The sequence below is a fragment of the Phormidesmis sp. 146-20 genome, assembly GCF_052939475.1.
Genome location: NZ_JBJPHT010000012.1, coordinates 1 through 115343, shown reverse-complemented (window position 1 = coordinate 115343; position 115343 = coordinate 1). Strand labels below are relative to the sequence as shown.

The window sequence follows — 115343 nt, the reverse complement described above, 5'->3', positions numbered from 1 at the left end:
GCGTTTCCAAAATGCCATAACGTTTGGTGTACATTCAGCGGTTCCTTTTGTGTAAATTCTGCACTCTTCCCAGCGTTGAAGATTATTTTTCTAATCTGATCACTCCAACGGTAACGCCAATCCACAACCCCATCGTTTGAGTGACGGCCCTTCTTTGGGGAACCAGTCGATCGACCATTCCTCCCAGGATTCTAACGGTTCCTCCAGCACGTACACCGTTCCAGCAGAGACGGCATAGCGTCCGCGTGAGAGCAATTTTGGCTGATGTGGCTGATGAATATCATTTTTGTGTTCATCAATGCGATTGCCCAAACGATATCGAAAGGGAGTTGGCCGATCGGTCAGCATCGTTTTCACCGACCACACGGTAGTATTCTCGACAGACTGCCCCAGCGATCGCTGATGATTTTGAGGAATCGGTTCTCGATAAGACAATCGATTCGATCCCCAAATCGCAGGCGTGATCAGCGCAAAGCATCGTCCCACAGCTTGCTTAAATAAGTCATGAGTCGATTGGCTCAAGTCGTGACAAGTGACCTCGACCATGTGACCCTCTCCGCCAAAGCGATACCATCCCGGCTCGATCGCCAGATTCGAGAGATAAATCAAACAGGTTTCGGGATGCATCTGCACTGAATTTTCCAGAAACAAACTCCCCTGATCATCTGCTGAATCGACCACGCGCCGTTCGTTATCTCGCAGCCTGGGATGCAGGTGGGGCAAAAATTTCCACGGGTCAGCATAGACGGTTAGCTTGTCTTTGAGGTGCGAAATTTGATCGGCGTTCATTGGTTCTGCTAAAGATTGCCAATTGTCGATCGCCACCCATCCCCCGCTCTGAGCTTTGCCACCCGGTTCTTTGTCGGTATGCCATTGCTCGCCATCCCACTTTAGGTGAGCCGTGATGTGTCCTGGCTGAAGTGGTTTTTGGGGCTGATGCGGAGGCGTGTGAGTGTGAAAGTTGAGCGGCATGGGCACATGGAAGTTTTGCGGATTGTCACTCTTTGCCCAAAACGGCCCCGCAAGTTGTAAGTCCTGAATTGCAGTATTGCCATCATAGGCAGCAGCAAACAATCCCGATACAACCGCAGCACTGGGCGGAAAATGGCTCCCCGATCGACCCACTAAGTTTTCGGGTGACAAAAATCGTCCTGCACTGCCGTAAAGCAATCCCAACGGCTCAATTTGAATCAAATAGTTGAACATCGCATTTAACTCCAATCTCGATGCAAATGAAACCCAACTTTGGCGAGATTAATCACCCAATCGTTGAGCGCACGGTTAACTTCGTCAGGAGGACAGTGTTTCTTGTCGCCCAAAATGCCTGCAAAGATTGGACGATCGCGTTCATCGTAGCAATTCCACCAGTTTGTCTCGTTGAGTAAGTCCTCCTTTTCACCGAAGTATGCCTGAAACAGTGATTTAGTGACTTCTATATCGATGTCATTCCCATTACCAAAAGCGTGTCGAGATTCGAGAACAGCGACATCGTTGTAGAGATGAACCCATTTCTGTTTGCCTTCACGATCGCGATACTTTTCCAATAATCCGTCTTCCAAGATCCACCACGGACAGACCCATTCTAGATAAGTGCCACTGTTGAATAAGATGCGAAAATTGATACGATCGCGTCCTTTCTGTTTCGCGACTTTTTCAGCTTCGCGGCAGTGTTGCAAAACTTCTCGCTGAGGTACTTTCGCTCCTGCCCACACAAACCCCACGCTGACATCGATCGGTTTATCACTTGGTTTATCCCAAACCTGCGTCTTGAAGTGTGTAAAAAACTTTAAGCATTCGGTTGTTTCGATTTGCTTGTCTGCATTGAACAACACACCCAAAAAGTCATCACCTCCAGCGTAAACAATTCGACTATTTTGACCTGGAAGAGGCTTCTCTGCTGCTGTTAAAGTTTTGGAATTTTGGCGATCGACTAAATCTTTTCCCCATTCACGCATGGTTTTGCTGAACTTTTTGATCTCGTCGGGTGGTTGATCTTTTAGATAGCTTCCTGCACCGTCCCCATCGCCCTGAAACCAGCCTGTCCAATACTTCGACTCATGCCGATTCAACTCTCTAAAAGATTCAGGACGTAATTCTCGTTCGATCTCACTCACCAATTGTTCTAATTCATCCAGCTTGCTCTCATCGTCAATCCGTAGAACAGTCTGGAGATTGTTGCGGAGTCGTCGAGCGATTAACCCGTGAGTAATCAAACGTTTAACCAGTTCGGGGATGCTGAGTTCTTCACGAGGGTCAATGAATGCTTCACCGAGTTTGTCACTGAGTTGTTTATAGAACAGTTCGACTTTGGTTTTTTGCTCCTGATAGTTGTAGCGGCGTGGATCGGCAATGCGTCCGAGTTCGGGATAGGCGATCGCATCACTTCCAGACAATGTAGAGCTTTCTCCTGTCCAATTGATGCCCGTCCACTGGCGCGATCGCTTGGTTTCACTTAGCCTGTTTTTGACTTCAGTAATAGTTTCACGAGGTTCTCCATGCACACAAAAAAACTCCCAGGCATAATTTGCCCAGAGGCTCCAATCCCGCTCCCAGTGATAGTGCCAGCGCTTGCCATTTGGGTCAGATTCGAGAGTTTCCTGAACCCACACACGGCACGTTTCTACAACACATTTCCAGGCTTGATCAAATGCATCTTTGGCGACGGTTGCATCAAACTTCCCTTCGATAATGATGACGTTGGGCAGCCCTTGAGCAACATTGGTTAGTGCAGGAGAGATGATCGTGAATCTTCGACTTTCGGCAGCGTGGCAGACTGACCAGGAGAGAAAAGAAAGCAGGTAGGAGCTTCCGTAGAGGTCACGGAGTTTGCGAGAGTTTTCGATGAAGCCTTGAATGGGGGCGAAGGTAACCGCCGTATAGGAAGATGAGTCTGAAGGGTTGGGCATGGAGGCTGAAACATTTTTGCAGGGCGAAGCCTATTCCTAATTCACCTCTGTTAGCGTTGATTCCCGGAAGACTCCGTAAAATTGCGGTGTTTTTTCGTTAAAAGTACTTAAAAGTCTGGCGGACAACCATAGAGTAGGACTAAAATTGTGAGGGTCAGGCGATCGCCCAAAGGCTGATTCTTGCGTTGACCCCCGCAAATCGCTCATCCAGCATAGGTTTCACGGCTCAGAGTGGAGACTTTTTTCTCAATAATCCTTTGCTTATTGACTCTGAAAATGACCCCCACAATTTTGAGGCTTGAAACGCGCTCTGGGTAAGGCTCCTACAAAGGCGGGGTTTCCGATCAAGTGCGATCGGATTAGTTGGAAACACTATGATGATCTCTCCAGGTGCTCCCATAACAGTTTCCGATCAAGTGCGATCGGATTAGTTGGAAACCCGTAAGAGTGACGATACTGTGTAAGCAATTCGTGTTTCCGATCAAGTGCGATCGGATTAGTTGGAAACTCTTTCCCTCAAATACCTGAAATACCCCCATATCTGGTTTCCGATCAAGTGCGATCGGATTAGTTGGAAACATGATGCAGATCCGCGGCGTATTTAATCACAACCGTTTCCGATCAAGTGCGATCGGATTAGTTGGAAACGCTGTCAGGGTGTGCTGTTGCGCGAAAAATTATTGTTTCCGATCAAGTGCGATCGGATTAGTTGGAAACGCTGCGAGACTTTGGTCACCGTTGCGAAGTGCATTTGTTTTCGATCGAGTGCGATCGAATTTCTAAAAAGCTCGGTCAGAACGATCGGGCTTCTTTTTTGAGCGTGAAACGCGATCGCACTCAATCTCACTTCTTGTTAAAATACAGACCTGCTCAAGGCTCTTTCAGACCATTGCACAACAGCATCATGGCTAGAACTTATTGCCAACGCTGTCGCCGCTCTCTGAGTCCCAAACTATTTGATTGGAAAAAGTGGGAAGACAAGCCCTTTCAGATCTGTGAACCCTGTATTAGCCAGCTACGACGACAAGGAGAAACGATGGAAAGCGCACAAACCTGAAAGTGAAACCATGATTCAAGTCATCCTGCAAGAGCGTGAAGGCGGAGAACGCGAAGTCGAAACCCCTGCTGGCGCGATCGACCTCCTCACCGATCAAGAAGTCATTGAAATCAAACACGTCCACAACTGGAAAGACGCGACAAAAGTACTGGTCTATCAAACCTATTTTCCCGATCGCAAACCCAGAGTTCATTTATTTGGTGGATACAGCAAACAAACCAAAGCTACGATCGAAGAAGCATTTGGCAAATTAGGCATTACGCTAACCTGGGAACGCGATCCTTTCTGAAGAGTTTGCGATCAGGTTTGTTGGTCTGCAAAGCGATCGTTGCGGTCTACAATCTGAATTGCTTCCGTGCGATCGCTTCGACTTCAACCGTGAAACGAGACACCATTTACTATCAGATCTTCAAACGCTTCCCCGAACTCCTGTTTGAACTGGCTGATCTGCAATCTCTGCACCCTCAGAACTACCGCTTCGACTCCGTAGAGGTCAAAGAAACCTCCTTTCGCATTGATGGCGTATTTCTCCCAGTCGAAGGCGCAACGCCCAGAACCATCATTTTTGCCGAGGTGCAGTTTCAGAAAGACGAATCCCTCTACCATCGCTTCTTCACCGAATCCTTGACCTACCTCTATCGCAATCAAACACGCTACGACGATTGGTATGGCATCTTGATTTTTCCGTCTCGCACTATTGAACCATCCAATCTCACGCTTCATCGTGCGTTACTCAACAGCAGTCAAGTCTATCGAATCTATCTCGAAGAATTAGACACCCTCGACCAGCAGTCCCTCGGCTTAAGCCTGCTTCAGCTTCCCATTGCGTCTGATGCCGAAATGATTCAACAAGCAAAGCAACTCATTGCACGAGTTGGGCAAGCATCTATTCCATTGATTGAAAAAGACGAGATAATCGAAGTGATCAAAACGATCGCAATCTACAAATTCTCCAACCTGAGTCGAGAGGAGGTCGAGTCGATGTTAGGACAAAGCTCACAAGAAACTAGAGTCTATCAAGAAGCCAAAGCCGAAGGAAAAGCTGAAATGTTGCGAGTGACAGTTCCTTTACTAATGGAAGCTGGAATGAGTGTAGAGCAAATCGCACAGCGCCTTGATGTGGATCTCGCAACCGTCCAGAAAGCAGCACAACAGTAGTCATTGGTGTTGGCAACGAAATTGAGTCTTGGGCAGGAAGATGTCAGGCCTCCAGTCGGCAGCGATCGGACTCGTTAGAAACTTTGTGAAAATTTCACCCAAGTTAAAAACAGCCGATCGTTTGCTCAAAAGAGGGGACACGATCGAGCGTGTTGCTGAAGACGTTGACCTTCCGATCGCAGCAGTTCGTCAAATCGCAGGTCATCTCAAACTACATTTCGCAAACTTGGACATTGGGCAAGCGAGAATCCATTAAGCGATTCATCCAGCCTTCGAGATATTTGCGGTTTGCTTGTTGTTCTTGAAGATCTGAGGTGTCGATCGCAAAGGGCATTAAGCCTAAAATTGCAGCCGTTGTGACACAAAACATGGATTTCTGAAAGCTGATGCAAATTCTCACGCGCAAATCAGTTTCACCCCGCTCACAAACCTGATAAAAGTCTCGCAAATAATCAGGCAGATAGTGACGCAAATCCTGCATCAGCAGCGTCGGAGGAATACCAGCGCCCCCAGTCGGCAACGGATCAGCATAGAGAACGCCGTAATTAAAGCGATCGGTGTCGGGTGAGATCTGTTGAGCTTGCGCGTTGTAAGAAACGGTGCCCATAAAGGGAAATGACTTCAAGAAAACGGCTTCGACATACGGCACGGCCGCATCCATTAAAAACGTCAGATTGGCAGACTTGGGAATAATCTCGTAAGTGCTGTCACCAATTTTCACCGCATAGGTAATGGGCACACTTGCCGCATTGACTAATCCATCTTTGACATGGGCAACCACATCGGGAATAGCTCGAATTTCGCCTGCATCGTAGCGATCGGACAGTTCAAAAAACATCTTGCTCATAATGTTCCAAAACTGACCCAGCGCACTGTAATAGCAAAGCTGCCTGATCTGTTCGGGGATGAATTCTGGAAACGCTTTAGCCAACCCTCTAATTGGCAGATTCCTCTTGAGTTTGGCTTGAGTGGCCTGCTGCACCAGTTCTTCAAATTGGGGAGAATCGAGGTATTTATCTAACCCGCCGCCGCCGTGCCACATCATCGCTTTCATGCAGTACTCAGCGAACTCGTAGTTGATACGATCGTGCCACCAGTGCTTGAGTAGTTTATTAAACGAAACGTCGCCGTTAAAGTATTTGAAAAACGGAAACAACACTAAAAACTGATCTTGTGAAATGTAAGTGAGATTGCGCCAGTAAGCATCTAAGACAACAGCATAGCTTTTGAGAACGCCCACGACTTCGATCACATTGTCCGGCGAATCAGGCAGAAGTGCGCCCCCAGATTCCAGGCGATCGATGATCTCAGTTAGGGGGTGGTTTGAGGGCTTGCGGGTGGTGCTGACCATAGAGGGAGGATGAGGGATGAGGGATGAGGGATGAGGGATGAAGGGCTAATTGTTGGGGGTGATTGGGTTTTCGGTGGCGATCGTTTGGATAGTTGGGGACGGGGTGATGATGCTTTTGAAGGGTTTGGTGGCGATCGTTGGATAGTCGGTCAACATGGCGGTCGTCGTGGTTTCTGTCCAGCGGACTAGCCAGTTGGGTTGTAGTCCCAAAACGACAATTAATGCAGCGAGGACGAAACCTGGCAAGCGTTCTGACCAGGGCACTTTGGGAAGGTTGGAAAACTGCTCTGGAAGCCGACCGAAAAAGGTGCGGTTGACTAGCAGTAAGAAATAAACCGCCGTCAAGCCAGTGCCTACCATTGAGAGTAGCGTTTGAACTGGGAAAATAGGGAAGCTGCCGCGAAACACTAAAAATTCTGAAATAAAGCCAATCATGCCGGGAATGCCTGCGCTGGCCATCACGCCGACCACCATCAGACTGCCAATAATCGGTAAACCGCGTTCTGGATTGAGCAAGCCTTTGAGAACAGTAATGTCGCGAGTGCCTGTTTTTTTATAAACCACACCCACTAACACAAACAGCATGGCTGAGATTAAACCATGACTGACCATCTGAAAAACCGTTGCCAACAAGCTGAGAGGAGTCGCTGCCGCCGCCGCTAGTAAAATGAAACCCATGTGCCCGATCGAGCTATATGCCACCATTTTTTTCATGTCGGTTTGAGCGATCGCCGTAAATGCCCCAAACAAGACGCTGACTACGGCCCAGGTCGCTAACCAGGGAGCCAAAATCGCCCAGGCTTCAGGAAATAGACCCAGCCCAAATCGAATCAGTCCATAGGTTCCTAGTTTCAGTAATACACCCGCCAACAACACAGAAATGGGCGTAGAGGCTTCAACGTGAGCGTCAGGCAGCCAGGTATGTAAAGGGAATAGCGGAATCTTAATTCCAAAACCGATGAGAATCGCACCCAGCAATACAAACTGAGTCGCTAATGGCAATCCCTGAGAAAGCGCCGGATTATACTCAAAGGAATGGGAGCCACCCAGCCAGGTTAATCCTAAAAATGCTGCTAAAATCAAAATTCCTGAAACGGCGGTGTAAATCAAAAATTTGGTTGCTGCATAGCCGCGTCTCGCTCCGCCCCAAATGCCAATCAGCAAGTAAAGGGGAATCAGTTCGATTTCGTAGAATAGGAAAAACAGCAGTAAGTTCTGTGCCAAAAATGCGCCAGCGATTCCCGTGTTGAGCAGCAGCACCAATGAGTAATAGAATCGAGGACGTTCAATTTCAACATCGCTACAGTAAATGGCAACGATCGTCAAAAAGTTTCCCAAAACCAGCAACGGTAGAGACAATCCATCCAGTCCCAGCCGATAAGTCAAGCCCAGCGAATCGAGCCAGGGAATGTCTTCTTGAAACTGAAAGCCAATGCTAATCGCATCAAACTGACTGGCAATTACAATCGTCCAGGTAAACACGATCGCACTAAAAGCTAACGCAATTTGCCGAATCCGACGGGGGGCGATCGTTCCTGGCAAAACCCCAATCAGGAGCGCTCCGACAACTGGAATCCAAACTAAAGCACTGAGCATAATTCAAAGTTTTGAGGGTTGAGGTTTGAGAGTTAAGTGTCAAATGCTTTTGGCTAAAACATCAAGCTCAAAAGAGATTCCCACATTGACCAGGTGAGGACAATACCCAGCACACCAACGCCAATGAGAATGGTCAACATATACGCTTGAGATTGACCTGAAACGCTATATTTCAAACTTTCACCACTGAAAATAGAAGCTAGTCCAACCAGATTGACAACGCCATCGACAATGTAGCGATCGAACCATGCACTAAATCGTGAAATGGTGCTGACGACAAAAACGACGGTGACGCGATAGAGGCGATCGACGTAAAAATCATACGCCAGCAAATCCTGTGCAAATCGCAAGGGTGCTTGAATCGGTCTCGACCAGTTATAGTTCAGCGTGATAGTGGCTCCCAAGATCAGACCTGCCAACCCTGAGCCAACCAGCATTATCGAAGCGGGCCCATTCAAATAGCGCCAGTTGGGTAACACCGCCAGCTTTTGCAAAATTAAGGGAATCGTCAACGTAAAGACGGTCAGCGTCACCAGCGGCACCGCCATCGTCCAGGGCACTTCAGGCGCACGACGAGTTTTAGGCTTCGAGTTGCCCAGAAACACCAGACGAAAGACGCGAGTTAAATTTAAAGCGCTCAAAGCGTTGGTTGCCAAAACGACGATCACAAGCCAGGGCTGGTCATACCAAAAGTCATCCAGTCCGCGCTCTAAGGCCCAAAATCCGCCGAGGGGAAGTAGCCCAATCAAGCCCGCCGAACCCACGACAAACGCTGATGTAGTGGCTGGCATCTTTGACCACAAGCCGCCCAATTCAGTAATATCCTGACAGCTTGTTGTAGCAATGACCGATCCAGTACTCATAAACAGCAATGCTTTCGCGATCGCGTGAGCAAACAACAACAACAGCGCAAATCCTGACCAATTCATGCCCACCGCGACAAAAACCAATCCCAGGTAGGCGCTCGTGGAATGGGAAAGGGCCCGCTTCATATCAATCTGAGCGATCGCGACGAGAGAAGCCCCGATCGCCGTCATCGACCCTAACACCACCAGCGCGGTCGAAGCCACGGGCGACAAAATTAGAATTGGCTGGAGCTTGATCAACACATAGGCCCCGCAGCCAACGACAACAGAATTTCTCAGAATCGAAGCAGGGTTGGGCCCTTCCATCGCTTCATCTAGCCACAGGTGCAGGGGGAATTGGGCACATTTCCCGATCGGGCCCGCAATCAGCGCCACCCCCAATAGAGCCGAAACTGTGGGCGACAGTTCAGCCGTTTCTGCCCAATCGTATAAGTCAGGAAAATTCATGCTGCCAGCAAACGTGGAAAGCGCCACAACGCCCATCAGTAGCAGAATATCACCGACGCGCTTCGTCAGAAAAGCATCTCGCGCTGCCGTGACTACCAGGGGTTGAGCATACCAAAATCCGACCAGCAGATAAGTCGAGAGGGTCAGCAACTCCAGCAGACAATACGTGAGCAGCAAAGAATCGCTAACAGCTAAGCCACTCATCGCCGCTTCAAAAAAGCCCATCAGCGCAAAAAATCGAGCCAGCGCCCAATCTTTCTCCATGTAACCCAGGGCAAACAGTTGCGCCAAAAGACTCAGGCCTGTGATCAGTTCCATCGCGCCCACACTGGTCGAAGAAATGTCTAGCGTGAAAGACAAATCCAGGTCAACCGCTTTGAACCAATGCAGAGTCAATTGTTGTGATTCTTGTCCCCAGGTGGCCGTAAACAGGGCTGTGCCGTGAAAAAATGCGATCAGCGTCGTCAAAAGGTTGAAATAAGCGGCGGGCCGTGGGCCAGTATTGCGAATCGCGCCTGTAGACCACGGTAACGTCAGGATCGCACCGAGCAATCCATAACACGGAACCCACCAGCTTGTTTCGATGAGGAACTGTTGCATTGAGTCTGTCCTTCGCCTGAAAAAATCTGCTAAAAACACCCCCCAAGGAGTTCTTGGAGAGCCGAATGGTTATGAAGCTTTAGAAAAGATGTCTTTTAATTTGTCTAAACTTCAGCTTACCGCTTAAACCCACCAAAACACAATGCGATCGCGATGCGGCCGACCGAGAAGCCAAATCATGTAGAAACGTAACTCTATGTGTATAAATGTGACTTATGTTCAATAAAGTTCTCTATAAAGTGGGTTGAAAAGAGTCTATGATGACTTCTGTAGAATCTTCCAACAAATTTAAGACTTCCTTCGGTACGTGGTGGGAACTTCAGACTTTGAATAAGTTTAGATTATCCCTAAGATTTGCAACAATCATTAAAGGTTATATTGTCAAGTGTGTCACCCACCCCATATTCTTAATAAAGAACACAGTGGAAGCCTTGATAAAACTTGAAATGATGGATGTCCCCGTCCACAAACTTTCTTGGATTTAGGTAATTAGTTTCACTTATCAGGAGTTTAGAAATGCCGATCGCTGTGGGAATGATTGAGACGCTGGGGTTTCCGGCTGTTGTAGAAGCCGCAGACGCAATGGTGAAGGCCGCCCGCGTTACGCTGGTAGGCTACGAAAAGATTGGTAGCGGTCGCGTCACGGTGATCATCCGGGGAGACGTTTCTGAGGTGCAAGCCTCGATCGCCGCTGGGATTGAGAACGTCAAGCGCGTAAACGGGGGACAAGTCCTGTCTACCCACATCATCGCTCGCCCCAATGAAAACCTGGAATATGTCTTGCCAATTCGATATACCGAAGCGGTTGAGCAATTCCGAAGTTAGAGGATGGACTGGGGACATCAGACCTGTGACATTAGACTCCAGAGCATTCAGATACATGAGTGAGCAAAAAGTCTAAAGCCTAAAGTCCGATGACCAGGCGACTCGCGATCAAGTTCGATGTTTAGAAACAGATTGGAAGGGAGAATTAACGATGGCTATTGCAGTTGGCATGATTGAGACCTTGGGCTTCCCCGCAGTGGTAGAAGCCGCAGACGCAATGGTGAAAGCCGCTCGCGTCACGCTGGTAGGCTACGAAAAGATCGGAAGCGGTCGCGTTACAGTAATTGTGCGCGGTGACGTGTCCGAAGTTCAAGCGTCCGTGGCTGCTGGGATTGAGAACGTCAAGCGTGTGAACGGGGGACAAGTCTTGTCTACCCACATCATTGCTCGTCCTCACGAAAACCTGGAATATGTGCTGCCGATTCGATACACCGAGGCAGTTGAGCCGTTCCGTGAGAGCGTGAGTGGCATTCGCCCGCTTAACCGTCCATAACGCCTGATGCACATTGCCAAAGTTCGCGGCACCGTTGTCAGTACCCAAAAAGAACCCAGTCTTAGAGGCGTAAAGTTTTTGCTCTTACAACTCTTAGACGAGGCAGGGCAGCCGCTCCAAGAATTTGAGGTGGCTGCTGACAACGTAGGAGCAGGGGTAGACGAATGGGTTTTGGTGAGCCGTGGGAGTGCTGCCCGTCAGGTTCCTGGAAGTGAGCAGCGTCCTGTTGATGCTGCGGTGGTTGCCATTATTGACACCGTGAGTGTGGATGGGCGATCGCTCTACAACAAAGGAACCCAGTACTAGAAATCCTTTCAAACGTCGCTGCGTCTCGACCCGTCAGGGCAACTCAGAAACGGAGCGAAAAAGGTTTGAACTCATGCTTTTGATTTAACTTCAGACCCGCGCAGAATGCGATCGCAGTCAACTCCCCGCAAGCCTGCGATCGATCTGGCGCTTTCCAGTTAGGAGAAATTTTGTTATGGCAGTCCGTAGTTATGCGGCTCCGCCCACCCCCTGGTCACAGAGTCTCGCTGAACCTCAAATTCATCACACCGCTTACGTTCATTCGTTTTCCAACATCATCGGAGATGTGCGAGTGGGCGAAGATGTGATGATTGCGCCGGGTACGTCGATTCGGGCAGATGAAGGGCACCCGTTTCATATTGGTGACGACACAAATATCCAGGATGGAGTCGTCATGCACGGGCTGGAGCAGGGTCGAGTCGCGGGAGATGATGGCGAAGCCTATTCGATCTGGGTCGGTAGTCGGTCTTCGCTGACACACATGGCGCTGATTCACGGGCCGTGTTATGTGGGCGACGACTGTTTTATTGGGTTTCGCTCGACTGTGTTTAATGCACGAGTGGGCAACGGTTGCGTGGTGATGATGCACGCGCTGGTGCAGGATGTGGAGATTCCGCCTGGAAAGTATGTGCCTTCTGGCGCGGTGATTACCAGTCAGCAACAGGCCGATCGCTTGCCCAATGTCCAAGAGTCAGATGTCAAGTTTGCGTCTCACATTATTCATATCAATGATGCGCTGCGATCGGGTTATCGCTGTGCCGACAATATCGCTTGTATTGCCCCAATCAGAAACGAAATGGCGAGTCCTACTATGAATCAATCTCCTTCAACTGCCAGTCGTGCCAACGGTTCGGGCAATGGCAGCATCGTCGAACACGTCCGTCAACTGCTGTCTCAAGGCTACAAAATTGGCACCGAACACGCTGACAAGCGGCAGTTTCAAACCAGTTCTTGGAAGACCTGTGCGCCCATTCAATCGACGCGCGAATCCGATGTAATCAATGCGCTTAATGCTTGCCTGGTGGAGCATAGCGGTGAATATGTGCGGCTGATCGGCATTGACTCCAAAGCCAAAAAGCGCGTCCTAGAAACAATTATTCAGCGACCGGGCGAACAAGCTGCCCAACTTGCGTCGAATGGATCTGCTTCCTACAGCGCTTCGTCCTACAGTAACGGGAACGGGCACGCCGCATCAGGCTCTTTGGACGGGTCGATCGTGGCTCAAGTCCGTCAGGTTCTTAGTAAAGGTGGACGGATTGGGATCGAACACGCCGATAAGCGTCAGTTTCAGACAAGCTCCTGGAAGAGTGCGGCCCCCATTCAAGCCACTAACGAATCGAGCGTGATTGCGGCGCTAGAAGCGGCCATGGCGGAACATCGCGGTGAATATGTGCGCTTGATTGGCATTGATCCGAAGGCCAAAAAGCGGCTCTTGGAAACGATCGTTCAGCGTCCTGATGGCAAGCCTGTTGCTCACGGTCACAAGTCTGCGACGAATGGAAATGGGGCAACCGCTTCTCGCGGCAACGTTTCGGTCAGTGCAGGTGGCGGCGTGGCGGATCATATTCGTCAATTGCTGGGACAGGGAGCCGCGATCGGGCTAGAGTTTGCCGATGAGCGCCGATTCAAAATCAATTCCTGGAACAGTGCGCCATTGCTCCAGGCTCGGTCTGAAGGCGAAGCGATCGCCGCTTTAGAATCCTTCATTGCAGAACACAGCAGCCACTATGTCCGTCTGGTTGGAGTCGATACCCAAGCCAAGAAGCGAGTGTTAGAAACTGTGATTCATCGTCCCGGCAAAACGCCCGAAACTTCATTGGTTCTCGATCCGCCGATGTATGCTCCGCCTGCCGCTAAAAATAACTACTCGACCCCAGCTTCGGGCAGTCAAAAGCTGAGTGGTGAAGCGGTGGATCAGGTGCGTCAACTGGTGCGTCAAGGCGCTCGAATCGGTTTGGAGTATGCGGATGTGCGTCGCTATAAAGGCGGTGCTTGGCAAACGGGTGCTTCGATTCAAGCGGGTTCTGAATCCCAGGCGATCGCCGCGCTCGAATCCGCACTGTCTGAATATGCAGGTCAATACGTCCGTCTGATTGGCACCGATCCCAAGGCAAAACGCCGCGTCGTTGAGCTTGTGATTCAAAAGGCTGGAAAGTAAATAGTTGTGAATTTTGAGTTTTGGGTTTTGCGTGGGCAATCCATTCAGAATTCAGAACTCAAGATTTGGGACTCAAGAATTCTTGAACGATGGATTTTTTGTCGCTGCAATTACGCTCGATCGACACTGCTCATTATTTTGTGAGTGGGGATGTCACAATTCAAGCAGGAAGTGCGATCGGGTCGGGCGTTTTGATTCAAGCTGACCCTGGTAGCCGCGTTGTGATTGGTACTGGGGTTTGTATTGGGCTTGGCTCCGTGATTCACGCGCATGGGGGAACGATCGAGATTCAGGAAGGTGCCAACATTGGGGCGGGGGCGCTGCTGGTGGGCGCAATGAAAATTGGGGCGCGTGCCTGTATTGGATCTGCCTCGACGCTGCTTGATAGTTCTGTAGAAGCGGGCGGTCTGGTGCCGTCGGGGTCGCTGCTGGGCGATCGTAGCCGTCCTCAAACCGAACTTCAAGGCACAGACACACAACCGATTTCTGAACTGCCAATAATCCAACCGACTGCAACGGTAGATCCCTGGACAGATGAGCCTGCGGCTGAAGAGAAGCCGCCTGAAGAGAAGCTGCCTCAAGAGAAATCACCTCAAGAGAAACCGCCCGACGCTGAGAAAGTCGCAGAAGTGAGTGTTTATGGTCAAACTTACGTCAACAATCTTTTAGTCAGGCTCTTTCCCAATCAGCGAAATCTAAATAATCCGCCTGAGAATGGACATTTGAATGGGAGTTGAGAAGGGCGATTACCCCTTCAGGGAACGACGAAGCAACCGCGGGGATCGTTCTTTCGTTTCAAGTACGCTCAAAACATAGCTCTTCCGAACGGATTATTCCACTTCTACAAATCCTGAAGACCTTAACAAACCAGTTAAGATTGAAGGTAAGAATTGCCCTGTCGTTCCTTCGCTGATGAATCGTTTAGACAGATTTACTGATACTGCATTAGGTCTGGTTTCTACCGAAAGCTTTCCGGCGATCGTCGGCATTGCCGATATGATGCTCAAGTCCTCTGATGTGACGCTGGTGGGTTACGAAAAAACGGGCGGAGGCTTTTGTACTGCTGTGGTGCGGGGTGGTATTTCGGATGTGCGGCTGGCAGTTCAGGAAGGCATTGACTTAGCGGCGCAGTTTGGGCAAAAAGTTTCTACCCTCGTGGTTCCCCGTCCGTTGGCAAATTTGGAAGCAGTGCTACCGATCGGCACCAAACTTGCAGAACTAGCCAAAGGCAAACATGGTAATCCTTTTCGCAATCAAGCGGTCGGCTTACTCGAAACCCGTGGATTTCCGGCGATGGTGGGAGCGGCCGATGCGATGCTCAAATCCGCAGACGTGACGCTGACCGCTTATGAAACGATCGGGTCGGGACTCTGCACCGCGATTATTCGAGGGACGATCGCAAACGTGGCTATGGCGATCGATGTCGGAATGCAAGAAGCCGAGCGAATTGGTGAACTGCATTCTGTGATGGTGATTCCCCGTGCGCTAGAAGATTTGGATGCGACACTCCCATTGGCAAGCTGCTGGATCGAGGAAATGCAGCCGCTTCGATTGCCGATCAATATCAAGGAAGTCGAAAAAGAACTCGTCGCCCTGCCAGAACTTCAGCAAGAACAGCGTCAACTCGCAGAACCTGTACAAACTCCGCTCCAGCTTCCCGAATCCCGACAGATGCAAGTCGAAGAGTTATTAGAGTTCACGACCCAAGCGCCGATCGTAGAGCCACTTCCAACACCCGACCCAGCGATCGACCCACCCCAAAAACAAGAACTGGATGATGACGAATAGCGGTACACCGCAACGCACTCGTGCTATAAACAAGCGCTGAATAACAAGGAACAGACCCTGCAATTCAGCACTTTTCCGTACTCTGAGCATCGTTCTAGCCATTGTCAAACTTAAAGGCTTGATCCAGGTAAAACTGAACGGCTCCTTTGCCAATACGTCTACCAAGCTGCGACCAGGTAAACTGACCGACAAATCCAGCCAGCCCTAGAGCAAACAGCCACGCCAACAGAGGAGACAAGCCAAGCGCTTGCAAACCTGCCCCCAAAAAAATCCACAGTCCAGCGATCGTACCCGTAAAGGGAATCGCCAGTTTGAGCCGCTCCCATCGAGCCAGCTTTTGCGCGGAATGGTTCTTATACCAGGCGTTAATCTCCAGCCTGAGCGTGGCGACAAAGGCCAGTCCTGACGTTGCCCCAATCAAGAGGCCCACCGATAGCAAAACATAGGGGGGATGTTCTGATTTTGAAAAGACAAACTCTTGAAATTGTTGTAGATAGAGATCCCAGTTCATTCTAAAAGCCTCTCGTTTTGAAGAAATTAAATGGACGAGTGAATGCTGTGGATTGGATACGACCAGGGCGTGGAAAGTACGCTCACCCTCTAAATAGTCCCGTATTTCTAACTTAGCGATCGCGCCTCCCACTCGCGTCTGTCTTAAGAGGAGGTACCTTTTTCATCTTTGAGAAACAGGCTTGGGTTCAGAAGATTTCTTCAAAAGACTTTTCCTCCTTCGTGAGAAGTCCTTTCTAGTCGGGCACTCTAGACACGCCAACCTACTGCGCGTTTTACGAATGGCAGATGAATGTGTCCTGCAACGCTCCCAAAAAATCGCTGATCAGCTAGAACAGGATGCCAGCGCAGTCCGGGTAAAAAAGCTGATCATTTACGCCTGCAAAAGCTGGTGGGAGACTGACCCCGATATCCTGAGTGTCATCAACTTAGAGAAATTAGTGTCAGAGTTGCGCCAGCTTCACCCGACCTTGGAGCAACTACAAGCCAGACTCAAAACGCTCGTCGGGACACTCAACAAAAGAGACGAATACTTTCCGATCGCTCACCTGATCAGCCAAGCAATGGAAGCGCTCTATGACGCTCAATCAGAGTTTGTAGAAGTGACGACGGCCGTTCCTCTTTGCCATCCTCAGATCCAAGAGATCGCCTCCCGGCTACAACAAAATCTCGATCTCAGTCGGATCAAAAAGCTCATGCTCAGTACCGCCCGTAACTATTGGGAAACTGATCCGCTCAAGATTCATCATGCTCAACTACAAGATCTGATCGACGAACTTTGGAAACGCTATCCAACCCTGGAGGAGCTAAGTACAGGACTCGCCGCCGTCGTCAAAACGCTCAACAAACCTGTGGAATATGCTCTGATTGCAGAAACGATTCTTTTGGAGATGCGATCGCTCTACCAAATACAATCTAACCTGCCAACCGATCTGTTGCCTCCTTCGGATCAAGTGACCGCCCCCGACTTGCTCAAGGTAAATCCTCTCCCCATAATCGCGCCCGTCCCTGCCGACCTGATTGATCTGTTTGATCTGCGCTTAGAGATCATCAAATATGCCAATCCGCTCAGGGCAAAAATTTTGTTGTTCTCGATCGTCTATTACCGGTTTTCTTTTTCGCCTCAAGACTGGTCAAACCTGAAACTCTACACGTTAGAAGGTTTATTAAGAAGCTTGACGACAGTGTGTGAGTCGATCGCAGACCTGCAAACCAAACTTCGGGAGACGGCTCAACATCTGAACCAACCTGACGAATTTGTAGACGTGGCGCACGTTTTGCTCAAATGCCTGAAGCCGAGTTACTCCAAGCTCCAGCAGCAAGTCCAGCAAGCCATGAACGACAACCTTACAGACCCCACACAGGCTAGTGCAACCCAAGTTTTGCTAGCAAGTCAGTCTACCCAAATCGAACTGGCTTAAATAGGGAGAACTCTGAACTGCTCACCCTCCTCACTCCTCACTCCTTACCCTTTACCTCCTCACCCTTTACCAAAGAAAATCATGAACGTTCAAGAATTGTTAGAGCGCTATGAATCGGGTGATATGGAGTTTGTCGGTGAAAACCTGAGCGGAGCGAATCTGATGGGAGCCGATTTGATTGGGGCGAATTTGGCTCAGGCTGATCTGCACGGTGCCATTCTAGTTTTAGCGTTTCTGAATCGATCGAACCTGACACGATCGAACCTTTCGCACACCCAACTATCCGGTGTAAATCTCAGCCAGTCCACCCTCCACAGTGCCAATTTACGAGATGCTGACCTGCACGGGGCTATTCTCTACGGAGCCGATTTGCGCGGGGCGGATCTGGGATTGGCGAACTTATTGGATGCCAACTTGCGAGATGCTGATTTGCGAAACGTCAATTTGAGTGGAGCCGATTTGCGGGGGGCTTGCCTGCGCGGGGCCAACTTGCGAGAAGAGAAACGCACCTACAAAGGCTCCAATTTACGGGGAGCAGACTTGCGCGGAGCCGATCTGCGGGGAGCAAATTTGACGGGGGCTGACCTGAGCCGATCGAATCTAGCAGGCGCAAATCTCAGTGAGGCTAGTTTGAGAGAAGCTGACTTAAGTGAGGCGAATTTGAATCAAGCCATTCTCAAAGATGCGTTTTTGTCAGATGCTAACTTAACCGGAACAACTTTGAGACACGCGAATTTACAGAATTGTCGATTGAATCGATCGGACTTCAGCGAAGCAGATTTGAGCGGAGCAGACCTAAGCGATGTCACTTTGAATGATGCCAAACTGCACAAAGCGAATTTTCAAGGGGCGAATTTGTGGCGATCACGCTTAAATCGAGCTGACCTGAGTCGGGCCAATCTTCGCAACGCCAACCTGATCGAGGCGATTTTGATCCACGCTTATCTAGGTCGAGCCGATTTTCGAGCAGCGAATCTCACGGGAGCAAACCTGGCAAATGCTGAAATCAGTAGTGCCCTGCTGGGTGGAGCGATTTTGACAGGAGCCACCTTACCCGATGGCAGCGTTCAAGATTAGCCTCAGTTCGATGCAGTGCACTGGGCGCTTCGAGTTGCTCGAAAGAAGTTCTCACGCTCCCCGAATTCTTTATCAATGTAGTTGGGCTGCTTAGTTCTGGTAGTGAGGGCGGTATTTGAAGGTTGGTAGTGAGACGACATCCTTGAACCAGTTAAGAAAATGCTTGACAAAGCTAACACTATTCGCTTTTAGTAAATAGTATTAGCTAAATAGTCGAGTTTGCTATGGGTCGTCCCATCAAAGGAAAATCGCTCACTCAACGCGACATCATTGAAGCCGCAATCATTTGTGTGGAGACAGAGGGCGAGACTGCTTTAGGGGTAAATCGAGTAGCGCGTGAGTTAAGAATTACGCCTCCCTCAATTTATAAACATGTAGAAAGTGGCGCAGCCTTACGGCGATTGGTTGCGCTTGAAATTTGGCGGCGATTTCTAGCATTGTGCTGTCAATCTATCAAGGGTATTCGTGATTCTTCTAAGCTATTGAAAACGGTAGCTCATACAGCCAGAGATTTTGCTCGCTCGCGTCCTGAACTCTATCGGGCTATGACGGTAATGCCTTTACAGCCAACCGAGCCAGATTGTGCGCCCATTGTTCAAAGCATCGTGACTTTCTATCAGCGAGTTCTTCAACCCTACAAATTGACTGAATTAGAAACCATTCATGCGATGCGAATGTTAAACGCTGCTTTCTATGGGTTTGTCGCAACCGAGCAAGCTGGGTTACTCACGTTAGAGCCATCGACGGATGAGAGCTACGACCTGATGATTAATGCCTTGATTCAAGCAATTCAATATATTCGGCAATAGAGGAGCGAATGATGATGATTAAGATGCCAACCGATCGATATATTCAAGTGGATGGTGTCAAGACGCGCTATTGGAAGTTAGGTGAGCAAGGCTCGCCTGTGTTATTCATTCATGGACAGGGAGGAGCGATCGATTACTGGTACAAGAATGTATTCGCGATCGCGCACCAGCATCAGGTCTATGCGCTAGATTGGGTCGGCTCAGGCCAATCTGACAAGCCCAAAGCGACCTACACTCTTGATGATCTGAGGCAATTTATTGTTCGCTTCATGGATGCCGTAGACTTATCCCACGCCTCCCTGATTGCAGGTTCGGTTGGCGGCATTCTTGCCTTGAAGATTGCACTACAATTTCCCAAAAGGGTAGATAAGCTGGTTTTGATTGGCCTTGGTGGCTTGGGTAAAGAAGTTGCATTTCCGGCAAGACTAACCTCACTTCCAGGTGTAGGAGAACTGCTGAATCATCCCAGCCCTGGGGCAGCAAAATTTATGATGCAGCAATGTGTTTATGATTCAACTCCTTACATCAATGACAGAGAATTCATGGAATTGGTGTTACGGAATATGTCATCGGAGATCTTGCAGTTTCAAACCCGAACCTTTAGGACAATGGGAAACTTTTTCGGGATTAAACCAGAGATTTGGCAACCCATTCGCGATCGCCTATCTGAAATACAGTCACCCACGCTGATTATGTGGGGAAAACAGGATCGAGCATTCCCGGTCAGTCATGCTGAAGTAGCAACACAGGGTATTCCTGAAGCCAAAGTGCAGTTATTCGATCAGTGCGGGCATTTGCCATATTTAGAGTACGCCGATGAATTTAATCGGTCGGTGCTTGAGTTTCTCTCGACTTAGCCTAAGTACCAGCAGCCCATAAACGTCGCTGCACTGGAACGTATGAAAGTTGTCGGTGAAGCGCAGAGGTTATCTACGTCCGGTGAGCTTTGTCGTTAGGAGGCTGGTGCTATCAGTTATGGCGGTATTCAGAGATTACCTGTGAGACGATCGAGTAATCAGTGCGTTAAGTTAACGAAGTGGCTGCCAAGGTTGAAAGCAAGACTTTACAGGTTCATCCAATATTTCAATGCAATCGTCGTGCCCGCAATCATGGTCGTCAATTGCCACCAGGTCTTGAGTTTGTAGACAGTTGGGTAGATTTAGACTACCTTCGAGACTTGATTGAGCAACACGATCGCATCATCCTGGGGTGGATTAGAACCGTTAAGATTGAGTGAGATTCTCTAACGTTCAAGCCCATGACTACGCCCGTCGAATTTTTGGATGCCTTTGATATTGTTGTCGTCGGAGCCGGACACTCTGGTTGTGAAGCGGCACTGGCAACGGCGCGATCGGGCTGTCGAACCCTATTACTCACCCTCAACCTCGATAAAATCGCCTGGCAACCCTGCAATCCGGCTGTCGGTGGGCCGGCAAAATCGCAACTCGTGCATGAAGTCGATGCCCTGGGTGGTGAAATGGGTAAAGTGAGCGATCGCACCTACCTGCAAAAACGCATTCTCAACGCATCGAGAGGGCCGGCCGTCTGGGCACTGCGGGCGCAAACCGACAAGCGCGAATATGCCACTGTGATGAAAGGCATTGTCGAAAATCAAGAGAATTTGACCATTCGAGAAGGGATGGCGACAGATCTGGTTTTGGGCGCAAATGACGAAATTATCGGGGTTGAAACCTACTTTGGGGTCGCGTTTCAGTGCAAAGCGGTGGTGCTGACGACGGGAACGTTTCTCGGTGGCAAAATTTGGGTTGGCAACAAATCAATGGATGCCGGACGCGCTGGAGAATTTGCCGCCGTAGGCATGACAGACACCTTGAATCGATTGGGCTTTGAAACCGGACGCTTGAAGACGGGCACACCAGCACGAGTCGATCGCCGCTCCGTCGATTTCACCCAGTTAGAACCGCAGCCCGGAGATTCTGAAGTTCGCTGGTTTAGCTTTGATCCCGATGCCTGGATCGAACGCGAACAAATGCCCTGTCACTTAACGCGCACAACGACCGAAACTCACCGAATTATTCGCGAAAATCTGCATCTTTCTCCCGTTTATGGCGGTTGGGTCGATGCTAAAGGGCCGCGCTACTGTCCCAGTATTGAAGACAAGATTGTGCGCTTTGCCGACAAAGAAAGCCATCAGATTTTTATCGAACCAGAAGGACGCGACACGCCAGAGCTTTACATCCAAGGCTTTTCGACGGGTCTGCCCGAAATGATTCAGCTACAAATGCTGCGATCGCTCCCCGGTCTCGAAAATTGCACCATGCTCCGGCCAGCCTACGCAGTGGAATACGATTATTTGCCCGCAACGCAGTGCTTCCCGACGCTGATGACGAAGAAAGTCGAGGGACTGTTTTGCGCGGGACAAATCAACGGCACCACGGGCTATGAAGAAGCGGCCGCCCAGGGATTAGTCGCGGGCATTAATGCTGCTCGGTTTTGTTGCGACCAGGAAATGATCATTTTCCCCCGTGAGCAAAGCTACATCGGGACGCTAATCGACGATCTGTGTACCAAAGATCTGCGCGAACCGTATCGCATGTTGACCTCGCGATCGGAATACCGTCTCCTTTTACGTTCTGACAATGCCGATCAGCGATTAACTCCTCTAGGTCGAGAAATTGGCTTGATTGACGACCGTCGTTGGCAACGCTTTACGCGCAAGCAAGCGAATACGATCGCCGAAAAAGAACGATTGCATGAGACACGAGTCAAAGAACAGAGTGAAGCTGGAAAAGCGATCGCATCTTACACTCAACAAGCGATCAAAGGTTCAATCACTCTAGCCGATCTTTTACGACGATCTGGGTTTCACTACAGCGATTTGGAACGACATGGATTAGGAAACGCTGCACTGGATCGATCTGAAAAAGAAGGTGCAGAAATTGACATCAAATATTCAGGCTACATTCAACGTCAACAGCATCAGATTGATCAAATTGCGCGACAAGAACATCGCAAGCTACCACAAGATTTAGATTACGCTACGATTACCACGCTGTCTAAAGAAGCGAGAGAGAAGTTGGCAAAAGTGCAACCCTTAACGATCGGGCAGGCTACCCGCATCGGAGGAGTCAACCCAGCCGATGTCAATGCGTTACTCATTTACCTAGAAGTGCAAGCCCGTCAAGCCGTAGAGGTGATTGTATGATTGCCTACACCATTAACTTTGATCCGATCGTTCGCCTAACTGACGACCAGTTTTATCAGCTTTGCCGCGCCAATCCAGACATAAAATTTGAACGCAATCCCAAAGGAGAACTACTGATTATGCCCCCGACAGGTGGAGAAACCGGAAGAGGAAACGCTAAATTAACGAGCCGATTTGTCGTGTGGAATGAGCAAACTGATCTCGGTGAAGTATTCGATTCTTCCACCTGCTTCAGGTTGCCAAATGGCGCAAGTCGTTCTCCTGATGTCGCGTGGATTTGTCGCGATCGCTGGGATACTCTCACGCCTGACCAAAAGGAAAAATTTCCACCGATCGCGCCCGATTTTGTTTTAGAACTGCTTTCACAAACCGATAGTTTGAAAGAAACTCAAGCCAAGATGCAAGAGTACATGGCTGGCGGGGTCAAACTAGGCTGGCTGATCGATCCCAAGTCTCAGCGAGTGGAGATTTACCGCCCAGATCAAGACCCCGAAATTCTAGAATCTCCAGCAACGCTCTCAGGTGAAACAGTCTTAATTGGATTTAGCCTCGACCTCAAAACAATCTGGTAAAACAACCTGGTACAGCAATTTGAGCGCCCGCTCGATCGTGGCTCTCTCAGTAAAACGTTCACTACAATCAATTTTCGCGATATCTGGCAGTTATCGAAGAAATTTTCACAAATTCATCCCGATTTACCTATCTACTCCGGAAGATCTCACCAACAGGCGAAGAAAGGAAGCATCAGCTTAAATGCTGTAGTTTTTCGTACTTTAAAGCTTCCGTTAGTCATTCAACGGTGAGGGTGGAGAGATGCTGGCACAAGACACAACGTTTGGGTTCAATGTACCGGGTAGCAATACCACGATCGAGATTTCCGCAGAAGGACTTCGAGAAATTTTAGGACAAGTTGAGGGAGAACTGTACCGCAGTGAAGTGTATCGTCGTGCCCTCAGCAATTTGCAGAAGATGCCTGTCAAAGGGGCAGAAAGCGCTCAGTTTTTGATGAAAGCGATCGGGCGCGAGGCTATTCGCTTGACGCTGCGACATTTTGTTCAAACCAGAGAAACCCCAGATCATGGCATCCGAGGAGCCGACGATCGCGAGGTGGATGAGTTTCCGGTGGCCGCCTTTTCTCGTGCCCTGGGTTCTCGATTGGCAACACTCCCTCTACCGACCGTCGAAGTGGTCGAAACTGCACCCGTACCCGAAGCAGCAACTCCTACCTTCACAAACCCGGTCTCGGCAATCGCTCAAAAAGTTGCTCCCAAAAAGTCATACAAAAAGCGGTCTCTAGCCGATCTCGCAGAACAGGCCGCCCAAGAAAGACTGGTCGGTTTACAGCAGATTGGGGAGCAGATCAAGGCGGCAAGAGAAGCGCGATCGATGTCTCTGTCTCAGCTACATAACAAAACAATGGTGCCCATGCATCAACTGCTGGCGTTGGAGTCGGGGCAAGGCATTCATTTGCCAGAAGATGTCTATTTGAGAGGATTCATCAAACGAATCGGCACCGCTCTAGACCTCGATAGTGCCAAGTTGCTGGCGGTTCTTCCGACACCCGATCCGACTCAAGCGATTTTGCCCTCCTGGTATCATCCCCAGACAAAATCAAGTGGTATCAAAGGGTTGGCGGTTCAACCTCTCCATCTTTATGTCGGCTATGCGGCGCTAATGGCAGGCGGTCTTGTCTGGCTCTCTCACCAACAAACTCCCGAAACGCCTCCTGGTGCAATTCAACTCGATGCTCCAAATGTCAAACTTTCGCCCCAGTCTAATCAGCCTCACAGTATAAATTCGGGGTCAAACATTGCGCCGCCTGAAAGGTTTTGAGGAGGTGAGGTGTGAGGTGTGAAGAAGCCCCAAGTCCAAAGACTGAAACGCATTCAAATCAAAGCTCTTCACCCCTCATCCCTCACGCGAAGCGGATTACCCCCGAAGGGGAACAGATCATCGAAGTTCTCCCTCATCCCTGATATTGAACGCGGTAAATCCGATCGTTCCCTTCTTCCGTAAACAAGAGGCTGCCGTCTGGAAGGGTCAACAATCCAACGGGTCGGCCCCAGGTTGTCGGAGCGGTGGGATCGAGCAGGAAGCCTGTGACAAAATCTTCGTAATAGCCCTGGGGACGACCTTCTGCGTTAAAGGGGACGAAGACAATTTTGTATCCGGTGCCCTGGCTGCGATTCCATGACCCTCTAAAGGCGGCAAATGCTCCGTTGCGATATTTTTGAGGAAAGGTTTTGCCGTCATAAAAGCTCAATCCTAGAGCGGCAGAATGCGCCTCAAACAAAACATCTGGGGTGCGAGTTTTGCTGGCCAGATCGGGACGAACGCTTTTACCATTTTGCGCCTGACGGGGATCGAGGCGATCGTTTCTCAAATAGGCGTAAGGCCAGCCGTAAAACTCACCCGATCGAATGCGAGTTAGATAGTCGGGCACCAGTTCGTCTCCCAGTCCATCGCGCTCATTGACGGTGGTGTAGAGTTCTTGAGTCTGTGGGTGAAAGTCCAAGCCGACCGGGTTGCGAAGTCCGGAGGCAAAGTTTTGGCGACCTGATCCGTCGAGATTCATCACTTGCACGGAGGCGCGGGGGAGCGGTTCTTGATCGACATTGGTGCCAGAACCGATCGAGACAAACAGCCGTTTGCCATCGGGGGCAGCGACGACATTTCTTGTCCAGTGATTGTTGTAGCCTTGGGCGGGGAGGTCAGCGATTTGTTGCCCGGTGCCCGTGATTTGTTCTTGTCCTTTCTGGTAGGGAAATTTGAGAACGGCATCGGTGTTGCCCAGAAAAAAAGAATCTCCTGCAAAAGCCATCCCAAGCGGACGATTTAACCCATTGCTTGCGGTTGCGAAGGTTTTTTTGACTTCTGCTACTCCATCCCCATTGGCATCGCGCAACAGTCGAATTTGATTGTCAGGCGTTTCGGTGACCAAGACATCTCCTGATGGAGTCAAGGCCAGCCAGCGTGGGCGGTTTAGCCCTTCTGCAAAGACATTTACCACAAATCCGGGCGGCACGCTCAAAATCGGATTGTTGGGAACGGGGACGACGCGGGGCGATTTTGAGGCGCTTTCGCTGGCGTAGGGCTGAGGAAGCTGGTCGATCGTAATCCGAATTGGCTGAGGAGATAGGGGTTCTGTCCGAATGGCGTTGGCGGGACGACTAGCAGGACTTTGAGCAACCTGAGCGGGGGAAGGCGAGACCGAATTTTTGGAGGGCGGTTGCTTGATCGTTTGTCCGATCGATAGGGCATCACAAGCCGCTAAACTTGCCAATAATAGGAGACAGAGCGATCGAGCCGCAAATTTCCACTGCATCATTTATCTGAATTACTGAATTAAAGGATTTATGCCAGAATTCACACCCAAGATTATTCTAGTCACTGGGCCCGCTCGATCGGGCAAGAGTGAATGGGCAGAGTCTCTGGCGATGCAGTCTCAAAAATCTGTGATCTATGTGGCGACGGCTCAGTTGAATGAGGACGATCGCGAGTGGCAAGCCAGAATTGAGCAACATCAACAGCGCCGTCCCGACAGTTGGAAGACGTTGCAGGTTCCGATCAACCTTGCTAAAACGATTCAAGACTCTACGGCTACGGAGTGTTTGCTGATCGATTCATTAGGCACCTGGTTGGCGAATCTGCTGGAGCAAGATGCTGAAGTTTGGCAACAGACGTTGGAAACTTTGCTACAAAGCCTCAAACAAGCGGAGAGCACAATTATTTTGGTGGCAGAAGAGGCGGGATGGGGCGTGGTGCCTGCTTACCCGATCGGGCGGCTGTTTCGCGATCGTTTGGGAATGGTGGTCAGACAAGTCGGAGCGATCGCCCATCCTGTGTACCTAGTGACGGGTGGACACGTTCTCAATCTCAGCCAAATCGGGTCTCCTTTACCAAATTGAGGTCGGGAAGTTAGCGTCCTTTCGATGAAGTTTTTTCGCTGCATTACTTAGAGATTTTTAGAGATTTTGCCCTCTAACTTCCCAACTCCGGAAGACTTTTAGATAGGATTCGCGGTTCAAAATCCCTCATGGATTGGAGATTCAGGAACGTTCTCGACTGGAGGATTACAGCGAAGGATCTTATCGAATTCAGGTGAGAGTTAACATGTCTAAACTACAGAGGAGAATTTTATTTAGACAGTCATTATTTGTTGGAGATTATGTAATTCACAATTCCTAAAGAACAGACAGAGAGCTTATTCATCCCTCATCCCTCATCCGATGTCCATCCGGATAGATTGTCGTTTGGTCAATTTGCGCGTCTGACAGATCAGCTTCTGTCGCGCGAAATAGATTGGTGCCGCTGAGGTTTGTGCCTGTGAGGTTGGCTTGTTTGAGGTTCGATCGACTTAGATCTGCATTCGTCAAATTGGCATAACTCAAATCAGCATTGTATAAGTTTGCGCCCTGTAAATTGGCACCCGACAGGTCAGCCCCGCTCAAGTTTGCAAAACATAAATCAGCGCGCGACAGGTTGATCTTCCGCAAGTCAGCATCCGATAAGTTTGCTTGATAGAGTTGAGCGTTGCCAAGTTCGGCATTCTGCATTTGGGAGGCTTTGAGGTTTGCCTGACTGAGGTTGGCGTAGGGCAAATAAGCCTGATTGAGACAACTTCTGCACAAATTAATCCCTGGTAAAACTGCCTCAAACAGATGAGCTTCCTCTAAGCTGTGGGACTCAAACTTCCGTTCTCCTTGAGCATAGCGGGCAAGAAGATCTTCTGAGCGTAACCTTTCCATTGCATTCCAACGATCGGGGTAAAACAAAACTCACTTTGTAGAAATGTAAATTTTTTGCTGAACAGATCAAGGTTTTTTCACTTTTTCTTAGGCTTTTATACTTATTGACACTGCTCATCCTCTGGATGGTGATGGTTTGACATTCCATAGATCTATCTGCATCCTTCTGTAGCGAAGGATTTATGAATAGTGCTTCACAAAGTTTAGTAAGATATTCTCATTAAACAGATAGGTATTTATTCTTATCGCCATGATGGATCAATTTCCTTGGTTGACAACGATCGTCCTGCTGCCACTCATTGCTTCCATGCTCATTCCGTTGCTGCCTGACAAAAGCGGCAAGCTTGTGCGCTGGTATGCCCTCGGTGTAGGAATCGCGGACTTTGCTTTGATGTGCTACACCTTTTGGAATCATTATGATGCCAGCAGTGCGACGTTCCAACTGGTGGAAACCTTCGCCTGGATGCCGCAGCTTGGACTCAATTGGACAGTCTCGATCGATGGCTTGTCCGCTCCCCTGGTTTTATTAGCTGGGTTTGTCACGACGCTTTCGATGTTGGCGGCCTGGCGGGTCGATCGTAGACCTCGATTGTTTTACGCGCTGATGCTGGTGCTGTATGCCGCTCAGGTGGGCGTATTTGTGGCTCAAGACTTGCTGCTGTTCTTCATCATGTGGGAGGTCGAGCTAGTCCCGGTTTATCTGCTGGTTTGTATCTGGGGCGGACAAAATCGGCGCTATGCGGCCACTAAGTTTTTGATGTATACCGCCGTTGCTTCTATCTTCATTTTGGTAGCTGCGCTGGCGATGGCCTTTTATGGCAACTCGATTACCTTTGATATTGCAGAACTTCGGCTCAAAGAGTTTCCGCTAACGTTGGAACTGTTGCTATATGCAGGGTTGCTGATTGCGTTTGGCGTAAAGCTGGCGGTCTTCCCGCTGCATACCTGGCTGCCTGACGCGCACGGTGAAGCCTCGTCTCCCGTCTCAATGATTTTGGCGGGTGTATTGCTCAAGATGGGCGGCTATGGACTGATTCGCTTAAATCTAGAACTGTTGCCCAATGCTCACGTTTATTTTGCGCCCGTTATGGCCATCCTGGGCGTGGTGAATGTGATCTACGGCGGATTGAATTCGTTTGCTCAAACGAATATGAAGCGGCGATTGGCTTACTCATCTGTGTCGCACATGGGCTTTGTGCTGATCGGCATTGCATCCTATAGCGATGTGGGTGTGAGTGGGGCGCTGCTGCAAATGATTTCTCACGGACTGATTGCGTCGGTGCTGTTCTTTTTGGCGGGGGTCACCTACGATCGCACTCACACCATGATGATGAATCAAATGGGCGGAATCGGTCAGGCCATGCCCAAAGTGTTTGCGCTGTTTACGATCGCCGCCATGGCCTCGCTGGCACTGCCTGGAATGAGTGGGTTTGCGAGTGAAATCGCCGTCTTTGTCGGCATGACGACGACTGACATCTACAGTTCGACTTTCCGCACGGTGACAGTGTTTCTCTCCGCTGTGGGGGTGATTTTGACTCCGATTTATCTGCTCTCGATGCTGCGGCAGGTGTTTTATGGGTCGAGTGCCGATCAAATGTGTGACATCTCGCCGTCTTGTGAGTTGGGCGATGTCGATCTCAAGGCTCAGGGCAATGACGAAGCGGCTTGTTTTGGTAACAACTGTGAACTACCGACCGAGGCCAAGTTTGAGGATGCCAATCCTCGTGAGATCTTTATTGCAGCTTGCTTTTTGTCGCTGATTGTGGCGTTTGGGTTCTATCCCAAGTTGGCGACGCAGATGTATGACGTGAAGACGGTGGCGCTGAATGCTCAGATGCGTGAGTCTTATCGTCAAATTGCAGAAACCAACCCTCAGATCTACGCGAGCGTGTGGAATTCGCAAATTGCCGACTCTAAGCCTGCCCCTGTATTGGGGTTGATCAAATAGTCTGATTTGAATGAAGTGAAGCGATCGTTCTTTAGGGAGCGATCTGCTTCGCAGTTGCCGCAAGGGTCGTTTTTTATGCGTAGCTTTCTCAATCTAAAATTCTCGGCGTTGCTGAATCAGGGGATGAATTGCCCCAAAGCGGAGGGAAACCCCAAGGTTCAAAGTCCCCCAATTTTGGGGGATTTAGGGGGCGAAAAGATGGACACTTCCTACAGAGTCATCCCTCCAATCAGCAACGCCAAATTCTCGATCTAAACGCTGGATGTTACATTAAGTAGCTTGAACTTGAAACCCTGACTGAATATGGTAAGTTCAAGTTTAGAGGGCTTGAGAACCCCTTTGACTGCATCGATCGACTATTCATGAGCGACCTTGGGTTCACACATTTTTAGAAGAGGAATCTTATGCAGGATAAAGTAGTCAGCGTCGTTAATCCGTTTAATTTGACTGATAGCCTCGCCGATCGCAATATTGTCGAGCCACTCAAAGGCTTTCTCACGACAGGGACGACTAGAGTCCAAGTGGTGGCGATCGTCAGTTCTAAGTCCGCCGAAATCATCAAGCAAGCCATTAGTCAATTGTTTCAAGAGCAGCCTGAGCTAGTCCAACCGGGCGGCAATGCCTATACCACTCGTCGCTACAATATGTACGTTCGTGATATGGGCTATTTTTTGCGCTATTGCACCTATGCGCTGCTGACAGGCGACAACAGTGTTCTTGATGAGCGGCTCCTGGCAGGACTCAAGGAAACCTTTAACTCTTTAGGAATTCCACTGGGGCCGACGGCTCGAAGTGTGCAACTGATGAGAGATGGAGTCAAGCAGCAAGTACAATCCGCAGGAATTGAAAACGCTACCTTTATTGATGAGCCATTTGATTACGTCGTGCGTCAAATTAGCGAAATGGACGTTTGACTTTAAGACGTGAATTGGATGAAGTGATTCGCTGCGGCTGTGAATTTAGCAAGCTAACTAAACTCCCTACAAGTGACAGACGTTGAACTAAAAATCTTGTCTGAAAGTCCCTCACAGTGAGGGGTTGTAGAGCAGACGCACAAAATGCCGCAGCGAAAAAACTCAATCTCTTCGAGTGACCGTAAGGGGTCGAATTCACGTCAACTAGACAACTCACTATCCAGGCGTGAGCTTGACAACCAGCGGCGAATCGGGAACATTCAGCGCTAATTGAGTGGGTGCGGCAAACGTTCCGGTGGGGTCGATCGATTGATTGGTCAAATAAGTCGCCGCCTGCTTGATCGGACTCGACAAATTCAGCGTCACAGATTGATTGACCGCCGTATCTGCACTCACCACATCAGACCACAACACGAGATAAAACTCACCACTGCTCTTTTGCAACAGCGTATGACGCACATTTTGAGTATTGCCCGCCAAGGAGTAGTTTAAGCCTCCCGAAGCCTTACTGCCTTGAGCATCATTGAGCAGACTCATCAGATTTTTGAGCGAGTAGAACGCAGGTTTTGGTGTACCATCCGATCGAATCAACCCAAAATTATTTTCTTGGTCAGGCTGGGGCCGCTCGTCCATCAGTTCGTATAGAAACGTACGCTGGATGCCTCGATTGAAATATTCCAAAAAGAGCCGAGGAACGTACTTCGCCGCCACCTGTTCTGAAACGCCTTTTTGACTAGCCTGGGTGTCGTTGATTGCAGTATGCCATCCGGTTTCTGTGACTACGATCGGCTCATCTTCTGAAACCTGCTTTGTATGAGATATCCATCGCCAATCGAGATCTTGAGCCGGGAGATTGCCCCCTGCGTAGCTGTGCATATTGCCCATATCCACCACCGATTTGAGCGAGCCGAGGCGCGACCCATATTCTGGAATCGCCAGCGATGGCGCAATCACCGGGAGATGAGACGTTGCCGCATTGCCTTTGATCGCCTTGTACAGATCGGTCTGATAGTCACGCACGCCATCCGGGAAGGATTTGCCTTTGTAGGTCAATCCGGTGTTGACATCCCACTCATTAGGGCCTTCGACTGCAATCACAGAAGACGTAACTTTTTTGAGCAGTTCGACGGCATTATCAGGGGTCACTCCGTCGCGAGCGTCCATCACCAGCGTCGATCGGATGCCAAACTGAGCCAATCGATTGAGCTTGTCAAACATGCCCGCATCATTGCCGCCATCGCGAACATGCCGAATGCCTAATTCTCGCAGTCTCGGCTCGACTACATCACCAAATCGGGCATAGCTGGTGTCGGTGTAGCGCAGATGCGTCACAATTCCTACCGAGTCGATAAAAGAATCGGCGCTTTTGGCCATTTCTGACGGGCTTTTGCTGGCGGCAATGGCCCCTCCAGAAATCGAAAACTGACTCTCAGGAATCACCTGTTTGGGTTGAGTCGGACTTGACCACAACAGTTTGGCCAGGGCGTTGCCGCCCGCTTCGCGATACTCCATTTTTAGGGCGTATTTTTGCCCAGCGGAGAGGTCGATCGTGCCCCGGTCTTCGGTGACGGCATGGCCTTGCCAATGATCGATCAGCAGTTGGCCGTTGACCCACAAGCGAACGCTGTCATCCGATTGGGTATAGAACGTGTAGGTTGCTGATTCTGTCGGTTGGATTTGACCCGACCAGCGCACCGAGAAAGAATCTGACGCAATTTGAGGACTCGGCGAACCGCTGCCCCAATCAAAATCGATCGTGCGATCGGTGCGAACCAACTTAGAATCGGTAAAATTATCATCGTCAAAATATTCGGCACTGACTCCAATCATCCCCAGGGTAGAAGAACTGGAGACCGCCGCTACTCTATCTTCTGGGAATAGGGCGTTGGGTGTAGTTGCGATCGAACTGGCCCCAGCAGGATTGGTTTGCAGGCTAACGCTGCGGCTATCCGTCTGGATACCGAGATTGAGATCTGACACAATGCTTTTCCTCGTGAGAAGTTTACTTAGCTGAGTCTCTGAATGGGAACACATTCAAATTGACTAAGGCTGGCGCTTTGGGAAAAAGCCATAAGGAATCTAGCACAGTGTCTTTTTCGACACACGATAAATTAGTAAAGTGCGTAAGTACGGCTTTTTCGACGCGGGTTTCGGCCGATCGACAGAGAAACGTTCAGTAAGTTAACGGATTAGTCGTGTTCGCAAAACTGTCCTCAAGATTGTCCTCAACCAGTACACAAGTTTTTTCAGGTCGAATTAGTTGAGGGTTTGAACTTGTAGAGGTTGAGCTTGTCGTAGATGTTGAACTTGTAGATGTTGAACTTGTAGATGTTGTCAAGAAGCACCCTGCGGGCGATCAGTACAGCTTGAGTGTAGAGCGCGACTAAAGCTCCAAAAAATTAAATAAGTAACACTGAAACTGCCCTTGCCCAAACGCCTCAGTTGAGACGCTGGTATACTACCCCGACCAGTCTGGTCGATCCAAGTCAAGCGTTTAATCTTCACCTGATTTTTATAGTTAACCCTCACGGAAGTCAAGTGAAAGGGGGAAATTTGCTGGCTCTTTTGTCTCAAACGAATTCAAATTTCGCCAAAAAAGACTGCTCAACTCGTCGCCGCTTCTCTGACTGAACGGAATCTACAGCTTTCTTTGCCAACAATCCTGCTCAACGCACAAAAAATGTAACGGTTTGCAACTTATAATTGGAACGAATAAACCATGAAGCATTCCTAAAGAGACTACATGCGTGTTGCGATCGCCGGAGCGGGCTTGGCAGGGCTGTCCTGTGCAAAATATCTAGTCGATGCGGGTCATACGCCAATCGTCCTAGAAAGCCGCGATGTATTGGGTGGGCTAGTAGCTGCCTGGAAAGATGAAGACGGAGACTGGTATGAGACTGGATTGCACGCCTTTTTTGGTGCATATCCCAACATGCTTCAGCTAATGGGTGAGTTAGATATTCTCGATCGCCTTCAGTGGAAACAGCACACGCTGATCTTCAATCAACCCGAAAAGCCAGGCGTGTTGTCTCGCTTTGATGTGCCTGACATTCCTGCGCCCTTCAATGTGATTGCCTCGATCATCAACAACAACGACATGCTCACCTGGGAGCAAAAAATTCGATTTGCCTGGGGGCTATTGCCTGCGATCATTCGCGGTCAAAAATATGTCGAAGACATGGACAAATACAGCTTTTTAGAATGGCTGGAACGGCAGGGCATTGATGAAAAGGTCAACAGCGATATTTTTATTGCCGCAACCAAGGCTTTGACGTTTATCAATCCTGATGAAGTCTCTTCGACCATTTTGCTCACCGCCCTCAATCGCTTTCTGCAAGAGCGGTATGGCTCCAAAATTGCCTTCTTAGACGGGTCGCCAACAGAACGGTTGTGTCAGCCGATCGTCGATTACGTCACCGATCGCGGCGGAGAAGTGCATCTCAAAAAGCCGCTCAAAGAGATTTTGCTCAATTCGGATAATACGGTTCGAGGCTTTGCAATTCGCGGGCTGGATGGCGCACCCGATGACGTGATCACGGCGGATGCTTACGTTTCGGCCATGTCGGTCGATGTGATGAAGGTTCTCAGACCTGAAAGCTGGAAGTCATTAGAGTTCTTTCAAAAGCTGGATGGTTTGGAAGGCGTTCCGGTGATCAATCTGCATCTGTGGTTTGATCGCAAGCTCACCGACATCGACCAGCTTCTCTTTTCGCGGTCAGAGCTTCTCAGCGTCTATGCCGATATGAGTGTCACCTGCAAGGAGTATGAAGACCCCGATCGCTCCATGCTAGAACTCGTCCTTGCCCCCGCCAAAGATTGGATTGATAAGTCTGACGAAGCGATTATCGCCGCTACCATGCTGGAAATCGAAAAACTCTTCCCGCAGCACTTTAAGACCGAAAACCCCGCCAAGCTGCGAAAATATCGAGTGGTGAAAACGCCGCGATCGGTCTATACTGCCAGTCCTGGCCGCCAAGCTTATCGTCCAGACCAGGCGACTCCCATCCAAAATTTCTTTCTATCCGGAAGTTATACGATGCAGAGATATTTAGGCAGTATGGAAGGTGCCGTACTTTCTGGTAAGCTGACAGCGCAAGCGATTTCAAACGCCGACTCTCTGGCTGTCTCTACTGAGCAGCGACCACTGGTCACGACTCCTTAGCAATTCGCGCTTTGTCAACCTTCCAGACTGCATCAGAATGCTGCAATTGCCCGAACCAACCACTTCCTGCTTGAGAACACTGGCTTCCGTGGAAGACGCTTACGAACACTGCCGCCAAATCACGGCGAAGTACTCCAAAACGTTCTATCTAGGAACGCTTCTAATGTCGGCGGCAAAACGTCGGGCAATCTGGGCAATCTACGTTTGGTGCCGTCGCACTGACGAACTGGTAGACGGCCCCAACGCCAATCTTACCAACGACGAAACCCTCGACCAGTGGGAGCGCCGCTTAGAAAACATTTTTGCGGGACATCCTCAGGATCATTTCGATATGGCGCTGGTCGATACGCTAGAGCGCTACCCGCTAGACATTCAGCCCTTCCGAGACATGATCGCCGGACAACGGATGGATCTGTATCGCAGCCGTTACGAAACCTTCGATGAGTTGCACCTCTACTGCTATCGAGTCGCCGGAACGGTCGGGCTGATGTCCACAACGGTCATGGGCATGGACAATACGCCGCGCACTGCCCCCTGGGAGCAGTCAAAACCGTTGCACAATCCAGTTGAGGAAGCGATCGCGCTGGGCATTGCTAACCAGTTAACCAACATTCTGCGCGATGTGGGAGAAGACGCTCGGCGCGGTCGGATTTACCTGCCGTTAGAAGACTTAGCGTTATTTAACTACACCGAAGAAGATCTGCTGAAGGGAGTCGTAGACGATCGCTGGCGTGCTTTGATGCAGTTTCAGATTCAGCGGGCCAGGAAGTTTTATGTGCAGGCAGAAAGTGGAATTGGGGCGCTGAGTGAAGATGCCCGTCTGCCCGTCTGGTCAGCACTGATGCTCTATAGCCAAATTTTGGATGTGATCGAGCGCAACGGCTACGACAACTTTAACCGTCGGGCTTACGTTCCTGGCTACAAGAAAATGGTGTCACTGCCGATCGCGCTGCTCAGAGCCAAAGTTCTCTAGCTGACAGTCGGCGAAAATAGCCGTAACGGAGCAGACATATCGGAGCAAGGATCAATTCCTGATCCGATATGTCAGTTCTTTGGTCACGATGCGCTTATCGATAATTGGTGAACTGCAACGCCATCGGGTAGTCTTCTTGTTTGAGTCGCTGCATGACGGCTTGCAGATCGTCCTTAGCTTTGGCAGACACGCGCACCGCATCGCCCTGAATCGAACCTTGCACCTTTTTGAACTCGTCGCGAATCAGTTTCGTAATTTGTTTGGCGACTTCTGAACTAATGCCTTTTTTGAGTTTGATTTCCTGGCGGACTCGATTGCCACTGGCGGATTCGGGCTTGCCGTAGTCAAAAATCTTGAGCGACAAATTGCGCTTGGCCGCCTTGGTTTGCAAAATCGTTTGAATCGAGTCCAGCGTAAATTCGCTATCGGTGTTGATCACGATCGCCTCTTCACCCAGTTCCAACGTCGTTTTGGTGTCTTTGAGATCGTAACGAGCAATAATTTCGCGATTGGTTTGATCGACGGCGTTGACGAGTTCTTGGCGATCGAAGTCGCTGACAACATCAAAAGAAAATGTAGAAGCCATAGGAAAATAGACGATTGTGGGGCATTCACAGACTTATTTAAGAGTACTCATAATGCTCATGAGGATCAAAGACCCAATGCAATAAGAGCCACTGGCAAACATCAGCGATCGCAACAGAGGAATATTCAGAATATAGGCGGCGGAGTAGAGCAGACGAATCGGCAAGTAAGCGATCGCCGTCCAGCCTGCCATTTCGGAAGTTTGCCCGGTGACATAGGCCATCAACGCCGCCACGCTAAACAAAGTGAACGACTCCCAGGCATTTTCGTGCGCCCAGGTGGCCCGTTGCCCAAAAGCAGGTAATTTTTCTAGCGCAGCGCGAGGAGCCGCCATCATTTCTTTGTCGTAGCCCGCCTGAACGCGAGCCAGCCCCACCACTCCAAAGGGCAGGTAGACCAAAACGGCGGCGATGGCGATCGATCCCAACAAAATCGTCTGCACAGGCAACCCAAACAAGCTCATTCTCAGCCCTCAGTCAAAATAGAACAACGTCACGATCTTACGTTGATCTTCGGCATCGTGGCAGGTTTGTAGCAGGGTTTGGCTATCGTGGAAGGCAAAACAGATCAATTGCTGACAGCGAGAAATGATTTCTTGGTTACAGAGCGCGCTGGCCTCCGCCAGAGAAAGATTATTATTCTCAGGATTTTCGACCAGGTGCATGACGTTTTCAAGCTGTTCGCGAGATTCACGAGGCTGACGATCCATTGTTTGGGGCAAGATCACCGTCAGTAGACTGGGATCAGCCCGTAGAGCGCCCCGAATCGCTGCAAAATTCGTACCCGTAGACCCAGATGTAATGAGACGATTTCCTTCTAAAACCAGCGCATAGCTCATCGTTTCAATCAGGTTTTGATGAGTGATGGGAACATGCCGAGACCCCAGCAGGGCGATTCGCTTGGAACTGGTCTGCTGAATGGTCGCTAGTTCTTGTAAAAAATCATCGACTTTAGGTAGATCGATCGACTGACTCAAAGCCGTATTTATCGTGACAACGCCGTCATTTTATCAGACGGGCTGATCATCCTAACAAATTATGGAAATGCGTCAAGAATCCGCGATCGCGATTGAGTTCCGTCACTGGAGCGATCGTCTTTTTCCATCACGTCAGTCCGATGAAGTTTTTTGCTTCGTTGCTTGGCGCTTCTGCCCCCCAAGCTGCCAATTCTGGGGACTTTAAGACAAGGGTTTTAGTTCAAGTTTCTTATTTATGGGTGATTTAGGACGCGATCTGACTCTGTAATCAAAGCCAAAAAATGATCGAATTCCCTCATCCCTCACCTATCCTTCTCGTTCTCATCCCCTTCCAATCGGGAACACTCGACCTAAAACAGGCAGCAAACCTATGTGGACGATGCTCAAACGGCAGGCTTGGCAATGGCGAGGAGTTTTGATTGCTGTTCCGGGTGTGGCGGGGGTGGTGATTGGCTTGCGGTTGACGGGCTTGCTGCAAATGTTGGAATTGGCAATGCTCGATCAGTTTTTTTTGATGCGTCCCGTAGAAGCGATCGACTCCCGCATTGTGATTGTCGAAATCAATGAGTCAGATGTGCAAAAAGTCGGACAGTGGCCGATGTCAGACGCGACGCTGGCTCAGTTGATTACCCAGATTAAGCAGCAAAAACCAAGCGCGATCGGACTGGATATCTACCGCGATTTGCCCGTCAATCCAGGAGCCAGCCAGCTCAAACGAGTTTTTGAGACAACGCCCAATCTGGTTGGGGTGCAAAAAGTGGCTCAAAGTGCCGATAGCTCACCAGTTGCGCCGCCGCCAATTCTCAAAAAGCTCGATCAGGTTGGCTCTAATGATTTGCCGCTAGACAGTGATGGCAAAATTCGTCGAGGACTGCTGTATCTGCAAGACCGAGAGGGCAACGACATTTTGAGTTTTGGGTTTAAGTTGGCAGCGCTTCACTTACAAAAACAGGGCATTCAGCCAGAAATGACGGCGGACGATCGGGTGAAATTGGGTAAGGCGGTGTTTCCTCTGTTTCAAGCCAGCGATGGCGGCTATGTGCGGGCAGAAGATGGGGGCTATCAGGTGTTGCTCAACTATCGGGGGCAGGCTCAACCATTTCAGACGATCGCGATGACTGATGTGCTGAATAATCAGATTCCGTCTGCCTTGATGCACGATCGGATCGTCTTGATTGGGGGCAGTGCCGAAAGTCTCAAAGATTTGTTTTATACGCCTTACAGCAGCACTTTTTTGTCGGCTCCCAAACGAACTCCCGGTGTCGTCATTCATGCCAATCTGGTCAGCCAAATTTTGAGCGCGACGCTGGACGATCGTCCTTTGATTAAAACCAGTGACGAGGCGGCGGAGATTGTTTGGATTGTGAGTTGGTCGATGCTGGGGGCGGTCTTGAGTTGGAGGCAGCGGCATATGATGAATCAGCGATCGCAAGCCAAAACTCCCTGGTTGGCGAGTAGTGTGTTTCTAGCGGGCGGGGGCTTGGTGATGGGCAGCTATTTCGCCTTTTTGCAGGGCTGGTGGTTGCCTGTGGTGCCGCCTTTGCTGGCTTTGGGTGGTTCGTCGATCGCCGTCATGGCCTATGTCGCTCGTATGGCTTCAGAAATTCGCAAAACCTTTGGTCGCTATCTCACGGATCAAGTCGTGGCCAGCTTGCTCGAAAATCCAGAAGGGTTGAAGATTGGGGGCGATCGGCGCAAGATTACGATTCTCACTTCTGATCTAAGAGGATTCACGGCGACATCAGAACGCTTGCCTCCCGAAGAAGTGGTTCAGATTCTCAATGTGTATCTCGAAGCGATGACAGATGTGATTACTTTTTATCAAGGTACCATTGATGAATTTATGGGTGATGGCATTCTCGTTTTGTTTGGTGCGCCGACGACTCGCAAGGATGATGCAGTAAGAGCAGTGGCGTGTTCTGTTGCGATGCAGTTAGCGATGGCGGAGGTGAATGAAAAACTGCGTCAATCCGGTTGGTCAACGTATCTAGAAATGGGTATCGGCATCAATACTGGAGAAGTCGTCGTGGGCAATATCGGCTCCGAAAAACGCACAAAATACAGTGTGATCGGCAGCCATGTCAACTTAACGTATCGGATCGAATCCTTTACGATCGGCGGTCAAACCCTAATCTCAGAATCCACCTTTCAAGAAGTGGAGTCGCTGGTCAAAATTAACGGAGTCACGCAGGTACAGGCAAAGGGCGTACAGCATCCCATCTCGCTTTATGATGTAGCGGGCATTGGCGGCAAATACAATCTATCCTTCGCTCAACATCAAGAACATTTCTTTGCGCTACCCGCAGCCATTCCGATTCGATATGCGCCATTAGAAGGCAAACACATTAACGAAACGCTGTCAAAAGCCAGACTCCTGCAACTGTCAGAACGCGGGGCAGACGTACAGTTTGATGAGTCAGATATGGAATCCTTTCCGACAGCGTTGAGTAATCTCAAACTTAATTTATTGATGAACGATCGCCCAGAAATTGCAGCCGAAGATATCTATGCCAAAGTGGTCAAAACTTCTCCAGAAGCGGGAAAATTTCATATTCGATTTACGGCCAAAAGTCCGATCGTGGGGCAGATTTTGGATCAACTTTATCGATCAATTTCAACCCCTGAAACTTAGCGGATGTTTGAGAAATTTTGAGGAATTTTGAGGCTTGCTGCATTGGTTGGCAATCGATTTTGGAGCGGATATGACAGGTTAAAGCTTTCAATTGATCTACTGCATCTTCCGATCTGTCACCACACGATTTTAGCGATCGCTTCGTGAATTTGATAAGGTTATTACTGACGCTGACACCCAGTTTCGCTGCCCAATCTGCCGCAGCAGAGAGCCAAAAACCGCAGACAGACCAACTATTTCAACAAGGCAATCAGCTTTCTGATCAAGGTAAGTTTCGTGAAGCGCTGCCTGTCTTTCAGCAAGCTCTAAAGATTCGCCAAAAGCTTTCAGATCGGGTCGGTGAAGCGGATACCTTGAATGTGATCGTCCTCACTCATCAACAACTCAATCAACTCGACGCGGCTCTTCAGACGTATCAACAAGCGCTGCTGATCTATCGCAAAGAAAAGCGTCCCCTGCTCGAAGCTTATGTGTTGGGGTCAATCGCGTCGATCTATCGAGATCTCAATCAGCCAGAAGCAGCCCTGACCACATTTGAACAAGCACGATCGCTGTTTCGGTTAGAAAATAAGCCTCAACAAGAAACTCGGACGCTGCTCTCGATCGGACTGACGGTTTATCGATCGACCAAACCGGATCGCTTGCAGTTGGCGTTGGCGGCGGGTCAGCAAGCCTTAGAGATCGCCAAAACTTTAGAAAAATCAGCACCTAGTGATCAAGCTCAATTTCTCAAAGGACAAGCCTTGACGCTGATCGGTTTGGCTTATATGGCTGAGAACCAATTTGAACCCGCGATCGACAGCCGCAAACAAGCGATCGCCAGCTTTCAAACGATCAAGGGCGCGCTGTCAAAACTTTTCAAGACCGAGGCGCAAAAGCCACGATCGCTTCCCTTTGAACAGTAGACGATGGCGGAACTCAAGTTTTGATGGATGCCTTTTATGCCCGCTTAAAAAAGGGAAATTTGACAAAAATTGAGGCTTTACAACAGGCACAGATTGCTTTGATGAAGAACGATCGATCGCTCACTCAACTACTCAAATCCAACGCTCCAAATAGCGCTCAACCAATCTACAGTCCCCTAGACCATCCCTACTATTGGGCCCCATTTATCTTAATTGGCAACGGACTCTAATCAACGCCAATTCGATGAAATCCCTCGCTGTGGCGATCACTCCAGGCAGCCCCCTAAATCCCCCAAGTTTGGGGGACTTTGAGCAAGAAATCCTGTCCGAAAGTCCCCCAGATTTGGGGGGTTGGGGGGCAGAAGCGTTAAATACCGAAGCGAAAAAACTCTATCGAATTCACGTTAATCTGGGCAATCCCTTATCCCCCGTCAGTAAGGGACTTTGAACCGAGAATCCTGTCTTTCTAAGTAATCTCACGCTGTGGAACTTCTCAAATCAAAAATCCCCGACTTTTCTGAAAAATCGAGGATGTTGAATTTCACGATTAGAAACGATCGCTTACTCCAATCCCAACTCTCGCTTGAGTAAATTAATCGACTTGCTGGCTACCAGATTTTCGCAGCGAATCAACTGAGGTGGACGAATAATGTCATCTCTGGAGGCTGAAATGGTCGCACGAACCGTCGGATAACTTGCCTCATCGCTAATAATCGTGTGGGCACTGCGAACGATCGCATCTAACTTGTACTTGTCACCCAGTTGAGCCGTCATTACGAGTAAGTCGTCGCCGCGCAAGCTGTGAATGATCACCTCAGCTACGCCCACTGTCCCAGAACTCAAGCTCACAATTCCTAGACACGTCCCTTTGGGTAGCCCTTTGATCAGCTTCAGTTCTTTTTCAAAATCGTAGATGTCTACGGGGATCACACGGGCTGATCGAGGAGCGGCGATTCCTTCTGCCTGCGCGATGAAGTATCGACTGGTGACCACCGTACTCGATCGCGTCTGGTCAAGCACCTGACTCAATTCTTCCATTGGCACAAGCTGCATCGGAATGTTGAGGGCTTTTTCTAACTCTCGCAAAATGACTTCCCCGTTGGCCAAATCGTGATTGGGGGTCGTCACCAACACTTGAGCGCTACAGCGTAGTCGCCAGTCCATTTCTGCCAAAAATAGCTCACGCGCCTGACCCAGAGAGCACCCTTGTTTGAGCAACTCATCCAGGCTGTTTTGGATCAGTTTGTGTGCCTGCGGATATTGGTCAAGCAGAGGAGACTTTGCGATCGTGCCTGCATCGTGCCCTTGATCTCGAACGTAAATTCCAGAACCCGCTTGAGCATCGACAACGCCTGCTTCTTCGAGTTGACGATAAACCTTGCTAATCGTGTTTCGGTGCAGCCCAGTCTGCATGGCTAATTGACGAGTACTTGGCAAACGGTGCCCAGGGGGAAATTGTCGCGATGCGATCGCAAACAATATTTGGTTATATAGCTGTGTCGATGCCGGGATATCACTATCAGGCTGAATATGAAATTGCACCATGCCAGCGCCTCAAGACTGCTCGAAGAATGAATTTAGTGTGACGATTCCCTTTGGAATCTGCTTACTATTCCTACCATTTTAGATGCCTGATTTCTGAAGTAGTCTGGTGTTTTTTCTACGTTGTATTTGTATTTACCTCTCATCGTCAGTAATTGTTCTGAGCTTCTATGCTGGTCTAAGCAATCCTACAGAGGGCAGCCTGCTTGGTAATTTCACTCAATCTTCTTGATAAAAACTGCTGTAAAAACACTTCAGTGTGTATTAAAAGAGTGAGTTCAAATCAGTTTCAACGGCGCTTAAAACTTCAGTTAAGTAAATCAGTATGATGATAAAGTTTCTAACTCAAACGATACCATTCATTGCTTTTATGACTCAGATAGAAATCCGGGCAACTCATACAAAGATTTCCAACGAATCATTACAAATTGATGCTTATTTAGCAGAGCCATCTGCATCAGGAACCTATGGCGCGATCGTCGTCATTCAAGAAATTTTTGGCGTAAATTCGCATATTCGGGACGTGACTGATCGACTTGCCAGAGAAGGCTATGTAGCGATCACTCCTGCCATTTTTCAGCGCACGGCTCCCGGTTTTGAAATCGGTTACAGCGAATCTGAGACGAAACAGGGACGAGTTTACAAAGAGCAAACTCAAGCAACTGAACTGTTGAGTGATATTCAGGCGACGATCGCTTACCTTCGCACATTGCCCTCAGTAAACGGGAATGTCATTGGCGCGATCGGGTTTTGCTTTGGGGGACACGTCGCTTATTTAGCGGCAACTCTGCCCGAAATCAAGGCTACTGCTTCTTTTTACGGGGCGGGCATTGCGACGATGACTCCGGGTGGCGGGGTGCCGACGATCGCTCACACTTCCAAAATTCAGGGAACGCTTTACGCTTTCTATGGCACCCAAGATCCGCTAATTCCGATAGAGCAAATTGACCAGGTTGAGACGGAATTGCAGAAATGTTCTGACGCTCATCGGGTTTTTCGGTATGAGACAGGGCATGGATTTTTTTGTGATCAGCGATCGAATTACAGTTCAGAAGCAGCGATCGATGCCTGGGAACACGTCAAGGAACTTTTTGGAGGGATGAGGGATGAAACTAAAATTCAGAATTGAGAACTGGATGCTCAAAACTTAACCCTTCCAACTCCTCACTCCTCACTCCTCACCGTATTAAACTGGCAATATCAGCAAATTCACCTCACTCGCTGAGGGCTTCATTTCAGTGGTTATGAACAAATCAACTCAGTCTCGATCGAACGATGCAGCTTTCTCCATGGACGATTTTGCAAAGGCCCTGGAGCAACACGACTACCAGTTTGCCAAGGGGCAGATCGTTCAAGGAAGAGTTTTTAGCTATGAAAGCGGCGGCGCGTTGATAGACATTGGGGGCAAGTCTCCGGCATTTCTACCAGCCCAGGAAGCCAGTGTGCGCGAGATCAGTGATGTTTCGACCGTTTTGCCGACTGACGAAGATCGGGACTTTCTCATCATCCGTGAACAAGATGAAAATGGACAAGTCACCCTTTCGCTGCGCCAGCTAGAAATTAAGAAAGTCTGGGATAGTCTGGCAGACATGCAGGCGAATAATCAGAGCGTTCAGGTGCGCGTGACTGGGACGAATAAAGGCGGCGTGACGGTTGACTTGCAGGGATTGAGAGGGTTTATTCCGCGATCGCACTTGGTTGAGCGAGAAAATCTGGATGCTCTCAAGGGTCAGACTTTGACGGCGACGTTTTTAGAAGCAGATCGCGATCGCAACAAGCTGGTTCTCTCCAATCGTCTCGCGGCTCGTGCAGCAAACTTTAGCCAGCTTCAAGTCGGTCAACTGATTGAAGGCAAAGTGGCCAGTCTCAAACCATTTGGCGCGTTTATCGAATTCGACGGTTCGACAGGTCTGCTGCACATCAATCAAATCAGCAAAAACTACATTGCGTCGCTGCCGTCTCTATTAGAGGTTGGGCAAGTGATCAAAGCGATGATTGTCGATCTTGACGAAGGCAGAGGTCGCGTTTCGCTGTCTACCAAAGTTCTCGAAAACTTCCCTGGAGAAATGACCGAAAACATGGCGCAAGTCATGGAAGAAGCAGAATCGAGAAGCGATCGGGCCCGCAGCAATCTATAAGGATTGTGCAACCAAACGTTATCTATAGGGTGTTTTGAGCTTTGTGAAACGCACCCTACGAATGTTTAGTGTTATCGATGTTGTTGACTACTCGATTTCAAGGAGAACACGCTGAAAGTTGGTGAATTGACAGATTTTTATGACGCATCCTCGCCCCAGACCACTTTTTCCTCATCATCATGACTACCATTTGGGAACTCGATTATTACTCTCGTCCGATTCTGGATGATCAGAAGAAGAAAGTTTGGGAGGTTCTGATCTGTGAAAGTCCGACTCGGATTGATATGTCCGACTCCCTGTTTCGCTATTCGGAATACTGTCCGAGTACGCAGGTGAATTCGGTTTGGTTGAAGACGGCGATCGCGGAAGCCATTTCTCGTGCGCCTAATCCGCCGGACAAAATTCGCTTCTTTCGACAGGCAATGAATAACATGATCACGACTTCCTGTAAGGATCTGGAAATTCCCTCTCAACTGAGTCGCCGCACGATCGCTCTGAGTCAATGGCTGCGCGATCGCATGGAAACCACTTATCCTCAACATCCCGGTTATCAGCCTGGAAAGAACGCTTCTGTCATATTTCCAACGACCCCTCCTCAACCGTTGCCCGATGCGCTGATTGGTCAAAAATGGACGTTTGCTACCCTCGAAGCCAGTGCCTTTGACGACTTAAATGAATGGTCGATCGACTTTGGCGAAACTTTTCCGGTCAAGATAGCAGGACTTGAGGCAGACACGCCGATTCCGGGGTTGATCATCTACTCACCTCGTGCAGTGCCAATGGCGGCCTGGATGTCTGGATTAGAGATGGCGGCGGTTAAATTTGACAGCGAATCTTCGACCCGATTGCTGCTCGAAACGGGCGTTAGCGATCGCTGGATTCTCACCAGCATTGATGCCAAAACCAAGGTGGAGGCTCAAGCGTTTGAAGCGTCGAAGGCGCGATCGCAGCAGGTTCATTTTTTGGCGATTCAGTCCAGTCCTGATGTAGAAGCCTTTGCTGGATTTTGGTTATTACAAGAGATCAATTTGGCGTAGGGTGATTAGCAGACCCCATATTCGCAAAACTCAAATCTATCGAACATGTTGTTAGAACAATTGTTAGAGTTGGCTGCGCGATCGGGCGCTGAATCAGCAGAAGTTTTTCAGTCACGATCGCTGTCTCGTCCGGTTTACTTTGAGGCAAATCGGCTAAAACAACTCGAAAGCGCTGAGTCTGAGGGGACGGCTCTCCGGCTCTGGAAAGGCGGCCGTCCTGGATTGGTGGTAGCCTATGGCGATGTGGAAGCTCAAGATTTGGTGGATCGCGCGATCGCCCTCAGCCAACTGAATGAACCGGAAGCGATCGAACTGGCTCCTGCGTCTCAGATGCACTACCCCGATTTGGGCAAAGTGGTTCCGGTTGAGCAGTTGGTAGATTGGGGCAAACAAGCGATCGAGCTAGTGCGCGAACAGTATCCCGAAGTGCTGTGTGCGGGGGGTTGGGAATGTGAGGCAGAAAGCACTCGTTTGATCAATTCCAATGGTCTGGACTGTGGCTATACCGACAATACGCTGAGTGGCTATCTAGAAGTCGAGTGGATTCGGGATGAAGATTTTTTGAATGTAAGCGATGGGCAAACCTTGAGAGACAGCCTTGACCCTGTTTTGGTGGCTCAACAAGTGATGCAGCGATTGGAATGGGCCAAAGAAAACGTCGCACCGCCGATCGGTCGGGTTCCCATTCTCTTCACATCCAAGGCGGCGGATATGCTGTGGGGCACTGTGCAGGCGGCGTTGAATGGCAAACAGGTGATCGAAGGGGCTTCCCCGTGGAGCGATCGCTTAAATGAACTCGTCACCTCTGAGGCAATTACGATTAAACAAGAACCCCATGCTGGCCCGTTTAGCTGTCCGTTTGATGATGAAGGAACGGCGACTCGTGCGATTACGTTTCTCGATCGGGGCGTTTTGCAGTTGTTTTATGCCGATCGCACAACGGGAAATCTTTTGGGCAGTGGCACAACAGGAAATGGGTTTCGTCCCGGTTTGGGCAGCTATCCAAATCCAGGTTTGTTCAATCTATTGATCAGTCAGGGAACGAAATCGTTTGCCGAATTGGTGGCAGGAATAGAAGACGGATTGATTCTAGATCAAATGTTGGGCGGCGGATCTGGAATCTCTGGCGAATTCTCGATTAACGTGGACTTGGGTTATCGGATTCAAAAAGGTCAGATCGTCGGCAGAGTCAAGGATACGATGGTTTCTGGTAACGTCTACACAGCGTTGAAGAATTTGATCGAATTGGGTGGCGACGCGGATTGGAATGGGTCTTGTTTTACGCCTTCTGTGATTGTCGATGGATTGTCCGTCACGGGACGAAGCTAATCCAAAAATACACAGAAGGGTGAACGGTTTTGATTTCTCTACCATTCACCCCTGTATTGCAGAATCTGTAATCGCTTCGATCTCTTATGGCTTCAGCACAATCTTGATGCAGTTATCTTTTTTGTGTTTGAAGATCTCGTAGCCTTTTGGCGCTTCGTCGATCGACATCGTGTGAGTAATGATGAAAGTCGGATCGATGTCACCGTTCTGAATGTGTTCTAACAACGGTTTCAGGTAGCGGTGAACGTGGGTTTGTCCCATTTTAAAGGTCAAGCCCTTATTGAAGGCGGCACCCATCGGAATCTTGTCCAAAAAGCCCCCATAAACTCCCGGCAGCGAAACGGTTCCGCCTTTACTACAGGAGACGATCACTTGGCGCAGGGCGGTGGGGCGATCGGTTTCCAGTCGGACGGCTTGCTTGACGCGATCATACAAAAAGTCTGGCCCCGCTCCGTGTGCCTCCATGCCGACCGCATCGATACAGGCATCTGGGCCGCGTCCTCCGGTGAGTTCCTTGAGCGCTTCGCCTGCGTCCATTTCTTCGTAGTTGATGACTTCGGTGGCACCTGCTTGTTCTTTGGCCATTTTGAGGCGTTCGGGGACGCGATCGATAGCGTACACTCGCTCGGCTCCCAGCAAGAAAGCACTCTTGATCGCAAACTGTCCGACTGGCCCACAACCCCAGACGGCGACACTATCTCCGGGCTTGATGTTGCAGTTTTCGGCTGCCATATAGCCCGTCGGAAAAATGTCGGTTAGAAACAGCACTTGCTCATCCGTCAAGCCGTCTGGAATCTTGAATAAGCCTGTATCGGCAAACGGGACGCGAGCATATTCCGCTTGACCGCCTGCATACCCGCCAAAAATGTGAGAATACCCAAACAATCCAGCCGCAGAGTATCCATACAGCGCCTCGGCCATGAATGCATTGGGATTGGAATTATCACACAGCGACCACAGTGTTTTGTTACAAAAATAACAGCTTCCGCACGAGATTGTGAACGGGACGACTACACGATCGCCAATACTCAGATTCTTGACAGCAGAACCGAGTTCGACGATTTCTCCCATAAATTCGTGACCCATAATATCGCCCGACTGCATACTGGGGATATACCCATCGTAAAGGTGCAAATCAGAGCCACAAATGGCTGTCGAAGTGATTTTAACAATGGCATCACGGGGATTAAGAATTTTGGGATCGGGCACGTTGTCTACGCGAACATCGGTTGCGCCATGCCAGCAAACTGCTTTCATTTATGGATTCTCCTAGCGATTTTGTAGCGATTTTGGTAATGGATAATCGGCAATGGGAGATTGTTAGCACCCACTACCGACTTTTATCTATTCAGTAATCAATCCAGCGTTGATTAATCTGCTTTATAGTATCCAGGCTTTTCTCCTGAAACTTTACCAACTGTGTTATCAACAGCGTTCTCGACATCATTGATAAACTCTTTGGTACTGTCTGGAATTGGCTCGTCTAAATTGAGTTTTTCTTTGACCGTTTCAGCGATGTCTTTGAGCTTGTTACCCGTGTCGCGGATTGATTCGTCACGGCGATTGTTCACGAATGTTTGTTCGTTGTCTGCGCGATAGACATCTTTTGTCGTGTCAAGTGTTTGATGATTGCGAACTTTCTCAGAAGAATCAAGCGCTTTGAGCTTTTCGCCTGCGTCTTGGACACTGCTGGATTGCTCAATAATTTCCTTCGCTCCTTGGGGAGTCACAGCCGCCATAGCTTGCACTCCATTCGTGCTAAATAGAATGCCCACAAACAGCGCAGCGCTGGCGAGAAGAGTTGTAATCGTTCGGATGAGTTGAGTCATGGTTACAAATAGAAATGGTTTAAGGTCGAAGGACAACTTTGATGCACTTATCTTGCTTGTGCTTAAACATTTCGTAGGCTTCTTTGGCCTGAGTTAGCGGCATGTGATGAGTGAAGACATAAGAGGGGTCAATTTCACCGTTGAGGGCGCGATCGAGCAGCATTGGCATATATCGCTGTCCGTGCATTTGTCCCATTTTCAGCGTCAATCCTTTGTTAAAGGCCGCCCCAAATGGCATCTTGTCCACAAATCCGCCGTAGACTCCCATCACCGACACAGTTCCGCCTTTGCGACAGGCGACCATCATTTGCCGCAAAACGTGAGGGCGATCGGTCTCCAATCTGACCGCTTGCTTTGCCTCATCGTAGAAGCCCATTAGACCCATCCCGTGCGCTTCCAGTCCAACGGCATCGAGACAAGCATCTGGCCCGCGTCCGCCCGTCATTTCCTTGAGCGCATCGCCTGCATCGACTTCTTCGTAGTTGATCACTTCAGCGCCGCTTTTTTCTTTCGCGAGTTGCAGCCGTTCGGGGACGCGATCAATAGCAATTACCCGTTCGGCACCCAGCATGTAGGCACTGCGAATCGCAAACTGTCCCACGGGCCCACAGCCCCAGACGGCGACCGTATCTCCGGGCTGAATGTCACAAAGTTCTGCGCCCATGTATCCCGTCGGAAAGGCATCCGAAACGGGAAGCGCCTGCTCATCGGTCAGTCCGTCGGGAATCTTAACAGCCCCATGATCGGCAAACGGAATTCTTATGTACTCTGCCTGAGAGCCTGCAAAGCCACCAAACAAGTGAGAATAACCAAAAATTGCCGCCGTCCCAAATCCAAAAAGCGGTTCTTGTAGCGCCCCATTGGGATTGGAGTTATCGCACAACGACCACTGCTGACGACTACAGTAATGGCAATGTCCACAGCCAATAATTGAGGAAACGACGACCCGATCGCCCTTCTTCAACTTCTTAACCTCTCTGCCAATCTCGACCACTTCGCCAATAAATTCGTGACCGATAATGTCACCCGGCTGCATTGAGGGAATGTAACCATCATAGATATGAAGATCCGACCCACAAATCGTCGTCGCCGTCACCTTGAGAATTGCATCACGCGGATTCAAGATCGTCGGATCAGGAACAGTTTCGACCCGCACATCATTTGCACCATGCCAACAGACCGCTTTCATTGAATAACCAGTTCCTCTATTGATTTAAATTGGATTTAATGTTGCTAATCAAAGAGAGGGAAAAAGGAATCAGCACTTGCACCAAATTTACGTGTTGTTGGTACAGATTTTCGCCCCCTAAATCCCCCATTCTGGGGAACTTTGACTTCGGAAAAACATGCCCTTGAAGCAAAGGATAAAGTCTCTCCTAAAAATCTCTTACTTCATCCCTCTCGCAAAGCGTGCCGCCAGCGGCAACCCCTCATCCCTCATCCCTTCATTTACCCCCTCGGCTGCCCTTCTGTCGTAGCAATTTCTCCCGCTTCCATCAGTTGTTTAAAGCGGCGCAGTTCGTCACCGATTTGTTGTTCGGGTTCTTCGCCAAAAAGTTTGGCCAGTGCAGCCGTGACCATGCCGCCCGGAATGTCGTATTCCATCACAACTTTGACTTCGGTGCCCCGATCGCCCGGTGCAGGGGTAAAGCGCACAAAGCCAGAATTCTCGATATCAGCGCCGTCGATCGAGGCCCAAGCGATCAGTTGGTTTGGCTGATCGTTGATGATGTCAGCATCCCACTCAACGGTTTGACCCATCGGCGCTTTGGCAACCCAGTGAGAACGACGCAGATCGATCACTTTCACCGATTCGACATGCTTCATAAAGTTGGGCAGGTTTTCAAAATCGTGCCAGTAGTTGTAGAGTTCTTCTGCCGATTTTTTGATGGTGACGGTCTTCTCAACTTTGATCGATTTATTGGCACCGACGGCATCACCAACTTTTTCGGTCAGGCTTTTATCTGCTTTCGCGCCGTGGTAAGCCAGCGTTCCGCCTGCGATCGCAGTTAAGACTCCCCGAAGCGATCGCTGACTCAATCCTGATAGCACCATTGCACTACCACCGATAATAGATGCCCAGCGTTCTTTATCAGACACGCCTGTCTGTTGCTCTTCGGCTGGATTAGTCTTTGACGATTCTGTTTCCATGATGATTTCTTTGGTGATTTTTCTAGTGAGTTATTTACTGTGAGAGTCTTGAGTTTTAAGCAAAAAATTTCACCTTAAAACCCAAGACTTAAAACGATGACTTCTTAGCCACTAACCGCAGGTCTGCTAGTCGGCATCGGAGGCTGAGGAACGCTGGCATTCAAGCGATCTTTGTACAGATTGGCAATGCGCTGTTCGTCTTTTGACAGGGTGACTTCCATTTGGTCAAAGAGTTCGACAGTCGCGGGATCGGTGATTTTGTTTCTCAGGTTGTAGGTGTCTACTACGCCTGTTTGCAAGTCACCCAGGGCGCGACGCAACACTTCACTGTCACTTTGACGGGTTTGGAAGAAGTTCTTTAAACTCGCTAAAGCAGCGCTGGCTGTAGCTTGTAGAGAAGTTTTTTCGCCCAATACTTCTAACCGAGCTTCTAGCATTTGAATGTGACGCTGTTTGTTGGCGCGAATGTCTTGAAACAACTCGGTCATGGCTTCGTCGGTGGCGTTTTTGGCGTAGTTGTCGAATACTTCTAATCCGTAACGCTCACCCGCGATCGCCGTGTTAATTGCGTTCACAATTTCGCTCTTGCTCGATCCGCCCCACTCTTCGCCCAGTTTCCACCAGCCTGCGTCGGCATCGCCCACATCGGGCAGCGTTGTATCGGGCAGCGAAAGTCCCAAATGAGTCAAAATTGCGGTGGTGAAAATCGGTAAATCGCCGGGACGACGCGATGTGATCAGGTTGTCATCAATCACTAACGGTTCGTCTACAAACTCGGCTCCCGCATTTTGCATATCTTTGCGGATGGCCCGAAATCCAGTTGCTCTCACCCCTTTGAGCAGATCGCCTTCGATCAAAACCTGCGGCCCGTGACACACAGAAGCAACCAAAACGCCCGCTTCCATTGCATCCTTGACAAACCGAACAGTCTTCATGTTGGTTCGCATTTTGTCAGGAGCCATGCCGCCGGGAATAATTACTGCGTCAAAGTCAGCGGCGATCGCTTCAGTAGTGGTAGCATCCGCTTCGATCGACAGCTTTTCTTGCTTGCCCTTGTACTCTTCATTCATGCGAGAACCCAGTACGACAACTTCAGCTCCCGCCTTTTTGAGCGCATTGTAAGGAAGCTGAAATTCTGAATCCTCAACCCCTTGCTCGATCAGAATGGCGACGCGCTTTTTGCTCATCTCTTGACCATTTGTGTCCATGCCAAACCTCTTCTGTTATCACCGCTCCAGCCAATAAGACTAGGTTGATAGAGCGATCGCGCTCCTCATTCCAGGGGGATAAGCCGTTCTCACTCTCACGGTAGATTTAGACTTTGGGCGGCTGGTTCTCTGCCTATTTGAAGATTTTGAGATTCGCAAAGATTCGTTACCTTGCATTCATCTAGGCGAATAGGAGCAAAAATTATGGCAGATGCAGAACAGGCTCGGAGAAGTCCCACTGATAATGACGATTTGGAGTCGGCTCTCCACAATTTTGGCGCTCCGGTTGAGGATGAAATTGACGACGAAACCCTCGGAGACGAGCAAGATTTTGGCGACGTGCCGCAAGAATATACCGAGTCGTATGGAACGGGTGTGCAGGAGATGCCTGGTTATACGATCGGTGGCCGCACCATGCGCGATCGTGCCAGCGAATTCAACGAGGCAACTCCCGAACTCACAGGCGGCGACATTGATGCAGACTACGAGCAAGCGAATGCAGTCGGGGATGAATCTGTGGGCGGAACGGTTTCCACGCCTGATATGGACATTGTGGATGATCTAGGGAAAGCGGTTGGTTTGGAAATGGACGATCGCGCTTTTCTCCGCACCAATGAGATTTTGGAACAAAGAGACGATCGCCGCTGGGAATTGGAACCAACCTCTTCAGAAGACTATGGCGATCGTCAAATGGAACTCGACGAGATCATGAGTTCGCAAGGTGATGAGGATACTGAATAGCAAACCGATCGAATACTAAAAACAAGGAATTAGAAATGAGTTTGAAACCGATTAGTCAACAAGTTGCGGTCATTGTCGGAGCGTCTAGCGGCATTGGTCGAGATACGGCGCTAAAGATGGCTGAAAAAGGCGCGAAAGTCGTCGTAGCCGCTCGCAGTAAAGAAGGATTAGCGACGCTGGTTGAAGAGATTCACCAAAAGGGTGGAGAAGCGATCGCTGTTCCTGCTGACGTTGCTGATTTCAATCAGGTTAAAGAAATTGCAGATAAGGCGGTTGAACGATTTGGACGCATTGACACTTGGGTTCATTTGGCGGCAACCTCTGTGTTTGCAACTTTTGACAATGTGACTCCTGAAGAATTCAAGCGCGTTATTGAGGTGAATTTGTTGGGTCAAGCCTATGGTGCGATGGCTGCATTGCCTCACTTAAAGCGAGAAGGCCGAGGCGCATTGATTCACATTACGTCGATGGAAGGGCGGCGATCGCTTCCTTACCAAAGTGCCTATTCTTCTTCAAAACACGGCACGATCGGCTTTCTAGATGCCCTGCGAATCGAACTTAAGCATGAAGGCTTTCCGATTAGCGTCACCAACATTATGCCTGGTGTGATCAACACGCCTTTCTACAACAAAGGCAAGACCAAACTGGGGGTCAAGCCGACTGGAATTCCGCCTTACTATGATGCGAGTTTGGTGACAGATGCCATTCTCTACGCCGCCGAAAACCCCGTTCGCGATTACATTGTGAGTGATGTGGGTCGCGCTTTGGATGTTGCCCAACGCATTTCTCCGGGATTGGTGGACGCTGCGCTGTTAGCGATCGCCTTTGAAGGACAAAAGACCAACGATGTCAAGTCTGAAGACGACCCAAACAACCTGTACGAGCCAGTTCAGGGATACGACAAAGTAGAAGGCGACTTTAGCAAACTCGAAATTCCCAGTCTGATCGACATGATTGATAAGGGGCCGGCTTTAGCGATCGGTGCCGTCACTGCGGCTGCGTTAGGAGTTTTTGTATTGCTAGGCGGAATGAATAATAGATAAATTTTTCAACGCTATCTTAAACGCTGGATGTAGGGATGTTAGCCGTAATGTCCCTACGTTTTGGTAACCAATTTTCAGATTAACGTGAATTCGATGAAATCCTTCGCTGTGGCGATCACTCCAGGCAGCCCCCTAAATCCCCCAAGTTTGGGGGACTTTGAGCAAGAAATCCTGTCCGAAAGTCCCCCAGATTTGGGGGGTTGGGGGGCAGAAGCGTTAAATACCGAAGCGAAAAAACTCTATCGAATTCATGTCAGATTAAAATTCGCAACAGAGATGACTTAGATCACAATGGTTAGAACGCGCAAACGCAAAGATTTAATTCAGAAGATTGCACAAGAACGACTCGGTTATGATGATTTGCGTCCCGGACAAGAAGCCGCCATTCGATCGCTGCTAGAAGGCAAAGACACGCTGGCTGTAATGCCCACAGGATCAGGAAAGTCAGCCATTTATCAACTCGCAGCCGAAGAGACTCCAGGAGCGACGATCGTGATTTCTCCCCTGTTAGCGTTGCAGAAAGATCAGGTGGAAGCGATCGACGATCGAGACAAAATTGGCCATGCTGCGGTTCTCAATTCCACCATTTCTGCATCAGAGCGGCTAGAAGTTTTTCAACGCTGGCAAAGTGGCGAACTGGAATTTTTGTTTCTTGCCCCTGAGCAGTTTAATAACCTGGATACGATCGATCTGCTGCAAACTAATAAACCTTCTCTATTTGTGATCGATGAAGCTCACTGTATTAGCGAATGGGGGCACAATTTTCGACCCGATTATTTGCGATTGGGGACGGTGATTGAGGCGATCGGGCATCCCACCATTTTGGCGCTGACGGCGACGGCTTCTCCGCCCGTTCGAGAAGAGATTATGCAGCGTTTGGGAATGCGAGATCCACGAGTGATTGTGCGCGGATTTGACCGACCGAATATCTTTTTGAGTGTCGATCGCTTTGATGATGAAGCTGAAAAACGCGAAGTCTTTGTTAAACGAGTCAAACAAGCCGAAAAACCAGGCATTGTCTACGCTGCAACCCGAAAGGAAACCGAACAGATCACAGAATTACTCAAACAAGCAGACATTCAGGCAGCCAGTTATCATGCTGGAATGAAATCAAAAGAACGTCATCAGGTTCAATCAGATTTCATGAGCGATAACATAGACGTGATTGTTGCAACAACAGCATTTGGAATGGGAGTCGATAAGCCAAATGTGCGCTTTGTGTTTCATTACAACATCAGTGATTCTGTCGATTCTTATTACCAGGAAATCGGACGCGCTGGGCGAGATGGCGATCCGGCGAATGCTGTCCTGTTCTACACACCAGACGATTTGAATCTGAGAAAATTCTTCTCTGGAGGCGGCAAACTAGCTGTCGAACAAATCGCCCAAGTTGCCCAAATCGTACAAAATCAGCGTGAACCGATCGACCCCAAAACCCTCCAAGAACTAACTGACCTCTCCAAATCCAAACTCCGAACCGCCCTCAATCATCTGCAAACCGCAGGCGCGATCGAGTCTTTACCAACGGGTGAAGTTCTTACAGCAGACGGAGCGCCAGATTTAGAAAAAGCAGCCAACGACGTGCTACGGGCACAAGAACGCAAAGCCAAAGTGGAGCGATCGCGATTAGAGATGATGCGTGGCTATGCCGAGGTCAAAGATTGCCGCCGTCGATACTTACTAAACTACTTTGGCGAACAGTTTGATGAATGCTCCAAGACATGCGACAACTGCAAAGCTGGAATCGCTGCCAACAACGACGGATTAAAACCTTATGAACTCGATAGCCTTGTCATTCACAAATCCTGGGGTCAAGGAACGGTGATGCGTTATGAAGGTGATAAGATAGTCGTTCTATTTGACCAGGTAGGTTATAAAACGCTGAGTACCATTACCGCTGTTTTACAAGGAATTTTGAGAAAAGTTGTATAGCGATCGTTCTGAGGATCGTGGATTAAATAAAATTGGTCTTCGTAGGATGGGTTGAACTTTGCGAAACGCACCGCCACCCATCGATTTTGGTACGTTTTGCTAACGCTCAACCCACCCTACAAATGTCACCCGATAGGCAAATTATTAAATTCCCGATCCTACGCTTTATGCTCGTAATAGCTAGAGATATGTTCATATACATGATCAGGGAAATGAAGATCACGATAGACATTACAAGCATCAGGATCATCAGCATTGGGGCAAATCGGAAAGTCTTGATTACTCTGCCATTCTAGAATGCGGTCGCGCTTCGGTGGATTATAATCTTTGCCCTGCACTTGTTGATAGAGCGCTTTTGCTTCTGCCTGACTAAAATCAGAATCTTTTTGCAAATATTCGATCAACTCGTCTTGTTCCAGAAAGTGACGCGCCACCATTGCAAAAACTAATCTTCCATAGTGTCCAATGTCTTGCCCTTCGTCTAACGCATCCGTTAGATGGGACATCATTTCACTCTTGCGAAGTTCTTCAACTGCCATGATCTCAAAGTGGGTTGAGTGTTGATTTAGTACATTCCTATTACTGTTGTAGTTCGGATTACAAAATCTTCCGTCTACCGATCGAACGATTCACCCCAAACGGCATCCCTCATCCCTTCTTCTCACCCCTCCAGACATCGAATCGCCTCCAACAGCCCTCTCGCCTTATTCAACGTTTCCTCATATTCCTTTTCAGGCTCAGAATCTGCAACCAGTCCCGCGCCTGCCTGCACACTGACAATATGTTTGCCGTTACCCTCAGATCGAACCACCATCGTCCGAATGGCGATCGCCGTATTCAACTGTCCTTCAAAGTCATAGTAGCCATAGGCTCCCGAATAAACTCCTCGACGGCACGGTTCTAAATTGTGAATAATTTCCATCGCCCGAATCTTAGGTGCGCCGCTGACCGTCCCGGCTGGAAAACAGGCTTTGAGCAAATCCCAGGCAGTCTTGTCAGGCGATAGTTCTCCGACCACGTTGCTGACGATGTGCATAACGTGAGAATAGCGCTCAATTACCATCAACTCATCCACCCTCACCGAACCATTCACACAGACCCTTCCCAAATCATTGCGTCCCAGATCGACCAGCATGACGTGTTCTGCGACCTCTTTGGGATCTTGCAGCAGATCTTGAGCGAGGGCATCATCTTCTTGAGGCGTTTTGCCTCGGCGACGAGTGCCTGCGATCGGTCTCACTGTTGCAATCTTGGGCGCAGTTGGGTCGGGCGATCGGTCTGCCTTCACCATCACTTCAGGACTTGAGCCAATGATCTGCCAGTCGCCAAAATTAAAATAAGCCATGTAGGGCGAAGGATTGATCAGACGCAGCGATCGATACAACCCAAACGGATCGCCATTATATTCCGCAGACAATCGCTGAGAAATCACCACCTGAAAAATATCGCCCGCCTTGATGTGGTCTTTGGCCTTTTCAACGTTGGCGCAAAATTCAGCCTGAGTCGTATTGCTGCTAAATGAAGCGGTTTGACTGCGATTTCCCGATTCGGGAGAGTTCCACGATAAAAGAGTGGCTTGCTCAGACAGCGGCGATTGCAGCTTGTGGACGAGTTGAGTCACCCGATCGCACGTCTGTTGATAAGCCTGTTCCAAATTCGTCTCAGGGTTTCGCAGGTCAGCGTAAGCGATCGCCCAGATTTTGCGCTTCACTTGATCAAAGATCAGCAACTGATCGACCTGCATCCACAACCCATCCGGTTGATCGGTTTCACTCGTCGGATAAACGGGGACACGCGGCTCGATCCAATGAATCAACTCATAGCCCCAAAAGCCAAACAGTCCGCCAATTCCAGGAGGTAGCTGAGGCAGTTTAACCGGACGGTAAGGCGCAAGACACTCGGACAGGGTATCAAACGGGTCGCCCTGAAAGAATTCTTGAGTACCATCGCGATGAGTCTGAATGGTGCGATCGCCCTTCGCCTCCAGCACCCACTGCGGATCACACCCCAAAAAGCTATACCGCCCCAGCGTTTCTCCTCCTTCGACCGACTCCAACAAAAAGCTATACGGCTGCCCCGCACAAACGCGATACCACGCCGACACAGGCGTATCCAAATCAGCAACCCATTCCTGATACACCGGAACAAAATTACCCAGTTGTGCGAGTTGAGAAAACTGAGAAAAGTCTGGAAAGATCATGGGAGTTCAAGAAGGGATGAGGGGTTGTCTTCGACACGCTTCGCGAGAGGGATGAGGGATGAGGGATGAGGGATGAAAGGTCAGGATACAGTACTCAGGTGATGAAGCTCAAAGGAATTGTTTTGGGGCGGGGATTGAAATTTTGTCTTAAAGTCCCCCAGATTGGGGGGTTGGGGGGCAGAAGCACCAAACAACGCAGCGAAAAAACTTCGTCGATCGTACCCCTTCATCTAACCTGAACCCAATGCAAACGATCGCTTCATTCCTTTAAAACACCAAGGAGCCAAAATCCAGACGAATGCCGAATTCTGACTCCTGAGCAAAGATCAACCGATCGACAAGTTAAGGGTCGTAAGATTTGCGACTGCTGAACTTGATCTTGGCCGCTTCGGTGTTTGCGCCAATGTTGCGAGGAACGCTATTGACGGCCACGCGACCTGGATTTACTTTTTCGGGGAAGACACCATCGTTAGGATGCAAATACTGAATCTCACCGTTGGGGAAAATCCGGTAGATCTTGTAGTTGGTGATCTTAAACTTGGCGCGGAGTTGTTGTCCACCTAATGCGATCGCATATTCCTTACGGGCAAGATACAGCAGGTTGTCGCCTTGACGCATCGTTGCAGCGCCGCCTGTAGGAAGCTCAAATACCTGTTCTTTGGGGCTAGTCCAGGTAATGGCATATTTCTCTTCGACTAGGGCTTTGGTCAGTAGTCCGCCTGTCCCGCCACCGAACAAGGGCGATTGTCCAGTAAGAGTTTCTGTCATAGGTCACGCTCTAAACGTTTTTAGGCATCCTACCACCTGGGCTTGACCTTGTTTGATGAACTGTAACAGTTGTTAGCAATTAGGGGGTATCTAATCGCGCTTCTGCGATCGCCCTCTCACATTCGACGACCGCTCCTCGCTGGTGGGGACGACGGGAATCGTAAAGTGAAATTCTGTCCCTCGATCTTTGCCGTCTGATTCTGCCCAAATTTTGCCGCCCCAGCCTGCGATGATCTGGCGACAGATGGCCAGTCCCAATCCGGTGCCGCCTGTGGTTCGCCGTAAGGCTCCTTCTTCTTGGTAGAAGCGATCGAATACGGTTTCCAGCCGATTGCGCTCAATGCCGCGTCCCGTATCTGCGACGGTAACTTGTAGCATTTTGCTGCCACTGCGCTTGGCCTGAATCGTGACGCTGCCTTTAGAATCGGTAAACTTGCAGGCGTTGTCTAGCAATTTAGAAATGACTTCGACGAGCCATTCGCCATCCACTTGCACGAGCGGCAGTTCGGCGGGTAGCTCATTGTGGATTTGGGGCAAAGGATTTTCAAACCGTCTTGCTTGAAGGCTACTCATTGCTAGATAGACGCATTCATCCAGCGGCAAAGGTTCTAAGCGCCATTCGACTCGCCCACTTTCTAATCGCGAGAGGGTGAGAAAATCTTGAATTAGCTTTCTCATACGATCGGCATCCGTCAGTGCAGAATTCAACATCACCTGACGCAAATCGGCTGACATATCTGGCTCAGTGGCGAGACTTTCGAGACAGACTTGAATCGTCGATAAAGGCGTTCGCAGTTCGTGTCCAGTAATGGCGATCAGGTTGCTGCGGGTGCGATCGAGCGCTTCTAGCTGCTGGTTGAGATCTTCCAGGTTGGCGTAGGATTCGGCTTGAATCAAGGCAACGCCGATTTGAGTGGCGATCGCTTCCACCATCTCCAGTTCGTGGCGCTCTAATTTGTGAGGCGTGGCGTTGCAGTAGTGCAGTTCGACCATGCCCAGCAGTTGATTTTGATTGAGAACAGGCACCATCAGCCACGATCGCACCTGCCGCCCTTGAGCCAACGTTTGGAAGGGTTGAGTCAAGCGATCGTCGGTTTCGGTGTCCTCAGCATAGACAGGCTCTTGTTTTTGTAGCACTTCTTGAAAGAGGGGATTTGCCTGCAATAGCCAGGTTTCACCCAACAGCGACGTGGAACATTGAAACCCGTTCATCGGCTTCCTGGCTTTTCCGTTTCCTGGCTCCTCGGCTCCTCGACTGCCCAAAAACTCATACTCCAAAATAGCCGTTGCGTCAGTGGCTTTGCAGCGATAGATCAGACAGCGCCCCGCATTGAGAACTTGCCCCAACTCCCGAACGGCGACATTGAGGATTTCATCAGGGTTGAGCGATCGGCGCACTGCTGCGGTAATGGAATTGATCAGTCGTTCTTTGCGTTCTTTTTCGGCGATCGATCGATAGGCTTTAGAAAGCTTGTACTGTCCGGCTTGTAGATAGGTCACCAACCGTTCGGCAAAGGGGCCAGGATCGACTTGATTAAAGCCAGTGGATTCATTGGCTCCAATCTGAGTTAGAACAGGCGCAATTTTTTCCACAAGTTCTGGACGATACTGCAAAATGCGGTGCAGCAGAATCTCGGCTGACTTGTAGACAGTTTGGCGATCGAACGTCCAGATTCCTTCAAATCGTCGCGACTGATCGACATGTAAATCAGGAACGCCCTGTTCGGATTCGTGAAATCGCTCTTTGCAGATCAGACAAGATGCGTACTGCTGCCCCAAGACAACGAGATGCCATTCTTTGCTCAGACCGTCGGTTGGCTCAAAGGCGATCGTTTCGTACTGCTGAGAACGGTTGGCAAAATCGGTTTCGGGAGCCGCCAACACATACACCTGATCGGTGCGTTCGGCAATTCTCAAGTAGCGGTGAGATTCTTGACGATAAAACCGCTCTCGTTGAAAACTGGCAATCACTAAAGGACGATCAACCCCCGCCAAAACCTGGTCTTCCATTGCGTGGGAGAGGGCCGTCAACGAAGACTTAAAGTAAAGTTGGGGACGTACCTGGGGAAGCGCTTTGAGCAGGGTATCCAGGACTGAATCGGGGATGATCATCAATCGTTTTACAAGCCAGATTGGGTAATATCCAGCAGGCTAAGACTTGGCTCTGCGTCTTAACGGACAAACCGAACATTTCTAAGGGGTCTTCTCCAAATTAACCGCAGGTCAAGACGTAGCCACGCCAACGCACCACGGTTACTTGATTGTAAGGGGTCAGCGGGCCTCTGCCCCTATCTGCGAGTGTTTCTTAATGCTGAAGCGCGCTACTGTTCTAGGAGAACGACGGCATGGGCGGCGATCGCTTCTTCTCGCCCGACGGCATCCAATTTTTCGTTAGTTGTCGCTTTAATCCCCAGTCGATCGGGTGGCAGCTTGAGAATGGTGGAGAGGCGCGATCGCATCGATTCAATATGAGGCTTGAGTTTGGGGCGCTCTGCTACGACGACAGAATCAATATTGCCAATTTGCCAGCCTTTATCTTGAATCAATTGATGCACCTGCGCCAACAGCACCAAACTATCAGCCCCAGCCCATTTTGGGTCGGTCGGCGGAAAGTAATGTCCAATATCTCCTAGACTCAGCGCCCCCAGCATGGCATCCATAATGGCGTGAGTCAGCACATCGGCATCACTATGGCCCAACAACCCTGCTTCATGCTCAATTTTGATCCCGCCCAAAATCAGGTCACGTCCAGCTACCAGGCGATGAATGTCGTACCCGTTTCCAATCCGAATAGTCATACGATTAGCCATTAACTTTTAGCTTTTAGCTTACAGTCCGAGGGGAAAGTCTTCGATGTGAAGTTGGTTGAGGTCTTGACGCTGCCTCATCCCTCATCCCTCATCCCTCATCCCTCATCCCTTCTTTCCATCCCTCATCCCTTTCCGTTTCTCAATCTCTGTGTCGCGAAGTTCAGCTTCCTCACTTAGCCACTTTTGGTAGAGGTCAGGTCGTCTAGTTTTGGTGCGCTCGATTTGCTGCTGTTTGCGCCAGCGATCGATCTCAGCATGATTGCCAGACCTCAAGACAGGCGGAACTTGCCATTCTCGAAACAGCGGCGGTCGCGTAAATTGAGGGTAATCGAGCAGACTCGTTTCAAAACTTTCTGATTTTAAAGACTCTTCTTTACCGATCGTCCCTGGAATCAAGCGAATCGTCCCATTCAACAACGCCAACGCGGGAATTTCTCCACAGGTCAGCACAAAATCTCCGAGTGACACCTCGCGATCGACCAGATTCAACACTCGCTCATCAATCCCTTCATAATGTCCGCAAATGATGACAAGCTGATCGTAGTTAACCGCCAGATCCCTGAGTAACGGTTGATTCATCGGTTGTCCCTGGGGCGTGACAAAAATGATTTCTCGTCGGGGCAAAACGGGCAACGATTCGACTGCCGCAAAAATTGGCTCCGGTTTCATCAACATGCCAACACCCCCACCGTAGGGTTCATCATCTACCTTACGATGCTTGTCTGTGGCAAAATCACGAGGGTTAATCAAATGGACTTCCGCGATTTGTTTTGCCAGAGCTTTACCCAACAGCCCAGAATTGAGCGGTGAGACAAAAAAGTCGGGGAAGAGAGTCACGATATCGAAGCGCATGTTTGAGTCAGGTAAAAGAGTTTTGAGGACTGGGAGCTAAGAATCATGGATTAAACAAACGTGACGCATCAAGTCGCGGCTACTCCAACAAACCCACCTTCACGGGTTAAACCATTTTTCTGATCCACAGCAGATTTGGCGTTGGTAAGTGCGGTTTGAGCCGCCCGCTAGAATGACAGGCTATAAAATCCTCGATCCCAAACGGCTGACTTCTCTATCTTCGCCCTACAGCCCCTCACCCCCAAAGTCAAGAAAGCCTGTCACATAAAAATTTTGTCAATTCCTTAAATTATGATTAATAATCTGGCATGATTCGTATTAATCAAAACTCAGAACGGTTCCCGGAAGATCGGCCCCATTAAAATGTTTCAAATAAGCCCTTAAACTGTTCCCCAGCATGACTTTCACGTCTCAGATACACAGCATGATAGAGTTAGCGTTGCAATCGTTTGAGCCAACCATGCCTCAGCCCACAAATACCGCCATTATGGTCATTGGGGGAGCGGAAGATAAAGTCCACGGGCGCGATATTCTTCGCAACTTTTTTGAGCGATCGGGCAGTCAAGACGCTCGGATCGCCATTTTGCCCTGTGCTTCACGAGAGCCGGCCGTGATTGGAGAACGATACCATACCATTTTCACGGAGATGGGCGCGAAAGCGGTAGAAGTGCTAAACATTTACGATCGGGCCCACTGTGACGATCCCTTGCTGCAAGAATATGTAGCCGACTGTACAGGCGTTTTTATGACGGGAGGCGACCAGCTAAGGCTGTGTGGCTTGCTTTCAGACACCCCCATTATGAAAATTGTGCAATCTCGCGCCCATTCAGGAGCCGTCACTCTAGCCGGAACCAGCGCCGGAGCGGCCGTAATGGGCCACCACATGATCGCAGGCGGCGGCAGCGGCGAACCGCCCAACCATTCTTTAGTCGATATGACTTACGGGCTGGGCATCATTCCAGAAGTGATTGTGGATCAGCATTTTCATAATCGCAATCGGATGGCTCGTCTGATGAGCGCGATCGCGGCCCACCCCGATCGCTTAGGGATCGGCATCGATGAAGACACCTGCGCCCTGTTTGAGGGAGACGACACCCTGCAAGTTTTGGGCAAAGGCACCGTCACGATCATTGACCCCGGCGAGTTGACCTACACCAATCAAGCTGAGGTGGGCGCGACCGATCCCTTATGTTTGTGCAATTTGAGAGTTCATATCTTAAGTCAAGGAAGCCGTTACGACTTTCGCAAGCGAGTCACCGTGACTCCCAGCCACTAACTAGACGGTTGTGTAAAATTAAGAACCGGGAGCCGCAAGTATTTGTATTTTAGAAAATTCAAAGCTTCAGATTTTGACATGAAACCCCGCTAATTCTCACTTTAACGCCCTCAATCCCCACCGCTAATGTGGTAGGTTGCCTGTAAGGTCAATTCATAATTCGTGACAGGTGATGTCATTGGTCGTGCTTGCTAAAGGCTCCGATCGGTGCTTTTTATCAGAAAGGCTTTTTGTCAGAACTGTTTGTCATGGACAGTGCGATCGCTTTTCTGCGCTTGAAACTGGATAATTGCTTGCCACAGGCGACCCCCTCTATTTGATCAATAGCCGCACCCCAGCAGCCCGTCCTTCTAACTGAGCCTTATGAAAATACTCAAGATCCAGACGTTACGTGGCCCCAACTACTGGAGCATTCGCCGACCCAAGCTTGTCGTGATGCGTCTTGACCTAGAAGAATTTGCAGAATCTCCCTCCAATCAAATTCCCGGATTTTATCAAGGTCTAGTCAGCGTCCTTCCCAGTTTGATGGAGCATTTTTGCTCGCCTGGCTGCCGGGGCGGTTTTTTGAGTCGCGTCCAGGAGGGCACGATGATGGGGCACATTATTGAACATGTCGCCCTCGAACTACAAGAACTGGCTGGAATGTCTGTCGGCTTTGGGCGCACCCGTGAAACCGCTATGCCTGGGGTTTATCAGGTTGTGATTGAATATCAGCACGAACAAGCAGGACGATATGCAGCGCGAGCAGCCGTCCGAGTTTGTCAAAGCATTGTGGCGACTGGAACCTATTCCGAAAAAGAATTAGCGCAAGACTTGAGTGACCTGCGGGACTATGCCCAAGATGGCGCGCTCGGGCCCAGTACAGAAACCCTGGTCAAAGAAGCCGAAACGAGGGGCATTCCTTGGATGGAGTTGGGCACGCGCGCTATGATCCAGCTTGGGTTTGGGGTACATCAAAAGCGACTGCAAGCTACTCTAAGCAACCGCACCAGCATTCTCGGTGTCGAACTAGCGTCTGATAAGGAAGGCACCAAGCAAATCTTGCGATCGGCGGGCGTTCCGGTTCCACGGGGTACCGTGATCAGCTATTTGGATGAGCTAGAAGGAGCCATTCAAGATCTGGGCGGCTATCCTCTAGTGATCAAGCCTTTGAATGGCAATCACGGGCGGGGGATCACGATCGACATCAACACCTGGGAAGCTGCCGAAGCGGCCTATGATGCGGCCAAAGAAGTGTCTAAATCAGTGATCGTCGAGCGATTTTACGCAGGTCAAGACCACCGGGTGTTGGTGGTCAACGGTAAAGTGGTGGCCGTAGCCGAACGGGTGCCTGCCCATGTGGTCGGCGATGGTCACTCTAATATTTCTGAGTTGATCGAGGAAACCAACCGTGATCCGCGTCGAGGTGATGGACACAACAACGTGCTGACAAAGATTGAACTCGATCGCACCAGTTGGGATCTGTTAGACAAAAAAGGCTACACGCTAGAAACCGTTTTGCCAGTGGGCGAGATCTGTTATCTAAGAGCAACCGCCAATTTGAGTACGGGGGGCGTGGCGATCGATCGCACCGATGATATTCACCCCGAAACGCTCTGGTTGGCGCAGCGAGTGGTCAAAATTATCGGTCTGGATATTGCTGGCATTGACATCGTAACGCCTGATATCTCTAAACCGCTGCGCGACGTGGATGGAGTGATTGTCGAAGTCAATGCGGCTCCTGGGTTTAGAATGCACGTTTGCCCCAGTGAAGGCATTCCTCGCAACGTGGCCGAACCTGTGATCGACATGCTGTTTCCACCGGGGACTCCGAGCCGAGTGCCGATCGTTGCGATTACAGGCACCAACGGCAAGACCACAACGACGCGACTGATTGCCCACATTTTTAAGCAGACGCAGCAAATTGTTGGCTACACAACCACAGACGGGACTTACATCGGTGATTATTTGGTGGAACCGGGAGACAACACAGGCCCCCAAAGTGCTCAATTGATTTTGCAAGATCCCACCGTAGAAGTGGCGGTTTTGGAGAGTGCGCGAGGCGGCATTTTGCGATCGGGTCTGGCCTTCAACGCCTGTGATGTTGGGGTAGTTCTCAATGTGGCGGCGGATCATTTGGGGTTGGGTGATATTGACACGATCGATCAGATGGCGCGAGTCAAGAGCGTTGTCGCAGAGGCGGCCATGCCCAACGGTTATGCGGTTTTGAATGCGGACGATCCTCTCGTTTCGGAGATGGCGGATCACACATCGGCTCAGATTGCCTACTTTTCGATGAATGCGGGGAATGAGTTGATTCGATCGCACACTCAAAAAGGCGGGCTGGCTGCTGTCTACGAAAATGGCTATCTGTCGATTCTCAAAGGCGACTGGACGCTTCGCATCGAGCAGGCAGTGAATGTGCCGTTGACGCTGGGTGGTCGGGCCCCCTTTATGATTGCGAATGCGTTGGCGGCGAGTCTGGCGGCGTTTGCTCAAGGGGTGAGAATTGAGGACATTCGGGCGGCTCTGGTGACGTTTGAAGCGTCGGCTAAACAGACTCCTGGACGGATGAATTTGTTTAACTTGGGCAAGTTTCATGCGCTGGTCGATTATGCTCACAACCCCCACAGTTATGAAGCGCTGGGCGGCTTTGTGCGGAACTGGACAACCGGGGAGCGAGTTGGCGTGGTCGGCGGGCCGGGCGATCGTCGTGACGAAGATTTTGCAACCCTGGGTAAACTCTCGGCGGAGATCTTCGATCGCATTCTCATCAAAGAAGACGACGACACTAGAGGACGCGATCGCGGCGATGCGGCCCAACGCATTCATCAAGGCATTCAGGAAATCAGACCCGATGCTCAGTGTGAAGTGATTCATGACGAGACGGCCGCGATTCAAAAAGCCTTAGACTCTGCAAAGCCCGGTAGTCTGGTGGTAATTTTGCCAGAAAGTGTAAGTCGAGCGATCGCCCTGATCGAAGCCCGCAACCCCATTAAAGCGATCGCCCCCACAGCCGAATCAAACGGTCATGTCAAACCGATCGCCCCTGTGAATGTGGTGGAGACTGCCCTCTCTTCGAGTTATCCACAAGGGGTCGCTTCGACCTAAATCTCAACTAAAAATCTCAACTAAAATAGACAGAACAAACGGATGGTTGATTTGCTAATCGAAACAGATCTTCCACCCGTTATTTTTGTTGCATCAGTTCGTCTATCCAAAAATGAAGGATATCGCCACCGATCGGGCAGTTTTTTCATCCCTCATCCCTCATCCCTCATAGTCCTGATCGCTGCCATCTTCTGCTTCTTCTGATTTTGTAATGCCTTCCTTAAAGCTTCTCAGCGTTTTACCAAAGGTGCTGCCCAATTCGGGAATCTTTTTGGGGCCAAAAATCAAAATTGCGACAACGCAAACAATGACAACCTCTGTCCAGCCTAGATTAAACATGATCGAGCAGGCTCCCGCAAAAACGACAAAACGCTAAAGTACACTTCTCAAGATTAAAAGTACACTTCTTACTATTAGAGTAGTTGATTTTGATTATTCCATCGGTTGGGCTGCGTCTAGACGAAGATCGGTCTCAACGATTTAAGTGATTAGAATTCTGTTAATCAATATGAAGTACGATCGCCGCTTTGTCCTCACATTGCTGATTGCGACCCTGACTCTGAGGGGCAACGCTCAAGAAAAGCTGAATTCACCCCAGAGGCGCTGACCTACAACTTCTGGAAGTTATTAAGGGCGTTGCTGAATCAGGGGATGAATTGCCCCAAAGCGAAGGGAACCCAAGGTTCAAAGTCCCCCAATTTTGGGGGATTTAGGGGGCGAAAAGATGGACACTTCCCACAGATTCATCCAATCAGCAACGCCATCTTTCGCTACCGCTATTAATCCGGGAGAGCAAGCTAAATTGCCTACGATTGAGGGACTTTGAACCCAAAATCTGGTCTAAAGGTTCCTCAGAATTGGCAGCTTGGGGGGCAGAAGCTTGACAACGCAAAAAACAAATCTCTTCGAGTTACTCGCCAGGGGTCGAATTTACGTTTGAACAAAGCAGCATTTTGCATCTTCAGTCTATGATGCACAGTCCAAATCCGCTCTATCTCTGTCTCAGGCGAGATTAGCTCGATCGCTTCCTCTCTCTCAAAGATGATGCTTATTTTGCAGAAGAGGCTGTAGATTTCGTAGACAAACTTAATTGTGTGGGAGATGCTGTGCCATTAGATCCAATGTTATTACAGCGGATTGCTGTGTTTCGCGCACTACCAGGGTTAGGGGATTTTCTTTGTGTCACGCCTGCTCTGAGAGCGTTGCGAGTAGCCTGTCCTCAAGCGCAAATTACATTAATTGGTTTACCTGCAAACAAAGGACTGGTCGATCGCTTTCCTCACTTGATCGACGAACTGATTGAATTTCCAGGCCATCCAGGGCTTCCAGAACAGTCTTCTGACTCTGAGCGGTTTGCTAGATTTCAGAAAGAGATGCGCGATCGCAATTTTGATTTGGCGATTCAGATGCATGGGAGCGGTGTGGTGACGAATGCGATCGTGCAAGCGCTGAGTGCCCATAGAACGGCAGGATTTTTTACAACAGATTGCCCTGATCCCAATTCTTTTTTACCGTTTCAAGAGTCCGAGTCAGAAGTCAGACGTTATCTCAAATTAATCGAATTTTTAGGCATTCCATTGCAACAAGAAGGGTTAGAGTTTCCCTTACTAACAGAAGATTGGCAGAGTTTGCAAACCCTTAGAGAAACGCATGGGCTAACTCAAAATCTAACTCAAAATCTAACTCAAAATTATGTGTGCCTTCATCCCGGCGCAAATGTGCCCGATCGTCGTTGGGCCGTCGAAAACTTTGCCGCTGTGGGAGATGGTTTGACTGAACTAGGTCTGCAAGTGGTAATAACGGGATCGCTGTCTGAAGCTGCACTTGCGGAGTCTGTAGTCGAGAAAATGCAATCATCCGCCCTCAATCTAACGGGTTGCACCAGCTTGGGAACGCTGGCCGCTTTGTTGAGTCAGTCACGACTGCTAATCTGTAACGATACGGGTGTTTCTCATTTAGCCGCAGCATTACAAACTCCAAGTGTTGTTGTGTTTTCGGGATCAGATCCCCAGCGTTGGGCACCGCTTGATCAAAATCGTCATCGAGCCATTCACACTACCGTTGACGATCGTATTCTCTCCGTGATTCAACAGGCGAAACAGTTGCTTGAGGAGGGTGTGTATGTTGCCCGCTGAATGGCGCACGGTGCAGAAGATTCTCGCGGTGCAGTTAGGAAATGCTGACGAATTGATCACGCTGAGTCCTGCCCTCAAACAACTCAAACGAGCCTTGCCAGACGTGATGATTACGCTGCTTTGTTCTCCTCAATCGAGCCGGGTGGCGCTCAGTTTGCCTGCGGTGGATGAGGTGCTGTTACATCGAGCATTGGCTCACCCTACAGGCACGTTGGACTGCAATTCTCTTGCCCTGTTGCCGTTGATTGAGATGTTGCGATCGGAGCAGTTTGACGCAGCGATTTTGTTTCCTCAAGATTCCCAGTCGCCTTATCCGTTGGCCTATGTGTGCTATCTGGCAGAGATTCCCATTCGCGTTGGGTGGTCAGATGAGTTTGGGGGCGGGGTGCTGTCGCATTGGGTCACGGCTCAGGGAGAACGGGATCACCATCTGGCGCTGTTAGACGCGATCGGCTTGGGGTGCCCTTCAGATCGACAGCCGGATGTGAGTCGAGAAAGAACGTGATCCCCATGAGCATGACACGAGAAGTTTTAGCGTTCAAACGAGCCGCCAGAGTTGTCACCGAACGGGTAACTGAGTTGTTGGATGCTCAAGTATTTGTAGTGGACGATCGCACCAAAATCATCACCAGCACCCACCCCAAGTTTGTCGGACTCCCGCTCAGTCTCGTTCTATCTGATCCGTCTCCACTCCAGATTCCTTTTCACGTTGCTGGGCAGACGGGCACTATCATCGTCACAACTCTGGAAAGCGGCGAAACCATTTCTCCCAGACTGGCAAAGGTGCTGATCGAGCTAGTGGTCAGTCAGGTTGTTTTGCCGCCGCGATCGCCCAATCCTCATGAGCTTAAAAACAAGTTTATCTACGATCTGCTGAGAAACCCCGCCAGCAATGAGGGAGACGTTTTGCGAGAAGCTCAGATTTTGGGACTCGATTTTACGCGCCCTCGTGCTGTGATTTTGATTGATGCGTCAGATTATCTATCGTCGTCTCAGGGCGAACAATATGAAGTGTTAGATGCTCAGATTCAGCGACGGGTGCAATTGATTATTAGTAGTATTGTCAGCTTTTTTCATTTACCCAGTGATACCATTTGTGCTTACATTGGCAGTAGTGAAATTGCAGTTCTCAAAGCCAGCAGTACTCAAGATTTGGCAGCGTGGAGCGATCGGGCTGACCTGCCGAGCAATCAATCTTGGGCCAATTTGTCAGCTCTCAAACGGGCCAGCACTGCGTTATTAAATCGCCTCCACTGTGACACTAGCACGTTGATGAATATTGGCATTGGTCGCTATCATCCAGGCATTCAAGGATTGGCGCGATCGTATCAAGATGCTCGTGCTGCTTTATCGTTGGGTCATCGGTTTATCGGAGAAAAGCAAGTTCACTGTTTAGATGCGTTGGGAGCGGCGGCCTTTGTGGGAATTGCAGACGAAAATACAAAAGTTGATCTGGCTAAACATTTACTCAGTCCATTAGATCAAGAGCCAGAATTGATCGATACCCTACAGATCTTTTTTGCCGAAAATTGTAATCCTTCGCCCACGGCCAACAGGCTATCGATTCATCGCAATACACTCAGTTATCGACTGGATAAGATCGCTTCACTAACGGGACTGAATCCCCGTCTTTTTGATGATGCGGTGCAGATTAGATTAGCTCTTATTTTACGATCGCTTGACCAAAAGGCATACTCGTTGTGCGATCGCACAATCCTGAAACACCCAAATTCATCTCATGTTAGGCAAATGCCCAATGCATCTCAGGGTCAAATTTTAGAAGATAAAGCATCAGCAAGTTAACTGCTCACTTTAACTGCTCACTGTGCAGAACTTCTATTTATGCAATCTCTTCGCATTCTCACCTGGCATGTACATGGGAGCTATCTCTATTATTTGGTGCAGTCGCCTCATCAGTTCTTTTTGCCCGTCAAGCCCGATCGTCCTGAAGGCTATGGCGGTAAGTTAGCTGGATTTAACTGGGGCGACAATGTACATGACCTGCCCGCAGAAGAAGTTCAACACCAAGAGTTTGATTGTATTCTGTTTCAGTCGCGCAAAAACTATCTTGAAGATCAATATGAGATCTTGTCAGAAAAGCAGCGACAGCTACCGCGCATTTATTTAGAACATGATCCGCCTCGTGACAGTCCCACGGAGACTCAGCATATTGTGGATGATCCCGATATATTGTTGGCGCATGTAACTCACTTTAATGACCTGATGTGGAACAGTGGCCGCACTCCAACTTGTGTCATTGAACATGGAGTCATCGTGCCCGAAACTGTTGAATACACAGGTGAACTGGCGCGGGGTGTGGTGGTGGTGAATGGACTCAAGCAACGAGGGCGACGACTAGGACTAGATATTTACGATCGCGTTCGTCAAGACATCCCGATCGACCTAGTGGGAATGCAATCTCAAGCACTAGATGGACTGGGAGAAATTCATCACGATCATCTGGCTCAATTTGAATCTCGCTACCGATTTTTCTTTAATCCGATTCGCTATACCAGTCTAGGATTGGCGGTCTGTGAGGCGATGATGTTGGGGATGCCGATTATTGGATTAGCAACCACAGAAATGGCTACGATAATCGAAAATGGCGTTTCTGGCTATGTGGATACCCACGTCGATCGCCTAATTGAAATCATGCAAACCCTCCTCAAATCTCCTGCCGAAGCACACTATCTCAGTCGTGGTGCAAAGCGAGTGGCCCAAGAGCGATTTAACATTCAGCGATTTGTTCGAGATTGGGATCGGGCTTTTGCGCGAGTGTGCGATCGTCGTCCTGTAACCCACCTTTCTATATAAACTCGTTATTCTTATCAACTTGAATTTAATGAACCTTCTCACAATGGTTGTGAATCCAGGCAGCCCCCTAAATCCCCCACAAGTGAGGGACTTTGAATGGTAACGAGCGCCTTACTCTGATCCGAAAGTCCCCCAGAATGGGGGGTTGGGGGGCAGAAGCATCAAACAACGAAGTAAAGAAAACCTATTGAAAGTCAAATGTCCCTTCACACCAACATAATTTCATGAAGCGCATTGCTTTAATTAGTGAACACGCCTCACCCTTTGGCATTCTCGGAGGAGTGGACAGTGGTGGACAAAATGTATATGTGGGACAACTCGCCAAGCACCTAGCCAAACGAGGTTATGAAGTCGATATCTTTACTCGTCGTGACCATCCCCTGTTGCCAGAGATCGCAGAATGGACTGAAGGCGTTCGGTTGATCCATGTTCCCGCTGGGCCGCCTCATGACGTTCGCAAAGAAGATCTGTTGCCCTGGATGCCAGACTTTACGGCTTATATGCTGAAGTTTTGCGCCCGTTACTCCTACGATTTGATTCACGCTAACTTTTGGATGTCTGGACTGGTCGCGGCTGAAATCAAACGCTTGCTGCATATTCCCTTCGTGATTACATTTCATGCATTGGGGCGAGTTAGACGCTTTCACCAAGGGCAGGCAGACGAATTTCCCGACGATCGCTTTGCCATTGAAGATCGCATTGTGGCTGAAGCCGATCGCATTATTGCCGAGTGTCCCCAAGATGAAGCAGACCTGACGCAACTCTACAACGCTGACCCCAACAAGATTACGCTGATTCCCTGTGGGTTTGACCCCTCTGAATTTTGGAGTCTCAATAAAGCCCTCGCCCGTGTTGCTCTGGGAATGATGCCCGACGATCGCATCGTTCTACAACTGGGTCGAATGGTGCCTCGTAAAGGCGTGGATACAGCGATTCAAGGGTTTGCTCAGTTTTGTCGTCAGTCAGAAGTGCCTGCAAAATTGGTGCTGGTGGGCGGCGAACTCACTGATCCTGACCCGCGCATTGTCAAAGAAGTAGAGCGGCTCCAAGCGATCGCGGATTTGGAAGGAGTCAGCGATCGCATTCAGTTTGTGGGACGCAAAGGGCGAGAAGTGTTGCGCTATTACTACAGTGCTGCCGACGTGTTTATCACGACACCCTGGTACGAACCGTTTGGGATTACGCCGATCGAAGCGATGGCCTGCGGAACCCCTGTGATTGGCTCAAATGTCGGCGGGGTAAAGTTTTCGGTGCGCGATGGAGAAACGGGATATCTGGTGCCAGCGAATAATTCGGGGGCGATCGCTCATCGTTTGACCCACTTGTATAATCATCCAAAACTGCTTGAAACCTTGAGTCGTCAAGCGGTACGTCGTGCCAACGAGCATTTCACCTGGCAAAAAGTAGCAGACGATGTAGCACAGCTTTATCAGTCGGTTCTAATTCGCAAAACGCCCATTGCATCCGATTCGTACACGGTGATTAATCGTGGCTTTAACAACGTGTTGAATGCAATTCAAAAATCTCAGCAATGCCTGCAAAGTGAAATCGTCAACGCTGCGGTGATTCTGAGGGATTGCTTTGTGCGAGGCGGAAAAGTCTTGCTCTGTGGGAATGGGGGCAGCGCTGCGGATGCTCAACACTGTGCGGCGGAGTTTGTGGGACGATTCAAATTAGGCGATCGTCCGGGTCTGCCCGCGTTAGCACTGACGGCTGATTCTGCGTTGCTAACGGCCTGGTCAAATGATCTCGGCTTTGATCAGATCTTTTCTCGTCAAGTCGAAGCCTTTGCTCAACCGCATGATGTCTTGATTGGCATCAGTACGAGTGGACGATCGCGCAATGTAATTCAAGCTTTTAAGTCCGCCAATCAGCGTGGCATTCGTACGATTGCTATCCTGGGCGGTAATGGAGGTGAAGTGAGGCGGTTAGCAGATTTAGCGATCGTGGTTCCTGCCAGCGATCCCCAACATATTCAAGAAGTGCAGATTGTCGTGATTCATCTACTGTGTGAACTGGTGGAGAAATGGGTCATGGAAGAGATGGGAAACACCCAGAATATCGGAGGAATGGAAAAAGCGATGGCCTCTGATATGCAGTCATTTATTCACTAATCAGTTAGGAGACAACATGCAAGAACTCACTGGAAAAGTCGCGATCGTAACGGGTGGCGCTCAAGGATTAGGAGAAGCGATTTGTCGAACTCTGGCGGCGGCCGATGTCGTAACGATCGTTTCCGATATTCGAGAAGAACTGGCGGAAAAAGTGGCGGCAGAAATCAGCGCAGAAGGCGGGAAAGCGATCGCGCTCAAACTTGATGTCACGGACGAAAATCAGATTCTCTCAGCCGTTGAGAAGATCATTAGTCAGCATGGACATTTAGACATTCTGATCAACAATGCTGGAACGGATTTGACAGTACCCATTGAAGAGATGGGAATTCAGGATTGGGATCGGATTCTTGCCGTCAATTTACGCGCTCCCTTTATCTTGTCGAAAGCAGTTATCTCACAGATGAAGGAACGCAAAAGCGGACATATTGTTAACATCGCCTCAACCGCCTCAAAACGAGCCTGGGCAAACGCTTCCGCTTATCATGCCAGTAAATGGGGACTGCTTGGATTTAGTCACGCTTTACATGTCGAAGCGCGTCCTCATAAAGTCAAAGTGACGGCTGTGATCGCGGGGGGAATGCAAACGCCTTTTATTCTCGATCGCTTCCCTGATACGCCACTCGAAAATCTGCAAGATCCCAAAAATGTAGCTGAGACGATTCGCTTTATTCTCACCCAACCTGCCGAAACAGTGATTCCTGAAGTGATGGTTGTGCCGATGAACGAAACATCCTATCCTTGAGTCAACCTCTGTAGATGAGCTATGGTTCCTGCTGTTTTCTTAGATAAAGATGGCACGCTAATTCCTGATATTCCTTACAATGTTGATCCTGATCTCATTACTTTATCTTTTGGGGCAGAAGAAGCGTTGCGATCGCTGCATCAGTCTGGTTTCAAACTTATCATTGTTTCTAATCAATCAGGTGTTGCGCGAGGATTCTTTTCAGAAACAGAGTTGTCATTCGTCGAGCAGAAAATTCGTGAGTTGTTAGACGCGATCGACGTGCCGCTGACGGGCTTCTATTACTGTCCCCATCATCTCTCTGGGAAAATTGCCAAGTACGCGATCGCCTGCAACTGTCGCAAACCTAGCCCCGGAATGCTTGTCAAAGCAGCCCAAAAACACAGCATTGATTTGCAGCGATCGTGGATGATTGGAGACATTCTCAACGATATCGAAGCCGGACATCGTGCGGGGTGCAAAACGATTCTCATCGACAACGGCAACGAGACGGAATGGGTTCTCTCACCACAGCGAGTGCCCCACTATAAAGTGACTGATTTAATCGAGGCCGCCAACCAAATTCTCCAATGAAGGAACTTGCTCATTTTCTCGATCGCTTACCTCATCTCCAGATTTTGGTGATTGGGGAAGCCATGCTCGATCGCTATCTCGAAGGGTCGGCTACTCGCTTGTGTCAGGAGGCTCCTGTTCCCGTCGTTACGCTGTCACAGGTGCAAAATCTGCCTGGAGGAGCCGCTAACACTGCCGTCAATCTTCGCAGTTGGGGTTGTCAGGTGCGCTTGTTTTCAGTCATTGGAGACGATTGGGAAGGAACGCTACTTCGTCAGGCTTTGCTCAAACAAGATGTGAACACGGATCAAATTTTGGGAGATGCTAATCGATCGACGCTGACAAAACAAAGAATTTTGGACGGTGCAAAACTATTGTTACGACTGGATCAGGGCACCACTGAAGCGATTTCACCCGATTTAGAACAGCAGCTTATTGATCATCTCAGCGATCGCTTTTCTGATTGTGATGCCATGATCATTTCTGATTACGGTTACGGTATTTTGACTCCTCGAATCATTCACACGATCGCTCACCTTCAATTACAAAGTCCGAAACCGATCGTCGTCGATGCCAAACAGTTATCGGCTTATCGAAATGTTGGTGTAACGGCCGTCAAACCCAACTATCATCAGGTTTTGCAACTTTTGGGCGAAACGGATATCAGCCAACAATCTCGCGCCGATTGGGTCGCCACACAAGCCGACTGGATCTTGAATCTCACCGGAGCGCAACTGGCCGCTGTTACCCTGGATCGAGACGGAGCGGTGATTCTGCAACGCGATCGCCCGCCCTACCGCATCTACGCCAAACCTTCTCCTCAAACGCGCACGATCGGCGCAGGAGATACCTTTAGCGCTATGTTGACTGCCGCCCTCGCCACCAAAATTTCTCCCCTGGTTGCCGCCGATTTTGCCGCTGCTGCGGCCGCGATCGTCGTTCGTAAAGAAGCAACTTCTACCTGTACGATCGAAGAGTTGTCTGCTTATTTTTTGGGAATTCAGAACGATCGCAGCAAAGTTGTAAATTGACGTGAATTTTTTGCTTCGTTATTAATGTCTTCTGCCCCCCAACCCCCCAATTTGGGGGACTTTCAGACATTTAGAGGGCAACCCGACTCTTTAATCGAATCGAAGAACCTCATCAAATTCGTGTTGCATCGATCGCCCATCCTTCATCCCTTCTCTAGCTCATCACCCAATCGACCAGCAGGCGCACTCCATACCCTGTTGCCCCAGAGCCGTTGTAGCCGTTTTCCTTATCTGCCCAAACCGGCCCCGCAACATCCAAATGGGCCCAGGGAGTTTCTTTAACGAACTGCTTTAAGAAGATCGCCGCACTGATGGCACCGCCCGCACGAGCGCCCGTGTTTTTCATGTCCGCAATGCCCGACTTCATACTTTCAAAGTACTTTTCTTCCATTGGCATCCGCCAAATTTTTTCGCCCGTCGCTTCAGACGCTTTTAGAAACTGATTGGCAACTTCATCATCAGGACTCCACAGTCCCGCAATGTCATCTCCCAGGGCAACGACGCAGGCTCCCGTTAAAGTAGCGAGGTCAACGATCGCTTCCACGCCCAATTTCTCGGCATAGACAAGCGCATCTGCCAAAGTCAATCGTCCTTCTGCATCGGTGTTGTTGATCTCGATCGTCTTGCCATTAGACGCGGTGAGAATGTCGCCAGGGTGAATCGCTCGACCGCTAATCATATTTTCAGTAGCTGCAACGATGAAGTGAATCTCAACATCGGGTTTGATTTGAGCGATCGCTTTGGCTGCTCCCAGAGTGGCACCCGCTCCACCCATGTCGGTCTTCATCATTTCGATACCGCTGCCGGCCCCTTTGATATTCAGCCCACCCGAATCGAAGGTTAGCCCTTTGCCAATGATTGCCAGTTTGCGTCGGGGCGTTCCTTCAGGTTTGTAAGTGAGATGAATGAATTTTGGCGGCAAATCGGAGGCTTGAGCGACCCCCAAAAAGGCACCCATTCCCAACTTTTCGCAATCCTCTTTTTCGAGAATTTCGACATGCAACCCGTAGTCTTGAGCGATCGTTTGTGCTGTTTCTGCCAGGGTGATCGGCGTGACATAGTTTGCCGGAGCCGCGACCAATTCTCTCGCCAAAAATACCCCCGAAACGACCTTGTGCGCCTGATCAACAGCAGCATCCTGATCTGCTAAACCGAGAAGATGCACTTCGTCGATCGTCGGTTTGTCGTCTGGCTCTGACTTAAAGCGGTGGTCTACAAAGAGAGCGAGTTCGATTCCTTCGGCGATCGCTTCTGCGGTCAAAGCAGCGTCTCCATTCCACACAGGCAGGCTGATTCCCAGGGTTTTGCAGCGTTCTTTTTTGGCAAGTTTGGCACTGGCGGCGGCGGCACGTCTCAAACCATCCAACTTTAGTGCGTCTGATTTGCCCAATCCCACCAAAATCAGCTTGCGAATGGGGCTACCCACAACTCTTGTAGAGACAGTGCTGCCAGGTTTGCCCTTAAATTCAAAATCAGCGACCAAATCTTTAATCGTGCCAGACAGCTTTTCGTCCAGGGCTGCCAGTTCACCCGTGAGTTCGATTTCGTCTTCAAAAATGCCGATCGCCAGACCATCTCCTGACCAGTCGAGCCGCGAAGTTCCCGTTGCTTGTAGCTTCATTACTTACCTTTCTGCTTGGATTCAGTACTGATTTCCAGTATCGATCAAAATTTGGGAAGCGCGGGGCAGATTTGTGACTCAGGCGGATTGTTCACGGCGCAAAATCTCTTCTAGCATCATAGACTGACGATCGACAATGCCAACGAGACGATCGATCTGTCTATCTCGAACTCTAGCCGCTTCATCTAGCTTTGTATTGGTCTCTTTAATGCTGTTATTGGTTTCTTTAATGTTGGCATTGGTCTCTTTAATGTTGGCATTGGTCTCTTTAATGTTGACATTGGTTTCCTCAATACCCGCGATCGTTTGCTCAATTCTGTCGCCTAGCTGGTCAAGCTTGATGCCCAATTGCCGATTCGCTTCTTTAATTTCGACGAAACCATAAGTCACAACTTCAGTCAATCTGCCAACTTGGTCGATCAGAATATCAATTTTGCTTTCGGGTAGTCCATTTTCGGTTGTCATGAGTTTTGGCTAGAAAAATAGGTGAAAGCATTTTAGTACCAAACAAGTTCGGGCTCTCCTAGACTTCGTGTGATAATTGCAGAGGGCGTTGCATAATAGAGGGATGAATGAGGGTGTTGTACTATGCAGTGTCGATACTGTGGGTCTACTGAGGTTCGCCAGAACGGGAAACGACGAGGCAAGCAAAATCATATCTGTCGCGCCTGCGGTCGCCAATTTATTGAAGGCTATGACCCACCCAAAGGCTACAGCGAGGAAACCAAGCAGGACTGCTTGATGCGTTACGTCAACGGCATGGGATTTCGCGCGATTGAGCGCTGTACTGGCGTGCATCACACAACGGTGATTTATTGGGTCAAGCAACTCGGACAGCAACTGCCGGATGCCCCACAGGAGTCGGAGATTCCAGAGGTGGGAGAACTCGACGAACTAGAAACCTTTGTCGGGTCAAAAAAAACAAAATTTGGATCTGGACAGCCGTGAACCATTTCCGGGCGGGCATTCTCGCTTGGGTGGTGGGAGATCACAGCGCAGAGACGTTCAAACCCTTGTGGCAGATTGTCTGTTGCTGGCATTGCTACTTCTATGTCACCGATGGCTGGAAGGTTTATCCCGGTTTTATTGAGGAAGGCGACCACCTTGTGAGCAAGACGTATATGACGAGAGTCGAAGGCGAGAATACCCGATTACGTCACTACTTAGCTCGATTGCATCGCAAGACCTTGTGTTACTCCAAGTCGGTCGAAATGCTAAAGCATTCGCTGCGATTGCTCCTCCATTACCTAAAGTATTGGTCAATACCCATACTCACTTGATTCATCCCTTTGTTCAGCAACGCCTTGCAGAGTAGTGTACATTTCGAGGTTGGGGTATGGACATCTATCTGGATACACTCCTCCACTTACCCTACGTCACCGTCGATGGTTGTCATGAAGTCGATGGAGTCGTTTTTTTGAAACTTAAATGTCTCAATCAAACCATTGCTTGCCCCGATTGTGGAGCGACCTTAGATTGGATTAATCAAACCACCACAGTGCTGATTCGGGACTTGCCGGTCTTTGGCAAGCCGGTCTATCTTCAAGTTCCCCGACGGCAGTTTCAGTGTGAACACTGTCAACAATTTCATAGCGAAGTCTTGGAGTTTATGAGTGGGCGACATGCCTATACGCCTCGTTATGCCCAAGCGATTTACGAACAAGTGAAGCAATCCAGTTTGGAGGAGGTGAGCCGCCGAGAAGGGCTGGGCATTGCCACCGTGCGCCAGATTTTTGATGCCCAGGCGGTTCATACCATAAAAAAGTTGAGCCATTGCCGGAACGTTTAAGCTTGGATGAATTTAGTCAGCACAAGGGGCATCAAGATTTTGTCACAACCGTCGTGGACATCGACCAACATACCCTACTGGATGTACTGGACAGCCACAAACAAGAGGAGGTGAAAGCCATGCTGGAAGCCTATCCTCTCGAAGTCAGAGCAGGGGTGAAAGAAGTGAGTGTGGATAGGTGGGGCGGCTACACCGCAGTCATTGAGGCGGTGTTTCCCAACGCCAAGATTGTCTATGACCGCTTTCATGTGATGCAACATATCAATCGGGAGTTAAATCATTTAAGACGACAGATGAAGGTGAAATTCAAAGGATTACCGCATTTACTGTGGAAGAATCGACAAGAGTTGAGCGATGAGCAAAGACAACGCTTAGATGAAGGGTTGAAAGCATTTCCTTGTTTAACGATTGCGTATGAGTTGAAAGAAGACCTCAGCCAGATTTATGAAAAGTCAAGAACGATCCACGCAGCCAAAATAAAATTTCAGCGATGGCGCCGACTGGTTCAGCTTTTTTATCAAGATTCCGCGGACATGATTCGTGAGCACCTGAATGGTATTTGCAATTACTTTGAGCATCGAACCACCAGTGGAGTGACCGAGGGGATCAACACGAAAATTAAGCTCATTAAACGGAAGGGTTACGGTTTTCATAATTTCAAACATTTCCGTTTGAGGCTATTATCTTGCTTTGGTGCTTCACAAAACTCTACACACGAGGTCTAGGAGAGCCGAAGACATCAAGATTTTTGATGAACAACGAGTCATAGAACTTAGTCAAGCGATCGCTAAGAAACTGGGTGTGCTTGTTTTTTGTGACCTCGATCGTAGCTATCGCAACGCCCACAACCTGAGAATTTTAGTTAATGAGAAAGGCAAAGCACCGTCCGTATCGAAAGAGCTTGATTACTCAGCTTTTTGGTGAAATCTAAACCGTAACTGCGCCACCTAGCTCTACGTTGGAGCAGACAATTACAGCAGACCTCCGCATAAGGCTACTACACTCTTTAAACGATCAAATATGATCTAGGCATGGAGTTTGAGTGGGATCAGTCAAAAGCAACCGCGAATCTGAAGAAGAGAGATTATTGTTGGTCACTCTCAGCAAGATCGATTGCGGTTGATTGCCTTTACTGAGCGATCGAGTGGTATCCGTATCATGAGTGCCCGTTTAGCTACTCGCAAAGAGCGTGAGGATTATGAGCAAAACGCCCTCTGACCCTACACGGAATTCTGAAGACAATCTTCTAGCCGAATATCGCTTTGATTACCAGAAGACGAAGCCCAATCGGTTTGCTGCTCGTGATGAGACGCAGACCTTAACGGTTGTCGTTCTAGATGAGGATGTAGCTCAGGTTTTTACAACGCCTGAATTCGTTAACAAAGCATTAAGAGCGTTGATCGAATCAATGCCATAGCCAGGAAGCCCAATGCAGCCTAATCCTGTGCTGCAACGGAAGAAACAGAGATCTTGATGGTGAAGCAAAGGTTGTTAGCCATTAAGCTTCACCGTTATTCCACAATCTAAACTTTTGCGGGGTCAGAAAACCGAATCTTGAGATAGTCGTCTTCCATTTTTGCGCCCGATGGACTGAGCGCGGCTAACGCTTGTGGCAAGACTAGATTGCGTCGATGGTTGCCGATGCGAATGTTTAACTCGTCGCCTGTTTTGCTCAACTCGACCTGACTTTTGGCAATTCCTGGTAAATAGAGTTCCAGGTTGTAGCCGCCTTGCTCTGGCACCACTCGCAGCGTCGTTTCTTTGTAGTAGACTTGCGCGGGATCTTCATCGCCGGGGTAGAGGGTTTCTTTGAGGCGATCGAGCGCTTCCAGTCCGCACATCTCCTCTGAATACAACGGCACTTCTTTGACAGGCAAGGGCGAAAAGTTGTCGTGAATTTCTTGACGATATTGCGTTTGGTTTTCCTTCCAGCGTTGAAAGAAGGGATCGGTGACGGATTCTGGAATGATGCGATTGGCGACGATCATATCGGTTGCAACATTGTACAAACTCAGATAGGCGTGGGCCCGCAGCGATTCTTTGATCACCATTTTTTCAGGGTTTGTGATCAGTCGGACTGAAGTTTGTGTGTTGTCGGTCAAGACTTTTTCGAGCGCTTCGATCTGCTCATAAAACTCATAGGGCGCATCCATGACTTCTTTGTCAGGCAGCGAGAAGCCTACTAAGGGACGAAAAATCGGTTCTACTAAGGGACGCAGCGCGACCGAAATTCCCTGTAATGGCTTGTAGAATTTTCGCATGTACCATCCGCCAACTTCAGGCAGGCTGAGGAGTCGTAGAGCCGTTCCAGTCGGGGCGGAGTCAATGATCAAGACATCAAACGTGCCTTCGTCGTAGTGCCGCTTCATCCGCACCAGTCCAAAGATTTCATCCATGCCTGGCAGAATCGCCAACTCTTCTGCCTGTACGCCTTCTAAGCCTCGTGCCTGCAAAACTTGGCTGATGTAGCGTTTGACGGCTCCCCAGTTGCCTTCTAGCTCCATCAGGGCATCTAATTCTGCGCCCCAGAGATTAGGGCGGACGAGCTTAGGTTCGTGGCCCAACTCTAGGTCAAAACTGTCTGCGAGCGAGTGAGCCGGATCGGTACTCAGGACAAGGGTTCGATAACCAAGTTCAGCACATTTTAGTCCGGTGGCGGCGGCTACAGAGGTTTTGCCTACGCCTCCTTTGCCTGTCATCAAAATTACGCGCATGGTCGATCGAGTCCTGTCTGAGAATTGTTTACATTCGTTTACCTAACCCATTGTCCCACAGGAAACCAGGTTTGTGCCTCTACGCAAAGGGCGACCTGAGAAAGTCCTCCTCCCTCCTCCCTCCTCCCTCCTCCCTCCTCCCTCCTCCCTCTCGCTAGTACGATCGTCCTCAAATTCCCGCTAGCGCTCAATCCCTCTGTACCAGCCAAAACCCTAGATTCCACGCGGACTTCAGCCCCACGAAAGCCTCCAAATATGATAAAATTTAGACATTCGTAGACCTGGCGAGTATACTTTCTAGGTTTCTTCTGTTCGCGGGTCAAAATTCACACTTTCGGAGCTTTTCACGATATGACATTCTCCCAGGAGCCGCCTTCTCAAGATCGGATCGTCCCTACAGATCTCCGGGGTGAGATGCAGCGATCGTACCTGGAATACGCAATGAGCGTGATCGTAGGGCGGGCGCTACCCGATGCTAGAGATGGTCTAAAACCGGTGCATCGTCGCATCCTCTACGCCATGCATGAACTGGGACTGAGCGCCGATCGCCCCTTTCGTAAATGTGCGCGGGTGGTCGGGGAGGTGTTGGGTAAATTTCACCCTCACGGCGATACGGCGGTTTATGACGCTTTGGTGCGGATGGCGCAAGACTTCTCAATGCGGACTCCGTTGATCAGTGGTCATGGTAACTTTGGGTCGATCGACAATGATCCGCCTGCCGCGATGCGATATACCGAGTGTCGTCTGGCAGCGCTGACAGGGAACGCTCTGTTGCGAGATATTGAGGCTGAAACGGTTGACTTCGCCGATAACTTTGATGGCTCTCAGCAAGAACCGACCGTCCTTCCAGCGCGGATTCCTCAGTTATTGCTGAATGGATCTTCGGGGATTGCAGTCGGCATGGCGACGAATATTCCGCCGCACAATTTAGGCGAGATTGTCGATGGCTTGATTGCGCTGATTCACAATCCCGATCTGACCGATTTGGAGTTGATGCAGTACATTCCCGGCCCTGACTTTCCCACGGGGGGGCAGATTCTCGGTCGCAGTGGAATTCGAGATGCGTATACGACGGGTCGTGGTTCTGTCACCATGCGCGGAGTGGCGACGATCGAAACCATCGAACATCGCGGCCGACCCGATCGCGAAGCCATCATCGTCACCGAGTTGCCCTACCAAACCAATAAAGCAGCCCTGATCGAAAAGATTGCCGAACTGGTCAACGACAAGAAAATTGACGGCATTTCTGACATTCGAGACGAGAGCGATCGCGACGGCATGAGAATTGTGATCGAGTTGCGTCGGGATGCCTACCCGCGTGTCGTCTTGAACAACCTGTACAAGCAAACCCCCATCCAGTCCAATTTTGGGGCGAATATGCTGGCGCTGGTTAATAACGAACCGCAACTGCTGACGATTCGCAGCTTTCTACAAGTCTTTTTGGATTTTCGGATTGAGACGATCGCCCGTCGGACTCGCTGGCAGCTTCGCAAAGCCGAAGAACGTGACCATCTGCTGCAAGGGTTGCTGATTGCCTTGGCGAATCTCGATCGCATCATTGCCCTAATTCGTCACGCCGCCGACGCGCCCACCGCTAAACAAGAACTGATCGAATCCTACGGTCTATCTGAAGCGCAAGCGGATGCGATTCTGCAAATGCAACTGCGTCGATTGACGGCCTTAGAAGCCGAGAAGATTCAGCAAGAACACGATGATTTGCAGACTCAAATTGCTGACCTGCAAGACATTCTCGCCCGACGCGAACGAGTTCTCGAAATCATCGAAACCGAAGTCACCGAACTGCGGGCCGCCCACGCCAATCCTCGTCGCACCATTATCGAACAGTCTGAAGATGAGCTAGGCGACATTGACTTAATTGCCAACGAAAAAGCGGTGATTCTCCTCACCGAGCAAGGCTACATCAAGCGGATGCCCGTCGATGCGTTTGAGTCTCAAAATCGGGCGACTCGTGGCAAAGCAGGAGCGCGGATGAAAGAAGACGACGCGGTGGAGCATTTTCTCACCTGTTGCGATCACGATAGCGTTTTGTTCTTTAGCGATCGCGGCGTTGTCTACCATGCCAAAGCTTACCAAATTCACACCGCATCTCGGACGGCGAGAGGAATGCCGATCGTGCAGCTTCTGCCGATTCCTCATGACGAAAAAATCACTTCGATCATTCCCGTCAGCGAGTTTAGCGACAACGAATATCTGGTGATGTTGACCAACAAGGGTTACATCAAAAAGACGGCTCTGGCGGCCTTTAGCAATATTCGCGCCAACGGGCTGATTGCGATCTCGCTCGAAGAAGGCGATCAACTGCGCTGGGTGCGGCTGGCCTGCGTCGATGACAGCATTATTATCGGCACGAGTCAGGGGCGATCGATTCACTTCCGCGTCAATCACGAACAGCTTCGGCCGTTGGGTCGGGCGACTCGTGGGGTGCGATCGATGTCGCTTCGCAAGGGTGACAGTCTGGTGGGGATGGCGATTCTTCCGGGTCAGATTGTGGCAGATGTGGCACAGGCGCAAGAAGCCGGGCTGATTGATGAAGAGGTCGAAATTGATGAAGATGTGATGCTAGACGAGACGGCTGATTCTGAAACCGCAGAACTCAAGGCACCCTCTGGGCCGTGGATTTTGGTCGTGACGAATGGCGGCTACGGTAAGCGAGTTCCGGTGACGCAGTTCCGATTGCAAAATCGAGCAGGAATGGGGATTGTGGTGACCAAGTTCCGCAAAAAAGGGGACACCCTCGCTGCCCTACACATCGTCAACGAAGGCGCAGAATTGATGATGGTCACGAGTCGTGGTATCATTATCCGACAAGCGGTTAATGCGATTTCGTCTCAGTCTCGTGCGGCGACTGGGGTGCGTGTCCAACGGTTAGATGAAGATGATGCGATCGCGGCTGTGGCGATCGTGCCTCCGACCAATGGAGAAGAAGCGCTAGAATTGGCTGCCAGCGGGCTTGTGGCGGATGTCATAGTAGATGAATCGGTCACAACTGAACCTGAGACAGATACACCCGACGCAACAGACGAATAATCTTATCAAAGTTTAAACGCCTCCTGGGGTAGAGCAATCTGCCCCTTTTTTTGCGTTTAGAAGGGAGACTTTGAATCTGGTTTACTCCCTTTTTGAGGTGAATTTGATGGAATTTTCTCGCTTCGTTCTTTGGTGCTTCTGCCCCCCAAGCTGCCAATTCTAGGGGACTTTCAGATTAGATTGCCGCTCAACGTCCAGCGTTTAAAGTCCAAAGCGCTGTCATAATCGCCAAAGCAACCGACATCAGCCTTGCAGAACATCACAAAGCAATAAGAATCGTTGCGATCGCACCCTCTTTAGTTTCAGTTCAAAATCTCTACATCGCCCGTCAGCCTTGAATTTCAGCCACTTGATCCTCTGCAAATTCTGGATTGGAGCGATCGCCCACGATTTCACCATCTTTGAGACAATCAGAAAGCGATAAAACCCCATCGGGAAGCGGACACCAGGGATAGTTCCCCACACCCACCCCCTCAACATTAAGGAAGACACCGTATGAAATTGGCTTACTGGATGTATGCAGGCCCCGCCCACATTGGCACCCTCCGCGTTTCCAGTTCTTTCAAAAATGTTCATGCCATCATGCACGCCCCGATCGGCGATGACTACTTTAATGTCATGCGATCAATGTTGGAGCGCGATCGCAACTTTACGCCTGTGACCATTAGCTCGGTCGATCGCAATGTGCTGGCACGCGGTTCTCAAGAAAAAGTAGTAGACAACATCACCCGCAAAGATGCTGAAGAACACCCTGATCTGATTGTGCTGACTCCCACCTGCACGTCGAGCATTTTGCAAGAAGACTTGGGAAATTTTGTGCAACGAGCGCAGCTAGATTCTAAAGGCGATGTGCTGTTGGCAGATGTCAATCACTATCGCTATAACGAATTGCAGGCAGCCGATCGGACTCTCCAACAGATCGTGCAATACTACATCGCCAAAGCTAAAAAGAAAGGCGAACTGCCCGAAGGCAAAACTGCGAACCCTTCAGTTAACATTATTGGAATCTCTTCTCTCGGCTTCCATAATCACCACGATTGTACCGAATTGAAGCGACTGATGGCAGATTTGGGAATCGAAGTGAATGCTGTGATCCCAGAGGGAGCCTCAGTTCTAGAGCTAAAAAATCTGCCCAAAGCCTGGTTTAATCTGGTGCCTTATCGAGAAATGGGCTTAATGGCGGCGCAGTTTTTGCAAGAAGAATTTGACATGCCGTTTGTGGATATTACCCCGATGGGTGTGGTAGAAACGGCTCGCTGCATTCGCAAAATTCAAGCAGTGCTGAATGCTCAAGGAGCAGCCGTTGACTACGCAGAGTTCATCGAAAATCAAACGCTGCATGTGTCTCAAGCCGCCTGGTTTTCACGCTCGATCGATTGCCAAAATCTCACAGGCAAAAAAGCCGTCGTCTTTGGTGATAACACTCACGCTGCCGCAATGACCAAAATTTTGTCACGGGAAATGGGCATTCACGTTGTCATGGCCGGAACGTATTGCAAATACGATGAGAAATGGTTTCGCGATCAGGTGAGTGAATACTGCGATGAAGTCCTGATCAGCGATGATAACGGCGCAATTGCAGACGCGATCGCTCGTATCGAACCCTCCGCCATTTTTGGCACCCAGATGGAACGCCACGTTGGTAAACGGTTACGCATTCCCTGCGGTGTGATTTCGGCTCCCATTCATGTGCAAGACTTCCCGATCGGCTACAAACCCTTCCTTGCCTATGAGGGCACCAATCAAGTCGCTGATCTGGTCTACAACTCCTTCACATTGGGCATGGAAGATCACCTGTTAGAAATCTTCGGCGGACACGACACCAAAGAAGTCATTACCAGGGGCATGTCTGCCGATTCGGATATGAACTGGACGAAGGACGCTCAAGCCGAATTGAATAAAGTTCCTGGATTTGTGCGCGGCAAAATCAAACGTAATACCGAGAAGTTTGCTCGTGAGCGAGGACTTTCTGAGATTACCGTTGAGGCGATGTACGCGGCCAAAGAGGCGGTGGGAGCGTAGACTTTTTGGAGGGATGAGGGATGAGGGAGGAGGGATGAAAAAATTGCTTCCATTGGTTTGGGAGTGTCTATGTCCCTCACTTTGTTTTTGTCAGACTACTAGCGTTTTTGGGGGGCGATCGCGTCCCCTATTTTTATGCACGATTAGGGAATTCAAAAGATTATCAAAATGCTGTTAATTAACTCAAACACAGGCAGCTATCACGAAGGCGGGCGTTCTGAATAATTAGCAACTGTTATGATCAATCCAGTCTCTCTAGCGCTCTCCTATGGTCTTATCAACACCGCAGACGCAAACCTTAAAGCTTCACATGATGCTTCAGCAAACTGAAACTGGACAAGTTATGGCATCGGTTGTAGAAATGCCCGACTGTCGGGTGACAGCAGCTACGCGAGAAGACGCGATCGATCAGTTGCGTCAAATGGTGACTGAGCATTTAAACCATGCACAGGTTATGCCGTTAGATATAGAGATTGTATTATCTCACTCGACCAAAAATCCTTGGACTGAGTTTATTGGGCTATATGAAGGGGATGCTGATTTTGCTGAAATTACAGCAGAACTGAGACGAGAACGCGGATTTGACGAAATGGAACTAATGGAATGACGCTTTGGCTTTTAGACACAGATACAGCTTCTTTGCTGTTGCAGAGACATCCAGTGGTGAGTCAGTATATTGTGGTAAATGGAGTCGATGTTGCAATTTCGATCGTGACGGTTCAAGAGCTTTTTAGTGGTTGGGTTGTCCGAATTAACAGTGCTAAAAGCACAGAAGAACTTGTTAAGCTCTATGAAAAGTTTTATAAGACAATTCTACTTTGTAAGAAAGTGCCAATTCTAGGTTTTGAGGTGACTGCCTCTGAGCAGTTGGCAAAACTTCTACAAGAGAAACCTTCATTGTCGAAACAAAAATTGCAGAGAGATATGCGGATTGCTGCAATTGCACTCTCTCAAAATGCAACATTAGTAACGCGCAACTACCGTGACTTTTCCCAGGTTCCAAACCTCTTGATTGAAGATTGGACGGTGTAAACGATCGCTCTACCGTCAATCCAGAATAGCTTTAAGTAATATCCATCTAGAATCGCGATCGGGTTAGACATCTTCCACAGATGAAACTCATCGAAAAATTTATTTGAAATTCTATATAAATCTCATGATCGCCAGCGTTGGTCTTGTATAAGGCAATGTTGGGTGCAGTTCTCATGTGAACTCAGAGGAGGTAGAAATGCAGTTACCCGATGAGCAACCTAAGTATGAGTTGACGGCGCTGGATTTAGAACTGCGCGAGTTGATTGAGCAAGGCGTTGATTTTGCACCTGGTGGTTTAGAGCGACGCAGGTTATACCACGAGTTAGTTAGACGGATTCAAGAGGCAGACGTTCTCTATCATCCGACAACTGAGGAGCAGCCTTTTTATGCAGATGCACTGTCGAGAATGTGGGACTATTTCTTTACCCATTTGTGGGAGTCTGAGCAATACCGCCCGTTTAGTCAACCAGGTTATTGGGTAATCGGACGACTCAACAAACGGCTAAAAAACGAACTGCAAGATCTGCGATCGCAGCCTGCCCAATAAGCCCAAACTCGACCCCTGTTCAACGTAGATTCAATGCAATTCTTCGTTGTGATTCTCCATCCAAAAATGCTCCCTAAGTCTTCTCCAAGTGAGGGACTTTGACCTAGAATTCCTGTCTTATTGTTGTGCAATGGTTGTGCAAATTCATTCTGGATATTTCTTTGACCACGCTTCCAAAAAGCCCAGGGTGACTCTGGATGAATTGCTTTCGGCAAGTCCACTAGCAAACAGCGCGCTGACATCGGTAGAATCGTCGCCTCCGGCCAGATCTGATAAGCTGCGGAAGGCAATAAACGGAATTTCGTTGGCATAAGCGACATGGGCAAACGCCGTCGTTTCCATATCCACCGACACGGCGCGAATGGTATTGAATACATATCGACGATAGTCAGGATTTGCCAAAAACGCTGGCCCAGAGATGCCCCGACCTCCCCGGCGGATTCGCGGCTGAACGGCCACACAGAGCGATGGATTTTTGGGGCCGCAGCGATCGAGCTTAGGCGCAACGGTCTGAGCCACCGCATACATTTCTGGGTCAGCCGCATAGTCAAACTTAAACTCGCCGTTGGGAAAGTTGGAGTTGTTGCGAACAAAGGTATCGCGCATAAATAAACCTGTCCCCACCGGCCCATTAGGAGTCGGAATCTGAAAATCAGAATTAGGCTGACTGGTAAATCGAGACAGCTTTAACCCCAGGCAAGACAAGTCTCTCGGCGTTCCGCAGGGGGCAGGTACGGCGCTGCTGGCGCTCCAATACACTTCTAGCGGCTGTGCCCAGCGTCTAGGAATCATCACATCGCCCACTTTGTAATCAGGATTGACCCCACCCGCAATGCCGCTCAACAGCAGATGATGAATATTGAAATGGTCGATCGTCAGTTGCGTCACCATCGTCGCGTTCTCGATACTAATCCCCGTCAAGACAATCACCACACGGTTACCTCTGAGAATGCCCGTTGTATAGACATTGCCGTTGACGATATATTCCTGCTTATTGGTGGTTTCTGCTAAGAGAACTTCTGCCTCGCCGCCAAACGCTGAAACAATCCCAATCCGGGGTTGACACTCGGTTAGACAGCCTTTGGGTTTTTTGGGTTGGGCGTTGAGTTGGGTGGCACTCAGCGTTAGACAAAATAGGGCGACAGCGCAGGCGCGTTTGATTCTCGAAAAAGACATTGGCATCTCCTGATACGGTAGATTTCATCTCTGATTTTTCATCGCAGATCGACGAACGATCGAGGTCGATCGCAGCTCTTAGCAACCCTGAGTAAATGCTGAATCAATCAATCGTCTTTGCTTTTCGTGGCGAAAGGATCTAAGTCTGGAGAGAATATGATCTAAAATCCAATCCTCAACCCAGCAAAATGCCCTCAGCTTGACAGATAAATCCAGACTTCGTTTAGCTAATCACAGGATTGTCAGAGATGTTGTATTTTTTAATACCGTAGAGATTCAGCGCAATGTTGTGATTTGTGTTGTCTTTGCTGTTGTGAAATCAATTGATAAGACGTGTAATCTTGTGTTGCAACAGGTGTTTTTAGATCAACATTTGTGAAGCCCCTTCAGAAGCTTCTTAGCGTTTCAGCTAGATACTTAGGATCGTGAATTAAACAACCTGTAATTCTCGCGGTTTCGCTTCGTTTGATTCGGCTTCTGTCCCTTAAATCCCCCAAATTTGGCGGACTTTGAACCGCGAAACTGCCTTAAATTCTAGAATGTCTGCTTTCTCAAAGTCCCCCAGAATGGGGGATTTAGGGGGCGAAGCAACCAGGCAATCATCAATCTTATTCAATTCACGATCCTTAGTGTCAGTTCGACGACGCTCTTTCGCTTCGTGATTCAAGTTTTCTGCTCCCCAAGCTGCCAATTCTGGGGGACTTTCGATCAAGATTTCTGGTTCAAAAAGCCCCTCACGAGTGACAACCTGACTCGTTGACCAAATCGAACAATCCCATGAAATCCACGTTATTTGATGGTGATTATTTGATGGTGATTATTTGATGGTGATTATTCGATGGTGCAGCAAGGGGCGATCGCTCCAGAGTGAACTAGCTTTTCTTGTTGCAAGAGATCAGTCCAAGCGGCGGCGGTTGCCGGGTCTTTCTGCGCTTGTAGTTGAAGTCCTAAAGTGGTTAGACTGTCGTACCAGATGCCGTTTTCAGCGTAGAGAGTTGCTTTTTCTAATGGCGTGGCGGCGGCGATTTGAGCTTGCAGTTTGGGAGACAAGACCGATCGCGTCATTCTGCCTCGAAGGGTTATAGGCTCGTCTGGTTCTTGAGGGTCGCAGTAAATCGAGACTGTCCAGCGATAAGTTTGATTAACCTTTAAGCCAGTTGTCGGTGGTACAGAAAGACTGATGACTCCAGGCGGCGTTTTGGGTGCTTTGAATCGGGTCTTCAGAATTGGGTTTCCAGCTTCGTCGCGCAACACCCACGCGATCGCCACCCCTGCTTCTAACCCCTGCGGCAAATTGAGCCAGAGTGTGGGTCGATCGCTCGTCGTCAATCCCCAACCCGATTGAGGAAGCAGGGCATTCACCGCTTCATACGGACGACACGCGCCTCGACTACCTCCCCCTTGTCCACGTCCACCCGGTTCGCCCGGATCAGGAGGAGTCGGCGGCACAAAGCGAATCGATTTCGCCGGGCGTTTTTGGGCAGGTTTTTGAGGTGTGGCGATAGGTTTGGATTGAGCTTGAGGCACTGTAAAAACGTTCAAAATTAGAATCAAAATTACTGTGCTGGTTTGGAAAAACGATTTCATAATTTCCTGAGTTTAAGAATGAGGGAGGAGGAGGAGGAATGAGGGAGGAGGGAGGAGGGAGGAGGGAGGAGGGAGGTTGTGTTTGCCTTTCGGCTTGTCGGGTTATGGAGCCTCTCAGAATTAGGGGGTTGGGGGCAGGAGATTTAACCAACGACGCAAAAAACTTGATCGAGTTCACTTGTATTTGATTAACGGAATGCTGGTCAAAACTAATGTCAGAACAGGCGGCACGATCGGCACCCATCCCCCTTGTAAAAAGAGCAGCCAGCCAAGTCCGGTGAGGAGGACGATCGCTAAAACTCCACTGCCTACTAGAGCTAGTTTTTGAAATCGCCAGCCGAGGATTCCGCCTACAAGCGACCAGCCGCCGATCCAAATTACTTCGCCCCACTGACTCCACACCCACAGCAAGGGACGACCATCAAATACCACGCTGAGAATTTGGCTGACCATTTGCGCCTGAATCAACACGCCAGGAAGTTTGCTCGATAGAGAAGTGCCATAGGGAGTTGACCAGTAATCGCCACTGTTGGGAGACGCAACGCCAATCAACACAATACGATCGCGAATGGCACGAGGATTGACCTGTCCATTGAGAATTTGCGTCAGTGTGACTTGTTGTGCGATTGCTTGAGGGTGACGGTAGTTGAGCAGAATTTGATTGCCGCGCGTATCGATCGTTTGGTAGCCGCCGACTCGCCCTTCAAAACTCGGAAAGGTGACGTTCTCTAATTGCAGGTCGCCGTCGGGAGTAAATTTGGGCGCAATGTCCCGCGCATTTAAGTAGCGAAACGCAAGCTGAAGATTGAAGGCATAGGCAGGCGTGCAGGGAGAAGTCGGATTGGGCGACATAAACAGCAGGTGACGGCGAATGGCTCCATCTGAATCCTGGACAAAATCACTAAAGCCAACTTGTTCTTCGGGCACTTCGGGCGGGGGCAAAATCCCGGCGGGGTCATCAGGCGGAGCCGGACGCTTGCAGATGGCGATCAGGTTGGGTTGATTTAACTGCTGCTTTAAGTCTGGAGAACTAGCCGGAAAATCTCGGTAAATGTCGAGTCCGATCGCCAACGGTTCAGCGTCTTCTAGTTTGGCGAGGAGGCGGCTGAGGGTACGCTCAGACAGTGATCCTTGACGAGGTTCGGGACCTTGAGCCTGCATATCTTTTTCGGTGATAGTGACGACCAGCAAACGGGGATCAGGATTTTCGGCGGGGCGCGATCGTGTCAAGGTGTCAAAGGCGGCTAATTCCGTCGGTTGGAGCCAGCCAAGCCAGCGAATTCCGGTGATCAAGCTGGTGACCGCTAAACTGCTGAGAAGAATTTTTTGCAAGTCGTGGCGAGTCGGTCGAGGAAAAGCGATCGCAGGTTTGCCACACCAGTCTTGCCAGGTTGGGGGCACTTCGGCAGGGTTTTGACAAATGACGGGGAGCCAGGTGGCGCAAGGGAAATCGGCTTCTAACGGCTGTAATTTTTCGCGGGCTTCTCGAACGGCGGTGTAGAGCGACTGTCCGCTAGAAAAGGCGGTGAGAAAGTGTTTGAGGAATTCTTGAGCGATGCGATCGGGCACCGATTCTCGCATGACAATCACTTGAGGCAAATGCAGATCGGCCAAATCTCGCGCCAGTCCCAGCCCATCACAGGAATTGAAAATTGCCAGCTTTAACCCATTGGCGATCGCTTTGCGGAGTCCGTATTTAAGCTGGTCGATCGTCAGACTTTCGGTGTGGTTAATTTGAATGCGTCCTTTGCCCTGACTAGAACTGTGTCCCGCAAAAAACAGCACATCCCATCCGGGTTGCCAAAGCTGTTGGGTTAAGTCTTTTGCTTGTGGTTCGACTAAAAATTTGAGTTCGGTTCGAGGAAGCTGTTTGAGGAGTTGTTGGTCACGATCGAGATCGATTCCTTTACGATCGCCCAAGATTGCTAGAATCTTAACTTTGGTATTGCTTTTGGCATGATTTGTTTTAATCGCTCTCGTATATTCAGGTAAGCTTAAAGCGATTTCTACTTTTGGATAGTCTTCTAAAAAATCCCATAAGCACCAGGGTAATTTTAGCAATTCTGAATTATCTGCCACGACAATCACTCGAATCTCATCAAACTGATTCAATCGCGTGCGTAGCTGCCGTTCAATTTTTTGAAACTGATGGGTACTGAGCCAGCGATTGATCTCATGTCGTAACTCATCACTCAGACTGCTAAATTCTGAATGCGAAATGTGAGTGAGATCGGTTTCGTCAATGTCAAATTCTGCGTTGAATTCCGTCGATCGTCGCCATCCCAAATTGGAATACAACGCCTCATAGAGCGATCGCCAGCGTTCATACAGGTCACCCAATTCTGGCATCGGCGGCAAACTGCCCGTAAACTGCATTGGCTGAGACTGATCCGCTTCCCACAGTTGAGCAATCACATTAGGCAAACCCCTCTGCCAGTCACCGTTTCCTAAATTCAAAACAACTAGATGACTCATAGCTGAAAATCTTCTATGATTACGGTATCGTCGATGGCCACCTGCAAGCTAAACTGAGTCCCCAAAGCTGACCGAAACCGTCGCAGTTGAATCACATCATCCTGGGGCCGAGACTGTACCGATTGAATCATTTCACCCATCGATGAGATCAAAGACAGTTGCAGATTTGCAGGAAGATTGAATGAAGCGTCACGAGATCGAAGCTGCGATCGCACCCCGATTCTGCCGTCGGCTTCGGGTTCTAGAGTGACTAATAATAAGAGGGCGCGATCGGAAAGATTCAATAATTTAACGCGCCTCACGGCCGCCTCACTCAACTCCACTTGCCGCAGATTAAACGCAAATTCGTCGCGTCCCAAAAGGCTCTCTAACGACTGCCAGCCTTCCTCAAATACATTTTGCAACCATTGACCCAGTTGAACTCGTCTGGATGTCGATCCTGAAAGCCGCTGCCGCCAATCTGCTCGTTCCAATAGTGCGCCCCATAAAGCAAACGGCACCTCTAATCGAGGCTGAAGGAGAGCAGGATTGGTGAGCCGTTGGAGTAAATTGTCTGCCTGAGCAGGTTGAATCGTCGGCAAAGGCGCGATCGCTGCCTGAGTCACCTCAGTCGGATTAAGCTGGCGCACGACCCAAAGCACCGTCAAATCTTGAATCAAATCTTGAGCATCCAAACAATAAGTCCGATCTCGCTCATCATAGGTGGCGATCGCTTTAATCTGTTCATGCGTCGTATAGCCCCAAACCCTGACCCAGCCCTCATCAGGATTGACCTGCACTGCTAGATAATAGTCCCCCGCCCAATTCGTCAAATCAATCCATTCTTGAGGAATTCGCAGTTCGCTAGTGTCGATCGTTTTGTCAGGAATTAGAATCAGCCGCTTGTTGTTTAAACGGTCGCCTAAAGTAATCGCCGTCCCATTCACAAAATTCCACAAACTTGGGTGTAGCGATGCTTGGGGGGCGTAGTGCGATCGTAACCACGGTAAGAATGTACTGAGACTAACTTGATTCAAATAAGTGTTCCATTGAGCGGTAACCGTGGTGCAGGACTGAGCAACTTGCCAAGATTCAGACTGCACGTCTGGCAGGATTTCTAGCTGAAGTTGGGTGAGCGTTTGCATGGGGAGGTGAGGAGGGATGAGGGAGAACTTCGTTCCGCTTCGCGAGAAGGGATGAGGGATGATTTCTTCTAGTGTTTAGACTGACTACGGGAGATTGCTGTACCCTGATTGAGCAATGCCGAGGAAGGTGAAAATGATTGCTAGGAAAGCGTTTTAATCATCTTTCGTGCCTCATGGTTTCTTGTAGCCATTCTTCTAAAACTGTACTGATATGCTTAATCACGTTGGAGGTGGGCGAGATATGCAGCGTTTCCTGGCTCCATTGGGTGAGAGAGCGTAATAAGGTTTCTCGTGCCTTTGATAGCTTGCGCGATATTGTGTATTGAGGAATGCCGGACTGCTGGGCGATTTGCTGTTGGGTTAAACCAGTTTGATAATAGAGCCGCAGAAGATCCTGAGCTTGAGTATCCAGTTTGCCTAAACTTGCGATCAGAACGGCATGAACTTGACCTTGCTGAGTCTGACGATCGTGCTCCTCTTCTTGAGCAATCAAATCGTTTAACAAAGACTCCTGCATCGGATCAGATAAGTCATCTTGGCGCTCACCCGTCATGTCTCCAGATTTGGGCAAATTGAGCGAGGTCACCGAGGGATACAAATAGTCTCGCGATCGACTCGCACACACAGTCAGCCAGCGTTCGAGTGATTCTGGAGTCGCTTTAGCGCGTTGGGTTTGGGAATTGTAGAGATTGGTAATTGCGATCCAGGTGTCTCGATCGGGGGGAGAACTTTTTCGTAACTCAGGTGATTTTTTAGGAATATAGAGCGACGTAAAACATGTCCATGCCAGTGTGTAATTTTCAATTACCTCGCTATTAATTCCAGCGTTTTCTAAAGATTCGATCAAGCGTTTGCGACTAAGTTTTAGCAGTAATCCCCAATCGGTACAAAAATCAATTTCTCGACGTTGCCGTAAGTAATCGCGAATAATGTTGCTAAATGCTGTACTCGCATACGTTTTGAGACTGGCCCGCTGTTCTGGATCACAGGCTTTGAGAATTTTTGGCACCTCTGCGATCGCCACCTGAAAACAATCAGCCACCCCAAACTGCGAATGAGACAACCGAGCGATCGTCTTATAAGCACTCCAATAACAAGCCTCCTGCAAATAGGCAGACAAATGTCCCTCAGATAGTTTTGCAGTTTGACTGACCACAGTTTGACTGACCACAGTTTGACTAGCCAACAGAGCTTTTGAATTGCGTTCTTCTAACCAAACCTTGTGCCAGTAGATCGCCCAATAACTTTCAGACTTTGCTTCGGGCAGCCGCTCCAGACAAGCTCGAATACTGCGGTGAAGCCGAGGGTCGATCGTCCAGCCCCCTACCCCATCTGTCGCCCATTTTAGAAACGCCGAAAACAAATCAGTGACGCTTTGACGCGGCTGCATGATGTGAACACCCCTCGCTAAAGGTCATCAACCTCAAAACTTACTACGCTAAAGCCCAAACTTCAACGGTGATGAGCATGTAGCACAATTCCTAATGGATTAGCCCATCTTTAGATCCCCCTAGCTCCCTTAAAAAGGAGGAACTAAACTCTTCTTAAAGAAGAAAGCACTAAACTCTTGATTCCCCCTGTTTATTAACCTACCGTGTACACACAAGTTGATTGATCCGTCATTGCCGAGACCCTTCGCCCCCTAAATCCCCCAAAATTGGGGGACTTTGAATGCTAGGCAATCTCTCTGGGTCAAAGTCCCCCAGATTGGGAGATTTAGGGGGCTGAAGCCGATTGAAACGAAGCGATTCCGGGTGTGTACACGGTAGTCTTTATTAACGGGGGCAGAGAGAATCCGGCATAACATCCCTCATCCCTCCTCGCGAAGCGGATTACCCCCAAAGGGGGAACAGATCATTGAAGCTCGTCCCTCTCACCACGGATTCCCAATTACCGTAAACGCTGCCCAATAATAAGGATGAGACAAATCGGTTGTCGCAAACCCTTCTAGCTCAGACGGCAACCTCACGCCTCTCGCCTGCATTGCCACACTCGTTTTTAGATTTACCCGCTTTTTCAACAAATCAAGTTGAGCCTGCCGCAAACCGTCGGCCTTGATCGGGGCCGTCTTGAGATGACGATAAAACTCACTCATCAAAACCAGCGTCCCCGCATCGCTGACTGACCAGAGACTGGCGATCGCCGCCTGCGCTCCCGACTGGACTGCAAACCCCGCAAACCCTAACTCTGCCCGCGGATCGCCCAATGCCGTTCGGCAAGCACTCAACACCAACAACTGCACGGCGGGAGCGCGCAAATTGAGAAACCTAACCTGATCAATTCTCAGTTGAGAATCCCAAAATTGGATATAAGACTCGTCTGCCTCGCCGGGCAAAAATTCTGCATGAGTGGCGAGATGAATGATGCCAAAGGGAGTCGCAGCGCGTTGGGCTTTGAGATTAGCCAGCGTAAAGTCTTGATTGAGCAGCGATTTACCTCGCCAAAGATTGCCCGTAATGGCAGAAAGCTCAACTGGTACAGCAGGCAGCGGCGCTTGATTTTTGAATTCTGATGCACCCATCGCCAAGATTTGAGTTCCTGCTAGGGAGGCGGCCCGACGATCGAGCAGATTAAACGCCGGAATAATCCCCAAACTGTACTTCTCAATCAGAAATTGTCGTCCATCATACAGGGCTGCTAAAGGCGCACTCCGCAGACCCGTTCCCAAACAGAAGATCAGGTGATCGATGCGCTGTGCCCTTAATTCGGACTCTAGTGGGGCAATCATCCAATTATAAAGTTGACGAGCCGCCGGAAGATAGTCACCCGGATCGCTCTCACGATTGACCACACCCAACCGAAACTCTTGCATCACTTGCAGCAACACTGTGCGATTGGCAGCCGAAACGCGACGATGAATGGGAGCCGCCCCCGGTGATACCAAAATTAACTCCAGAGCCGTCGGAGTCGGAATCATGTAAAAGAGCGCCGATCGTTTGCCCGTTTCACTCGAAAGTCTGCCTAATGTGCGAGCGATCGCGTCTGCTTCTAAAAGTTGGCTCGTCAATCGCCCTTGGTAATAATCTTCGTACTGCTGTTTCCAACCCGTTTCTACGAGTCGAATGGCCGCTGGGATGTCTTTGCGATCGAGGGCTTGCTTTAATTCCTGTGGATTGGGACGAGGCGTAACTTTTTGCACCGCCCATCCCCGTAAGGGTGAATACAGCCCAATCAGCAAGCCGACCGTCACCAAAAACAACAGAATTCGCCTAAATACTTTCATTGCCTGTGTCCCTCTTTGTGAACAATTGTTCCACCGAGTCAAAGATTGGCTTTATCTCTTTTGCTCTATCTCTGATGAATCAGCTCCGCAGCCCTGTAATTCAGAAAAGAGAAAAATTACTTGAGCGTTGTACTCGCATGAGTCTTAATGATGGCTAAAATCGAATAGAGTGTTAAGGTTTAAGTACTTTTTCCTCCAAAAATTACAACGATTAAGTTGTGTATGTTATGAGAAATTCAGAAAACGATGATCGATTAAGTCACCCATGATAGGTCAGGTATTAAGAGGACGGTACCGAATTATCGAAGAATTGGGACAGGGCAGCTTTGGCGAAACCTACATTGCTGAAGATCTTGACAACCGATTTAAACCTCGGTGTGTGGTTAAACACCTTAAACCTGCCAATCGTGATCCCGTTTTTCTAGAGTCTGCTAAACAACTATTTGACCGAGAAGCGGCAACACTGGCAGGACTGGGGAAGCAGGATCAAATTCCCCAATTATTAGCTTCCTTTGAGGAAAATCAAGAGTTTTATTTGGTACAGGAATTAATTGTTGGGCACCCATTAAGTGTTGAATTACCCGCAAATCATCGTTGGCAGGAAAGCAAAGTAATTCAGCTTTTAACTGAGGTTCTGAGTGTTTTGAAGATTGTGCATCAGCAGGGAGTGATTCATCGAGATATCAAGCCAGATAATTTGATGCGGCGGCAGTCCGATCGCAAGCTCGTGTTGATTGATTTTGGTGTCGTCAAAAAAGGCATTGTGGAAACGGGAAGCCAGGAACCAAAAAATCGAACGATTGTAGCCGGAACCTATGGTTATTTATCTGCTGAGCAAGAACGAGGTGATCCCAAGTTGAATAGTGATCTTTATGCCCTTGGCATGATTGCAATTCAAGCACTCACAGGAGTTCATCCCAAGGATTTGAAAACCGATTCCAAGACTGGAGAATTTGCTTGGCAACACCTGGCAACTGTTAGCCCAAAGCTGGCTAAAGTGCTGAATAAAATGGTGCGAGTCAATTACGCAGACCGTTATCAAACAGCAACTGAGGCATCAAAAGCGGTTCAAGAATTACAACCTAAACCTCTTAATTGGAGACTAATTAAGGTTGCAGGAGGGACAGTTGCAGCGAGTCTTCTAATGGTTGTTCTTGGAAACATTATCTCACCTCCTGGTGTCAACCCGCCTCCTACGGCATCTCCTTCGACAAGTCCAGGATCATCTGCACCAATAACTCCTCAACCATCAGGCGATCCCCAGAGGGTAAAAGAAGGCTACATCAATTTAGAGGAAGCTTTGAAAAAAAAAGATTTGAAAGAAGCGGATCAAATTACTTATGAACTGATGTTAGAGATTGCAGGTTCTCAATCCAAAAAGCAGGGACGGTTTGAAGAGAATGAGTGGAATAACTTTTCCTGCCCTGACCTTGGAAAGATCGATCAGCTTTGGCGTGACGCGACTCAGGGAACTCAAGGGTTCAGTGTGCAAAAGAAGATGCTAATTGAGGCAAAAGAAGTTCCACTGGATTATCAAGTCCGAGTAGGTTGGAAAGATGAAACAGAGAAGTGGTTAGTTAGACCAAAATATCAACCAGTTGAGCAGACTGTGGTTTACGAAAAAGAACCCGATTTCCAAAATCCTCCCCCTGGTCATCTACCTGCAAAGCTGGCTTGGTGGGATACAAGGGATCACAGATTTGAAAGAATCTATGCTTGTAAACTTTAAGAAATTCTTAAATTATACGATCGAGCGAAAAAGCTACGTATTACTACTCAGTAGTGTGGTATTGTCATGTTGCGTTCTGAAATTCGCAAGCTCCGAAGCATAAGTTGCAAAGTCTAGCCGATCAAGTTGTAGGGAAGTGAGGTATCAAAAAAGCAACTTTAGGAAGGTTAAGTTGGCTTCTTGATAGTCTTGTCTTGTCTCACCCATTGGCATGGTAGTTTCCCTCAACTAGCTATCCAGTTAAATAATTTGTACTGCCTCCTTAGACTGGTGGAAAAGTAATGAAATCAAGCATCGGTTTCTCGATTGTTTCTCTTGGAACGATCGCTTCAATTTGCTTGAGCAATGGTTTAGTTGCTCATGTAGAAGCACAGACAAGTAAAGGTGTTTTAACCTCACAACCCATTTTAGTTTCGCAGGCAGACAAGCCTAAGCCTACGGTTGAATCGAGTCCTATAGTTCAACCTACCCCTGAGTCCGCTCCCTCTAATCAGCCTTCTGACAAACCTTCTACTGAACAAGTTGATGACGATCCCTTTAAGGAATTGAAGCAAGCTTTAGAGCAGAAAGATTTCAAAGCAGCCGATCAAGCAACCTACAAACTAATGCTGGAGAGCGCAGGGCAAAAGTCAAAGGAGCAAGGTCGTTTTGATCAGCAAGAGTGGGAGCAGTTTCCTTGTAGTGATTTGCAAGCGATCGATAAACTCTGGGTTGATTCTACTGGGGGAACTCAAGGGTTTAGTGTACAAAAGAAAATGCTAATTGAGGCAAAAGAAGTTCCACTGGCTTATCAAGTCCGAGTGGGTTGGAGAGATGCGTCAGGAAAATGGTTAGTTACACCAAGGTACAGCGGTAGTAAAAAGACCGTTATTTACGACAAAGAGCCAAACTTTAAAAGCCCTCCTCCCGGACAGCTACCTGCAAAATTTGCTTGGTGGGATGCAAGAGACCGCAGATTTGAAAGAATCTATGCTTGCAAGTTGTAAAAGATTTCGCATAACTGAACTAGGGAAAAAAGATGAAGCTTTGGAACCATTATTTTCTTGTATTGTTAGGAACTTTAAGTTTCCTCAGTTTGGCCAGTCAACAGAGTATGGCGGCGGAATTGCAATCTAGCAAGGACATTCTAACTTCGCAAGCTAGTCCTCAGACAACGACTGAACCCTCCATACCTCCTCAACCAGCCAGTACGGTACCTGAAATTCAGCAATCCGAACGAATTCCAGTATTACCAACTCCTGACTCAGAACTACTCTCTCAAAAAGCGCCAGTACTACCAACTCCCGACACGCCAGAACCTGTCTCCACACCAACAGTAGTGAGACAACCTACCCAGCGATCCCAACCGATAAGTGTTGCATCTACATCATCGGAAGTGATCAGTGCGCCAGTTGAGGTTGCGTCAACTTATGAATCTAGTACCTCTGAGCCTAGTACCTCAGCAGAAGATGCCCCAGTTTCCGTTTCCCCTCCTGAAGATGCTCCCGGTACCCCTAGTACAATGAACCAGAGTCAGGGAACAAAGAAACTGAATAAATTGGGGCAGCTAACGTTTGTTTGTGGCAGCGACAACGGAACTCCTAAAACCATTGCTAAATTGAACAACCGCGAGTTGGGAGTAATCCTTTGGACTTCGACAGCATTTAACGCCAAGGGATTTGACCCCCAAACGCGATGCAAGCAAGTATCTGCAAGGTTTGAAGAATACAACAAAGCTAACCAGTTGGTCTACCTCACCAGTGGCAAGCTGAACGGACAGGTTGTTATCTGCGCTACGACTAAGGAGGGTGGTGGCTGCGGAGATATTTCACCTTATGACGGTTTACTATTCACCCTGCAACCTAAGAGCAATGGTCAAGAAGTACTAGAACAGCTATCTAATGCGTTGGCAATTGAGGGCAATACACCCGCAGAACCTTTAAAGGAGTAAATGTCTTGTGTGGGGTGGCTTAGTTTCTGAGTAATTTTTGACCGATTACCCAAACTGTCACTTCACAGAACATTGCACCAAGGAACATTGCAAAAACTGTAACTTCTGTACCTGTGAGGGGATTACTTTTTTGATGGCCTGCCAATGCCCAAATTGTCCCTACGATCGCTCCTCCAACTGTGACTAACAGGAAAAAAGATTGTCGTTGAATGGAAGAGTTGCTACGCTGTAATGCAAGTCCTGTAACTAATCCATCAATGGCTCCGGCCAGAATACCAAGCATGGCAAATGTGAGGGTTATATTTTCAGCTTGCCCCTGACTGTTAGATGCCAAGACGATATTCCCAATCCCAAGCCAAAGCACCCAACTGACCCCTTTCAACCCCATTGGTATCCAATCTAGTGAGGCTTTTCTCTTAGGAGGCTTCGGTGGTCTTTTCGGCTCTGTTGGAAATGGTACACGCTCAAATATTTTGCCCGGAAACCTAGGGCTTTGCGGAGGTTTCATACGACCGTCTTCCACAGCTGATAGCAGCCTTTGCTTTGCCTCTGCTTCATTACAGTCAAAGATGTCTATATGGACAATCTGCCTCAGTATTCCGGGTGGATTGCAGTCCTCAACCCTCACTGGAAGAAGCTTTCGCTCTTGGCTAGTTGGGTCTTGAGCAAAGGCGGCGGCCCACTCCGACTGTGGAAAAGGTTTTTGCAAATAGAGTAGTGATAGAACAGCAATTGTACGATTCGCTTCAGCCATTGCGCGCTGCATGTCTAGTACGAAATTGCCGCCTGGTCGAAAATCCCATGCCTGAATCACCACTAAGTATCCTTTTTCCTCTAAAGTCCAAGCAATCCATTCCGCCCAAGCTCTATCTTCGCCCGTGTAGCTGATGAAAAAATCTTTCATGATATCGACAAATGCTCAAGCGTTATGGTTATTTTAATACACCCTTCTAAGAACTACAGACTCTCTTCTGACTCGCTAACAGAAGGCAAAGATTGCTAGATTTTGATGGCAATCTCTGCTGAGTACAACTTAAAATTACTGGTGCATTTCTTAAATTTTGTTGAACAACATATAATCTAGAGAAATTCTCAGTAGATGATGAGAAGAATAGCTCTAGTAGACGAAAAGTTACGAATTGCAAGCTCCGAAGGTTGCATCATCACAATTTGGAGATATCATCATGCCCAAGAAATTTCGTTTCCCGTTTATTGGCCCAGTTCTTTTGTTAACGGCTTGTTCTCAATCACTTTTTACTCAAAAACCGCAACAACCAGATCTAAAACAGAAACTTCGAGAGTATTCTGAACCAGCAGTGGTTCGTGTAGCAGTAGCCTGCTTTGCTGAGTACTATTATTATCCTACGAAAAGGGAAAAGCCAGATAAACCTAATGAAGAAGTTAGAGGCGACTACCCTACAAGCGAATCAGATGGTTATTACTTGGGAACGGGTTACTTTATCAACCCGGATGGATATCTTGTAACAAGTGCAGTTTTGGGGCAGTTTGCTCAACAATTTGATGATAGGGCAAAATGTAGAAGTAAATTGATAGATAGTATTCTTAAAGGCATTACAGTTCCAGACAAGGATAAGCAAAGGGAGCTTACTACTGGGGAGAAGGAAGACATTAAAAAATCTTTGATGGACAGGGGAGTAGCTGAACCAGGAAACGGAAAAGTAATTGAGCTAGAAGATGAAGCCATCCAATACTCTAGTGATGTTATTTTTTCGGGCGGAGAAAGACTTCCCTTTACCCTTAAATCAGTTAGCGGAACGGGAACGAAAAGCGAGAATGTTGCGCTCATCAAGGTTAATGTTACAAATGCACCTGCACTGAAGTTTGCTGACTCTGATCCAGCAGGACTTCAGGGTAGTGTATGGGTATTTGGCTATGCCCCAGATGCAGAGCTATTTGATCCAGACAAGGCCAGAGCTAACAGAAAAAAAACTGAATTGGAGTTTGTCAGAAACTTTTTAAATGAAAAAAGGCAACTGGATTCGAGTATTTCAGACAGATCTATTTCGAGTACACCAACCCAAGACAATATCACTACCCTACTGATTGATCAAAGATTGCAGTACGGTATGTTAGGCAGCCCAGTACTGAATGCGAATGGTGAAGTCCTTGGAATGGTAACTGGTGTTGGTAGTAGCTACACGACTGCCACTCCTGCACGCACAATTAAAGGGTTTATTAATGTTCCCAATAATCAGGGGGAAACTTCTCAAAAATATCGCAGTGCGCTAGATTCTTTCTGGAAAGGAGAATACTCGCAAGCGGATGCATTACTTAAACAAGTCCAATCTTTATTTCCACAGTACTCAAAGATTGCCACAAAGATTCAAAAGAATCAAGCAGAATCGGCTTTGCATCCAGACAACCCGCTATTACCTTGGATATTGCTAGCTGGGGTGGGTTTGCTGGGGATTCCGACGATCGCCTACCTTCTCTTACGTCGTCCGCCCCAATTACAGCTAGTCTCTCACCCGCCTGAAGCTGATTCTTCTGATCGTATCAACAACAATAACCGTCTCAAAACTCCTCCCGGCAATCCTGACCCAACCAAAGTAAATCTCAAACCATTGATTGAATTTAGCTACAAAGATCAAGACCTTCAGTTTTATTTGGGAGAAGAGGTCTACCATCTAGGACGAGATTCAGATTGGTCAGATTTTGAGATTCCCAACAGTTGGAGCTTAATCTCTCGACGCCATGCCGTTCTTCGCAAAGAAGGATCAGATTACCGCCTCTACGATGGTGATCAAGAAACTCCTAGCGCTAATGGTAATTTCGTGAATGAAACCCGCGTCACAACCAGAGAGGGCTACCTATTACGTCATGGGACTCAAGTCAAAATAGGCCCCGATCGCAATCCAATTCTCCTCACCTACTTTAATCCCATGCACAAGCAAGCCGACCCTACACAAATTGCAAACTCATAACTTTTCGCAAATTCTATGCGGGATGAGTACTCAGTTTTGTGGAGCCGTCCCGCCTTTTCTGCGATGTCAAAGGTAATGTAGAAGCAACACATAACGGTACTTATGGAATCCTGAAACCATAACATTCAAGAAATTGTTATTGGGGGGCGTGATCTCTTTCAGTCACCTGCAAAAGACCGCTGCATAAACGTAAATCGATCGACGTGTAATCCTCTGGTCACGAAGTTTGACTTAGTTCAATTCATCTTAAGAGGTTTCCATGTCGTATCATCTACCCCCCATATTGAAAAGAAGCGCTGCCTTGACGACTAGCTTTTTGGCGATCGCTGCTACGACCCTAAGTTACCAAGTTCAGGCTCAAGAAGTGCCAGAGGTCAAGTTTCAGCTTTATCCAGTCCAACAGTTTGTGAAGTGTATGGCGGCTGATCCCTACGTGACTCCAACTGTTGATGTGGCGGTGACACGGGGCAGTCGCAACGACACGATGAAAGTGACGCTCAAAGGCTTTAAGCCGGGTCTTCAATTTGATTTGTTTTCACTTGAGAACAGTCTACAACTTGCCGACGGTAGTCTCGATCCCAACTTCAAAGGCTTTGGACTCGTCTGGTATCAGTCAGATCTGCGACCTGGCAATACGACAGTTAAGACAATTCTTTTGGATCAGATTTTTGGGTTTGATTCTGCGGTTGGTCTCAAACCGACCAAAACATTTCATCTAGGGTTCTGGTTCAACAATCCCGAAGACGCTAAGGACTGTGGATTTGACCCGTCTAAACCGACTCCCTTTAACGGCGAACAGAAAGCTGGCCCTCTAGCATTTATCACTCGTCCCGTTCTTCCGGCTGGTCTGGGGCCACTGTGTACCAAACCCAATACATCCACAGTTCCGGCAACCTGTGATCCTTAATCAGGTCTGGATTGGATGGAATTTCTCGCTTCGGTTGTGAATCGGGTCAGCCCCCCAAATCCCCCACAAATGAGGGACTTTGAAACGAACCTCTCTTGTCTTAAAGTCTCCCCAAATTGCTACCGTGTACACACACGTCGATCGAACTGTCATTGCTGAGATCCTTCGCCCCCTAAATCCCCCAAAAATGGGGGACTTTGAGCCGTCGTCATGGCTTTGAACTTTGGAAATCTTTCCTTGGTCAAAGTCCCCCAGACTGGGGGATTTAGGGGGCTGAAGCCGCCTGAAACGAAGCGACAACGACTTGTGTGTACACGGTAGCAGAATTGGGGGGTGGGGGCAGAAGATTTCAACACCGAAGCAAAATTTGGCGTTGCTGAATCAGGGGATGAATTGCCCCAAAGCGGAGGGAAACCCAAGGTTCAAAGTCCCCCAGAATGGGGGATTTAGGGGGCGAAAAGATGGACACTTCTCACAGATTCATCCCTCCAATCAGCAACGCCCAAAATTTTTTTATTGAATTCACGTCTGAATTTACGTCGATCGCTCAAAGAATCTCCCGATCGTTGTGCTCTGTTGATAGAAGCTATTCTCACCATCTTTTATCCTTCAACCACAAAGCGATCGTTCTACTCTGATCTTGGGCTATAATCCATTGCCTGAGAAGCCTGAGATGAGACACGATCGTGAGCAAAACAATGCCAGCCGGACTATCGGTTTTGGGTCTGCCAATTCATTTAGTAGATGACTATCCAGGGTGGTTGGTCGATCGGCTACATCAACAAAAAGGCTGTCATGTGGTAACGCTCAACGCTGAGATGACCATGCAAGCCGAATACAATCCCCCGCTGGCCGAGATCATTCACCATGCAGAACTGGTCATCCCCGATGGGGCCGGTGTGGTGCTCTATCTCAAACTTCACGGCAAACAAGTCACACGCTGCCCAGGTATTGAGCTATCAGAAGCTCTGCTTAAACAATCCGCCCGATTTAACACCGACCTTCAATCCCTCCCTCCTCCCTCCTCCCATTGGTCAGTCTTCTTTTATGGAGGCGCTCCGGGTGTCGCAGAGCAAGCGGCCAAAGTTCTACAAAAACAGATGCCAGGATTAGCGATCGTGGGCACTCAACACGGCTATCTCACCCCCGCAGATGAGCCGATTTTTTTGGAAATGTTACAAACGCTGCAACCTCGTTTAATCTTTGTGGGGTTGGGCGTGCCACGTCAAGAATTGTGGATTGCTCAACATCGTTACCTCTGCCCCAATGCGGTCTGGGTTGGTGTGGGCGGCAGTTTTGACATCTGGGCTGGCACCAAATCGCGCGCCCCTGCCTGGTTAGCAGACAATCACCTGGAATGGCTCTATCGGCTCTATCAAGAACCCTGGCGCTGGCGACGAATGCTGGCTTTACCTAAGTTTGCTTGGCGAGCGATCGTCTATCGATTTACCCAAAAAAATCCGGTCAGCAAGAAACTGGAGCAATGATTTTATGACACAGGTTTTGAGCGATCGTCCCGTTAGCCAGACTCAGACGGCTGAGAGCATTATTCAATTACGCAATGTTAGCAAGCTTTATCGCAACGGCAGTCAAGCGCTAATCGAGGTCAATCTGACTGTGAAGCGGGGCGATTTTTTATTCATTACGGGCCCGTCTGGTTCTGGAAAGTCAACCTTGCTTAAACTTTTGTATGGAGAGGAGCGGGCTTCGCAAGGTGAAGTGATTGTGGATCAAGATTCGCTGACCAAACTGCGGGGCGATCGGCTTTCTCATTTGCGCCGCCGGATTGGGATTGTGTTTCAAGACTACAAGCTGATTCCACGGCGGACGGTGACGGAGAATATTTCGTTTGTTCTCTGGGCGCAGGGCTACACGCGCAAGGAAATTCATCGACGGCTACAGCCTGCTCTCAAAATGGTGGGGCTGACGCACAAAGCGGAGTGTTTTCCTGAAGAGTTGTCTGGCGGAGAGCAACAAAGGGTGAGTATTGCACGGGCGATCGTGGGCACGCCTCCCATTCTTTTAGCCGACGAGCCAACCGGAAACCTTGACCCTGACAACTCCTGGCAGGTGATCAAAATTCTCAAAAAGCTCAATCAAATTGGGATTACAGTCATTGTCACGACTCACGACGAAAGTTTGATTCGGCTGTCAAACCATCCCGTCGTGCAAATTCGCAATGGGCGGATGTATTCGGTGAATTATTAGAGTGTAAAGTCGTCTGAGTCGTCAACTCAAAGCTTTTCTAACCAATCAAAAATCTGATCAAGCTGAGTTAGCGTGACCAAACCGTATTGCCACAAAATCATCGGCAGCACGGTCGTATTTTGCTGAGATTGGCGCAGAGCAAGGTCGATCGCGGGGGCAGGCAGTGCGAGTTCTTCTTTTAAAAATGTGACTAAATCGAGTCGTGTGGTTTGTTCCATAATTTTCCTTCACCCTTCTCAAAGACTATATTAAACGAGTATTAATCTATGTAACAATTTCTCACAAACTTCAAATCCTTCTCAGGATGTAGGTTCTAGAGATTAGAAGCGTTGAGTTTTATGAACTTCTTCGTCTCGGTTACAGATTCAGCAACCCCCTCCATCCCCCAAACCAAAACCAAAACTCTTGTCTTAAAGTCCCCCAGAATTGGCAGCTTGGGAGGCAGAAGACGCAAACAACGCAGCGAGAAAACTTCTGTCGAGTTCACATAAAAGCAAGATCGATCTCTTCGAGTTACCCGCAAGGGGTCGCTTTGAGTTACCTGCCAGAAGTCGCACCGTTCTCGATCCTTCTTATTAATCAGTCTTGATTTCGGAATTTATGCAGCAGGCTGAAAGAAGATCAAGCGATTGCCATCGGGATCGTAAGCATAAATTTCTTGCCCGTGGGCGGCGGTGATGACTTCTCCAAGGGGACAATTCAACTCAGATAAATGGGCGATCGCCACTTGCAAATCTTCAACCTCCAAACAAAAGCTGAGAATGGGAAAGGAGCGATCGGTTACTTCTGACAACAACAGTTCTTTAGGTCTGGGTTTATAGATTCCGAGTCGTAAGCCTGCGATCGCAAACTCAGCGTAAGTGTTAGCAATCTGAGAAATCGGCTCTTGATTCAAAAGAGAGCGGTAAAACTGAAGCGATCGCTCAAAATCTGTTGCCGCTAAAGTCACCCACGCCGATCGCACCTTCATCAAGACAACCCCAAATCGAATCTTTCTATCTTGGCTGTTTTCCTGACTAAAGACGCAAGCAAAATTCTACACAGACGCTAGATTAAAGAAGGCTTGAAGGGTTTGATTCATCCCTCCCCGCGGAGCGGATTACCCCCAAAGGGGGAACAGATCATCGAAGTTCTCCTTCATCCCTCATCCCTTCTATAGAGGTTTTGTGCAATGACCGCTACACTCTCTGCACCTCAGTCGATCGAGTCCTGGCTGGGTGATGAAGCCGAAGATTTGCTGACCCACAAGGCAAAAGTTTCTAAAGATTTACTGCATCTACCGGGCCCCGATTTTGTCGATCGCATTTTTAGTATCAGCGATCGTTCTCCCCAGGTGTTGCGAAGTCTCCAACAACTTTACTCGTTTGGACGGTTGGGCAATACTGGCTATCTCTCGATTTTGCCCGTTGATCAGGGGATTGAGCATTCCGCCGGGGCATCGTTTGCGCCCAATCTAATTTACTTTGACAGCGAGAATATTATCAAACTGGCGATCGAGGCAGGCTGTAATGCAGTTGCGACGACGTTGGGCGTTTTGGGCAGTGTTTCTCGCAAATATGCTCACCGCATTCCCTTTATCACCAAGCTCAACCACAATGAGTTGCTGACGTATCCCAATCAGTTTGATCAGATTATGTTCGCTTCGGTTGAGCAAGCCTGGAATCTGGGATCAGTCGCAGTCGGCGCAACCATCTACTTTGGCTCACCCGAATCGACCCGCCAAATTCAAGAAGTCAGTCGAGCCTTTGCCCGCGCTCACGAACTGGGAATGGCAACCATTCTCTGGTGCTATCTGAGAAATCCAGCGTTTCAGCAAGACAAAGATTATCACCTGGCGGGTGATCTAACGGGTCAAGCGAACCATTTGGGCGTGACGATCGAAGCCGACATCATCAAACAAAAACTGCCCGAAGTGAACAATGGTTATGGCGCGATCGCCCAAGCAACGGGACACAGCTACGGCAAAACCAACGCCCGGATTTATTCTGACCTGACGACCGATCACCCGATCGACCTCACCCGCTACCAGGTGTTGAATTGTTACTCAGGACGGATGGGGCTGATCAATTCAGGGGGCGCATCGGGTAAGAATGACTTTGCGGAAGCGATTCGGACGGCTGTCGTCAACAAGCGAGCGGGTGGAACTGGCTTGATCTCAGGTCGCAAAACATTTCAGCGGCCAATGGAAGAAGGGATCAAGTTGTTTCATCAGATTCAAGATGTCTATCTCTCGCCAGATGTCACGATCGCCTAACAACGGGCGGCAGAGTTAAGCGTTTTGAGGTATACCTGATTACAGAATAAAATTCACGGGTCGCTTATCGGAGTATCGTTTTACTTTGATAAAAACAGACTGAGACTGACAGGAAATCGCCATGGATCAGGTTGATAAAAATGGGAAGGCATCCGGTAAAGTCATGAACTTCAGACTTAAAGCTGGCTCCTTCTCATTTTTTTTGCGATCGTGCCGTTTCCGTAGGTTTCAGTCTTGGACTACACTTCATAAAAGACCTCTTGCTTAGTCCAATTGGGGCTTGGTAAGGCTGGGCGAGTGCAGCGCCTTTGAGAATTTTTATTGAGACACCAGGACGCAAAACGCAGTAACTTTTTGAGGTTTGACATGAAATTGGCAGGACGTGTGGGGCAAGTTACGCCTTCCTTGACCTTAGCGATCGATGCAAAAGCAAAGGCCATGAAGCGTGACGGAATCGATGTTTGCAGTTTTAGCGCTGGAGAACCCGATTTTGATACGCCCGAACACATTAAATTGGCAGCAGAAACCGCACTCAAACAGGGCAAAACACGCTATGGCCCAGCAGCAGGAGAACCCCGACTGAGAGAAGCGATCGCCCACAAGCTACAAACCGACAATCACCTCAACTACCAGCCCGAAAACATCATTGTCACCAACGGCGGCAAACATTCGCTCTATAACCTGATGATGGCGCTGATCGAGGCGGGTGACGAAGTGATTATTCCTGCGCCCTTTTGGGTGAGCTATCCCGAAATGGTCAAGCTGGCAGGCGGAACTCCGGTAATCGTGCCCACGACGGCAGAAAGTCAATATAAAATCACGCCCGATCAGTTGCAAAATGCGATTACGTCTCAAACTCGGCTGCTGGTACTCAATTCGCCCTCAAATCCGACAGGCATTGTCTATACACCTGATGAAGTTAGAGCGATCGCTCAAGTCGTCGTTGATAACGATATTCTTGTCGTCTCGGACGAAATTTACGAAAAGCTGCTGTATGACGGGGCAGAACATCTGAGCATTGGGGCGGCGAGTCGGGAGGTGTTCGATCGCACGATCATCAGTAGCGGATTTGCCAAAGCTTACTCAATGACAGGCTGGCGGGTTGGATATTTGGCGGCTCCCGTAGAACTCATTACCGCCGTGACCAAGATTCAGGGACACAGCACCTCAAATGTTTGTACGTTTGCTCAATATGGGGCGATCGCCGCGCTTGAAGGCTCCCAGGATTGTGTCGAACAGATGCGTCTCGCCTTTGCAGAACGCCGCCTCGCGATTTTAGGGCTGATCGATGAAATTCCCGGTTTGACCTGTGTAAAGCCTAATGGTGCCTTCTACGTATTCATCAACATCAGCAAGCTGGGACTATCTTCGCTTGAATTTTGTGATGGGTTATTAAACGAACAGCAAGTCGCCGTGATTCCAGGAATTGCCTTTGCCGCCGATGACCATATTCGCTTGTCTTACGCGACCGATATGACGACGATCGAGCGAGGTCTAGAGCGATTAGCAACGTTTGTCAAATCGAAGCTATAGGGAAGGATAGGCGCTGCTGACCGTGTAATCAAAATCCCTGTAGAGGCAATGGATGTCTGAATGCTTGAAGGCAGTACGGGAGGATTCGCATCTCGTCCGTCAGTAACGCCTGAAATTTTGGTTGACTTTGAGCGATCGACAGTACGGTGGCCGAAGAGATCGGTTGAAAACACAATCTTCAAGTGATCTCTGACTCGAAGACACTAGTTCGTGTATACTTCTTGTCCAGAGTCAACGTTGGGCAAGAAAATGGGCAAGGTTATCGCTTTTGGGTGGTATGGCGGGAAGTTTAATCATCTAAACTGGCTTCTCCCTTTGTTGCCCAAAACCACTCATTATTGTGAGCCATTTGCAGGCTCTGCGGCCGTACTGCTCAACCGAGAACCTTCCCCCGTTGAAACTTACAATGATATTGACGGGGAAGTTGTCAACTTTTTTCGGGTTCTGCGGGATAGTCCAGAAGAATTGATTCGAGCGATCGGGCTAACTCCATTTTCCAGGGAAGAACTTAAAATTGCAGTTGAAGAAGCCACTGATAATCTTTCAGAATTAGAAAGAGCGCGTCGGTTCTTTGTCTGTGCCCGTCAAGTGAGAACGGGTCTTGCACAAACTGCTAGTGTTGGAAGATGGGCAAACTGCAAACTCACGAGCCGAGCGGGGATGGCAGGAGCAGTTTCTCGGTGGCTTGGGAGTGTTGAAGGGCTATCTGAAATTGTGCAAAGACTTTTGCGGGTTCAGATCGAAAACGCGCGTGCGATCGAAGTGGTTCAACGGTACGACAGTGAGGAAACTCTATTTTATTGTGATCCTCCCTATCCTCATGATTCACGGGGCGATAGTCATGCCTACGGCTATGAAATGACGGACAACGATCACCGAGAACTCGCTGAGGTATTGACCAACCTCAAAGGGAAAGTGGCGCTGTCTGGCTATCGTTGTGAGTTGCTAGATCAGCTCTACAAAGACTGGAATTGTATCGAATCTCTGCCAAAACAATGTCTATCCGTCAAACAACCTCGAACAGAGATACTTTGGACTAACTATGATGTTCCGAGGGAGGTGAGCGAATGGCAGAACCCGTTGAAATCCTCAATGCCGCTCTTCGACTCGCTAACGCAAACGTAGACCACTCACTTGTTGAGGATCAGCAAATCAGAGAATACACCAACTATGTTGCCCGCAATCTTAAAAATCGGGCAGGCGTGCGTCTTTTGATGGCTTGTTTGCTGGCAAAACTTCATCGCCCTGATATTGATATCAGAAAACCATATACAGAAATTGGCGATGCTGATGCTTTCTCGGGTCGAACTTACGATGAGCGCTACATTACAACTTTTATCAATGAACACAATTTGCCGTGCAACAGCACAACCGCTTTTCTCACACCCGCGCTACGAAACCGAAATACAACGCTAACCAGGGATGTAAATCTCGTCGGTAAACCACCACAACTGTATCAGGCTGTTCTCAATCTTCTGGATGCGGTCTACTCTGGTCGCGTTCCAGCGGATACTCTGATAGCTGAGGTGATCAGATTATTGGTCGTCGATCGAGATGAACGGCAACAACGGATTGAGGCATTAGTTGCAACGCTGAATACGGCCGAAGATGCGGTGCCTTTGTCTTCTGAGGATATTGTCAACTTGATTGAGAAACACATGAGCCTCAAAGGAACTAGCCGTCTCTCTGTCCTTGTGGTGACCGCTGCTTATCAATCTGCTGAAGAGTTTCTCGGAGAAAAAGTTCTCACGTTGAGGGCGCACAATGCTGCTGATATACAGACGGGTGCTTTGGGGGATGTTGAAATTACTCTTATCACAGAGGATGAAATCATCACCAGCTATGAAATGAAAAATAAGCGAGTCACTCGTGAGGATGTAGACCGCGCCCTACAGAAATTGCTTTTAAGCGGCAGACGAGTCAACAATTACATTTTCATCACAACTGAGCCAGCCAATGTGGAAGTTCAAGATTACGCGCGGTCTTTGTACCATGAAACTGGAGGCATTGAGTTTGTCATTCTGGACTGTATCAGCTTCATCCGGCATTTTTTACACCTGTTTCATCGGTTGAGGAGTCGCTTTCTTGAAGCTTATCAAGCACTGATTTTATCAGAACCGCAAAGTGCTGTAAGCCAGCCCATCAAGGAGGCTTTTTTGGCAATGAGGCAAGCAGCAGAGACGGGATTGGAGGAAAGGGATGAGGGATGAGTAGAAAGTGTGAGTTTGATGAAGTTTCTTGGCTTCGGTGTTCACATCTTCTGCTCCCCAAGCTGCCAATTCTGAGGGACTTTAAGACAAGAGTTTTACTCAAAGTCCCTCACTCGTGGGGGATTTAGGGGGCTGCCGAATTTGTAACCGGAGCGCAGAAGTTCAGTGAATCCGACATTCATTCAGCGTCACTCATCGTTTGATCGGGAAGCCTTGGAGATGTTCGGGTGATTCAGAATGGACTTCGAGATGCTGGACGATCGCCATTCTCGGCCCAGTTTCACACCACTTCAGCATCGCCTCAATGGTTTGTTTTTCGCCTTCAAAGACGGCCTCGACGCGCCCATCGGGGAGATTGCGAACCCAGCCGTTTAGCCCCAATTGAGTGGCTATCTTTTGAGTAGAAAAACGGTAGCCGACTCCCTGGACTTGCCCAGAAATGAAAACGTGCGATCGAATCAATTCCATCCCTTCTTTCCAAATTACGATAGATATAAATCTTCTGCTAAATCTTCTACTTTTCTCCGAGTTGATTCCTCTACACTAGACGTGGAGTGAGATGAGGGACAACGAATGAGACTAGTTTCTCTGATTCCAAGTGCGACTGAGATTGTAAACTTTTTGGGACTCAAGGATTATTTGGTGGGGCGATCGCATGAGTGTGACCATCCGCTAGATATTCAAAATCGGCCGATCTGTACGCAGCCAAAGTTTAATCCGCTTGGGACGAGCCGAGAGATCAACGATCGAGTTAACCACATTTTGCAAACGGCGCTGAGTGTCTATCAGATCGATACAGAAATGTTGCAGAACGTGCGACCGACGCATATTCTCACTCAGGCGCAGTGTGAAGTCTGTGCAGTCAGTCTTGCAGATGTCGAAAAGGCTGTCGCCAACCTGACTCAGAGCCATCCCCAGATTATCTCGCTCCAGCCCAACGTTTTGGCGGATGTGTGGGCAGATATTCAGCGGGTCGCCGATGCGTTGGAAGTGTCGGCAGATGAGGCAATCGCGTCCCTTCACCAGAGGATTGCTGCCTGCCAACAGTGGACTCAAGATTTGCCAGAAGAGGAGCGTCCGACGGTGGCTTGTATTGAGTGGACTGAGCCGCTGATGGCTGCGGGAAATTGGGTGCCCGAACTGGTGCAATTGGCCGGAGGGCGGCCGTTGTTTGGCGAAGTCGGCAAGCATTCTCCGTGGCTGGATTGGGATACTTTTTTGAAAGCCGATCCCGATGTGATCATTTTTATGCCCTGCGGATTAGACATTTTGCGAACTCAACAAGAAGCCGCAGTTTTGGCGCATCGTCCCGGATGGTCATCGCTCAAAGCCGCCCAAACCTATCAAGTTTATGTGACCGATGGTAACCAATACTTCAATCGATCGGGCCCTCGTCTCGTCGATTCGTTAGAGATTTTGGCAGAAATTTTGTATCCCAAACGGTTTAATTTTGGCTATCACTGGTCGGGGTGGAGACTGTTGGTGGAATGAAGAGAGGGAGGAGGGGTGCATCCCAGTTATGTGATGAGTAGGAATACTCAGAGAGCGAGTTGGGAAG

The 115343-nt window shown here is 49.1% G+C and carries 104 protein-coding genes, 1 pseudogene and 1 CRISPR repeat array (1 of these 106 running past the window's edge); of the genes and pseudogenes, 65 read left to right on the top strand and 40 right to left on the bottom strand.

Annotation, left to right across the window (positions count from 1 at the left end):
- From ACKFKH_RS12570 to ACKFKH_RS12560, 3 genes are all read right to left on the bottom strand, one after another.
- On the bottom strand, positions 1 to 34 hold the 5' portion of the coding sequence (locus ACKFKH_RS12570) for an RAMP superfamily CRISPR-associated protein (RefSeq protein ID WP_446858643.1). The gene continues 1049 nt to the left of window position 1, outside the view; 34 of the gene's 1083 nt are visible here — the first part of the coding sequence; the start codon lies at positions 32 to 34; the stop codon falls past the left edge of the window.
- A 65-nt stretch (positions 35 to 99) separates the two neighbouring features.
- Positions 100 to 1206 (bottom strand): type III-B CRISPR module-associated Cmr3 family protein, encoded by a 1107-nt coding sequence (locus ACKFKH_RS12565; protein WP_446858641.1) that lies wholly within the window; start codon positions 1204 to 1206, stop codon positions 100 to 102.
- A 5-nt stretch (positions 1207 to 1211) separates the two neighbouring features.
- The gene (locus ACKFKH_RS12560; RefSeq protein ID WP_446858640.1) at positions 1212 to 2906 is read right to left on the bottom strand and encodes a Cas10/Cmr2 second palm domain-containing protein; all 1695 of its coding nucleotides are present in this window, start codon (positions 2904 to 2906) and stop codon (positions 1212 to 1214) included.
- A 336-nt stretch (positions 2907 to 3242) separates the two neighbouring features.
- Positions 3243 to 3623: a CRISPR direct-repeat array (repeat unit 35 nt; unit sequence GTTTCCGATCAAGTGCGATCGGATTAGTTGGAAAC).
- A 34-nt stretch (positions 3624 to 3657) separates the two neighbouring features.
- Between ACKFKH_RS12560 and ACKFKH_RS12555 the strand changes: the two genes are divergently transcribed.
- From ACKFKH_RS12555 to ACKFKH_RS12540, 4 genes are read left to right on the top strand one after another with little or no spacing between them, the layout of a single operon-like run.
- Positions 3658 to 3963: a hypothetical protein gene (locus tag ACKFKH_RS12555; RefSeq protein ID WP_446858639.1), complete on the top strand. Its 306-nt coding sequence runs from the start codon at positions 3658 to 3660 to the stop codon at positions 3961 to 3963.
- A 10-nt stretch (positions 3964 to 3973) separates the two neighbouring features.
- A complete protein-coding gene (locus ACKFKH_RS12550; protein ID WP_446858638.1) occupies positions 3974 to 4252 on the top strand; it encodes a hypothetical protein in 279 nt (92 codons plus the stop codon).
- Between the two features lie 5 nt (positions 4253 to 4257).
- The gene (locus ACKFKH_RS12545; protein ID WP_446858637.1) at positions 4258 to 5121 is read left to right on the top strand and encodes an Rpn family recombination-promoting nuclease/putative transposase; all 864 of its coding nucleotides are present in this window, start codon (positions 4258 to 4260) and stop codon (positions 5119 to 5121) included.
- 40 nt (positions 5122 to 5161) lie between these two features.
- The gene (locus tag ACKFKH_RS12540) at positions 5162 to 5377 is read left to right on the top strand and encodes a hypothetical protein (protein ID WP_446858636.1); all 216 of its coding nucleotides are present in this window, start codon (positions 5162 to 5164) and stop codon (positions 5375 to 5377) included.
- Here the strand turns inward: ACKFKH_RS12540 and ACKFKH_RS12535 are convergent.
- The 3 genes from ACKFKH_RS12535 to ACKFKH_RS12525 are packed head-to-tail and all read right to left on the bottom strand — an operon-like array spanning position 5333 to position 9981.
- Positions 5333 to 6472, bottom strand: a complete 1140-nt coding sequence (locus ACKFKH_RS12535; protein ID WP_446858635.1) for a CO2 hydration protein — start codon at positions 6470 to 6472, stop codon at positions 5333 to 5335. The two genes, ACKFKH_RS12540 and ACKFKH_RS12535, sit on opposite strands and share 45 nt — an antisense overlap.
- A gap of 45 nt (positions 6473 to 6517) precedes the next feature.
- On the bottom strand, positions 6518 to 8068 hold the full coding sequence (locus ACKFKH_RS12530) for an NADH-quinone oxidoreductase subunit M (RefSeq protein ID WP_446858634.1): 1551 nt from the start codon (positions 8066 to 8068) through the stop codon (positions 6518 to 6520).
- A 53-nt stretch (positions 8069 to 8121) separates the two neighbouring features.
- Complete coding sequence (locus tag ACKFKH_RS12525) at positions 8122 to 9981, bottom strand: NAD(P)H-quinone oxidoreductase subunit F (protein WP_446858633.1); 1860 nt, start codon at positions 9979 to 9981, stop codon at positions 8122 to 8124.
- Between the two features lie 516 nt (positions 9982 to 10497).
- On the opposite strand from ACKFKH_RS12525, the gene ACKFKH_RS12520 reads away from it, so the two are divergent.
- The 6 genes from ACKFKH_RS12520 (at position 10498) to ACKFKH_RS12495 (ending at position 15551) form a co-directional block, all read left to right on the top strand.
- Entirely contained in the window at positions 10498 to 10806 is a 309-nt protein-coding gene (locus ACKFKH_RS12520; RefSeq protein ID WP_446858632.1) for a carbon dioxide-concentrating mechanism protein CcmK, read from the top strand.
- Between the two features lie 151 nt (positions 10807 to 10957).
- On the top strand, positions 10958 to 11299 hold the full coding sequence (locus ACKFKH_RS12515) for a carbon dioxide-concentrating mechanism protein CcmK (protein ID WP_017290237.1): 342 nt from the start codon (positions 10958 to 10960) through the stop codon (positions 11297 to 11299).
- Positions 11300 to 11305: 6 nt separating this feature from the next.
- A complete protein-coding gene (locus ACKFKH_RS12510; RefSeq protein WP_446858631.1) occupies positions 11306 to 11605 on the top strand; it encodes a EutN/CcmL family microcompartment protein in 300 nt (99 codons plus the stop codon).
- Between the two features lie 175 nt (positions 11606 to 11780).
- On the top strand, positions 11781 to 13763 hold the full coding sequence (locus ACKFKH_RS12505; RefSeq protein ID WP_446858630.1) for a ribulose bisphosphate carboxylase small subunit: 1983 nt from the start codon (positions 11781 to 11783) through the stop codon (positions 13761 to 13763).
- Between the two features lie 89 nt (positions 13764 to 13852).
- Positions 13853 to 14500 carry a hypothetical protein gene (locus ACKFKH_RS12500; RefSeq protein WP_446858629.1) on the top strand — a complete coding sequence of 216 codons (648 nt, stop codon included), beginning with the start codon at positions 13853 to 13855 and terminating at the stop codon, positions 14498 to 14500.
- A gap of 175 nt (positions 14501 to 14675) precedes the next feature.
- Positions 14676 to 15551, top strand: coding sequence for a carbon dioxide-concentrating mechanism protein CcmK (locus ACKFKH_RS12495; protein WP_446858628.1), 876 nt, complete (start codon positions 14676 to 14678; stop codon positions 15549 to 15551).
- A gap of 94 nt (positions 15552 to 15645) precedes the next feature.
- Here the strand turns inward: ACKFKH_RS12495 and ACKFKH_RS12490 are convergent, their stop codons facing one another.
- A complete protein-coding gene (locus tag ACKFKH_RS12490) occupies positions 15646 to 16062 on the bottom strand; it encodes a hypothetical protein (RefSeq protein WP_446858627.1) in 417 nt (138 codons plus the stop codon).
- Between the two features lie 280 nt (positions 16063 to 16342).
- Here ACKFKH_RS12490 and ACKFKH_RS12485 point away from each other — a divergent pair, with 280 nt between their 5' ends.
- From ACKFKH_RS12485 to ACKFKH_RS12450, 8 genes are all read left to right on the top strand, one after another.
- Entirely contained in the window at positions 16343 to 17482 is a 1140-nt protein-coding gene (locus ACKFKH_RS12485; RefSeq protein ID WP_446858626.1) for a hypothetical protein, read from the top strand.
- Between the two features lie 81 nt (positions 17483 to 17563).
- Complete coding sequence (locus ACKFKH_RS12480; protein ID WP_446858625.1) at positions 17564 to 18559, top strand: pentapeptide repeat-containing protein; 996 nt, start codon at positions 17564 to 17566, stop codon at positions 18557 to 18559.
- A gap of 224 nt (positions 18560 to 18783) precedes the next feature.
- Positions 18784 to 19368, top strand: coding sequence for a TetR/AcrR family transcriptional regulator (locus tag ACKFKH_RS12475; protein WP_446858623.1), 585 nt, complete (start codon positions 18784 to 18786; stop codon positions 19366 to 19368).
- Between the two features lie 11 nt (positions 19369 to 19379).
- The gene (locus ACKFKH_RS12470; protein WP_446858621.1) at positions 19380 to 20225 is read left to right on the top strand and encodes an alpha/beta fold hydrolase; all 846 of its coding nucleotides are present in this window, start codon (positions 19380 to 19382) and stop codon (positions 20223 to 20225) included.
- Positions 20226 to 20404: 179 nt separating this feature from the next.
- Entirely contained in the window at positions 20405 to 20605 is a 201-nt protein-coding gene (locus ACKFKH_RS12465; RefSeq protein ID WP_446858620.1) for a hypothetical protein, read from the top strand.
- Between the two features lie 21 nt (positions 20606 to 20626).
- The gene (mnmG, locus tag ACKFKH_RS12460) at positions 20627 to 22534 is read left to right on the top strand and encodes a tRNA uridine-5-carboxymethylaminomethyl(34) synthesis enzyme MnmG (protein WP_446858619.1); all 1908 of its coding nucleotides are present in this window, start codon (positions 20627 to 20629) and stop codon (positions 22532 to 22534) included.
- Positions 22531 to 23106: a Uma2 family endonuclease gene (locus tag ACKFKH_RS12455; protein WP_446858618.1), complete on the top strand. Its 576-nt coding sequence runs from the start codon at positions 22531 to 22533 to the stop codon at positions 23104 to 23106. Before mnmG ends, ACKFKH_RS12455 begins: the two co-directional genes overlap by 4 nt.
- 241 nt (positions 23107 to 23347) lie before the next feature.
- Positions 23348 to 24367 (top strand): helix-turn-helix domain-containing protein, encoded by a 1020-nt coding sequence (locus ACKFKH_RS12450; protein ID WP_446858617.1) that lies wholly within the window; start codon positions 23348 to 23350, stop codon positions 24365 to 24367.
- Positions 24368 to 24500: 133 nt separating this feature from the next.
- Here the strand turns inward: ACKFKH_RS12450 and ACKFKH_RS12445 are convergent, their stop codons facing one another.
- On the bottom strand, positions 24501 to 25859 hold the full coding sequence (locus ACKFKH_RS12445) for a PQQ-dependent sugar dehydrogenase (protein ID WP_446858616.1): 1359 nt from the start codon (positions 25857 to 25859) through the stop codon (positions 24501 to 24503).
- Between the two features lie 31 nt (positions 25860 to 25890).
- Between ACKFKH_RS12445 and cobU the strand changes: the two genes are divergently transcribed.
- Positions 25891 to 26442: a bifunctional adenosylcobinamide kinase/adenosylcobinamide-phosphate guanylyltransferase gene (gene cobU / locus ACKFKH_RS12440; RefSeq protein ID WP_446858615.1), complete on the top strand. Its 552-nt coding sequence runs from the start codon at positions 25891 to 25893 to the stop codon at positions 26440 to 26442.
- A gap of 300 nt (positions 26443 to 26742) precedes the next feature.
- Here cobU and ACKFKH_RS12435 read toward each other — a convergent pair whose 3' ends face one another.
- The gene (locus tag ACKFKH_RS12435; protein WP_446858614.1) at positions 26743 to 27282 is read right to left on the bottom strand and encodes a pentapeptide repeat-containing protein; all 540 of its coding nucleotides are present in this window, start codon (positions 27280 to 27282) and stop codon (positions 26743 to 26745) included.
- Between the two features lie 250 nt (positions 27283 to 27532).
- On the opposite strand from ACKFKH_RS12435, the gene ACKFKH_RS12430 reads away from it, so the two are divergent.
- Both ACKFKH_RS12430 and ACKFKH_RS12425 read left to right on the top strand, forming a co-directional pair.
- The gene (locus tag ACKFKH_RS12430; protein WP_446858613.1) at positions 27533 to 29230 is read left to right on the top strand and encodes an NAD(P)H-quinone oxidoreductase subunit 4; all 1698 of its coding nucleotides are present in this window, start codon (positions 27533 to 27535) and stop codon (positions 29228 to 29230) included.
- A 404-nt stretch (positions 29231 to 29634) separates the two neighbouring features.
- Complete coding sequence (locus ACKFKH_RS12425) at positions 29635 to 30144, top strand: allophycocyanin subunit beta (protein ID WP_446858612.1); 510 nt, start codon at positions 29635 to 29637, stop codon at positions 30142 to 30144.
- A 216-nt stretch (positions 30145 to 30360) separates the two neighbouring features.
- Here ACKFKH_RS12425 and ACKFKH_RS12420 read toward each other — a convergent pair whose 3' ends face one another.
- On the bottom strand, positions 30361 to 32124 hold the full coding sequence (locus tag ACKFKH_RS12420) for a PA14 domain-containing protein (protein WP_446858611.1): 1764 nt from the start codon (positions 32122 to 32124) through the stop codon (positions 30361 to 30363).
- Positions 32125 to 32887: 763 nt separating this feature from the next.
- Between ACKFKH_RS12420 and pds the strand changes: the two genes are divergently transcribed.
- Complete coding sequence (gene pds / locus ACKFKH_RS12415; RefSeq protein WP_446858610.1) at positions 32888 to 34306, top strand: 15-cis-phytoene desaturase; 1419 nt, start codon at positions 32888 to 32890, stop codon at positions 34304 to 34306.
- A 37-nt stretch (positions 34307 to 34343) separates the two neighbouring features.
- Positions 34344 to 35279 carry a 15-cis-phytoene synthase CrtB gene (gene crtB, locus ACKFKH_RS12410; RefSeq protein WP_446858609.1) on the top strand — a complete coding sequence of 312 codons (936 nt, stop codon included), beginning with the start codon at positions 34344 to 34346 and terminating at the stop codon, positions 35277 to 35279.
- 94 nt (positions 35280 to 35373) lie between these two features.
- On the opposite strand, the gene ACKFKH_RS12405 is transcribed toward crtB, so the two are convergent.
- From ACKFKH_RS12405 to ACKFKH_RS12395, 3 genes are read right to left on the bottom strand one after another with little or no spacing between them, the layout of a single operon-like run.
- Positions 35374 to 35865, bottom strand: a complete 492-nt coding sequence (locus ACKFKH_RS12405; protein ID WP_446858608.1) for a YajQ family cyclic di-GMP-binding protein — start codon at positions 35863 to 35865, stop codon at positions 35374 to 35376.
- A 33-nt stretch (positions 35866 to 35898) separates the two neighbouring features.
- The gene (locus tag ACKFKH_RS12400; RefSeq protein ID WP_446858607.1) at positions 35899 to 36327 is read right to left on the bottom strand and encodes an MAPEG family protein; all 429 of its coding nucleotides are present in this window, start codon (positions 36325 to 36327) and stop codon (positions 35899 to 35901) included.
- A 9-nt stretch (positions 36328 to 36336) separates the two neighbouring features.
- Positions 36337 to 36840 carry a DNA recombination-mediator protein A gene (locus tag ACKFKH_RS12395; RefSeq protein ID WP_446858606.1) on the bottom strand — a complete coding sequence of 168 codons (504 nt, stop codon included), beginning with the start codon at positions 36838 to 36840 and terminating at the stop codon, positions 36337 to 36339.
- A 370-nt stretch (positions 36841 to 37210) separates the two neighbouring features.
- Between ACKFKH_RS12395 and ACKFKH_RS12390 the strand changes: the two genes are divergently transcribed.
- The 4 genes from ACKFKH_RS12390 (at position 37211) to ACKFKH_RS12375 (ending at position 40825) form a co-directional block, all read left to right on the top strand.
- Entirely contained in the window at positions 37211 to 39472 is a 2262-nt protein-coding gene (locus ACKFKH_RS12390) for a CHASE2 domain-containing protein (RefSeq protein ID WP_446858605.1), read from the top strand.
- 143 nt (positions 39473 to 39615) lie between these two features.
- Complete coding sequence (locus ACKFKH_RS12385) at positions 39616 to 40377, top strand: tetratricopeptide repeat protein (RefSeq protein ID WP_446858604.1); 762 nt, start codon at positions 39616 to 39618, stop codon at positions 40375 to 40377.
- 23 nt (positions 40378 to 40400) lie between these two features.
- Positions 40401 to 40607: a CHAT domain-containing protein gene (locus ACKFKH_RS12380; protein ID WP_446858603.1), complete on the top strand. Its 207-nt coding sequence runs from the start codon at positions 40401 to 40403 to the stop codon at positions 40605 to 40607.
- A 14-nt stretch (positions 40608 to 40621) separates the two neighbouring features.
- On the top strand, positions 40622 to 40825 hold the full coding sequence (locus tag ACKFKH_RS12375) for a hypothetical protein (protein ID WP_446858602.1): 204 nt from the start codon (positions 40622 to 40624) through the stop codon (positions 40823 to 40825).
- Between the two features lie 113 nt (positions 40826 to 40938).
- Here ACKFKH_RS12375 and ACKFKH_RS12370 read toward each other — a convergent pair whose 3' ends face one another.
- The gene (locus ACKFKH_RS12370) at positions 40939 to 41922 is read right to left on the bottom strand and encodes a GntR family transcriptional regulator (protein WP_446858601.1); all 984 of its coding nucleotides are present in this window, start codon (positions 41920 to 41922) and stop codon (positions 40939 to 40941) included.
- 367 nt (positions 41923 to 42289) lie between these two features.
- On the opposite strand from ACKFKH_RS12370, the gene ACKFKH_RS12365 reads away from it, so the two are divergent.
- The 4 genes from ACKFKH_RS12365 (at position 42290) to ACKFKH_RS12350 (ending at position 46423) form a co-directional block, all read left to right on the top strand.
- The gene (locus tag ACKFKH_RS12365; protein WP_446858600.1) at positions 42290 to 43048 is read left to right on the top strand and encodes a dienelactone hydrolase family protein; all 759 of its coding nucleotides are present in this window, start codon (positions 42290 to 42292) and stop codon (positions 43046 to 43048) included.
- A 160-nt stretch (positions 43049 to 43208) separates the two neighbouring features.
- On the top strand, positions 43209 to 44057 hold the full coding sequence (locus ACKFKH_RS12360) for a S1 RNA-binding domain-containing protein (RefSeq protein WP_446858599.1): 849 nt from the start codon (positions 43209 to 43211) through the stop codon (positions 44055 to 44057).
- Positions 44058 to 44236: 179 nt separating this feature from the next.
- On the top strand, positions 44237 to 45094 hold the full coding sequence (locus ACKFKH_RS12355) for a Tab2 family RNA-binding protein (RefSeq protein WP_446858598.1): 858 nt from the start codon (positions 44237 to 44239) through the stop codon (positions 45092 to 45094).
- Positions 45095 to 45139: 45 nt separating this feature from the next.
- Positions 45140 to 46423: a TldD/PmbA family protein gene (locus ACKFKH_RS12350; protein ID WP_446858597.1), complete on the top strand. Its 1284-nt coding sequence runs from the start codon at positions 45140 to 45142 to the stop codon at positions 46421 to 46423.
- Between the two features lie 84 nt (positions 46424 to 46507).
- Here ACKFKH_RS12350 and ACKFKH_RS12345 read toward each other — a convergent pair whose 3' ends face one another.
- The 5 genes from ACKFKH_RS12345 to ACKFKH_RS12325 all read right to left on the bottom strand — a co-directional run bounded on the left by ACKFKH_RS12345 (position 46508) and on the right by ACKFKH_RS12325 (position 51611).
- On the bottom strand, positions 46508 to 47680 hold the full coding sequence (locus ACKFKH_RS12345) for a zinc-dependent alcohol dehydrogenase (protein WP_446858596.1): 1173 nt from the start codon (positions 47678 to 47680) through the stop codon (positions 46508 to 46510).
- Positions 47681 to 47793: 113 nt separating this feature from the next.
- The gene (locus ACKFKH_RS12340; protein WP_446858595.1) at positions 47794 to 48252 is read right to left on the bottom strand and encodes a hypothetical protein; all 459 of its coding nucleotides are present in this window, start codon (positions 48250 to 48252) and stop codon (positions 47794 to 47796) included.
- 19 nt (positions 48253 to 48271) lie between these two features.
- The gene (locus ACKFKH_RS12335; RefSeq protein ID WP_446858594.1) at positions 48272 to 49441 is read right to left on the bottom strand and encodes a zinc-dependent alcohol dehydrogenase; all 1170 of its coding nucleotides are present in this window, start codon (positions 49439 to 49441) and stop codon (positions 48272 to 48274) included.
- Between the two features lie 260 nt (positions 49442 to 49701).
- On the bottom strand, positions 49702 to 50403 hold the full coding sequence (locus ACKFKH_RS12330; RefSeq protein WP_446858593.1) for an SRPBCC family protein: 702 nt from the start codon (positions 50401 to 50403) through the stop codon (positions 49702 to 49704).
- Positions 50404 to 50507: 104 nt separating this feature from the next.
- Complete coding sequence (locus ACKFKH_RS12325; RefSeq protein WP_446858592.1) at positions 50508 to 51611, bottom strand: DJ-1/PfpI/YhbO family deglycase/protease; 1104 nt, start codon at positions 51609 to 51611, stop codon at positions 50508 to 50510.
- 204 nt (positions 51612 to 51815) lie between these two features.
- Here ACKFKH_RS12325 and ACKFKH_RS12320 point away from each other — a divergent pair, with 204 nt between their 5' ends.
- From ACKFKH_RS12320 to ACKFKH_RS12305, 4 genes are all read left to right on the top strand, one after another.
- Positions 51816 to 52352: a DUF6335 family protein gene (locus ACKFKH_RS12320; RefSeq protein WP_446858591.1), complete on the top strand. Its 537-nt coding sequence runs from the start codon at positions 51816 to 51818 to the stop codon at positions 52350 to 52352.
- A gap of 35 nt (positions 52353 to 52387) precedes the next feature.
- Positions 52388 to 53395 (top strand): SDR family oxidoreductase, encoded by a 1008-nt coding sequence (locus ACKFKH_RS12315; RefSeq protein ID WP_446858590.1) that lies wholly within the window; start codon positions 52388 to 52390, stop codon positions 53393 to 53395.
- Between the two features lie 93 nt (positions 53396 to 53488).
- On the top strand, positions 53489 to 53680 hold the full coding sequence (locus ACKFKH_RS12310) for a hypothetical protein (RefSeq protein WP_446858589.1): 192 nt from the start codon (positions 53489 to 53491) through the stop codon (positions 53678 to 53680).
- A 6-nt stretch (positions 53681 to 53686) separates the two neighbouring features.
- Positions 53687 to 55327, top strand: a complete 1641-nt coding sequence (locus ACKFKH_RS12305; RefSeq protein WP_446858588.1) for a RecQ family ATP-dependent DNA helicase — start codon at positions 53687 to 53689, stop codon at positions 55325 to 55327.
- 158 nt (positions 55328 to 55485) lie between these two features.
- Here ACKFKH_RS12305 and ACKFKH_RS12300 read toward each other — a convergent pair whose 3' ends face one another.
- The 6 genes from ACKFKH_RS12300 to trmD all read right to left on the bottom strand — a co-directional run bounded on the left by ACKFKH_RS12300 (position 55486) and on the right by trmD (position 61957).
- A complete protein-coding gene (locus tag ACKFKH_RS12300; RefSeq protein WP_446858587.1) occupies positions 55486 to 55866 on the bottom strand; it encodes a hypothetical protein in 381 nt (126 codons plus the stop codon).
- A gap of 122 nt (positions 55867 to 55988) precedes the next feature.
- Positions 55989 to 57527: an anthranilate synthase component I gene (gene trpE / locus ACKFKH_RS12295; RefSeq protein WP_446858586.1), complete on the bottom strand. Its 1539-nt coding sequence runs from the start codon at positions 57525 to 57527 to the stop codon at positions 55989 to 55991.
- 342 nt (positions 57528 to 57869) lie between these two features.
- The gene (psaD, locus tag ACKFKH_RS12290) at positions 57870 to 58295 is read right to left on the bottom strand and encodes a photosystem I reaction center subunit II (protein ID WP_446858585.1); all 426 of its coding nucleotides are present in this window, start codon (positions 58293 to 58295) and stop codon (positions 57870 to 57872) included.
- Positions 58296 to 58385: 90 nt separating this feature from the next.
- A complete protein-coding gene (locus tag ACKFKH_RS12285) occupies positions 58386 to 60407 on the bottom strand; it encodes a DICT sensory domain-containing protein (RefSeq protein WP_446858584.1) in 2022 nt (673 codons plus the stop codon).
- Positions 60408 to 60616: 209 nt separating this feature from the next.
- On the bottom strand, positions 60617 to 61093 hold the full coding sequence (ispF, locus tag ACKFKH_RS12280) for a 2-C-methyl-D-erythritol 2,4-cyclodiphosphate synthase (protein ID WP_446858583.1): 477 nt from the start codon (positions 61091 to 61093) through the stop codon (positions 60617 to 60619).
- Positions 61094 to 61207: 114 nt separating this feature from the next.
- The gene (gene trmD, locus ACKFKH_RS12275; RefSeq protein WP_446858582.1) at positions 61208 to 61957 is read right to left on the bottom strand and encodes a tRNA (guanosine(37)-N1)-methyltransferase TrmD; all 750 of its coding nucleotides are present in this window, start codon (positions 61955 to 61957) and stop codon (positions 61208 to 61210) included.
- A gap of 460 nt (positions 61958 to 62417) precedes the next feature.
- Between trmD and ACKFKH_RS12270 the strand changes: the two genes are divergently transcribed.
- Together ACKFKH_RS12270 and cphA are read left to right on the top strand one after the other, a co-directional pair.
- Positions 62418 to 63233 (top strand): cyanophycinase, encoded by an 816-nt coding sequence (locus ACKFKH_RS12270; protein ID WP_446858581.1) that lies wholly within the window; start codon positions 62418 to 62420, stop codon positions 63231 to 63233.
- A 363-nt stretch (positions 63234 to 63596) separates the two neighbouring features.
- On the top strand, positions 63597 to 66323 hold the full coding sequence (cphA, locus tag ACKFKH_RS12265) for a cyanophycin synthetase (protein WP_446858580.1): 2727 nt from the start codon (positions 63597 to 63599) through the stop codon (positions 66321 to 66323).
- Between the two features lie 159 nt (positions 66324 to 66482).
- Here the strand turns inward: cphA and ACKFKH_RS12260 are convergent, their stop codons facing one another.
- Entirely contained in the window at positions 66483 to 66662 is a 180-nt protein-coding gene (locus ACKFKH_RS12260) for a Sec-independent protein translocase subunit TatA/TatB (RefSeq protein WP_446858579.1), read from the bottom strand.
- A gap of 767 nt (positions 66663 to 67429) precedes the next feature.
- Between ACKFKH_RS12260 and ACKFKH_RS12255 the strand changes: the two genes are divergently transcribed.
- The 8 genes from ACKFKH_RS12255 (at position 67430) to ACKFKH_RS12220 (ending at position 75711) form a co-directional block, all read left to right on the top strand.
- A complete protein-coding gene (locus ACKFKH_RS12255) occupies positions 67430 to 68458 on the top strand; it encodes a glycosyltransferase family 9 protein (RefSeq protein WP_446858578.1) in 1029 nt (342 codons plus the stop codon).
- Positions 68445 to 68963, top strand: a complete 519-nt coding sequence (locus tag ACKFKH_RS12250) for a glycosyltransferase family 9 protein (RefSeq protein ID WP_446858577.1) — start codon at positions 68445 to 68447, stop codon at positions 68961 to 68963. The genes ACKFKH_RS12255 and ACKFKH_RS12250 overlap by 14 nt, the downstream gene beginning before the upstream one ends.
- 5 nt (positions 68964 to 68968) lie before the next feature.
- A complete protein-coding gene (locus ACKFKH_RS12245; RefSeq protein WP_446858576.1) occupies positions 68969 to 70261 on the top strand; it encodes a PucR family transcriptional regulator in 1293 nt (430 codons plus the stop codon).
- A gap of 39 nt (positions 70262 to 70300) precedes the next feature.
- Positions 70301 to 71272, top strand: a complete 972-nt coding sequence (locus ACKFKH_RS12240; RefSeq protein WP_446858575.1) for a glycosyltransferase — start codon at positions 70301 to 70303, stop codon at positions 71270 to 71272.
- Positions 71273 to 71496: 224 nt separating this feature from the next.
- Entirely contained in the window at positions 71497 to 73386 is a 1890-nt protein-coding gene (locus ACKFKH_RS12235) for a glycosyltransferase (protein WP_446858574.1), read from the top strand.
- A gap of 16 nt (positions 73387 to 73402) precedes the next feature.
- On the top strand, positions 73403 to 74128 hold the full coding sequence (locus tag ACKFKH_RS12230) for an SDR family oxidoreductase (protein WP_446858573.1): 726 nt from the start codon (positions 73403 to 73405) through the stop codon (positions 74126 to 74128).
- Positions 74129 to 74149: 21 nt separating this feature from the next.
- Positions 74150 to 74701 carry a D-glycero-alpha-D-manno-heptose-1,7-bisphosphate 7-phosphatase gene (locus ACKFKH_RS12225; RefSeq protein ID WP_446858572.1) on the top strand — a complete coding sequence of 184 codons (552 nt, stop codon included), beginning with the start codon at positions 74150 to 74152 and terminating at the stop codon, positions 74699 to 74701.
- Positions 74698 to 75711 carry a bifunctional heptose 7-phosphate kinase/heptose 1-phosphate adenyltransferase gene (locus ACKFKH_RS12220; RefSeq protein ID WP_446858571.1) on the top strand — a complete coding sequence of 338 codons (1014 nt, stop codon included), beginning with the start codon at positions 74698 to 74700 and terminating at the stop codon, positions 75709 to 75711. Before ACKFKH_RS12225 ends, ACKFKH_RS12220 begins: the two co-directional genes overlap by 4 nt.
- Before the next feature lie 154 nt (positions 75712 to 75865).
- Here the strand turns inward: ACKFKH_RS12220 and ACKFKH_RS12215 are convergent, their stop codons facing one another.
- Positions 75866 to 77332: a leucyl aminopeptidase gene (locus ACKFKH_RS12215; RefSeq protein ID WP_446858570.1), complete on the bottom strand. Its 1467-nt coding sequence runs from the start codon at positions 77330 to 77332 to the stop codon at positions 75866 to 75868.
- A gap of 78 nt (positions 77333 to 77410) precedes the next feature.
- Entirely contained in the window at positions 77411 to 77797 is a 387-nt protein-coding gene (locus tag ACKFKH_RS12210) for a hypothetical protein (protein ID WP_446858569.1), read from the bottom strand.
- A 123-nt stretch (positions 77798 to 77920) separates the two neighbouring features.
- On the opposite strand from ACKFKH_RS12210, the gene ACKFKH_RS12205 reads away from it, so the two are divergent.
- From ACKFKH_RS12205 to ACKFKH_RS12195, 3 genes and pseudogenes are all read left to right on the top strand, one after another.
- Positions 77921 to 78612 (top strand): IS1 family transposase gene (locus ACKFKH_RS12205; protein WP_446858568.1). Its coding sequence is split into 2 segments (ribosomal slippage): positions 77921 to 78245 and positions 78245 to 78612, totalling 693 coding nucleotides; the frame shifts between segments, so codons are not numbered across the junction.
- 56 nt (positions 78613 to 78668) lie between these two features.
- Positions 78669 to 79846, top strand: a pseudogene (locus ACKFKH_RS12200) (ISL3 family transposase).
- Positions 79847 to 80319: 473 nt separating this feature from the next.
- Positions 80320 to 80538, top strand: coding sequence for a hypothetical protein (locus ACKFKH_RS12195; protein WP_446858567.1), 219 nt, complete (start codon positions 80320 to 80322; stop codon positions 80536 to 80538).
- A gap of 106 nt (positions 80539 to 80644) precedes the next feature.
- On the opposite strand, the gene ACKFKH_RS12190 is transcribed toward ACKFKH_RS12195, so the two are convergent.
- The gene (locus ACKFKH_RS12190) at positions 80645 to 81835 is read right to left on the bottom strand and encodes a TRC40/GET3/ArsA family transport-energizing ATPase (protein WP_446858566.1); all 1191 of its coding nucleotides are present in this window, start codon (positions 81833 to 81835) and stop codon (positions 80645 to 80647) included.
- Between the two features lie 351 nt (positions 81836 to 82186).
- Between ACKFKH_RS12190 and gyrA the strand changes: the two genes are divergently transcribed.
- Positions 82187 to 84883, top strand: coding sequence for a DNA topoisomerase (ATP-hydrolyzing) subunit A (gene gyrA / locus ACKFKH_RS12185; RefSeq protein WP_446858565.1), 2697 nt, complete (start codon positions 82187 to 82189; stop codon positions 84881 to 84883).
- Between the two features lie 328 nt (positions 84884 to 85211).
- Here gyrA and ACKFKH_RS12180 read toward each other — a convergent pair whose 3' ends face one another.
- Complete coding sequence (locus ACKFKH_RS12180) at positions 85212 to 85346, bottom strand: hypothetical protein (protein ID WP_446858564.1); 135 nt, start codon at positions 85344 to 85346, stop codon at positions 85212 to 85214.
- Between the two features lie 32 nt (positions 85347 to 85378).
- Between ACKFKH_RS12180 and bchB the strand changes: the two genes are divergently transcribed.
- The 4 genes from bchB (at position 85379) to ACKFKH_RS12160 (ending at position 88484) form a co-directional block, all read left to right on the top strand.
- Positions 85379 to 86905, top strand: coding sequence for a ferredoxin:protochlorophyllide reductase (ATP-dependent) subunit B (gene bchB / locus ACKFKH_RS12175; RefSeq protein WP_446858563.1), 1527 nt, complete (start codon positions 85379 to 85381; stop codon positions 86903 to 86905).
- A gap of 268 nt (positions 86906 to 87173) precedes the next feature.
- Positions 87174 to 87512 (top strand): hypothetical protein, encoded by a 339-nt coding sequence (locus ACKFKH_RS12170; protein ID WP_446858562.1) that lies wholly within the window; start codon positions 87174 to 87176, stop codon positions 87510 to 87512.
- Complete coding sequence (locus ACKFKH_RS12165; protein ID WP_446858560.1) at positions 87509 to 87937, top strand: type II toxin-antitoxin system VapC family toxin; 429 nt, start codon at positions 87509 to 87511, stop codon at positions 87935 to 87937. Before ACKFKH_RS12170 ends, ACKFKH_RS12165 begins: the two co-directional genes overlap by 4 nt.
- Before the next feature lie 196 nt (positions 87938 to 88133).
- Positions 88134 to 88484, top strand: a complete 351-nt coding sequence (locus ACKFKH_RS12160) for a hypothetical protein (RefSeq protein ID WP_446858559.1) — start codon at positions 88134 to 88136, stop codon at positions 88482 to 88484.
- 144 nt (positions 88485 to 88628) lie between these two features.
- On the opposite strand, the gene ACKFKH_RS12155 is transcribed toward ACKFKH_RS12160, so the two are convergent.
- The 6 genes from ACKFKH_RS12155 to ACKFKH_RS12130 form a co-directional block, all read right to left on the bottom strand.
- Positions 88629 to 89660 carry a 5'-methylthioadenosine/S-adenosylhomocysteine nucleosidase gene (locus ACKFKH_RS12155; protein WP_446858558.1) on the bottom strand — a complete coding sequence of 344 codons (1032 nt, stop codon included), beginning with the start codon at positions 89658 to 89660 and terminating at the stop codon, positions 88629 to 88631.
- Between the two features lie 831 nt (positions 89661 to 90491).
- A complete protein-coding gene (locus tag ACKFKH_RS12150; protein WP_446858557.1) occupies positions 90492 to 91247 on the bottom strand; it encodes a DUF928 domain-containing protein in 756 nt (251 codons plus the stop codon).
- A 174-nt stretch (positions 91248 to 91421) separates the two neighbouring features.
- Positions 91422 to 93722, bottom strand: coding sequence for a CHASE2 domain-containing protein (locus tag ACKFKH_RS12145; RefSeq protein WP_446858556.1), 2301 nt, complete (start codon positions 93720 to 93722; stop codon positions 91422 to 91424).
- Entirely contained in the window at positions 93719 to 94846 is a 1128-nt protein-coding gene (locus ACKFKH_RS12140) for a DUF1822 family protein (protein ID WP_446858555.1), read from the bottom strand. Before ACKFKH_RS12140 ends, ACKFKH_RS12145 begins: the two co-directional genes overlap by 4 nt.
- A gap of 157 nt (positions 94847 to 95003) precedes the next feature.
- Positions 95004 to 96236, bottom strand: a complete 1233-nt coding sequence (locus ACKFKH_RS12135; protein ID WP_446858554.1) for a sigma-70 family RNA polymerase sigma factor — start codon at positions 96234 to 96236, stop codon at positions 95004 to 95006.
- Positions 96237 to 96719: 483 nt separating this feature from the next.
- A complete protein-coding gene (locus tag ACKFKH_RS12130) occupies positions 96720 to 98069 on the bottom strand; it encodes a CHAT domain-containing protein (RefSeq protein ID WP_446858553.1) in 1350 nt (449 codons plus the stop codon).
- Between the two features lie 265 nt (positions 98070 to 98334).
- On the opposite strand from ACKFKH_RS12130, the gene ACKFKH_RS12125 reads away from it, so the two are divergent.
- The 3 genes from ACKFKH_RS12125 to ACKFKH_RS12115 all read left to right on the top strand — a co-directional run bounded on the left by ACKFKH_RS12125 (position 98335) and on the right by ACKFKH_RS12115 (position 101728).
- Positions 98335 to 99798, top strand: coding sequence for a protein kinase domain-containing protein (locus ACKFKH_RS12125; protein WP_446858552.1), 1464 nt, complete (start codon positions 98335 to 98337; stop codon positions 99796 to 99798).
- Between the two features lie 281 nt (positions 99799 to 100079).
- The gene (locus tag ACKFKH_RS12120; protein ID WP_446858551.1) at positions 100080 to 100784 is read left to right on the top strand and encodes a GUN4 domain-containing protein; all 705 of its coding nucleotides are present in this window, start codon (positions 100080 to 100082) and stop codon (positions 100782 to 100784) included.
- Positions 100785 to 100816: 32 nt separating this feature from the next.
- Complete coding sequence (locus ACKFKH_RS12115; protein ID WP_446858550.1) at positions 100817 to 101728, top strand: COP23 domain-containing protein; 912 nt, start codon at positions 100817 to 100819, stop codon at positions 101726 to 101728.
- A gap of 19 nt (positions 101729 to 101747) precedes the next feature.
- On the opposite strand, the gene ACKFKH_RS12110 is transcribed toward ACKFKH_RS12115, so the two are convergent.
- Positions 101748 to 102632, bottom strand: a complete 885-nt coding sequence (locus tag ACKFKH_RS12110) for a toll/interleukin-1 receptor domain-containing protein (RefSeq protein ID WP_446858549.1) — start codon at positions 102630 to 102632, stop codon at positions 101748 to 101750.
- Positions 102633 to 102912: 280 nt separating this feature from the next.
- Here ACKFKH_RS12110 and ACKFKH_RS12105 point away from each other — a divergent pair, with 280 nt between their 5' ends.
- The 4 genes from ACKFKH_RS12105 to ftsE all read left to right on the top strand — a co-directional run bounded on the left by ACKFKH_RS12105 (position 102913) and on the right by ftsE (position 107788).
- Entirely contained in the window at positions 102913 to 104673 is a 1761-nt protein-coding gene (locus tag ACKFKH_RS12105; protein WP_446858548.1) for an FHA domain-containing protein, read from the top strand.
- 259 nt (positions 104674 to 104932) lie between these two features.
- Entirely contained in the window at positions 104933 to 105580 is a 648-nt protein-coding gene (locus tag ACKFKH_RS12100) for a hypothetical protein (RefSeq protein ID WP_446858547.1), read from the top strand.
- 686 nt (positions 105581 to 106266) lie between these two features.
- Positions 106267 to 107067, top strand: coding sequence for a WecB/TagA/CpsF family glycosyltransferase (locus ACKFKH_RS12095; RefSeq protein ID WP_446858546.1), 801 nt, complete (start codon positions 106267 to 106269; stop codon positions 107065 to 107067).
- Positions 107068 to 107071: 4 nt separating this feature from the next.
- A complete protein-coding gene (ftsE, locus tag ACKFKH_RS12090; protein WP_446858545.1) occupies positions 107072 to 107788 on the top strand; it encodes a cell division ATP-binding protein FtsE in 717 nt (238 codons plus the stop codon).
- A gap of 26 nt (positions 107789 to 107814) precedes the next feature.
- Here ftsE and ACKFKH_RS12085 read toward each other — a convergent pair whose 3' ends face one another.
- The gene (locus tag ACKFKH_RS12085; RefSeq protein ID WP_446858544.1) at positions 107815 to 108006 is read right to left on the bottom strand and encodes a DUF2949 domain-containing protein; all 192 of its coding nucleotides are present in this window, start codon (positions 108004 to 108006) and stop codon (positions 107815 to 107817) included.
- 380 nt (positions 108007 to 108386) lie between these two features.
- A complete protein-coding gene (locus ACKFKH_RS12080; RefSeq protein WP_446858543.1) occupies positions 108387 to 108758 on the bottom strand; it encodes a VOC family protein in 372 nt (123 codons plus the stop codon).
- 201 nt (positions 108759 to 108959) lie between these two features.
- On the opposite strand from ACKFKH_RS12080, the gene ACKFKH_RS12075 reads away from it, so the two are divergent.
- From ACKFKH_RS12075 to ACKFKH_RS12060, 4 genes are all read left to right on the top strand, one after another.
- A complete protein-coding gene (locus ACKFKH_RS12075) occupies positions 108960 to 110042 on the top strand; it encodes a class I fructose-bisphosphate aldolase (protein WP_446858542.1) in 1083 nt (360 codons plus the stop codon).
- 366 nt (positions 110043 to 110408) lie between these two features.
- A complete protein-coding gene (locus ACKFKH_RS12070) occupies positions 110409 to 111575 on the top strand; it encodes a pyridoxal phosphate-dependent aminotransferase (protein ID WP_446858541.1) in 1167 nt (388 codons plus the stop codon).
- A 249-nt stretch (positions 111576 to 111824) separates the two neighbouring features.
- Entirely contained in the window at positions 111825 to 112700 is an 876-nt protein-coding gene (locus ACKFKH_RS12065; protein ID WP_446858540.1) for a DNA adenine methylase, read from the top strand.
- Positions 112643 to 113785, top strand: a complete 1143-nt coding sequence (locus tag ACKFKH_RS12060; protein WP_446858539.1) for a restriction endonuclease, SacI family — start codon at positions 112643 to 112645, stop codon at positions 113783 to 113785. The genes ACKFKH_RS12065 and ACKFKH_RS12060 overlap by 58 nt, the downstream gene beginning before the upstream one ends.
- A gap of 192 nt (positions 113786 to 113977) precedes the next feature.
- On the opposite strand, the gene ACKFKH_RS12055 is transcribed toward ACKFKH_RS12060, so the two are convergent.
- Positions 113978 to 114253 (bottom strand): acylphosphatase, encoded by a 276-nt coding sequence (locus ACKFKH_RS12055; RefSeq protein WP_446858538.1) that lies wholly within the window; start codon positions 114251 to 114253, stop codon positions 113978 to 113980.
- Positions 114254 to 114358: 105 nt separating this feature from the next.
- Between ACKFKH_RS12055 and ACKFKH_RS12050 the strand changes: the two genes are divergently transcribed.
- Positions 114359 to 115276, top strand: coding sequence for a cobalamin-binding protein (locus ACKFKH_RS12050; RefSeq protein WP_446858537.1), 918 nt, complete (start codon positions 114359 to 114361; stop codon positions 115274 to 115276).
- Positions 115277 to 115343: the final 67 nt, after the last annotated feature.

Excerpts from the sequence above, each read along its gene's own strand:
- ACKFKH_RS12565 (WP_446858641.1), bottom strand. The coding sequence starts at position 1,206 with ATGTTCAACTATTTGATTCAAATTGAGCCGTTGGGATTGCTTTACGGC.
- ACKFKH_RS12560 (WP_446858640.1), bottom strand. The coding sequence starts at position 2,906 with ATGCCCAACCCTTCAGACTCATCTTCCTATACGGCGGTTACCTTCGCC.
- ACKFKH_RS12550 (WP_446858638.1), top strand. The coding sequence starts at position 3,974 with ATGATTCAAGTCATCCTGCAAGAGCGTGAAGGCGGAGAACGCGAAGTC.
- ACKFKH_RS12540 (WP_446858636.1), top strand. The coding sequence starts at position 5,162 with ATGTCAGGCCTCCAGTCGGCAGCGATCGGACTCGTTAGAAACTTTGTG.
- ACKFKH_RS12535 (WP_446858635.1), bottom strand. The coding sequence starts at position 6,472 with ATGGTCAGCACCACCCGCAAGCCCTCAAACCACCCCCTAACTGAGATC.
- ACKFKH_RS12530 (WP_446858634.1), bottom strand. The coding sequence starts at position 8,068 with ATGCTCAGTGCTTTAGTTTGGATTCCAGTTGTCGGAGCGCTCCTGATT.
- ACKFKH_RS12525 (WP_446858633.1), bottom strand. The coding sequence starts at position 9,981 with ATGCAACAGTTCCTCATCGAAACAAGCTGGTGGGTTCCGTGTTATGGA.
- ACKFKH_RS12520 (WP_446858632.1), top strand. The coding sequence starts at position 10,498 with ATGCCGATCGCTGTGGGAATGATTGAGACGCTGGGGTTTCCGGCTGTT.
- ACKFKH_RS12515 (WP_017290237.1), top strand. The coding sequence starts at position 10,958 with ATGGCTATTGCAGTTGGCATGATTGAGACCTTGGGCTTCCCCGCAGTG.
- ACKFKH_RS12510 (WP_446858631.1), top strand. The coding sequence starts at position 11,306 with ATGCACATTGCCAAAGTTCGCGGCACCGTTGTCAGTACCCAAAAAGAA.
- ACKFKH_RS12505 (WP_446858630.1), top strand. The coding sequence starts at position 11,781 with ATGGCAGTCCGTAGTTATGCGGCTCCGCCCACCCCCTGGTCACAGAGT.
- ACKFKH_RS12500 (WP_446858629.1), top strand. The coding sequence starts at position 13,853 with ATGGATTTTTTGTCGCTGCAATTACGCTCGATCGACACTGCTCATTAT.
- ACKFKH_RS12495 (WP_446858628.1), top strand. The coding sequence starts at position 14,676 with ATGAATCGTTTAGACAGATTTACTGATACTGCATTAGGTCTGGTTTCT.
- ACKFKH_RS12490 (WP_446858627.1), bottom strand. The coding sequence starts at position 16,062 with ATGAACTGGGATCTCTATCTACAACAATTTCAAGAGTTTGTCTTTTCA.
- ACKFKH_RS12485 (WP_446858626.1), top strand. The coding sequence starts at position 16,343 with ATGGCAGATGAATGTGTCCTGCAACGCTCCCAAAAAATCGCTGATCAG.
- ACKFKH_RS12480 (WP_446858625.1), top strand. The coding sequence starts at position 17,564 with ATGAACGTTCAAGAATTGTTAGAGCGCTATGAATCGGGTGATATGGAG.
- ACKFKH_RS12475 (WP_446858623.1), top strand. The coding sequence starts at position 18,784 with ATGGGTCGTCCCATCAAAGGAAAATCGCTCACTCAACGCGACATCATT.
- ACKFKH_RS12470 (WP_446858621.1), top strand. The coding sequence starts at position 19,380 with ATGATGATTAAGATGCCAACCGATCGATATATTCAAGTGGATGGTGTC.
- mnmG (WP_446858619.1), top strand. The coding sequence starts at position 20,627 with ATGACTACGCCCGTCGAATTTTTGGATGCCTTTGATATTGTTGTCGTC.
- ACKFKH_RS12455 (WP_446858618.1), top strand. The coding sequence starts at position 22,531 with ATGATTGCCTACACCATTAACTTTGATCCGATCGTTCGCCTAACTGAC.
- ACKFKH_RS12450 (WP_446858617.1), top strand. The coding sequence starts at position 23,348 with ATGCTGGCACAAGACACAACGTTTGGGTTCAATGTACCGGGTAGCAAT.
- ACKFKH_RS12445 (WP_446858616.1), bottom strand. The coding sequence starts at position 25,859 with ATGCAGTGGAAATTTGCGGCTCGATCGCTCTGTCTCCTATTATTGGCA.
- cobU (WP_446858615.1), top strand. The coding sequence starts at position 25,891 with ATGCCAGAATTCACACCCAAGATTATTCTAGTCACTGGGCCCGCTCGA.
- ACKFKH_RS12435 (WP_446858614.1), bottom strand. The coding sequence starts at position 27,282 with ATGGAAAGGTTACGCTCAGAAGATCTTCTTGCCCGCTATGCTCAAGGA.
- ACKFKH_RS12430 (WP_446858613.1), top strand. The coding sequence starts at position 27,533 with ATGATGGATCAATTTCCTTGGTTGACAACGATCGTCCTGCTGCCACTC.
- ACKFKH_RS12425 (WP_446858612.1), top strand. The coding sequence starts at position 29,635 with ATGCAGGATAAAGTAGTCAGCGTCGTTAATCCGTTTAATTTGACTGAT.
- pds (WP_446858610.1), top strand. The coding sequence starts at position 32,888 with ATGCGTGTTGCGATCGCCGGAGCGGGCTTGGCAGGGCTGTCCTGTGCA.
- crtB (WP_446858609.1), top strand. The coding sequence starts at position 34,344 with ATGCTGCAATTGCCCGAACCAACCACTTCCTGCTTGAGAACACTGGCT.
- ACKFKH_RS12405 (WP_446858608.1), bottom strand. The coding sequence starts at position 35,865 with ATGGCTTCTACATTTTCTTTTGATGTTGTCAGCGACTTCGATCGCCAA.
- ACKFKH_RS12400 (WP_446858607.1), bottom strand. The coding sequence starts at position 36,327 with ATGAGCTTGTTTGGGTTGCCTGTGCAGACGATTTTGTTGGGATCGATC.
- ACKFKH_RS12390 (WP_446858605.1), top strand. The coding sequence starts at position 37,211 with ATGTGGACGATGCTCAAACGGCAGGCTTGGCAATGGCGAGGAGTTTTG.
- ACKFKH_RS12380 (WP_446858603.1), top strand. The coding sequence starts at position 40,401 with ATGGATGCCTTTTATGCCCGCTTAAAAAAGGGAAATTTGACAAAAATT.
- ACKFKH_RS12375 (WP_446858602.1), top strand. The coding sequence starts at position 40,622 with ATGAAATCCCTCGCTGTGGCGATCACTCCAGGCAGCCCCCTAAATCCC.
- ACKFKH_RS12370 (WP_446858601.1), bottom strand. The coding sequence starts at position 41,922 with ATGGTGCAATTTCATATTCAGCCTGATAGTGATATCCCGGCATCGACA.
- ACKFKH_RS12365 (WP_446858600.1), top strand. The coding sequence starts at position 42,290 with ATGACTCAGATAGAAATCCGGGCAACTCATACAAAGATTTCCAACGAA.
- ACKFKH_RS12360 (WP_446858599.1), top strand. The coding sequence starts at position 43,209 with ATGGACGATTTTGCAAAGGCCCTGGAGCAACACGACTACCAGTTTGCC.
- ACKFKH_RS12355 (WP_446858598.1), top strand. The coding sequence starts at position 44,237 with ATGACTACCATTTGGGAACTCGATTATTACTCTCGTCCGATTCTGGAT.
- ACKFKH_RS12350 (WP_446858597.1), top strand. The coding sequence starts at position 45,140 with ATGTTGTTAGAACAATTGTTAGAGTTGGCTGCGCGATCGGGCGCTGAA.
- ACKFKH_RS12345 (WP_446858596.1), bottom strand. The coding sequence starts at position 47,680 with ATGAAAGCAGTTTGCTGGCATGGCGCAACCGATGTTCGCGTAGACAAC.
- ACKFKH_RS12340 (WP_446858595.1), bottom strand. The coding sequence starts at position 48,252 with ATGACTCAACTCATCCGAACGATTACAACTCTTCTCGCCAGCGCTGCG.
- ACKFKH_RS12335 (WP_446858594.1), bottom strand. The coding sequence starts at position 49,441 with ATGAAAGCGGTCTGTTGGCATGGTGCAAATGATGTGCGGGTCGAAACT.
- ACKFKH_RS12330 (WP_446858593.1), bottom strand. The coding sequence starts at position 50,403 with ATGGAAACAGAATCGTCAAAGACTAATCCAGCCGAAGAGCAACAGACA.
- ACKFKH_RS12325 (WP_446858592.1), bottom strand. The coding sequence starts at position 51,611 with ATGGACACAAATGGTCAAGAGATGAGCAAAAAGCGCGTCGCCATTCTG.
- ACKFKH_RS12320 (WP_446858591.1), top strand. The coding sequence starts at position 51,816 with ATGGCAGATGCAGAACAGGCTCGGAGAAGTCCCACTGATAATGACGAT.
- ACKFKH_RS12315 (WP_446858590.1), top strand. The coding sequence starts at position 52,388 with ATGAGTTTGAAACCGATTAGTCAACAAGTTGCGGTCATTGTCGGAGCG.
- ACKFKH_RS12310 (WP_446858589.1), top strand. The coding sequence starts at position 53,489 with ATGAAATCCTTCGCTGTGGCGATCACTCCAGGCAGCCCCCTAAATCCC.
- ACKFKH_RS12305 (WP_446858588.1), top strand. The coding sequence starts at position 53,687 with ATGGTTAGAACGCGCAAACGCAAAGATTTAATTCAGAAGATTGCACAA.
- ACKFKH_RS12300 (WP_446858587.1), bottom strand. The coding sequence starts at position 55,866 with ATGGCAGTTGAAGAACTTCGCAAGAGTGAAATGATGTCCCATCTAACG.
- trpE (WP_446858586.1), bottom strand. The coding sequence starts at position 57,527 with ATGATCTTTCCAGACTTTTCTCAGTTTTCTCAACTCGCACAACTGGGT.
- psaD (WP_446858585.1), bottom strand. The coding sequence starts at position 58,295 with ATGACAGAAACTCTTACTGGACAATCGCCCTTGTTCGGTGGCGGGACA.
- ACKFKH_RS12285 (WP_446858584.1), bottom strand. The coding sequence starts at position 60,407 with ATGATCATCCCCGATTCAGTCCTGGATACCCTGCTCAAAGCGCTTCCC.
- ispF (WP_446858583.1), bottom strand. The coding sequence starts at position 61,093 with ATGACTATTCGGATTGGAAACGGGTACGACATTCATCGCCTGGTAGCT.
- trmD (WP_446858582.1), bottom strand. The coding sequence starts at position 61,957 with ATGCGCTTCGATATCGTGACTCTCTTCCCCGACTTTTTTGTCTCACCG.
- ACKFKH_RS12270 (WP_446858581.1), top strand. The coding sequence starts at position 62,418 with ATGCCTCAGCCCACAAATACCGCCATTATGGTCATTGGGGGAGCGGAA.
- cphA (WP_446858580.1), top strand. The coding sequence starts at position 63,597 with ATGAAAATACTCAAGATCCAGACGTTACGTGGCCCCAACTACTGGAGC.
- ACKFKH_RS12260 (WP_446858579.1), bottom strand. The coding sequence starts at position 66,662 with ATGTTTAATCTAGGCTGGACAGAGGTTGTCATTGTTTGCGTTGTCGCA.
- ACKFKH_RS12250 (WP_446858577.1), top strand. The coding sequence starts at position 68,445 with ATGTTGCCCGCTGAATGGCGCACGGTGCAGAAGATTCTCGCGGTGCAG.
- ACKFKH_RS12245 (WP_446858576.1), top strand. The coding sequence starts at position 68,969 with ATGAGCATGACACGAGAAGTTTTAGCGTTCAAACGAGCCGCCAGAGTT.
- ACKFKH_RS12240 (WP_446858575.1), top strand. The coding sequence starts at position 70,301 with ATGCAATCTCTTCGCATTCTCACCTGGCATGTACATGGGAGCTATCTC.
- ACKFKH_RS12235 (WP_446858574.1), top strand. The coding sequence starts at position 71,497 with ATGAAGCGCATTGCTTTAATTAGTGAACACGCCTCACCCTTTGGCATT.
- ACKFKH_RS12230 (WP_446858573.1), top strand. The coding sequence starts at position 73,403 with ATGCAAGAACTCACTGGAAAAGTCGCGATCGTAACGGGTGGCGCTCAA.
- ACKFKH_RS12225 (WP_446858572.1), top strand. The coding sequence starts at position 74,150 with ATGGTTCCTGCTGTTTTCTTAGATAAAGATGGCACGCTAATTCCTGAT.
- ACKFKH_RS12220 (WP_446858571.1), top strand. The coding sequence starts at position 74,698 with ATGAAGGAACTTGCTCATTTTCTCGATCGCTTACCTCATCTCCAGATT.
- ACKFKH_RS12215 (WP_446858570.1), bottom strand. The coding sequence starts at position 77,332 with ATGAAGCTACAAGCAACGGGAACTTCGCGGCTCGACTGGTCAGGAGAT.
- ACKFKH_RS12210 (WP_446858569.1), bottom strand. The coding sequence starts at position 77,797 with ATGACAACCGAAAATGGACTACCCGAAAGCAAAATTGATATTCTGATC.
- ACKFKH_RS12195 (WP_446858567.1), top strand. The coding sequence starts at position 80,320 with ATGAGCAAAACGCCCTCTGACCCTACACGGAATTCTGAAGACAATCTT.
- ACKFKH_RS12190 (WP_446858566.1), bottom strand. The coding sequence starts at position 81,835 with ATGCGCGTAATTTTGATGACAGGCAAAGGAGGCGTAGGCAAAACCTCT.
- gyrA (WP_446858565.1), top strand. The coding sequence starts at position 82,187 with ATGACATTCTCCCAGGAGCCGCCTTCTCAAGATCGGATCGTCCCTACA.
- bchB (WP_446858563.1), top strand. The coding sequence starts at position 85,379 with ATGAAATTGGCTTACTGGATGTATGCAGGCCCCGCCCACATTGGCACC.
- ACKFKH_RS12170 (WP_446858562.1), top strand. The coding sequence starts at position 87,174 with ATGGTCTTATCAACACCGCAGACGCAAACCTTAAAGCTTCACATGATG.
- ACKFKH_RS12165 (WP_446858560.1), top strand. The coding sequence starts at position 87,509 with ATGACGCTTTGGCTTTTAGACACAGATACAGCTTCTTTGCTGTTGCAG.
- ACKFKH_RS12160 (WP_446858559.1), top strand. The coding sequence starts at position 88,134 with ATGCAGTTACCCGATGAGCAACCTAAGTATGAGTTGACGGCGCTGGAT.
- ACKFKH_RS12155 (WP_446858558.1), bottom strand. The coding sequence starts at position 89,660 with ATGTCTTTTTCGAGAATCAAACGCGCCTGCGCTGTCGCCCTATTTTGT.
- ACKFKH_RS12150 (WP_446858557.1), bottom strand. The coding sequence starts at position 91,247 with ATGAAATCGTTTTTCCAAACCAGCACAGTAATTTTGATTCTAATTTTG.
- ACKFKH_RS12145 (WP_446858556.1), bottom strand. The coding sequence starts at position 93,722 with ATGAGTCATCTAGTTGTTTTGAATTTAGGAAACGGTGACTGGCAGAGG.
- ACKFKH_RS12140 (WP_446858555.1), bottom strand. The coding sequence starts at position 94,846 with ATGCAAACGCTCACCCAACTTCAGCTAGAAATCCTGCCAGACGTGCAG.
- ACKFKH_RS12135 (WP_446858554.1), bottom strand. The coding sequence starts at position 96,236 with ATGCAGCCGCGTCAAAGCGTCACTGATTTGTTTTCGGCGTTTCTAAAA.
- ACKFKH_RS12130 (WP_446858553.1), bottom strand. The coding sequence starts at position 98,069 with ATGAAAGTATTTAGGCGAATTCTGTTGTTTTTGGTGACGGTCGGCTTG.
- ACKFKH_RS12125 (WP_446858552.1), top strand. The coding sequence starts at position 98,335 with ATGATAGGTCAGGTATTAAGAGGACGGTACCGAATTATCGAAGAATTG.
- ACKFKH_RS12120 (WP_446858551.1), top strand. The coding sequence starts at position 100,080 with ATGAAATCAAGCATCGGTTTCTCGATTGTTTCTCTTGGAACGATCGCT.
- ACKFKH_RS12115 (WP_446858550.1), top strand. The coding sequence starts at position 100,817 with ATGAAGCTTTGGAACCATTATTTTCTTGTATTGTTAGGAACTTTAAGT.
- ACKFKH_RS12110 (WP_446858549.1), bottom strand. The coding sequence starts at position 102,632 with ATGAAAGATTTTTTCATCAGCTACACGGGCGAAGATAGAGCTTGGGCG.
- ACKFKH_RS12105 (WP_446858548.1), top strand. The coding sequence starts at position 102,913 with ATGCCCAAGAAATTTCGTTTCCCGTTTATTGGCCCAGTTCTTTTGTTA.
- ACKFKH_RS12100 (WP_446858547.1), top strand. The coding sequence starts at position 104,933 with ATGTCGTATCATCTACCCCCCATATTGAAAAGAAGCGCTGCCTTGACG.
- ftsE (WP_446858545.1), top strand. The coding sequence starts at position 107,072 with ATGACACAGGTTTTGAGCGATCGTCCCGTTAGCCAGACTCAGACGGCT.
- ACKFKH_RS12085 (WP_446858544.1), bottom strand. The coding sequence starts at position 108,006 with ATGGAACAAACCACACGACTCGATTTAGTCACATTTTTAAAAGAAGAA.
- ACKFKH_RS12080 (WP_446858543.1), bottom strand. The coding sequence starts at position 108,758 with ATGAAGGTGCGATCGGCGTGGGTGACTTTAGCGGCAACAGATTTTGAG.
- ACKFKH_RS12075 (WP_446858542.1), top strand. The coding sequence starts at position 108,960 with ATGACCGCTACACTCTCTGCACCTCAGTCGATCGAGTCCTGGCTGGGT.
- ACKFKH_RS12070 (WP_446858541.1), top strand. The coding sequence starts at position 110,409 with ATGAAATTGGCAGGACGTGTGGGGCAAGTTACGCCTTCCTTGACCTTA.
- ACKFKH_RS12065 (WP_446858540.1), top strand. The coding sequence starts at position 111,825 with ATGGGCAAGGTTATCGCTTTTGGGTGGTATGGCGGGAAGTTTAATCAT.
- ACKFKH_RS12060 (WP_446858539.1), top strand. The coding sequence starts at position 112,643 with ATGGCAGAACCCGTTGAAATCCTCAATGCCGCTCTTCGACTCGCTAAC.
- ACKFKH_RS12055 (WP_446858538.1), bottom strand. The coding sequence starts at position 114,253 with ATGGAATTGATTCGATCGCACGTTTTCATTTCTGGGCAAGTCCAGGGA.
- ACKFKH_RS12050 (WP_446858537.1), top strand. The coding sequence starts at position 114,359 with ATGAGACTAGTTTCTCTGATTCCAAGTGCGACTGAGATTGTAAACTTT.